92 protein-coding genes and 1 tRNA gene (1 of these 93 cut by a window edge) are annotated in these 115,343 nt (G+C 67.4%); 46 read left to right on the top strand and 47 right to left on the bottom strand.

What is annotated here, in order from left to right; all coding sequences use genetic code 11:
* The 11 genes from nuoH to tpiA form a co-directional block, all read right to left on the bottom strand.
* Window positions 1-459, bottom strand: partial view of an NADH-quinone oxidoreductase subunit NuoH gene (gene nuoH, locus AC3A4T_RS21370; RefSeq protein WP_310981806.1) — the 5' end (the start) only. 606 nt of this gene lie to the left of the window's left edge; 459 of the gene's 1,065 nt are visible here — the first part of the coding sequence; the start codon lies at window positions 457-459; its stop codon lies off the left edge, out of view.
* 15 nt (window positions 460-474) lie between these two features.
* Window positions 475-2,706 (bottom strand): NADH-quinone oxidoreductase subunit NuoG, encoded by a 2,232-nt coding sequence (gene nuoG / locus AC3A4T_RS21365; protein WP_487677242.1) that lies wholly within the window; start codon window positions 2,704-2,706, stop codon window positions 475-477.
* 103 nt (window positions 2,707-2,809) lie between these two features.
* Window positions 2,810-4,180 carry an NADH-quinone oxidoreductase subunit NuoF gene (nuoF, locus tag AC3A4T_RS21360; protein WP_487677241.1) on the bottom strand — a complete coding sequence of 457 codons (1,371 nt, stop codon included), beginning with the start codon at window positions 4,178-4,180 and terminating at the stop codon, window positions 2,810-2,812.
* Between the two features lie 11 nt (window positions 4,181-4,191).
* A complete protein-coding gene (gene nuoE / locus AC3A4T_RS21355) occupies window positions 4,192-4,719 on the bottom strand; it encodes an NADH-quinone oxidoreductase subunit NuoE (protein WP_056112548.1) in 528 nt (175 codons plus the stop codon).
* Between the two features lie 151 nt (window positions 4,720-4,870).
* Window positions 4,871-6,160 carry an NADH-quinone oxidoreductase subunit D gene (locus tag AC3A4T_RS21350; RefSeq protein WP_487677270.1) on the bottom strand — a complete coding sequence of 430 codons (1,290 nt, stop codon included), beginning with the start codon at window positions 6,158-6,160 and terminating at the stop codon, window positions 4,871-4,873.
* Between the two features lie 20 nt (window positions 6,161-6,180).
* Entirely contained in the window at window positions 6,181-6,918 is a 738-nt protein-coding gene (locus tag AC3A4T_RS21345) for an NADH-quinone oxidoreductase subunit C (RefSeq protein ID WP_487677240.1), read from the bottom strand.
* Complete coding sequence (locus tag AC3A4T_RS21340) at window positions 6,915-7,502, bottom strand: NuoB/complex I 20 kDa subunit family protein (RefSeq protein ID WP_036108556.1); 588 nt, start codon at window positions 7,500-7,502, stop codon at window positions 6,915-6,917. The genes AC3A4T_RS21345 and AC3A4T_RS21340 overlap by 4 nt, the downstream gene beginning before the upstream one ends.
* On the bottom strand, window positions 7,493-7,849 hold the full coding sequence (locus AC3A4T_RS21335) for an NADH-quinone oxidoreductase subunit A (RefSeq protein WP_487677239.1): 357 nt from the start codon (window positions 7,847-7,849) through the stop codon (window positions 7,493-7,495). Before AC3A4T_RS21335 ends, AC3A4T_RS21340 begins: the two co-directional genes overlap by 10 nt.
* A gap of 168 nt (window positions 7,850-8,017) precedes the next feature.
* Window positions 8,018-8,102: transfer RNA gene (locus AC3A4T_RS21330), tRNA-Leu, on the bottom strand.
* 125 nt (window positions 8,103-8,227) lie between these two features.
* Entirely contained in the window at window positions 8,228-8,761 is a 534-nt protein-coding gene (secG, locus tag AC3A4T_RS21325) for a preprotein translocase subunit SecG (RefSeq protein WP_487677238.1), read from the bottom strand.
* Window positions 8,762-8,834: 73 nt separating this feature from the next.
* A complete protein-coding gene (gene tpiA / locus AC3A4T_RS21320; RefSeq protein WP_487677237.1) occupies window positions 8,835-9,587 on the bottom strand; it encodes a triose-phosphate isomerase in 753 nt (250 codons plus the stop codon).
* A gap of 180 nt (window positions 9,588-9,767) precedes the next feature.
* Here tpiA and AC3A4T_RS21315 point away from each other — a divergent pair, with 180 nt between their 5' ends.
* The 3 genes from AC3A4T_RS21315 to AC3A4T_RS21305 all read left to right on the top strand — a co-directional run bounded on the left by AC3A4T_RS21315 (window position 9,768) and on the right by AC3A4T_RS21305 (window position 13,105).
* Complete coding sequence (locus AC3A4T_RS21315; protein WP_487677236.1) at window positions 9,768-10,310, top strand: DNA-deoxyinosine glycosylase; 543 nt, start codon at window positions 9,768-9,770, stop codon at window positions 10,308-10,310.
* 550 nt (window positions 10,311-10,860) lie between these two features.
* Window positions 10,861-12,024 carry a trypsin-like serine peptidase gene (locus AC3A4T_RS21310; protein ID WP_487677235.1) on the top strand — a complete coding sequence of 388 codons (1,164 nt, stop codon included), beginning with the start codon at window positions 10,861-10,863 and terminating at the stop codon, window positions 12,022-12,024.
* Between the two features lie 403 nt (window positions 12,025-12,427).
* Window positions 12,428-13,105 carry a DUF6445 family protein gene (locus tag AC3A4T_RS21305; RefSeq protein ID WP_487677234.1) on the top strand — a complete coding sequence of 226 codons (678 nt, stop codon included), beginning with the start codon at window positions 12,428-12,430 and terminating at the stop codon, window positions 13,103-13,105.
* An 87-nt stretch (window positions 13,106-13,192) separates the two neighbouring features.
* On the opposite strand, the gene AC3A4T_RS21300 is transcribed toward AC3A4T_RS21305, so the two are convergent.
* Window positions 13,193-14,128 (bottom strand): isopenicillin N synthase family dioxygenase, encoded by a 936-nt coding sequence (locus AC3A4T_RS21300; protein ID WP_056112531.1) that lies wholly within the window; start codon window positions 14,126-14,128, stop codon window positions 13,193-13,195.
* Between the two features lie 280 nt (window positions 14,129-14,408).
* On the opposite strand from AC3A4T_RS21300, the gene AC3A4T_RS21295 reads away from it, so the two are divergent.
* Window positions 14,409-16,268: a sulfatase-like hydrolase/transferase gene (locus AC3A4T_RS21295; protein WP_487677233.1), complete on the top strand. Its 1,860-nt coding sequence runs from the start codon at window positions 14,409-14,411 to the stop codon at window positions 16,266-16,268.
* Window positions 16,269-16,693: 425 nt separating this feature from the next.
* On the opposite strand, the gene glmM is transcribed toward AC3A4T_RS21295, so the two are convergent.
* From glmM to prmB, 11 genes are all read right to left on the bottom strand, one after another.
* Entirely contained in the window at window positions 16,694-18,034 is a 1,341-nt protein-coding gene (gene glmM, locus AC3A4T_RS21290) for a phosphoglucosamine mutase (protein WP_487677232.1), read from the bottom strand.
* Between the two features lie 176 nt (window positions 18,035-18,210).
* Window positions 18,211-19,098 (bottom strand): acetyl-CoA carboxylase, carboxyltransferase subunit beta, encoded by an 888-nt coding sequence (gene accD / locus AC3A4T_RS21285; RefSeq protein ID WP_487677231.1) that lies wholly within the window; start codon window positions 19,096-19,098, stop codon window positions 18,211-18,213.
* Window positions 19,099-19,231: 133 nt separating this feature from the next.
* Window positions 19,232-20,044, bottom strand: coding sequence for a tryptophan synthase subunit alpha (trpA, locus tag AC3A4T_RS21280; protein ID WP_487677230.1), 813 nt, complete (start codon window positions 20,042-20,044; stop codon window positions 19,232-19,234).
* A 242-nt stretch (window positions 20,045-20,286) separates the two neighbouring features.
* Complete coding sequence (gene trpB, locus AC3A4T_RS21275) at window positions 20,287-21,513, bottom strand: tryptophan synthase subunit beta (protein ID WP_056112520.1); 1,227 nt, start codon at window positions 21,511-21,513, stop codon at window positions 20,287-20,289.
* A 405-nt stretch (window positions 21,514-21,918) separates the two neighbouring features.
* Window positions 21,919-22,581 carry a phosphoribosylanthranilate isomerase gene (locus tag AC3A4T_RS21270; protein ID WP_487677229.1) on the bottom strand — a complete coding sequence of 221 codons (663 nt, stop codon included), beginning with the start codon at window positions 22,579-22,581 and terminating at the stop codon, window positions 21,919-21,921.
* Window positions 22,578-23,420 carry a tRNA pseudouridine(38-40) synthase TruA gene (gene truA / locus AC3A4T_RS21265; protein ID WP_487677228.1) on the bottom strand — a complete coding sequence of 281 codons (843 nt, stop codon included), beginning with the start codon at window positions 23,418-23,420 and terminating at the stop codon, window positions 22,578-22,580. The genes AC3A4T_RS21270 and truA overlap by 4 nt, the downstream gene beginning before the upstream one ends.
* Window positions 23,421-23,457: 37 nt before the next feature.
* Window positions 23,458-25,515 (bottom strand): motility hub landmark protein FimV, encoded by a 2,058-nt coding sequence (locus tag AC3A4T_RS21260; protein WP_487677227.1) that lies wholly within the window; start codon window positions 25,513-25,515, stop codon window positions 23,458-23,460.
* Window positions 25,516-25,811: 296 nt separating this feature from the next.
* Entirely contained in the window at window positions 25,812-26,834 is a 1,023-nt protein-coding gene (locus tag AC3A4T_RS21255) for an aspartate-semialdehyde dehydrogenase (RefSeq protein ID WP_487677226.1), read from the bottom strand.
* 135 nt (window positions 26,835-26,969) lie between these two features.
* Window positions 26,970-27,962, bottom strand: coding sequence for a 2-hydroxyacid dehydrogenase (locus tag AC3A4T_RS21250; RefSeq protein ID WP_487677225.1), 993 nt, complete (start codon window positions 27,960-27,962; stop codon window positions 26,970-26,972).
* Window positions 27,955-29,085 (bottom strand): chorismate synthase, encoded by a 1,131-nt coding sequence (gene aroC, locus AC3A4T_RS21245; RefSeq protein ID WP_487677224.1) that lies wholly within the window; start codon window positions 29,083-29,085, stop codon window positions 27,955-27,957. Before aroC ends, AC3A4T_RS21250 begins: the two co-directional genes overlap by 8 nt.
* A 694-nt stretch (window positions 29,086-29,779) precedes the next feature.
* Window positions 29,780-30,709, bottom strand: coding sequence for a 50S ribosomal protein L3 N(5)-glutamine methyltransferase (prmB, locus tag AC3A4T_RS21240; protein WP_487677223.1), 930 nt, complete (start codon window positions 30,707-30,709; stop codon window positions 29,780-29,782).
* Window positions 30,710-31,018: 309 nt separating this feature from the next.
* Here prmB and AC3A4T_RS21235 point away from each other — a divergent pair, with 309 nt between their 5' ends.
* The 4 genes from AC3A4T_RS21235 (at window position 31,019) to AC3A4T_RS21220 (ending at window position 36,414) form a co-directional block, all read left to right on the top strand.
* Entirely contained in the window at window positions 31,019-31,663 is a 645-nt protein-coding gene (locus tag AC3A4T_RS21235) for an SCO family protein (protein WP_487677222.1), read from the top strand.
* Window positions 31,660-32,508, top strand: a complete 849-nt coding sequence (gene asd, locus AC3A4T_RS21230; RefSeq protein WP_487677221.1) for an archaetidylserine decarboxylase — start codon at window positions 31,660-31,662, stop codon at window positions 32,506-32,508. Before AC3A4T_RS21235 ends, asd begins: the two co-directional genes overlap by 4 nt.
* Window positions 32,509-32,539: 31 nt before the next feature.
* A complete protein-coding gene (locus AC3A4T_RS21225; RefSeq protein ID WP_487677220.1) occupies window positions 32,540-33,607 on the top strand; it encodes a hypothetical protein in 1,068 nt (355 codons plus the stop codon).
* A gap of 734 nt (window positions 33,608-34,341) precedes the next feature.
* Complete coding sequence (locus AC3A4T_RS21220) at window positions 34,342-36,414, top strand: putative bifunctional diguanylate cyclase/phosphodiesterase (protein ID WP_487677269.1); 2,073 nt, start codon at window positions 34,342-34,344, stop codon at window positions 36,412-36,414.
* A gap of 67 nt (window positions 36,415-36,481) precedes the next feature.
* Here the strand turns inward: AC3A4T_RS21220 and AC3A4T_RS21215 are convergent, their stop codons facing one another.
* Together AC3A4T_RS21215 and AC3A4T_RS21210 are read right to left on the bottom strand one after the other, a co-directional pair.
* Window positions 36,482-37,165 carry a lysoplasmalogenase gene (locus AC3A4T_RS21215; protein ID WP_487677219.1) on the bottom strand — a complete coding sequence of 228 codons (684 nt, stop codon included), beginning with the start codon at window positions 37,163-37,165 and terminating at the stop codon, window positions 36,482-36,484.
* 457 nt (window positions 37,166-37,622) lie between these two features.
* Window positions 37,623-39,215 (bottom strand): transglycosylase SLT domain-containing protein, encoded by a 1,593-nt coding sequence (locus tag AC3A4T_RS21210; RefSeq protein ID WP_487677218.1) that lies wholly within the window; start codon window positions 39,213-39,215, stop codon window positions 37,623-37,625.
* 226 nt (window positions 39,216-39,441) lie between these two features.
* Between AC3A4T_RS21210 and AC3A4T_RS21205 the strand changes: the two genes are divergently transcribed.
* From AC3A4T_RS21205 to greB, 3 genes are all read left to right on the top strand, one after another.
* Complete coding sequence (locus AC3A4T_RS21205) at window positions 39,442-40,977, top strand: helicase HerA-like domain-containing protein (protein WP_487677217.1); 1,536 nt, start codon at window positions 39,442-39,444, stop codon at window positions 40,975-40,977.
* Window positions 40,978-41,050: 73 nt separating this feature from the next.
* Window positions 41,051-41,545, top strand: coding sequence for a copper resistance protein NlpE (locus AC3A4T_RS21200; protein ID WP_487677216.1), 495 nt, complete (start codon window positions 41,051-41,053; stop codon window positions 41,543-41,545).
* Window positions 41,546-41,552: 7 nt separating this feature from the next.
* Window positions 41,553-42,077: a transcription elongation factor GreB gene (greB, locus tag AC3A4T_RS21195; RefSeq protein ID WP_487677215.1), complete on the top strand. Its 525-nt coding sequence runs from the start codon at window positions 41,553-41,555 to the stop codon at window positions 42,075-42,077.
* 66 nt (window positions 42,078-42,143) lie between these two features.
* Here the strand turns inward: greB and AC3A4T_RS21190 are convergent, their stop codons facing one another.
* Together AC3A4T_RS21190 and AC3A4T_RS21185 are read right to left on the bottom strand one after the other, a co-directional pair.
* Window positions 42,144-43,364 carry a cytochrome P450 gene (locus AC3A4T_RS21190; RefSeq protein WP_487677214.1) on the bottom strand — a complete coding sequence of 407 codons (1,221 nt, stop codon included), beginning with the start codon at window positions 43,362-43,364 and terminating at the stop codon, window positions 42,144-42,146.
* 424 nt (window positions 43,365-43,788) lie between these two features.
* Entirely contained in the window at window positions 43,789-44,196 is a 408-nt protein-coding gene (locus AC3A4T_RS21185) for a hypothetical protein (RefSeq protein ID WP_487677213.1), read from the bottom strand.
* A gap of 131 nt (window positions 44,197-44,327) precedes the next feature.
* On the opposite strand from AC3A4T_RS21185, the gene AC3A4T_RS21180 reads away from it, so the two are divergent.
* From AC3A4T_RS21180 to AC3A4T_RS21150, 7 genes are all read left to right on the top strand, one after another.
* Window positions 44,328-45,164, top strand: a complete 837-nt coding sequence (locus AC3A4T_RS21180; protein ID WP_487677212.1) for a helix-turn-helix domain-containing protein — start codon at window positions 44,328-44,330, stop codon at window positions 45,162-45,164.
* 7 nt (window positions 45,165-45,171) lie between these two features.
* Window positions 45,172-45,636 carry an SUKH-3 domain-containing protein gene (locus tag AC3A4T_RS21175; RefSeq protein WP_487677211.1) on the top strand — a complete coding sequence of 155 codons (465 nt, stop codon included), beginning with the start codon at window positions 45,172-45,174 and terminating at the stop codon, window positions 45,634-45,636.
* Between the two features lie 192 nt (window positions 45,637-45,828).
* Entirely contained in the window at window positions 45,829-46,287 is a 459-nt protein-coding gene (locus AC3A4T_RS21170) for an FKBP-type peptidyl-prolyl cis-trans isomerase (RefSeq protein WP_487677268.1), read from the top strand.
* Between the two features lie 848 nt (window positions 46,288-47,135).
* The gene (locus AC3A4T_RS21165; protein ID WP_487677210.1) at window positions 47,136-47,576 is read left to right on the top strand and encodes a roadblock/LC7 domain-containing protein; all 441 of its coding nucleotides are present in this window, start codon (window positions 47,136-47,138) and stop codon (window positions 47,574-47,576) included.
* A 123-nt stretch (window positions 47,577-47,699) separates the two neighbouring features.
* Complete coding sequence (locus tag AC3A4T_RS21160; RefSeq protein WP_487677209.1) at window positions 47,700-48,059, top strand: roadblock/LC7 domain-containing protein; 360 nt, start codon at window positions 47,700-47,702, stop codon at window positions 48,057-48,059.
* 52 nt (window positions 48,060-48,111) lie between these two features.
* On the top strand, window positions 48,112-49,074 hold the full coding sequence (locus AC3A4T_RS21155; RefSeq protein WP_487677208.1) for a hypothetical protein: 963 nt from the start codon (window positions 48,112-48,114) through the stop codon (window positions 49,072-49,074).
* A gap of 28 nt (window positions 49,075-49,102) precedes the next feature.
* Entirely contained in the window at window positions 49,103-49,630 is a 528-nt protein-coding gene (locus AC3A4T_RS21150) for a GTP-binding protein (RefSeq protein WP_487677267.1), read from the top strand.
* A 62-nt stretch (window positions 49,631-49,692) separates the two neighbouring features.
* Here AC3A4T_RS21150 and AC3A4T_RS21145 read toward each other — a convergent pair whose 3' ends face one another.
* The 3 genes from AC3A4T_RS21145 to AC3A4T_RS21135 all read right to left on the bottom strand — a co-directional run bounded on the left by AC3A4T_RS21145 (window position 49,693) and on the right by AC3A4T_RS21135 (window position 51,577).
* Window positions 49,693-50,682 carry an LLM class flavin-dependent oxidoreductase gene (locus AC3A4T_RS21145; RefSeq protein WP_487677207.1) on the bottom strand — a complete coding sequence of 330 codons (990 nt, stop codon included), beginning with the start codon at window positions 50,680-50,682 and terminating at the stop codon, window positions 49,693-49,695.
* Window positions 50,683-50,886: 204 nt separating this feature from the next.
* The gene (locus AC3A4T_RS21140) at window positions 50,887-51,357 is read right to left on the bottom strand and encodes a hypothetical protein (RefSeq protein WP_487677206.1); all 471 of its coding nucleotides are present in this window, start codon (window positions 51,355-51,357) and stop codon (window positions 50,887-50,889) included.
* A gap of 67 nt (window positions 51,358-51,424) precedes the next feature.
* Complete coding sequence (locus AC3A4T_RS21135; protein WP_157476720.1) at window positions 51,425-51,577, bottom strand: hypothetical protein; 153 nt, start codon at window positions 51,575-51,577, stop codon at window positions 51,425-51,427.
* A gap of 496 nt (window positions 51,578-52,073) precedes the next feature.
* Here AC3A4T_RS21135 and AC3A4T_RS21130 point away from each other — a divergent pair, with 496 nt between their 5' ends.
* The 3 genes from AC3A4T_RS21130 to AC3A4T_RS21120 all read left to right on the top strand — a co-directional run bounded on the left by AC3A4T_RS21130 (window position 52,074) and on the right by AC3A4T_RS21120 (window position 61,168).
* Window positions 52,074-58,004 carry an alpha-2-macroglobulin gene (locus AC3A4T_RS21130; protein WP_487677205.1) on the top strand — a complete coding sequence of 1,977 codons (5,931 nt, stop codon included), beginning with the start codon at window positions 52,074-52,076 and terminating at the stop codon, window positions 58,002-58,004.
* Window positions 58,001-60,379 carry a penicillin-binding protein 1C gene (pbpC, locus tag AC3A4T_RS21125; protein ID WP_487677204.1) on the top strand — a complete coding sequence of 793 codons (2,379 nt, stop codon included), beginning with the start codon at window positions 58,001-58,003 and terminating at the stop codon, window positions 60,377-60,379. Before AC3A4T_RS21130 ends, pbpC begins: the two co-directional genes overlap by 4 nt.
* A 105-nt stretch (window positions 60,380-60,484) precedes the next feature.
* On the top strand, window positions 60,485-61,168 hold the full coding sequence (locus AC3A4T_RS21120; protein WP_487677203.1) for a hypothetical protein: 684 nt from the start codon (window positions 60,485-60,487) through the stop codon (window positions 61,166-61,168).
* Between the two features lie 36 nt (window positions 61,169-61,204).
* Here AC3A4T_RS21120 and AC3A4T_RS21115 read toward each other — a convergent pair whose 3' ends face one another.
* Window positions 61,205-62,521 (bottom strand): PQQ-dependent sugar dehydrogenase, encoded by a 1,317-nt coding sequence (locus AC3A4T_RS21115; RefSeq protein WP_487677202.1) that lies wholly within the window; start codon window positions 62,519-62,521, stop codon window positions 61,205-61,207.
* A gap of 268 nt (window positions 62,522-62,789) precedes the next feature.
* Window positions 62,790-63,428, bottom strand: a complete 639-nt coding sequence (locus AC3A4T_RS21110) for a cold shock domain-containing protein (RefSeq protein WP_487677201.1) — start codon at window positions 63,426-63,428, stop codon at window positions 62,790-62,792.
* Window positions 63,429-63,531: 103 nt separating this feature from the next.
* Here AC3A4T_RS21110 and AC3A4T_RS21105 point away from each other — a divergent pair, with 103 nt between their 5' ends.
* On the top strand, window positions 63,532-64,443 hold the full coding sequence (locus AC3A4T_RS21105) for a LysR substrate-binding domain-containing protein (RefSeq protein WP_487677200.1): 912 nt from the start codon (window positions 63,532-63,534) through the stop codon (window positions 64,441-64,443).
* Between the two features lie 585 nt (window positions 64,444-65,028).
* On the opposite strand, the gene AC3A4T_RS21100 is transcribed toward AC3A4T_RS21105, so the two are convergent.
* Window positions 65,029-66,687: a serine hydrolase gene (locus AC3A4T_RS21100; RefSeq protein ID WP_487677199.1), complete on the bottom strand. Its 1,659-nt coding sequence runs from the start codon at window positions 66,685-66,687 to the stop codon at window positions 65,029-65,031.
* 127 nt (window positions 66,688-66,814) lie between these two features.
* Between AC3A4T_RS21100 and AC3A4T_RS21095 the strand changes: the two genes are divergently transcribed.
* Window positions 66,815-68,074 (top strand): TIGR03862 family flavoprotein, encoded by a 1,260-nt coding sequence (locus AC3A4T_RS21095; protein WP_487677198.1) that lies wholly within the window; start codon window positions 66,815-66,817, stop codon window positions 68,072-68,074.
* 237 nt (window positions 68,075-68,311) lie between these two features.
* Here the strand turns inward: AC3A4T_RS21095 and AC3A4T_RS21090 are convergent, their stop codons facing one another.
* Both AC3A4T_RS21090 and AC3A4T_RS21085 read right to left on the bottom strand, forming a co-directional pair.
* Window positions 68,312-68,941: a hypothetical protein gene (locus tag AC3A4T_RS21090; RefSeq protein WP_487677197.1), complete on the bottom strand. Its 630-nt coding sequence runs from the start codon at window positions 68,939-68,941 to the stop codon at window positions 68,312-68,314.
* Between the two features lie 200 nt (window positions 68,942-69,141).
* Window positions 69,142-69,882, bottom strand: coding sequence for a sulfurtransferase (locus tag AC3A4T_RS21085; RefSeq protein WP_487677196.1), 741 nt, complete (start codon window positions 69,880-69,882; stop codon window positions 69,142-69,144).
* A gap of 259 nt (window positions 69,883-70,141) precedes the next feature.
* Here AC3A4T_RS21085 and AC3A4T_RS21080 point away from each other — a divergent pair, with 259 nt between their 5' ends.
* Complete coding sequence (locus AC3A4T_RS21080) at window positions 70,142-70,453, top strand: HPF/RaiA family ribosome-associated protein (RefSeq protein WP_056112411.1); 312 nt, start codon at window positions 70,142-70,144, stop codon at window positions 70,451-70,453.
* A 629-nt stretch (window positions 70,454-71,082) separates the two neighbouring features.
* The gene (locus AC3A4T_RS21075) at window positions 71,083-71,865 is read left to right on the top strand and encodes a hypothetical protein (protein WP_487677195.1); all 783 of its coding nucleotides are present in this window, start codon (window positions 71,083-71,085) and stop codon (window positions 71,863-71,865) included.
* Window positions 71,866-71,872: 7 nt separating this feature from the next.
* Here AC3A4T_RS21075 and AC3A4T_RS21070 read toward each other — a convergent pair whose 3' ends face one another.
* From AC3A4T_RS21070 to AC3A4T_RS21060, 3 genes are all read right to left on the bottom strand, one after another.
* On the bottom strand, window positions 71,873-72,529 hold the full coding sequence (locus AC3A4T_RS21070) for an HD domain-containing protein (RefSeq protein ID WP_487677194.1): 657 nt from the start codon (window positions 72,527-72,529) through the stop codon (window positions 71,873-71,875).
* A gap of 207 nt (window positions 72,530-72,736) precedes the next feature.
* Window positions 72,737-73,075, bottom strand: coding sequence for a hypothetical protein (locus AC3A4T_RS21065; protein WP_487677193.1), 339 nt, complete (start codon window positions 73,073-73,075; stop codon window positions 72,737-72,739).
* Between the two features lie 165 nt (window positions 73,076-73,240).
* On the bottom strand, window positions 73,241-79,918 hold the full coding sequence (locus AC3A4T_RS21060) for a putative Ig domain-containing protein (RefSeq protein ID WP_487677192.1): 6,678 nt from the start codon (window positions 79,916-79,918) through the stop codon (window positions 73,241-73,243).
* Window positions 79,919-80,235: 317 nt separating this feature from the next.
* Here AC3A4T_RS21060 and AC3A4T_RS21055 point away from each other — a divergent pair, with 317 nt between their 5' ends.
* The 4 genes from AC3A4T_RS21055 to AC3A4T_RS21040 all read left to right on the top strand — a co-directional run bounded on the left by AC3A4T_RS21055 (window position 80,236) and on the right by AC3A4T_RS21040 (window position 82,544).
* Complete coding sequence (locus AC3A4T_RS21055; protein WP_487677191.1) at window positions 80,236-80,766, top strand: phage tail protein; 531 nt, start codon at window positions 80,236-80,238, stop codon at window positions 80,764-80,766.
* 73 nt (window positions 80,767-80,839) lie between these two features.
* The gene (locus AC3A4T_RS21050; RefSeq protein ID WP_487677190.1) at window positions 80,840-81,370 is read left to right on the top strand and encodes a phage tail protein; all 531 of its coding nucleotides are present in this window, start codon (window positions 80,840-80,842) and stop codon (window positions 81,368-81,370) included.
* A 64-nt stretch (window positions 81,371-81,434) separates the two neighbouring features.
* Window positions 81,435-81,980: a phage tail protein gene (locus tag AC3A4T_RS21045; protein WP_487677189.1), complete on the top strand. Its 546-nt coding sequence runs from the start codon at window positions 81,435-81,437 to the stop codon at window positions 81,978-81,980.
* A 3-nt stretch (window positions 81,981-81,983) separates the two neighbouring features.
* Entirely contained in the window at window positions 81,984-82,544 is a 561-nt protein-coding gene (locus AC3A4T_RS21040; RefSeq protein WP_487677188.1) for a GNAT family N-acetyltransferase, read from the top strand.
* A gap of 352 nt (window positions 82,545-82,896) precedes the next feature.
* Here the strand turns inward: AC3A4T_RS21040 and AC3A4T_RS21035 are convergent, their stop codons facing one another.
* Window positions 82,897-83,187 carry a DUF6916 family protein gene (locus AC3A4T_RS21035; protein ID WP_056112844.1) on the bottom strand — a complete coding sequence of 97 codons (291 nt, stop codon included), beginning with the start codon at window positions 83,185-83,187 and terminating at the stop codon, window positions 82,897-82,899.
* A gap of 682 nt (window positions 83,188-83,869) precedes the next feature.
* Window positions 83,870-84,421 carry an Ig-like domain-containing protein gene (locus AC3A4T_RS21030; RefSeq protein ID WP_487677187.1) on the bottom strand — a complete coding sequence of 184 codons (552 nt, stop codon included), beginning with the start codon at window positions 84,419-84,421 and terminating at the stop codon, window positions 83,870-83,872.
* 611 nt (window positions 84,422-85,032) lie between these two features.
* Here AC3A4T_RS21030 and AC3A4T_RS21025 point away from each other — a divergent pair.
* From AC3A4T_RS21025 to AC3A4T_RS21015, 3 genes are all read left to right on the top strand, one after another.
* The gene (locus AC3A4T_RS21025; protein ID WP_487677186.1) at window positions 85,033-85,740 is read left to right on the top strand and encodes an ABC transporter ATP-binding protein; all 708 of its coding nucleotides are present in this window, start codon (window positions 85,033-85,035) and stop codon (window positions 85,738-85,740) included.
* A gap of 20 nt (window positions 85,741-85,760) precedes the next feature.
* Window positions 85,761-87,047 carry an ABC transporter permease gene (locus AC3A4T_RS21020; RefSeq protein WP_487677266.1) on the top strand — a complete coding sequence of 429 codons (1,287 nt, stop codon included), beginning with the start codon at window positions 85,761-85,763 and terminating at the stop codon, window positions 87,045-87,047.
* A 91-nt stretch (window positions 87,048-87,138) separates the two neighbouring features.
* Window positions 87,139-88,362, top strand: coding sequence for an ABC transporter permease (locus tag AC3A4T_RS21015; protein ID WP_487677185.1), 1,224 nt, complete (start codon window positions 87,139-87,141; stop codon window positions 88,360-88,362).
* Window positions 88,363-88,428: 66 nt separating this feature from the next.
* On the opposite strand, the gene AC3A4T_RS21010 is transcribed toward AC3A4T_RS21015, so the two are convergent.
* A complete protein-coding gene (locus AC3A4T_RS21010) occupies window positions 88,429-88,845 on the bottom strand; it encodes a helix-turn-helix domain-containing protein (RefSeq protein ID WP_487677184.1) in 417 nt (138 codons plus the stop codon).
* A 456-nt stretch (window positions 88,846-89,301) separates the two neighbouring features.
* On the opposite strand from AC3A4T_RS21010, the gene AC3A4T_RS21005 reads away from it, so the two are divergent.
* From AC3A4T_RS21005 to AC3A4T_RS20990, 4 genes are all read left to right on the top strand, one after another.
* The gene (locus AC3A4T_RS21005) at window positions 89,302-89,433 is read left to right on the top strand and encodes a hypothetical protein (protein ID WP_487677183.1); all 132 of its coding nucleotides are present in this window, start codon (window positions 89,302-89,304) and stop codon (window positions 89,431-89,433) included.
* A gap of 155 nt (window positions 89,434-89,588) precedes the next feature.
* Window positions 89,589-89,720: a hypothetical protein gene (locus AC3A4T_RS21000; RefSeq protein WP_487677182.1), complete on the top strand. Its 132-nt coding sequence runs from the start codon at window positions 89,589-89,591 to the stop codon at window positions 89,718-89,720.
* A 102-nt stretch (window positions 89,721-89,822) separates the two neighbouring features.
* Window positions 89,823-92,564, top strand: a complete 2,742-nt coding sequence (gene lanKC, locus AC3A4T_RS20995) for a class III lanthionine synthetase LanKC (RefSeq protein WP_487677181.1) — start codon at window positions 89,823-89,825, stop codon at window positions 92,562-92,564.
* On the top strand, window positions 92,561-94,372 hold the full coding sequence (locus AC3A4T_RS20990) for an ABC transporter ATP-binding protein (RefSeq protein ID WP_487677180.1): 1,812 nt from the start codon (window positions 92,561-92,563) through the stop codon (window positions 94,370-94,372). The genes lanKC and AC3A4T_RS20990 overlap by 4 nt, the downstream gene beginning before the upstream one ends.
* Window positions 94,373-94,456: 84 nt before the next feature.
* Here the strand turns inward: AC3A4T_RS20990 and AC3A4T_RS20985 are convergent, their stop codons facing one another.
* Both AC3A4T_RS20985 and soxR read right to left on the bottom strand, forming a co-directional pair.
* Window positions 94,457-94,966 (bottom strand): DUF1993 domain-containing protein, encoded by a 510-nt coding sequence (locus tag AC3A4T_RS20985; protein WP_487677179.1) that lies wholly within the window; start codon window positions 94,964-94,966, stop codon window positions 94,457-94,459.
* 143 nt (window positions 94,967-95,109) lie between these two features.
* Complete coding sequence (soxR, locus tag AC3A4T_RS20980; protein WP_036108619.1) at window positions 95,110-95,589, bottom strand: redox-sensitive transcriptional activator SoxR; 480 nt, start codon at window positions 95,587-95,589, stop codon at window positions 95,110-95,112.
* Window positions 95,590-95,665: 76 nt separating this feature from the next.
* Between soxR and AC3A4T_RS20975 the strand changes: the two genes are divergently transcribed.
* Window positions 95,666-96,676 carry an NADP-dependent oxidoreductase gene (locus AC3A4T_RS20975; protein WP_487677178.1) on the top strand — a complete coding sequence of 337 codons (1,011 nt, stop codon included), beginning with the start codon at window positions 95,666-95,668 and terminating at the stop codon, window positions 96,674-96,676.
* A gap of 339 nt (window positions 96,677-97,015) precedes the next feature.
* On the top strand, window positions 97,016-98,473 hold the full coding sequence (locus AC3A4T_RS20970; RefSeq protein WP_487677177.1) for an MFS transporter: 1,458 nt from the start codon (window positions 97,016-97,018) through the stop codon (window positions 98,471-98,473).
* 900 nt (window positions 98,474-99,373) lie between these two features.
* Here AC3A4T_RS20970 and AC3A4T_RS20965 read toward each other — a convergent pair.
* On the bottom strand, window positions 99,374-100,576 hold the full coding sequence (locus AC3A4T_RS20965; protein WP_487677176.1) for a glycosyltransferase: 1,203 nt from the start codon (window positions 100,574-100,576) through the stop codon (window positions 99,374-99,376).
* A gap of 157 nt (window positions 100,577-100,733) precedes the next feature.
* Here AC3A4T_RS20965 and AC3A4T_RS20960 point away from each other — a divergent pair, with 157 nt between their 5' ends.
* Window positions 100,734-102,224: a phospholipase D-like domain-containing protein gene (locus tag AC3A4T_RS20960; protein ID WP_487677175.1), complete on the top strand. Its 1,491-nt coding sequence runs from the start codon at window positions 100,734-100,736 to the stop codon at window positions 102,222-102,224.
* Window positions 102,225-102,242: 18 nt separating this feature from the next.
* Here AC3A4T_RS20960 and AC3A4T_RS20955 read toward each other — a convergent pair whose 3' ends face one another.
* Entirely contained in the window at window positions 102,243-102,935 is a 693-nt protein-coding gene (locus AC3A4T_RS20955) for a hypothetical protein (RefSeq protein WP_487677174.1), read from the bottom strand.
* Window positions 102,936-103,124: 189 nt separating this feature from the next.
* Here AC3A4T_RS20955 and AC3A4T_RS20950 point away from each other — a divergent pair, with 189 nt between their 5' ends.
* The 3 genes from AC3A4T_RS20950 to AC3A4T_RS20940 all read left to right on the top strand — a co-directional run bounded on the left by AC3A4T_RS20950 (window position 103,125) and on the right by AC3A4T_RS20940 (window position 106,867).
* Window positions 103,125-104,933 (top strand): extracellular catalytic domain type 1 short-chain-length polyhydroxyalkanoate depolymerase, encoded by a 1,809-nt coding sequence (locus AC3A4T_RS20950; protein ID WP_487677173.1) that lies wholly within the window; start codon window positions 103,125-103,127, stop codon window positions 104,931-104,933.
* Window positions 104,934-105,073: 140 nt separating this feature from the next.
* Window positions 105,074-105,640 (top strand): YgjP-like metallopeptidase domain-containing protein, encoded by a 567-nt coding sequence (locus tag AC3A4T_RS20945; protein WP_487677172.1) that lies wholly within the window; start codon window positions 105,074-105,076, stop codon window positions 105,638-105,640.
* Window positions 105,641-106,051: 411 nt separating this feature from the next.
* On the top strand, window positions 106,052-106,867 hold the full coding sequence (locus AC3A4T_RS20940; protein WP_487677171.1) for a 2OG-Fe(II) oxygenase: 816 nt from the start codon (window positions 106,052-106,054) through the stop codon (window positions 106,865-106,867).
* A gap of 111 nt (window positions 106,868-106,978) precedes the next feature.
* Here the strand turns inward: AC3A4T_RS20940 and AC3A4T_RS20935 are convergent, their stop codons facing one another.
* Window positions 106,979-108,268, bottom strand: coding sequence for an MFS transporter (locus AC3A4T_RS20935; protein ID WP_487677170.1), 1,290 nt, complete (start codon window positions 108,266-108,268; stop codon window positions 106,979-106,981).
* A 151-nt stretch (window positions 108,269-108,419) separates the two neighbouring features.
* Between AC3A4T_RS20935 and AC3A4T_RS20930 the strand changes: the two genes are divergently transcribed.
* From AC3A4T_RS20930 to AC3A4T_RS20920, 3 genes are all read left to right on the top strand, one after another.
* On the top strand, window positions 108,420-109,496 hold the full coding sequence (locus AC3A4T_RS20930; protein ID WP_487677169.1) for an oxidoreductase: 1,077 nt from the start codon (window positions 108,420-108,422) through the stop codon (window positions 109,494-109,496).
* A 236-nt stretch (window positions 109,497-109,732) separates the two neighbouring features.
* On the top strand, window positions 109,733-110,863 hold the full coding sequence (locus AC3A4T_RS20925; protein ID WP_487677168.1) for a carboxylate-amine ligase: 1,131 nt from the start codon (window positions 109,733-109,735) through the stop codon (window positions 110,861-110,863).
* Between the two features lie 141 nt (window positions 110,864-111,004).
* Window positions 111,005-111,805: a gamma-glutamyl-gamma-aminobutyrate hydrolase family protein gene (locus tag AC3A4T_RS20920; RefSeq protein WP_487677167.1), complete on the top strand. Its 801-nt coding sequence runs from the start codon at window positions 111,005-111,007 to the stop codon at window positions 111,803-111,805.
* Window positions 111,806-112,035: 230 nt separating this feature from the next.
* Here the strand turns inward: AC3A4T_RS20920 and AC3A4T_RS20915 are convergent, their stop codons facing one another.
* Window positions 112,036-114,120, bottom strand: coding sequence for a S8 family serine peptidase (locus tag AC3A4T_RS20915; RefSeq protein ID WP_487677166.1), 2,085 nt, complete (start codon window positions 114,118-114,120; stop codon window positions 112,036-112,038).
* A 605-nt stretch (window positions 114,121-114,725) separates the two neighbouring features.
* On the opposite strand from AC3A4T_RS20915, the gene AC3A4T_RS20910 reads away from it, so the two are divergent.
* Window positions 114,726-115,265, top strand: a complete 540-nt coding sequence (locus tag AC3A4T_RS20910; protein ID WP_487677165.1) for a DUF4189 domain-containing protein — start codon at window positions 114,726-114,728, stop codon at window positions 115,263-115,265.
* Window positions 115,266-115,343 lie beyond the last annotated feature (78 nt).

Here is a 115,343-nt window from a genome sequence, read left to right as displayed (position 1 = left end):
GGCGTACTTCGAGTTCGAGGCCCAACCGGCGAGGATGATGCCGTACACGCCCAGCGAGGTCATCGCCAGCAGATACAACAGGCCGGCGTTGGCGTTCGACAACACCGCTTTCGCATCGAACGGCACCACCGCCCAGGCCGCGAACGCCGGCGCCAGGGTCAGCAGCGGCGCGAGCTTGTACAGGAACGACTCGGCCTTGGTCGGCTGGATCACTTCCTTGAACAGCAGTTTGAACACGTCGGCGAAGGCTTGCAGGATGCCCATGCCGACGTACATCGGACCGCGGCGCACGTGCATCCAGCCGATCAGCTTGCGCTCCCAGACCACGTAGAACGCGACGGTGATGATCACCGGCATCGCGATCAGCAGGATCTTGAGCACGATCCAGGCCACCGCGCCGGCCATGCCGAACGACAGGAACCATTCGCGCGTCGGGTCGACGACCTGGGTGAAGAACATTCCATCGGCCATGGTTTAAGCCCTCCCCGCCTGCACGCGGCCAGCACCGAGCGGTGCGGTGGCGCCATGCCCGCTTTCGATCCATATCGTGCCCGGCGCGACCTGCGCGCTGAGCACGACCGGCAATGTCGCCGTGCCGGCGTCGGCGCTGAACTTGCCGACCATGCCGTCGCCGAAACCGAGCGCGGCCGCATCGTCGGGATTGAGCACGGCGCGCGGTTCCAGGTTGAGCGGATGCGATTGCAGCGCCGGCGCGCGGCGCACGGTGGCGTCGCTGCGGTAGATCGCGGTCGACACCGCGACTTCCAGCCCCTCGCCCGCCACCGTGGGCGCGCGGCCCGCGACCGTCTTGACGGCTCGCGGCGCGATGCTTGCGCGCAGACCGGCCAGATCGGTGAAGCTGAAACCGTCGGCGTTCAATTCGCCGCCGAGCGCGCGCAGCACGCGCCAGCCCGGGCGCGCTTCGCCCGGCAGTTTGCCGCCGGCCGACGCGTTCTGGGCGATGCCGTCGAGATTGGTCAAGGTCGCATCGACCTCGGGCAACAGACCGATCGGCAGGATCACGTCGGCGACGGCCTTGGTCGAACGGCAGGCGTAATGGCTGAAGGCCACGACCTGGGCCGCGCCCAATGCGCGCAGCGCACTTTGGGTATCGGCGAAATCCAGACCCGGCTCGATGCCGTAGATCACATAGGCGCCGCGCGCATCGCTGAGCATGCCGCCGGCGTCGCGCGAACTCGGCAGCACGCCGTGCTGGGCGAGGCCAACCGCGTTGGCGCCCTGCGGAATCCGGCACAGCTTGGCGCCGGTCGCATCGGCGAACGACGCGGCCGCGGCGCGGATCGCAGCCGCGTACGGGCCGTTTTCGGCCAGCGCGCCGACGATGATCGCGACGTGGTTGCCGGCTTTGGCGAACTCGCGCAACGCGTCGTCGCCGAGCGCGCCGGCGAGCTGCGACGGCGCGACGATGCGCTTGCTGGCGATGTCGAAGGTGAAATCGAAATCGACCGGGTTGACTACGTGAATCTTGGCGCCGCGAGTGAACGCCTTGCGGATGCGCTGATGCACCAGCGGCAGCTCGTGGCGCAGGTTGCTGCCGACTATCACCACCACATCGGCCTGGTCGAGTTCGGCGACCGGCATGGCGAAGGTCGCCGCCACGGCGGCGTCGGACAGATCGTGCTGCGAAATGCGGTGATCGATGTTGCCGGTGCCGAGCGCTTCGGCCAGGCGCGCGAGCAGCGCGCCCTCTTCGTTCGAGGTCGCCGGATGCGCGAGCAAGCCCAGATTGTCGCCGGCGTTGTCGCGCAGGATCTTCGCGGCGCGGGCCAGCGCTTCGTCCCACGACGCCTCGCGCCAATCGCCGTTGTCCTTCACCAAGGGACGCTGCGCGCGATCTTCCGCGTACAGGCCCTGGTGCGAATAGCGGTCGCGGTCCGACAGCCAGCACTCGTTGACCGCTTCGTTGTCGCGCGGCACGGTGCGCAGCACGTCGCCGCGGCGCAGATGCAGGAACAGATTGCTGCCGAGCGCGTCGTGATAACCGAGCGACTCGCGCGCGGTCAGTTCCCACGGACGCGCCTTGAACTGGAATACCTTGTTGGTCAGCGCGCCGACCGGGCACACGTCGATGACGTTGCCCGACAGTTCGGTGGTCAGCGGCTTGCCGTCGAAGGTGCCGATCTGCAGGTTCTCGCCACGGTACATGCCGCCGAGTTCGTAGGTACCGGCGATTTCGGCGGTGAAGCGGACGCAGCGCGTGCACTGGATGCAGCGGGTCATCTCGGTCGCGACCAGCGGACCGATGTCCTCGTCGGGCACCACGCGCTTGCGCTCGGAGAAACGGCTGACCGAACGGCCGTACCCCATCGACAGGTCCTGCAACTCGCACTCGCCGCCCTGATCGCAGATCGGGCAGTCGAGCGGATGGTTGACCAGCAGGAACTCCATCACGTTGCGCTGCGACTTCAACGCCTTTTCGCTGCGGGTGACGACCTTCATGCCGTCCATGACCGGCGTGGCGCAGGCCGGCGCCGGCTTGGGCATCTTCTCGACTTCAACCAGGCACATGCGGCAGTTCGCCGCGATCGCCAGCTTGTCGTGATAGCAAAAACGCGGGATCGGAATGCCGGCCTTGTCGGCGGCCTGGATGATCATCGACCCCTTCGGCGCGGCCATCTCGACGCCGTCGATGAAGACGGTGACATGATCGGGCGGCAGATTGGGGTTTACCGGTTGAGCGCTCACGGCGAGCTCCCCATCAAAGCGGTGAACAAGCCCCTTGAGTCAAGGGGCGCATTGTTCGAACGCAACGCGCTCGAACAATGAGGGATATGGAAGGATGCAGCGCTCATGCAGCCACCTTCTTCTCGACCACGGTGCCCGCGGCCTGATCGTCCACCAGGAATCGCTTATTGACGATCGCGTACTCGAACTCGTCCCAGAAGTGATGCAGGAAGCCCTGCACCGGCCACGCCGCGGCTTCGCCGAACGCGCAGATGGTGTGGCCTTCGATCTGGCCCGCGGCGGCGCGCAGCATCTGCAGGTCTTCCAAGGTCGCGTGCTTGTCGACGATGCGGGTCAGCATGCGGTACATCCAGCCGGTGCCTTCGCGGCACGGCGTGCATTGCCCGCAGCTTTCCTTGAAATAGAAGCGCGAGATGCGCTGACACGCGCGCACCATGCAGGCGGTTTCGTCCATCACGATGACCGCGCCCGAGCCCAGGCCGGAACCGGCCTTCTGCAGCGAGTCGTAGTCCATCGTGCAGGCCAGCATCTGCTCGGCCGGCAGCACCTTCATCGACGAACCGCCGGGGATCACGGCCTTGAGCTTGTTGCCATTGCGCACGCCGCCGGCCATCTGCAGCAGATCGGCGAACGCGGTGCCCAGGCGGATTTCGAAATTGCCCGGGTTATTGACGTGGCCGGAGACCGAGAAGATCTTCGGGCCGCCGTTGTTGGGCTTGCCGAGGTTCAAGAACCATTCCGCGCCATTGCGCAGGATCGCCGGCACCGAGGCATAGGTCTCGGTGTTGTTGATCGTGGTCGGCTTGCCGAACAGGCCGAAATTCGCCGGGAACGGCGGCTTGTAGCGCGGCTGGCCCTTCTTGCCTTCCAGCGATTCCATCAGCGCGGTTTCTTCGCCGCAGATGTAGGCACCGGCGCCGAGCGCGCCGTAGATGTCGATGTCCACGCCGCTGCCGAGCACGTTCTTGCCCAGCCAGCCGTTCTCGTAGGCTTCCTTCAACGCCTGTTCGAAATGCTCGAACGGCTCGTGATGAAACTCACCGCGCAGGTAGTTGTAAGCCACAGTCGAACCGGTCGCGTAGCACGCGATCGCCATGCCCTCGACCACCGAATGCGGATTGAAACGCAGGATGTCGCGATCCTTGGCGGTGCCCGGCTCGGATTCGTCCGAGTTGCACAGGATGTATTTCTGGGTGCCGCTGCCCTTGGGCATGAAGCTCCACTTCAGGCCGGTCGGGAAGCCCGCGCCGCCGCGACCGCGCAGGCCCGAGGCCTTGACCGCGTTGATGATCTCGTCCTGCGGGGTCTTCTCGGTCAGGATCTTGCGCAGCGCGCTGTAGCCGCCGGTCTTCAAATAATTTTCGTACGACCACGGCGTGTCGTAGTGCAGGGTCGTATAGACGACCTGGTGCTCCTGCGGAGCCGGGCCGACCGGGCCGTAGCCCTTGGAATAGTCGTGGTGACCGTGAGCCATCTCGCCCGACCTCACTTCAAGCCATCGAGCAGCTCGTCGACTTTCGTCGCGTCGAGCTTCTCGTGGTAATGACCGTTGACGACGACCACCGGCGCGCCGCAGCACGCGGCCAGGCATTCTTCCTCGCGCTTGAGGAAGACCCGGCCATCGGCGGTGGATTCGCCGAGCTTGCAGCCCAGCTTCTTTTCGGCATGCGCGACCAGTTGTTCGGCGCCGTTGAGCCAGCAGCTGATATTGGTGCAGAACGCGACGTTGTTGCGACCGACCTTCTCGGTCTCGAACATCGAGTAGAAGCTCGCGACCTCGTAGGCCCACACCGGCGGCAGGCTCAGGTACTTGGCGACCGCGGCGATCAGCTCATCGGTCAGCCAGCCGCCGTTCTGCTCCTGCGCCGCATGCAGACCCTGCAACACGGCCGAGCGCTTGCGGTCCGGCGGAAACTTGGCCAGCCAGTGGTCGATGTGCGCGCGCGTGCCGTCCGACAGTGCCACCATCGGATCGACGTGCTGTGCGGCCTCGAAATTGCCTGTCGCTTTCATAGGGGTAAAGCCGGGAATCGGGAATTGGGAATCGAGAATCGGTTGAAGCGGAACGCGGGAACCTGAGACATCCGGATCGGGTATCGCCCGGCGCGCGCTCGCGCAGCCTTGGCTTTACCGATTCCCGATTCCCAATTCCCGATTCCCGCCTTCACCGATCGATCTCGCCGAACACGATGTCGTAAGTACCGATCATCGCCACGACGTCGGCCAGCATGTGGCCCTTGACGACTTCGTCCATCGACGACAGATGCGCGAAGCCCGGCGCACGCAGCTTGCAGCGGAACGGCTTGTTGGCGCCGTCGGAGACCAGGTAGCAGCCGAATTCGCCCTTGGGCGCTTCCACCGCGGCATAGGTCTCGCCGGCCGGCACGCAATAGCCTTCCGAGAACAGCTTGAAGTGATGGATCAAGGCTTCCATGTCGTCCTTCATCTCCTCGCGCTTGGGCGGGGCGACCTTGAAGTTGTCGACGATCACGGGGCCTGGATTGGCGCGCAGCCACTTCACGCACTGCTTGATGATGCGGGTGGACTCGCGCATTTCCGCGATGCGCACCAGATAACGGTCGTAGCAGTCGCCGTTGACGCCGACCGGGATGTCGAAATCGACTTCCGCGTACTTGGCGTAGGGCTGCTTCTTGCGCAGATCCCAGGCGATGCCCGAACCGCGGATCATCGGACCGGTCATGCCCCAGGCCAGGGCCTGTTCGGGCGGAATCACGCCGATGCCGACGGTGCGCTGCTTCCAGATGCGGTTGTCGGTCAGCAGGGTCTCGTATTCGTCGACGCGCTTGGGGAAGTCGTCGGCGAACGCATCGAGATAATCGAGCATCGAGCCTTCACGCCAGGCGTTGAAGCGCTTGAGGCCGGCGCCCTTCTTCCACGGCGATTCCTTGTACTGCGGCATGCGCTCGGGCAGGTCGCGGTAGACGCCGCCGGGGCGGTAATACGCCGCGTGCATGCGCGCGCCGGAGACCGCTTCGTAGCAGTCCATCAGCTCTTCGCGCTCGCGGAACGCGTACAGGAACACCGCCATCGCGCCCAGATCGAGCGCGTTGGAGCCGACCCACATCAGGTGATTGAGGATGCGGGTGATTTCGTCGAACAAGGTGCGGATGTACTGCGCGCGCGCGGGCGCCTCGATCCCCAGCAGGGTCTCGATCGCGCGCACGTAAGCGTGCTCGTTGCACATCATCGACACGTAGTCCAGGCGATCCATGTAACCGATCGACTGGTTGAACGGCTTGGACTCGACCAGCTTCTCGGTACCGCGATGCAGCAGGCCGATATGCGGATCGGCGCGCTGCACGACTTCGCCGTCCATCTCCAGGATCAGGCGCAGCACACCGTGCGCGGCCGGATGCTGGGGACCGAAGTTGAAGGTGTAGTTGCGGATCTCGGCGTTGTTGAGGCCGGAGGTGCCGCTGTTGACCAGCGGCATGTCGGTAGCGGGGTTGCTCATCACTTCACCTCGCCACGCTGGGCGGTTTCGCCCTGGGCGGTCTGGTAGCGCGCGTCGTCGCGGATCACGCGCGGCACGCCGACCCGCGGGTCGATCGACACGGGTTCGTAGATCACCCGGCGCTTTTCAGCGTCGTAACGCACTTCGACGTTGCCGATCAGCGGGAAATCCTTGCGGAACGGATGACCGACGAAGCCGTAGTCGGTGAGGATCCGGCGCAGGTCCGGATGGCCTTCGAACACGATGCCGTACAGGTCGAACGCTTCACGTTCGAACCAATTCACGCCCGGCCAGATGTGGCACAGCGAACCAACCACCGGCAGGTCGTCATCGGCGGCGAACGTCTTCAAACGCACGCGCTGGTTGTGCTGGCACGACAGCAGATGCGCGACCGCCGCGAAACGACGCGCCGGCAGCGAATCGGCGGCGCCGTTGGGCGACTCGCCCCAACGGAAACGGCCGGCGCTCTTGCCTTCCACGCCGCGCGAGAAGCCTTCCGAGGACACGTCGGTGTCCCACTCGTCGCTGCCGTAGCTCAGGTAGTCCACGCCGCTGACGTCGACGCACTGTTCGAAACCGAATTCGTCGCGCAGCGCGAGCGCCGCCGCGAGCCATTCGGTGGGCGCGACTTCCAGGGTGATCTCGCCGCGCGGCTGCGCCACGATGACGGAAGCGCCGGCGAAGCGTTCGTTCAAGCGCTGGGCAAGCTGCGCGCTGCTCGGAGCAACGCCGCTCATTCGCGTACGCCCTGCTTGTTGTCGCCGAAGTTGGTGCCGCGACGGATCTTGCGCTGCAACTGCAGGATGCCGTAGACCAGCGCTTCGGCGGTCGGCGGGCAGCCCGGCACGTAGACGTCGACCGGGACCACGCGGTCGCAGCCGCGCACCACGGCGTAGGAATAGTGATAGTAGCCGCCGCCGTTGGCGCAGCTGCCCATCGAGATCACCCACTTCGGGTCGGGCATCTGGTCATAGACCTTGCGCAACGCCGGGGCCATCTTGTTGACCAGGGTGCCGGCCACGATCATCACGTCGGACTGGCGCGGCGACGGGCGGAACACCACGCCGTAACGGTCCAGGTCCAGGCGCGAGGCGCCGGCGTGCATCATCTCGACCGCGCAGCAGGCCAGGCCGAAGGTCATCGGCCACATCGACCCGGTACGCGCCCAATTCCACAGCGTGTCCAGGTTGGTGGTGACGAACCCCTGCTGCAGCAGCGGGTTTTCGCCTTCCGGGCGCAGGATGTCGTCGAGGCGTCCTTCCGGAATCGGGTTGTGCATCAGGCCCGACACGGTGTCGCTGACGGTTTGGATCACTCCCATTCGAGCGCTCCCTTCTTCCAGACGTAAACGAAGCCGAGCAGGAGCATGCTGGCGAAAATGCCCATCTCGATGAGCCCGATCGGACCGAGGTCGCGGAACACGGTGGCCCAGGGCACGATGAAGATGATTTCCAGATCGAAGATGATGAACTGGATGGCGATCAGGTAGTAGCGCACGTCGAATTGCATGCGCGCGTCTTCGAAGGCTTCGAAGCCGCATTCGTAGGGAGACAATTTCTCCGCGGTCGGGCGCTTGGGCCCGAGCACATTGCCTACCACCAACAGGGCGACGCCGATACCACCGGCGACGATCAGGAACAGCAGAGTCGGCAGGTATTCGGCCAGCACGCGGTGTTCTCTCGGCTACTTGTTCGGCTACATGGGCGCGTTTCCGCGACCTTGGCTTGGCGCCACAGCGCCCAGTCGTGTGGACACGCGGCGCGGCCCGCCGTGCGTGCCGCACCTGCGTACCGTGGTGCGAGTTGCGAATAACTCGATAAAGCTGACAGTTGGATGTGGTGCCCAAAGGGGGACTCGAACCCCCACGACCTAAGTCGCTACCACCTCAAGGTAGTGCGTCTACCAATTCCGCCATCTGGGCACTGCTACCAACCTGCGGCCATCCTGGCCTGGACTTCGTAAGCGCTTTGCGAAGCCGCTTGGTCATCGCTGACCGATCCTGCCATCCGAAGCAGGATACCGGAACTCTATTTTAACCTGTTTATCTCAGCCGCCAGTAGCCGGCTGCTTTGCCGGGACTGCCTGCTGAGCCGGCGCCTGCGCGGGCGTCGCCGACGGCGCGGCCGGAACCGTGCCCGCCGGTGCCTGGGTCGCCGGAGCGGCCTGACCCGAGGGAGCCTGCGGGGTCGCGCCGCTCGGCGCGGTGCCGGCCGGAGCGGTACTCGTCGGAGCGGCCGGGACGCCAGTCGCGGGCGCTGCCGGAGTACCGGTCGCCGGAGCGGGCTTGGTCGCCGGGATCTGCTGGTTCATCAGACTCTGATCGAGCTTGCTGCTCGGCGCGGCGGTGGTGACGCGGCTCGCCTGCCAGGCCATGAACAGGCTGATCACGAAGAACGCGATCGCCAGCCACTTGGTGGCCTTGGACAGGAAGTTGGACGAGCCACGGGCGCCGAACACGGTCGCCGACGCACCGCCGCCGAAACCCGAGCCCGCCTGCGCTCCCGCGCCGCGTTGCATCAGGATCAGCGCGATCATGGCGATCGCGATCAACACATAGATGACGTTGAGGAACAACAGCATCGTTAGGGATTCTTCGCTGGGTGGAACTCGTTACGACCGCGTCGGCCCGGACAGGTTCGCCGGAACGTCGCGATCAGGGTGCCGCCGCTGCCGCGATGGCGTTGAAGTCCGCTGCGACCAGAGAGGCGCCGCCGACCAGGCCGCCATCGACGTCGGGCTGGGAAAACAGCGCGGCGGCATTGTCGGCTTTCACGCTACCGCCATAAAGGATCGGTAGCGAGCCAGCAATTCTAGCATCGTGCGCCGCGATTTCGCTACGGATGAATGCGTGCATTTCCTGGGCCTGCTCGGGGCTGGCGGTTTTGCCGGTGCCGATCGCCCACACCGGTTCGTAAGCCACGATCGCGCCATCCAGGCCGAGCACGCCGACCAGTTCGAAGATCGCCGTGAGCTGTTCCTGCAAGCGCCACTGCGCCTGGCCGTCCTCGCGTTCGGCCAGGGTCTCGCCCACGCACAGGATCGGCACGAGTCCCGCGGCCTTGGCCGCGGCGAACTTGCGCGCGACCAGTTCGCTGCTTTCGTTGTGGTACTGGCGGCGCTCGGAATGGCCGACCAAACCGTAGACCGCGCCGACTTCCTTGAGCATCGTCGCGGAGACTTCGCCGGTGTAGGCGCCCTTGACGTTGCTGCTGACGTCCTGCGCGCCGAAGTTCAGGCCGCGCTCGCCGTAGTGTTCGACCAGTTCGCCCAGATACGGCAGCGGCGGCAGGATCACCCGCTCAACTCCGGCCGGCGGCGTCTGCGCCGCGACTTCGTCGAGCAGGGCGAATGCGAATTCGCGGCTGCCATGCAGTTTCCAGTTTCCGGCGACGATTCTGCGGCGCATGGCCACTCCCTTGGTGCGAAGACGGCGCAGTCTAGCGGCTGGGCGGCGTTTGGGCGAACCCGATGGCGGCGCGGCGAACCGCGACGCAGTCGACGGGCGCGCTCCGCGACCGGCGTCACGCTCGCGGCCGAGCGCCCTGCCCGCCTTTGCCGGGCGCGGTTCCGTCCCCATTGCATGGTCATGAGTCCGACCTCGAATTCGACCGTGCTGCACAGCTTCGCCCCGATCCGATCGCCACAGGCGCGGGTGCTGATCCTCGGCAGCATGCCCGGTGCGGCCTCGCTGGCCGCCGATCGCTACTACGCACATCCGCAGAACCGGTTCTGGCCGATCATGGGCACGCTGATCGGCGCCGGGCCGGAACTGGAGTATCCGCACCGGATCCAGGCCCTGCGCGCGGCCGGGATCGCGCTGTGGGACGTGCTGGCCCAATGCGAGCGCGAAGGCAGCCTGGATTCGGCGATCCGCGACGACACCGCGGTCGCCAACGACTTCGCCGGCTTCTTCGCCGGCCATCCGCGGATCGCCACGGTGCTGTTCAACGGCGCCAAGGCCGAGGCCAGCTTCCGTCGGTTCGTGCTCAAGCCGCTGGCGCGCCCGGACCTGACCTTGGTGCGCCTGCCCTCGACCAGCCCGGCCAACGCCTCGCAGCGTTACGAGGCCAAGTTGTCCGCCTGGCGCGAGGGGTTGCGCGCGGCCGGGGTGGTTGTGCGCGAGGCCTGAGCGGCCGGATCCATCGCAACACTCCCGTACTTTGGGTTGTCCATGGCGGCTTGCCGGACCCGAGGTGCATACCGGGCAAGCGAAAAGCTCAGGGGCTGAAGCCCACAAAAGCCGCCGCCCACATCGGCCCGATCTCGTATCAGCGCCCAAAATCGCGTTGCATCGATGAAACATCGCGGCCTCGCGCCTCGGTCCCGCCAAACGAACTCAAACCCTTGCCGGCAAAGGCTTTGCGGCCGATGAACACGTGTCCGACCGCGGCCCAGCGCGGCCGCGATCGCCGCTTTTCTTCGCTCCCGCGCTGTCCTGCGACCGCGCGCACCGCCGTTTCCTGGGGTTAGCCGCCCGCAAGGCGGCCGCCAATCACCGAACGATCGCTTGCGCCGCTCTTCAGGCGGCGTGGGAGGCCGGGCTGTTGCCCGCCACTCGGCAATCGTTCGTCGATCGGGGTTTCAACGCCGGCGCGCCGCTCGGGTCGAGCGCGCCGGACGCCACCGTCGTCGACCCGTCAATCGCCAATGGAAGCGATACCACAAGGAGCTCCACCATCATGAAGTCGCATCGCATCAATCCCCCGTGCCGTCTGTCCCGCAAGCTCGCCTTGCTCAGCGGCATCGCGCTGCTCTCCTCCGCCGCCCTCGCGATGGCCGGCGAAAAAGTGATCCGTACCGCCTACGGCGACGTCGCTTCGATCGACGCGCCCAAGTCGCAGCAGCTCAACGCCAAGAGCGCCCAGGCCCATCCGTTCGCGACCGCGCGCCAGCGCGCCGCGGCCAAGCCGGTGATCTGGGTCGACCGCGACAGCAAGGCCGGCCCCGCCGCTTCGGCCGAACTGACCGACAAGCTGATCCGCACCGCCGGCAGCGCGCCGGGCGGCGACGCGCCGGCGTTCGGCAACTACCTCGCACGCACCCATTTCCGTGCCACCTGGGACAAGCTCGACGCGCTGGATGCGCGCCGCGGCGCCGCCGCGGACGTCTCGATCTCGCAGGAGAAGGACGGCGCGCACTACGGCTACACCCGCACCCTGGGCAACTACTACACCACCCAGTGGAAGGCGGCGCCGTGGAACAAGATCGGCAAGCTGTACTTCACCAAGCCCGACGGCAGCGGTTCGTACTGCACCGCGCAGGTGTCCAGCGGCACCGCGGTGCTGACCACCGCGGCGCATTGCGTCTACACCTTCGGCTCGGGCTGGAACTCCAACTTCCTGTTCGTGCCGGCCGAGCGTTACGGCGAGGCGCCGTACGGCAAGTTCGGCTGGAGCACCGCGCGCGTGCCGACCAACTGGATCAACCAGGGCACCCGCCGCTGGGACGTAGCGGTGATCAAGCTGACCGGTGAGCAGGTCAGCGGCATTCCGGTGACCAGCTACGTCGGTTGGCTCGGCCGCGCCTGGAATCAGCCGTATTCGTTGTTCACCTACTCGCACGGCTACGCCAGCAACCTGAGCACGCAGTACACCCACATCTGCGCCGGCCAGACCTACGACTCGGCGTCGGAAGGCACCAACGTGGTGGTGCAGGGCTGCGACATGACCTACGGCGCCAGCGGCGGCGCATGGCTGATCAACTACACGCCGAACTCGAGCGCCGGCAACCAGGTCAACAGCGTGGTCAGCGGCCCGCACATCGGCGCCTTCGGCACCGCGTGGGTCGGCGCTCGCTTCAACGACGACAACATCGTCGCGCTGTGCACCGCGATCGGTTGCTGATCGCGGCGTGACCGCCTGACGGCGGCGGGCGCGAGGGACCGTGCCCGCCGCCATCACGGCGATCGCGCTTGCGGCCGAGGGATCGGCCGACTTATCGGGCCCCGGAGACGGGCTCGCCGCGCGGCCCACTATCGAGGCCGCGGGCTGGGGCAAGGATGCCCGCCATACCTCGACGAAGCCGGCCTCAGCGCCGGCTTCGTCGTATCCGCGGCGGTGAAATCCGGTAGCCTCGTGGCCATAGCGCCCGACCATCGGCAAAAGCACCCGGTCAGCGACGATCCACACGCCGGACACGCTTGCGGACGATCCTGCGTACAAAGGATGCGGCGTTACGTCGCAGTATCGACGCAAATAGAATGCCGATCCGGCGAGCGGCGGTAAGCGCGTGGTTAGAGTGGACAGCATGAAACCGATCCCGCCCCGCCCGCTGCTGCCGATCCTGCCTTATCGCAAGCCGACATCGGGCCGCGACTACTGGGTCGTCGACGACGTCCTGCCCGACCCCGACGGCGTGCGCGCCCGTTTCCTGGCCAAGACCGACTGGAGTCAGGGCTACCCGTACAAACCCGAAAGTTGGCCCGGGCAGCGCGCCATGCCTGGCTTGAGCGACGACGAACTGGCGATCGTCGAGACCCGGGTGCGCGACGCGCTCGGCGCGACCCGCCTGTGGGTCGGCGCCGCGCCGGACGGCCAGACCCTCAATCACAACTGCGTGCAGGTGGTCGGCATCGACGAATGCGAGCCGCGCCCGCACACCGACTCGCGCACGATGTGCCGCTATGCGGCGGTGCTGTATCTGAACCCGTCGGTGCCGGACCACTGCGGCACCGGTTTCTATCGCCAGCGCCTGGGCAACGGCCAGCGCGGCGGCAATACCGTGTCGCCGCCGCACGCCAACCTGGTCGAAGCCCTCGGCACGCGTTTCGTCGCGCCCGATGCCTTCGTCGAGGACGTGATGGTCCCGCACCGCTACAACCGGCTGCTGCTGTACCGCGCCAACCTGATCCATAGCGCCAGTGGCTATTGGGGCCGGACCCTGGACACCATGCGCATGGCCGCGGTGTTCTTCTGGATGGTCTGAGCCGGGCGCGAGCGGCTTCGCTCGGGACCGCACAAGACGAAGCCGGCGCAAGGCCGGCTTCGCGACGAACGCAATCGCTGCGCACGCTTACTTCAACTTGATCTCGCGCAGGCGCTCTTCCAGATAGCCCTGGGCGGTGATCGGCTCGGGATAACGGCTCGGGTTGTCGGCGCTGATCGTCGAGGGCAGCACGTCGATCAGGAAATCCGGATTCGGGTGCAGGAAGAACGGGGTCGAATAACGCGGCTGGCGCGCCTTCTCGCCGGGCGGGTTGACCACGCGGTGGGTGGTCGAGGGGTACACGTGGTTGGTCAGGCGCTGCAGCATGTCGCCGATGTTGACCACGATGGTGTCGGCGTCGGCGGTGAACGGCACCCACTCGCCCTTGCGCGACTTCACTTCCAGGCCGGCGGCGCTGGCGCCGACCAGCAGGGTGATCAGGTTGATGTCCTCGTGCGCGCCGGCGCGCTCGTTGGGGATGTCGTCGGCGGTGATCGGCGGGTAGTGGATCGGGCGCAGGATCGAATTGCCCGAATCGGTCTTGTCGGCGAAATACGTCTGCGGCAGGCCGATGTGCAGGGCCAATGCGCTGAGCACGCGCGAACCCAGGTTATCCAGCGTGGTGTACAGACCATAGGCCTGCTCGCGGAACTCGGGGATCTCGTCGGGCCACAGGTTGGCCGGCATCTCGGCGGCGTACTTGGAGTCGCGCGGGATCTCGCGGCCGACGTGCCAGAACTCCTTGAGGTCGAAGTGCTTGGCGCCCTTGGCGGTCTCGACCCCGAACGGGGTGTAGCCGCGCGCGCCGCCGCCGCCGGCGACGTGGTACTTGCGCTTGACCTCTTCGGGCAGGGCGAAGAAGCGCTTGAACACGTCGTAGGACTGATCGATCTGCTCGGCCGGGATGCCGTGGCCGTTGATGCCGGCGAAGCCCCATTCGCGGTAGGCCGCGCCGAGTTCGGCGACGAACGCCTCGCGGTCGGTGTCGAAGCGGCGAATGTCCAGGGTGGGAATCTGACTCACGTGATAGTCCTGTTGGTGTCTCGTCCGAATAGGCCGCTATCTTCGCTCAAAGCCGCCATCGGCGCGCAAGCCCGACCTGGCGGCACATCGAAAGCGGTCGGCTGGGCGGCCCGAGGATGAACCAAATCGCCCGAGCCTGAACCAGTTGGCACATAAGCCGTGAACAGATCGACCCGCCCGTCCAAAGGTGGTGTTTTAGCGCTGTGCGACAGGCTAAAGTCGCGCCCCCGACCCGGCGATGCCCGCCGGTTGCAACACTGCCCGCCGAGGCCCGCACCGCATGCAAGACCCCGCCGCTCGCCCCGCCACCCCGGCACGCCGTGCCCTGGCCTGGTTGACCGGCTTCACCCTGGGCAATGCGGCGGTCGCTATCGCGATCGCCGCCTCGAACATCCCCTTCGCCCACCTCGCCGAGCACTGGAAGGCGGCGTTCTTCCTGACCCTGGCCCTGCCCGGTCACTTCGTATTCTTCGGCGCCCTGCTCGGCCTGATCCCGTTGCTGTTGGGCCGGTTGAGCCGGCGCGCGAGTTGGATGACGGTCGCCGCGGTGATCCTGCAGACCGCCTGGATCTGCCTGCTGGTCGCCGACGCCAAGGTGTTCGCGCTGTACCGCTTCCACCTCAACGCGATGGTCGCCAACATGGTGTTCGGCGGCGCGATGCAGGACCAGGTGGTGTTTTCCGGCACGGTCTGGGGCCTGATCGCGCTGGCGATCGGCACGGTGCTGGCCCTGGAAATCGCCGCCGCCTGGCTGTGCTGGCGCTGGATCGAGCGCCGTCCGGGCGCGGTCAAGATCCTGCGGGCCTGGTGGGTCGCGCTCGCGGTGATGCTGTTCGGCCAGGCCATGATCGCCTACTACGATGCGCGCGGCGATCGCGCGGTGCTGTCGCAGTTGCCGTACATCCCGTGGGCGCAGCCGATCACGCTGAAGGATTCGCTGCACCGCTTCGGGGTCAAGAGCAATCCCAACTCCGCCCTGCCCGTGCTCGGCTCGGGCCTGCTGGCGTATCCGCGCAAGCCGCTGGATTGCCAGGCCGCGCCCAAGCTCAACGTGGTGGTGATCCTGCTCGAATCGCTGCGCCACGACGCGCTCGATCCGACCGTCATGCCGAACACCTGGCGATACGCCCAGCAATCGCAGTGGTTCGACGATCACTACAGCACCGGCAACGCGACCCGCTTCGGCCTGTTCGGCCTGCTGTACGGCCTGCCCGGCGGTTATTGGCATCCGATGCTGGCCGAACAGCGCGGCTCGGCCTTCATCGGCCAGATGAAGAAAGACGGTTACGCGATGCACATCTACGGCAGCGCGCCGCTGTACAACCCGGAGTTCGACCGCACCGTGTTCTCGGAGGTGCGCGACCACGTCGTCAACGGACCGCGCGAACGCCGCAGCGCCGAACGCGACCGCGCCATCATCGACCGCCTGCGCGGCGACATCGCCGCGACCCGGCCCGGGCAGCGCTTCTTCGGCTTCGTGTTCCTGGATTCGCCGCACCAGCCCTATTACATGCCCAAGGGCTATCCGCCGCTGTTCAAGCCGATGGCCGATTCGATCAATCCGCTGGAATTCGGCCCGGATCACGACCCGATACCCGACTTCAACCGCTATCGCACCGCGGTGCATTACAGCGATTCGCTGATCGGCGATTTCCTGGCGAGCCTGCAGGCCAGTCCATTCGCCGACAACACCGTGGTGCTGATCACCGGCGATCACGGCGAAGAGTTCAACGACCTCAAGCAAAACTACTGGGGCCACAACGGCAATTTTTCCGATTACCAACTGCGCACGCCGTTCGTGCTGCATTGGCCGGGCAAGCCGCCGCGCAAATTCAGCCACACCACCTCGCATCAGGATTTCGTGCCGACGGTGATGCAGCACGCACTGGGCTGCCGCAACGATCCCAACGACTACAGCACCGGCCGCGACCTGTTCGGCCCGGCCCAGAACGCGCGCCCGCTGCTGGTCGAAAGCTGGTCGCAGCGCGGCATCCGCCAGGGCGACCGGATCTACCTGTTCGACAACTACGGCGCGGCGACGGTGGTGGATCGCAACTATCTGCCGCTGCCGGGCGCGAAGGTCGATCCGGCGGCGGTGAGTCAGTCGTGGGAGATGCTGACGCGGTTTCAGCAGCGCTGAGGTTGGGGGCGGCCGAGGCTGCTGTTGGGAGCTTCGGCGTTTGAACGGCGCGCCCTACGTTTTGGTGCGATGCGTAGACTCGAGTCGCCCATCGCGTCGCCCATCGCGCGGTTAACCGACACCTGTTACGCGCCCGGTGATGGCGCGATCCGCGAACTCCATCGCCCACTTTGAAAAAGGGGGCGAGCGCCCGGCGTGAGTTCGTTTCGAAGCAAAGAATCGGAGCGCGGGGGATTTGCTTTTACGCACGACGCGGCGCGCTTGCAGGAAAAAGCAAATCCCCCCTAGCCCCCCTTTTTCAAAGGGGGAATGCATTTGGGCGATCGGGATGTGCTGCCTGGCAGGACACCCTTTATCGAAGCAGCGATACATGCAGCTGACCTACGCGACCGCGACGGCTCCGCGCGCCCCACCACCACCCCACCTCAAACCGCCGCGCGCACCGCCGCCGCCAGACTGTCGAGGGTGTTCTGCATCAGCGTCGCATCGTCGGCTTCGACGGTGACGCGCACTACCGGCTCGGTGCCGGAAGGACGCAGGAAGGCGCGGCCATGGCCGGCGACGGCCGCTTCGGCTTGTTTCAACGCGTCTTTCACCGAAGTCGCCTCGGTGGGCTTGGACGCCCCCTCGAAACGCACGTTGACGGTCTTCTGCGGCACCCGGCTCAATCCGTCCAGCGCCTGGCGCAGGGTCAGGCCGGTGCGGCCCAGCACTTCCAGCACCTGCAGGGCGCTGACGATGCCGTCGCCGGTGCTGGTGCGGTCCAGGCACAGCAGATGGCCGGAGGCTTCGCCGCCGAGGGTGCCGCCGTGGGCGATCAGTTGCTGGTGCACGTAGCGGTCGCCGACCTTGGCGCGCAGGAAACCGATGCCGCGCTGTTCGAACGCGCGCTCCAGGCCGTAATTGGTCATCAAGGTGCCGACCACCGGCCCCTGCAGGCGTCCGCTGCGCTGCCAATCGGTCGCCAGCACGTACAGCAGATCGTCGCCGTCGCAGATGCGGCCTTCGCCGTCGACGAACAGCACCCGGTCGCCGTCGCCGTCGAAGGCGATGCCCAGATCGGCGCCGGTGGCCTGGACGCGTTCGACCAGGGTCTGCGGATGGGTCGATCCGACCCCGTCGTTGATGTTCAAGCCGTTGGGATCGATGCCGATCGGATCGACCCGCGCGCCGAGTTCGCGCAGCACCAGCGGGCCGGTCTGGTAGGTCGCGCCGTTGGCGCAATCCATCGCGATGCGCATGCCGCTGAGGTCGAAACCGCGCGGCACCGAGTTCTTGCAGGCTTCCAGATAGCGGCCGATCGCGTCGCGGGTGCGCACGGCCTTGCCGAGGCGTTCGGAGTCGACGGTGCGGAACGGTTCTTCCAGCGCGGCCTCGATCGCCAGTTCGGTTTCGTCGTCGAGCTTTTCGCCCTCGGCCGAGAAGAACTTGATGCCGTTGTCGTAATGCGGATTGTGCGAGGCCGAGATCACGATGCCGCCGTCGGCGCGCAGCGAACGGGTCAGGTGCGCGACCGCCGGGGTCGGCATCGGCCCCATCAGCTGCACGTCCACGCCGGCGGCGACCAGGCCGGCTTCGAGCGCGGCCTCGAACATGTAGTTCGAGATGCGCGTGTCCTTGCCGATGATGACCATCGGGTTGCGCCAACCGCGCCGGATCAGCGCGTGGCCGTAAGCGTTGCCGAGGCGCAGGACGAAATCGGCGGAAATCGCGCCTTCGCCCACGCGTCCGCGGATGCCGTCGGTGCCAAAGTATTTACGAGTCATTGAGGGGGGCTCGGGATTGGGGATTAGAGATTAGGGATTGGTGAAGCGATACGCCGCGAACTCGGGCATCGGGAGAAAACCGTGATCAGCAACTACCGAACCGCGCATGCCCCCTCACGCGCACGGCTCTTACCAATCCCGAATCCCGAATCCCGACTCCCGAATATCGGCCGTCGTCAGGCCGCTTCGACATCGTCCTCGGGCTGCGGCTGCTTCATCATCATCGCCAGCAGATGGGCGAGACGATCGCGCAGTTCGCGCCGGTCGCAGATCTGATCGACCGCGCCGTGATCGACCAGGAACTCGCTGCGCTGGAAGCCGTCGGGCAGTTTTTCGCGCACGGTCTGCTCGATCACGCGCGGGCCGGCGAAGCCGATCAGCGCCTCGGGCTCGGCCATGTTGATGTCGCCTAGCATCGCGAACGAGGCCGACACGCCGCCGGTGGTCGGGTGCGTCATCACCGAGATGTACGGCAGGCCCGCCGCGCGCAGGCGGCCGAGCGCGGCCGAGGTCTTGGCCATCTGCATCAGCGAGAACAGGCTTTCCTGCATGCGCGCGCCGCCGCTGGCGGAGAAGCACACGAACGGGCTGCCGATCTGCAGCGCGGTCTCGGCGCCGAGGGTGAAGCGCTCGCCGACCACCGAGCCCATCGAGCCGCCCATGAAGGCGAAGTCGAACGAGGCGGCGACCAGCGGCCGCTGCTTGAGCGTGCCGCGCATCGCGATCAGCGCGTCGCGCTCGCCGGTGGCTTTCTGCGCGGCCTTGATCCGCTCTGAGTACTTCTTCTGGTCTTTGAACTTGAGTACGTCGACCGGGCCCAGTTCGGCGCCGATCTCGACCGTGCTGCCCGGGTCGAACAGCGCGTTCAGGCGGACCCGGCCGCGAATCGGCATGTGGAAGCTGCACTTCGGGCAGACCTCGAGGTTTTCCTCGAGCTCGGGGCGATACAGCACGGCGCCGCAGCGGTCGCACTTCTCCCACAGACCCTCGGGCACGCTGCGCCGCTTGGCCGCGACCGTTTCGGTGCGGATGCCGGACGGCATGAGTTTCTTTAGCCACGACATGCGTTGGGGGTTTCCTATTCAAACGTGTTCAGGCGGTCCCGATGCTGCGGACCGGAGCGCCGCGAGCCATGCTCGCCGGCACGTAATGGGTTCAGTCTAACGCAGCCGGCCGCGGCGCCCGCCGCGCCCGCGTTCAGCCGGCGGCGCCGTCCAGGGCCTGGCGCAGCGGCGCGAGGAACGCGCCGGCCGCCTGCGCCGCCGCGGCAGCGTCGACGGTTTCGGCCAGCACCGCGACCAGCGCGCTGCCGACCACCACGCCGTCGGCCTCGCGGGCCATGGTCGCGGCGCTGGCGGCGTCCTTGATCCCGAAACCGGCCACCACCGGCACCTTGCTGCGCGCACGGATGCGGTGCAGGCGGTCGTTGGCCGCGCCGGTGTCGAGCAGGTCGGCCGCGCCGGTCACGCCGGCGAAGCTGACGTAGTACAGATAGCCCTGCGCGTCGTCGCACAGCAAGGCGATGCGTTCTTCTGTGGTGGTCGGCGAGGCCAGCAGGATCAGCGCCAGTCCGGCCGCGGCGAAGGCCGCGCGCAGTTCGGCGGCTTCTTCCGGCGGCAGGTCGACCAGCAGCACGCCGTCGACGCCGGCCGCGACCGCGTCGTCGGCGAAGCGGGTCGAACCGCGGATCTCGATCGGATTCAAATAACCCATCAGCACCACCGGCGTCTCGGCGTCGCGCGCGCGGAACTCGCGCACCGCTTCGAGCACCCAGCTCAATCCGGCGCCGCGCGCGATCGCGCGCTCGGAACTGCGCTGGATGGTCGGGCCGTCGGCCATCGGATCGGAGAACGGCACCCCGAGTTCGATCACGTCCGCGCCCGCTTCGACCAGTGCGTGCATGACCGGCACGGTCGCGTCCAGCGACGGATCGCCGGCGGTGACGAACGGGATCAGCGCCTTGCGGCCGGCGGCGTGCAGCTGTTGGAACTTCGCGTCGATTCGATTCATTGGGCGAGGAATGAGTTCAGAAGAGTGAGGAGTGAGTCAGTCGGAAGCGGAGTCGAGTGGTGAGAGACGGCCAGTGGCGGCCTCTGCCCTTTGCTCGCTCTTGCGTGCTGATTCCTTGCCTCGGAGAGGAGTGAGTTGAGAAAACTGAGGAACGAGTAACAGCGGAAAGCCGAGCAGCGCGATAACGGAAAAGCCGTGACGGCTCTCACTCACTCCTCACTCCTACGCACTCGTTTCCCGCTTCAAAAATGCAGCCCCTCGCGCCCGGCGATCGTATGCACGTCCTTGTCGCCGCGGCCGGACAGGTTGCACAGCACCACCTGATCCTTCGGCATCGTGCGCGCCAGCTTGATCGCCTGCGCGATCGCGTGGCTCGACTCGAGCGCGGCCAGGATGCCCTCGGTGCGCGCCAGGGTGCGGAACGCGTCCAGCGCTTCCTCGTCGGTGATGCCGAGGTACTCAGCGCGGCCGGTGTCTTTCAGGAACGCATGCTCGGGGCCGACGCCGGGGTAATCCAGGCCCGCGGAGACCGAATGGGTCTCGATGATCTGGCCGTCGTCGTCGCACAGCACATAGGTGCGGTTGCCGTGCAGCACGCCCGGGCGTCCGGCGGCGAGCGAGGCGGCGTGACGGCCGGTGTCGATGCCGTCGCCGGCCGCTTCGGCGCCGACGATGCGCACCGAGGGGTCGTTCAAGAACGCATGGAACAGGCCGATCGCATTGCTGCCGCCGCCGACGCAGGCGGTGATCGCATCGGGCAGGCGGCCGTATTCGGCCAGCATCTGCGCCCTTGCCTCGCGACCGACCACGGCGTTGAAGTCGCGGACCATGCGCGGGTACGGATCGGGACCGGCGACGGTGCCGATGATGTAGAAGGTGTCGCGCACGTTGGTGACCCAGTCGCGCATCGCTTCATTCAGCGCGTCCTTCAAGGTCTGCGAACCGCTGGTCACCGGCACCACGGTCGCGCCGAGCAGCTTCATGCGGTAGACGTTGATCTTCTGCCGCTCGATGTCGGTCGCGCCCATGTAGACCACGCATTCCAGGCCCAGGCGCGCGGCCACGGTGGCGCTGGCGACGCCGTGCTGGCCGGCGCCGGTCTCGGCGATGATGCGGGTCTTGCCCATGCGGCTGGCCAGCAGAGCCTGGCCGATGGTGTTGTTGATCTTGTGCGCGCCGGTGTGGTTGAGGTCTTCGCGCTTGAGCAGGATCTGCGCGCCGCCGACTTCGTCGCTGAGGCGCTGGGCGTGGTAGATCGGGCTCGGCCGGCCGACGTAATGGGCCAGGTCGTTTTCGAATTCCTTGATGAAGGCCGGGTCGACGCGCGCGGCGTCGTAGGCCTTGGCCAGTTCCTCGATCGGCGCGATCAGGGTTTCGGCGACGAAGCGTCCGCCGTAGCGGCCGAAGTGGCCGTTGGCGTCGGGATAGGCGTGGAAGTCGATAGGCGGGGCGATCGGTTCGGCGGACATCGGCTGGCGTTCGTTCGGCAGACGCCACGCGGCGCGCGGCGGAAGCGCCAGTTTAGGGCATCGCGACGCCGACCGTACGCATCCAGGCGTGCAGGAATGGGCCGCGCGGTCGGGTTGTGATCGGGTGGGCAGGCGTGGATTCCTACCGACGCCTCGCTTTCACGCTTCGAACGTATCCAGAAGGACAGCGCAGTTGGCCTGTCGCTGTGGCCCGCGAACTTCATCGCCCACTTTGGAAAAGGGGGCGAGCGCCCGGCGTCGGTAGGTTTCGAGGCGAAGAATTGGAGCGCGGGGGATTTGCTTTTACTCGGATGACGCGGTGCGCTTGGAGAAAAAGCGAATCCCCCCTGCCCCCCCTTTTCCAAAGGGGGGAAAGCTAGGTTCGACGCCGCCGCGACGCGACGTTCAATCGACGTGGCAATCGGCCTTGCGCACTTCCTCGACGAAGTGACGCATCCTGTCGCCGTCCTTCAGGCCCGGCGCGCTCTCGATGCCGCTGGACACGTCCACGCCCCAGGGCAAGGTCGCCAGGATCGCTTCGAACACGTTGTCCGGAGTGATCCCGCCGGCTAGCACGAACGGTTTCTGCACGCCGACCGGGATGCGCTTCCAGTCGAAGGTCTTGCCGCTGCCGCCGCTGCCGCCGCGGGCATGGCTGTCGAACAGGAAGCCGGCCGCGCCCGGGTAGCGCATGTGCAGCGCCGAGGGGTGCTGGTCGGCCAGTTCGCCGCCCATCGGGATCGCTTTCAGGTACGGCACGCCGAAGCCGCGGCAGAACGCGTCGTCCTCGTTGCCGTGGAACTGCAGCAGGCTCGGCCGGACCTGGCGCACGACTTCGCGCACCTCGTCGACCGGGTTGTCGCTGAACAAGGCGACCGCGTCGACCAGCGGCGCCAGGGCCTGGCGCATGGCGCGCGCTTCCTCGGGCGCGACCCGGCGCTTGCTGCCGGCGGCGAACACGAAGCCGATCGCGTCGGCGCCGAGCTCGCAGGCCAGGCGCACATCGCCGGGACGGGTGAAACCACAGAACTTGATACGGGTGCGGAACAGGGTACGGGGCTGGCTCAAAGGGTGACCTCGGCAGGCAACTGACACTCGACGGGGTAGCGCGGCCCGACGAACACCAAGCCCGACGAGGGCGCCGTCGGGCCGGCGACCGTGCGGTCGCGACCGGCCAGCAACTCGGCGATCCAGGTTTCGGGTTGTTCGCCGCGGCCGACCAGCAGCAAGCTTCCAACAATGTTGCGCACCATATGGTGAAGAAAGGCATTCGCCTGTACTTCCATCTCCACCACTTCGCCGTCGCGGCGCAGGCCGATGTACTGCAGATCGCGGCGCGCGTGCGGGGCCTGACAGTGCACGGTGCGGAACGCCGAGAAGTCGTGTTCGCCCAGCAGGGCCTGGGCGGCGCGGTGCATGGCGTCGGCGTCGAGCGGGCGGCGCTCCCAGGTCAGGTACTGACGCTGCAGCGCCGGCCGCACCGGCCGGTTGAGGATGCGGTAGCGGTAGCGGCGCGCGCGCGCCGAGAACCGCGCATGGAATCCGGGCGCGACCGGCACGCACCAGCGCACGCACACCGACGGCGGCAGGCGCGAGGTGGTGCCCAGCACCCAGCCGCGCGGCTCGCGTTCGACCGGGCTGTCGAAATGCACGACCTGGCAGGCCGCGTGGACCCCCGAATCGGTGCGTCCGGCGCAGGTCACGTCGATCGGCGCGCCGGCGACGAAGCTCAGCGCCTGCTCCAGGGTGGTCTGCACGGTCGCTTCGCCGCGCAGGTCCGGCTCGCCGGGGCGCACCAGGCGCTGCCAGCCGGAGTATTCGCTGCCGTCGTATTCCACGCCCAGGGCGTAGCGGCGCACCGGTGCGTCGCCGTCGCTGGTCTGGGACTGTTGCTGCTCTACCGCCATCGGTGCTTGCCCTGCCCGCTCGCCGCGCTGATGCGCTTCAGCTGGACGCCTCGATCTCGCGCAGCAGACGCGCGGCCTGCTGGCGGGCGGCGTGGTCGCCGTTGATCAGCACTTCGCCGAGCAACTGGCGGGCGCTGCTTTGATCGCCCAGGTCGAGGTAGGCACGGGCGAGTTCGATCCGCTCTTGACCGGGATTGGCCTGGCCCGGGCTGGTTGGGGCCGGGGCCGGGCTGGCCGGAGCCTCAGCCGCAGCCACGGCGGCCGCGGGCGCAACCGCCGGCTCGACCCGCGCCGGGGCCGCGCCGCTGCGCGCCGCGCTGGTACCGACTTCGCTGGAATGCCAGGTCGGCACCTTGGCCTTGTTTTGCGGCTCGGCCTTCGGCGCGGTCCAGAACGGCGCGCTGGCCGGTTCTTCGGCGGCCGCCGAGGCGGCGGCCGGGACCGGTTCGACCGGCTTGGCCGGTGTTTCGGCCTCGGGTTCGCCGAGCAATTGCGCGACCGGATCGACCAGCGGCGCGGCCGGCTCGGGGCGGCGGCGCAGCGAATCGACCGGATCGGCCAGCGGCTCGGAGCGCTCGCCGGTCGCGTCCGAAGCCGGCAGCGGCGCGCGGAACGCCGGCTTCTTCGGTTCGCGCCGGCTCATCACCCAGCCGCCGACCAGCAGCGCCAACACGCCCAGGCCGCCGAAGATCCACGGCAGCGGCGAACCGCCGTCGCTGCGCGCCTGCTGTTCGGCCAGACGCTGCTGGCTCGCGGCCAGCTCGCTGTCCTTCATCGCGATCAGCTTCTGCTGCTTGCTCTGCAACTGCTCCAGATCGGCGACCTTGCTCTTGAGCTCGGCCAGTTCCTGCTCGCGCGCGGCGAGGGTCTCGGTGGTCTGTTGATTGTCCTGACGGACCATGTCGCCCTCGCCTCCGGCGCTGATGCCGGACTGTGCTCCGGCCTGGGTCGCGCGGCTGGCGCCCGGCGGAACGATTTCCAAACGTGCGTCGTCGCTGCGCGCCGCGCCGGGCGCGTTGGCCGCCGGCGCGACCGGCGCCTTGGCGACCGCGTCCGACTCCAGCCCGATCGGCTGCGGCACCGGCGCGCTGGCCACGCCCTGGCGCCACTGCTGCACCTGGACCCGGACCAGCTCGCTGGCTTCGCGCGGATCGAGCGTGGCCAATTCGTTGGTCGGCGGCAGGCGCAGCACCGCGCCCTGCCTGAGCCGGTTGATGTTGTTGCCGATGAACGCCTCGGGGTTGGCCCGCAGCAACGCGATCATGGTCTGGTTGAGCGTGTGCGGGCCGCTCAGGCCGGCGGCGATGCCCGACAGGGTCTGTCCGCCCTGCACGGTGATATCGCCTTCGGCGGCGACCTTCGGCGCGGCCGCGACCGGGCGCGGTTCGCGCGGCTCACGCGCAATCTTGCCGGCGTTGGGACGTTGCGGCGCCGCTTGCGCCGGCGCGGCGGGGACCGGGTCGGCCTGGACCGCGATCGGTTCGGCCGGCAACGGCTGCGCCTGCGGCTCGCCCGGCGCGATCACGCTGCCGGGGTCGTAGCGGTCGAGCTGGTTTTCCACCGCCAGCGGATCGGTCGCCGCCGGCTGCGCGCCGAACGGCAGCGGCGCCTCCAGCGGACGTTCGATGGTGTTGGGGTTGGCGCCGGTCGCGGACTGGATCGGCGGCTGCATCGGCGCGGACACCGTGCGCGGTGCGTCGATCAGCGCCGAGTACTCGCGGGTCAGACGGCCCTGACCCCAATCGACTTCGATCAGGAAGGTCAGCGCCGGCTGGGTGACCGGCTGGGTGCTGGTGACGCGGATCACCGGCTTGCCGGCGGCGTCCAGCGCCAGGGTGAAGCGCAGGTCGGTGACGATGCCCTGCGGCGCGTCCAGGCCGATGCGGCGGAAGGTTTCCGGCGAGGCCAGGCCGGCGCGCAACTGCGCCAGTTCCTCCGGTCCGGTGGAGATCACCGGGATTTCCGCCAGCAAGGGATGGCCCGCGCGCGACTTGACCTCGATCTGGCCCAGACCCAGCGCACAGGCCGCTCCGCTGGCCAGAGCCAGCGCCAGAGCCAGGGCGGTGCGTGCGAAACCCGATCTCACGGACGACATCTTGCGGACGATCCCCATTAACCCAAAGTCAGGCGGCGACTCTAGCGGTCCGTGGGCGTGATGCGCAACGCGGAGTGAAGATTTCGTTGCGAACGCCGGGCAATCCAGGCATCGCGGCGCGGTTTTGTCGGCGGCGATCACGCTATCGCAACGCGGCCGCATGCGATGCATCGAAGTCCGCGCGGGCGCGGCGTCGCCATCGCCGACATTAAATACGTTCGCGCCGCAAACAAGATCGGGCCCCGCGGGGCCCGATCTTCAATCACGACAGCGAGCCCCAGCGGGGCGCCTGGCGATCAGCGCTCGTTCCAGACCAGCTCGGCCAGCTGCACGGCATTGGTCGCCGCGCCCTTGCGGATGTTGTCCGACACCACCCACAGCGACAGCCCGCGCGGGTGCGAGATGTCCTCGCGGATGCGGCCGACGAACACCGGGTCCTGCCCGGAGGCATGGGTGACCGGGGTCGGGTAACCGCCGTTGACCGGTTCGTCGACCACCACCACGCCCGGCGCCTTTTCCAGAAGCGCGCGCGCGTCGACAGCCGAGAGCTTGTCGCGGGTTTCGATATGCACCGCCTCGGAATGGCCGTAGAACACCGGCACCCGCACCACGGTCGCGTTGACCCCGATGCTGTCGTCGCCGAGGATCTTCCGCGTTTCCCAGACCAGCTTCATTTCCTCGGTGGTGTAGCCGTTGTCGGTGAAGTCGCCGCCGTGCGGGATCACGTTGAAAGCGATCTGCACCGGATACACCTGCGGATCGATCTGCTGGAAGCTCAGCAGCGCGGCGGTCTGCTTGCCGAGTTCTTCCATCGCGCGCTTGCCGGTGCCCGACACCGACTGGTAGGTCGCCACGTTGATGCGCTCGATCTTGGCCTGACGATGGATCGGCGCGAGCGCGACCAGCATCTGCATGGTCGAGCAGTTGGGATTGGCGATGATCCCGCGCGGACGGTTGCGGGCCGCTTCGGGATTGACCTCGCTGACCACCAGCGGGATGTCGTCGTCGTAGCGGAACGCCGAGGAGTTGTCGATCACCACCGCGCCGGCCGCGGCGAACTTGGGCGCGTATTCCTTCGACACCGAGCCGCCGGCCGAGAACAGCGCGATGTCCACGCCGGTCGGATCGAACTTCGCCAGATCCTCGACCACGATGGTTTTGCCTTCGTACTCGAGTTTCTCTCCCGCCGAGCGTTCGCTCGCCAACACATGCAGCTTGCCGATCGGAAATTTGCGCTCGGCCAGCACCTTCAGCATGGTTTCACCGACCGCGCCGGTAGCACCGACCACGGCGACATTGCAGGACGTCTTGGCGTTCATCTGTTCTCAGTTACCTGACTTGTGGGGACCGCCGGACCCATTTCCGGCGGTTTGAAGCGGGGATTCGGGATTGGGGATTCGGGATTCGCAAAAGCGCGTTCGCTTTCGAGGTATCCGCTTCCCAATCCCGAATCCCTAATCTCGAATCCCGGCATTCAACAACGACGGCGGTTTGCCCGCGTTCGGGCCATGGCCCAATGCGGCGATCAGATTGTCGACCGCCAAACTCACCATCGCCCGGCGCGTGGCCAGACTGCCGCTGGCGATATGCGGCGTCAGCACCACCCGGCGCTGTTCGAGCAGGCGCGGATTGAGCCTGGGCTCGCCTTCGTAGACATCCAGCCCGGCCGCGGCCAATCGCCCTTGCTCTAGCGCATCGCACAGCGCGTTCTCGTCGACGATGCCGCCGCGCGCGATATTGGTCAGGGTCGCATGCGCCTGCATCTTCGCCAGCGCCGCCGCGTCGATCAGATGATGCGACTGCGGCGAATACGGCAGCACCAGGATCAGGTGATCGGCGTGCGCGAGTAGATCGTCGAAGCCGACGTATTCGGCGCAATGCAGGCGTTCCACCGTCGCCGCCAGGCGGCTGCGGTTGTGGTACATCACGCGCATGCCGAAACCGGCCGCGCGACGCGCGATCGCCTGGCCGATCCGGCCCATGCCGAGAATGCCCAGGGTCGAACCGTGCACGTCGCCGCCGAGCAGGCTGTCGAAACTCCAGCGCTGCCAGTGGCCTTCGCGCAACCAGCGTTCGGCCTCGGAAATCCGCCGCGCGGTCGCCATCATCAGCGCCCAGCCGAAATCGGCGGTGGTCTCGGTCAGCACGTCGGGCGTGTTGGTGGCGAGGATGCCGGCCGCGCTCAGCGCCGGCACATCGAGATTGTTGTAGCCGACCCCGACGTTGGCGATCGCGCGCAGTCGGGCGGCGCCGGCGATCTGCGCCGCGCCGATCGGATCGTTGAGCGTGACCAGCGCGCCGTCGGCCTCGCGCAACGCGGCGGCGACGGCTTCGGGCGCGTGCTGAGTCACCGCGGTCGTCGCCGACACCTCGAAATACTGGCCCAGCCGCGCGATCACATCGTCGAACAGCGGCTGCGACACCCACACGCGCGGACGCTCAGTCATCGTGGCCCGACTCGTGACGGTCGAAACCGGGGTCGGCGGGAATGCGCGGGGTGATCGTGCCGACGTCGCCGCACTGGGCGCGATGGCGCAGGGCCTGATCGATCAACACCAGCGCGACCATCGCCTCGCAGATCGGGGTGGCGCGAATGCCGACGCAGGGGTCGTGACGGCCGGTGGTGATTACGTCGACTTCGTTGCCATGGATATCGACACTGCGACCCGGCAAGCGCAGGCTCGAAGTCGGCTTGAACGCGGTCGAGCAACGCAGCTGCTGGCCGGTGCTGATGCCGCCGAGGATGCCGCCGGCGTGGTTGCTGGCGAAGCCGCGCAAGGAAATCTCATCGCGATGCGCACTGCCCTTGGACGCGACCGAGGCGAAGCCGTCGCCGATCTCCACGCCCTTGACCGCGTTGATGCTCATCAGCGCCGCCGCGAGCTCGCCGTCGAGCTTGCCGTAGATCGGCTCGCCCCAACCCGGCGGCACGTTGTCGGCGATCACGTCGACGCGCGCGCCGACCGAATCGCCGGACTTGCGCAGCGCGTCCATGTAGGTTTCCAGCTCGCCGACCTGGGCCGCGTCGGGCCAGAAGAACGGATTGCCTTCCACCGCAGACAGGTCGTATGCGTTCGGCACGATCTCGCCGATCTGCGACATGAAGCCGCGCACGACCACGCCGTAGCGTTCGGCCAGCCACTTCTTGGCGATCACGCCGGCGGCCACGCGCATGGTGGTCTCGCGCGCCGAGGAGCGTCCGCCGCCGCGCGGGTCGCGCAGGCCGTACTTCTGCCAATAGCTGTAATCGGCATGGCCGGGACGGAATTGTTCGGCGATCGAACCGTAGTCCTTGCTGCGCGCATCGGTGTTGCGGATCAGCAGCCCGATCGGGGTGCCGGTGGTGCGGCCTTCGAACACGCCGCTGAGGATTTCGATGTCGTCGGTCTCGCGCCGCGCCGAGGTGTGGCGGGTCTTGCCGGTGGCGCGGCGGTCCAGGTCGCGACGGAAATCTTCCGGCGCGATCGACAGCCCGGGCGGACAACCGTCGACCACGCACCCGATCGCCGGACCGTGGCTTTCGCCGAAGGTCGTCACGGTGAAGAGCTTTCCGAAGCTGTTGCTGGACACGACGGGGTTCCTGGTGCGTGCCGGTCGAGCCGGCGTGTGGGGCGAGCAGAATGTTCGGTGGCGCGCGCGTGTTTTTTATGAAGTAGTTTGTGGCTTGGGCTTGCGTCGCGCTTGTCGCTTCGATGGTATGACGCGGCGTTCGCTTGTGGAAATGAGCATTGGTGCGGGCTTAGAACCACGGTTGATGCAGTCGTCGCGGCTGGCGTTGGCCCTCACCCCGGCCCTCTCCCGCAAGCGGGAGAGGGAGCGGTGCATCAATGCTTGAAGCGGCGCGGAGATTCGGCTCGCCGCGTCTCGGCTCCCTCTCCCGCTTGCGGCGACCGAAGGGAGTGCAGAGCTGAGAGGGCTGGGGTGAGGGCCGAAGGCTCAAGCCATGACCGCTTCCGCCAACACCCGCAAACCACCGCCACGAACGCACCACCGACCCGACCCACGATAGCCGACATGCCCGGTTTCCGCTGTAACGAAGGTCCCACGCGCAGCCGCCACGGAGGCTGAAACCCGCGGGCATTCGACGGAAAAGATCGCTTCCGGCGCTCACCCGCTCGCGACAGGCCCGCTAACCGCAGGCCCACCGGCAACAGATAAGTTCCGACCGGCTTGGCGCCGGGACGTAACGCTGGCGATCAGCGCAACGCGCGGCGCGGCGAAAGGCGTGAACCGCCTTTCGCTACCGGCCGCCGACGCGCGTGGCTCAGGCTCGCGCGTCGGCGAGCCGTTTAATGGCGTCGTGGTGTTCGACCAGATCGTGGCGCTGGACCACGAAGATGCCCATCTGGCCGACCTTGAATTCGATCCAGTCCAGCGGCAGCTGCGGCAGCAGTTCGACCAGGGCGCGCTCGGCCTCGCCGACTTCGCAGATCAGCACGCCATGTTCGCTGAGGTGATCGGGCGCATCGCGCAGGATCTTCAGCGCCAGGTCCAGGCCGTCGTCGCCGGCGCGCAGGCCCAGTTCGGGCTCGTGCGAATACTCGCGCGGCAACGCGTCGGTTTCGTCGTTGGTCACGTACGGCGGATTGGTCACGATCAGATCGAAGACCTCGCCCTGCAGGCCCTGGAACAGGTCGGACTTGCGCAGCTCGACGTTGCCGGTGTGCAGGCGTTCCTTGTTCTCGGCCGCCAGCGACAGCGCCGCGTCGTTGATGTCGGCGCCGATCACCTGCCAATCGGGGTTGTAATGCGCGGTGGCGATGGCGATGCAGCCCGAACCGGTGCACAGGTCCAGCACGCGCTCGACCTCGCCGCCGCCGAGCCAGGGCCCGAAGCCGGACTCGATCAGTTCGGCGATCGGCGAACGCGGCACCAGGGCGCGTGGGTCGCTCTTGAAGCTCAGGCCGGCGAACCAGGCCTCGCCGGTCAGGTAGGCGGCCGGGATGCGCTCTTCGATGCGGCGTTCGAACAGCGCCAGCACCGCGTCCTTCTCCTCGCTGGTGACCTTGCCCTGACCGTAGACCGGGCTCAGGTCGTGCGGCAGGTGCAGCGCGTGCAGGACCAGTTGGGTGGCCTCGTCCAGGGCATTGTCGTAGCTGTGGCCGAAGGTCAGCCCGGCCGCGCTGAAGCGGCTGGCGCCGTAGCGGATCAGGTCGACGAGGGTCAGCGATTCGAAGGAGACGGAAGCGGGCACGGTGGGTCCAGGGCGAAACAAGGCGCGCAGTATACCGGCGGCCGGGGGCGTTATCGCGGGGGTTGCGCGGTTTTGAGGTGATTTGGCTTGCGTTTGCGTTGGTTTTCGCGCGGCTTGGGGGTCGCGAACTTGCAACTCCCGGTTGAACCCACTCGATGGCCTCCCCCTTTGCAAAAGAAAAGGGGGAAAAGCATGGCCCGTCAAAGGGCAATCGGCACGGGCCGCTGGGCTGATGGCGCTTCGGCACACCCAAACCCGCCTCGCCGGCCATCGCCGGTATCATGGCCCGGCACACACGCTGGAACCGCCATGTTCAATCGCACCACCGCCATCGTCCTCATCGCCGCGCTCGCCGCCGCGCTCGGCCTGTGGGCCTCGCAGAAGTATTTCGGCAGCGTGCGGCACGCGTCGCTGCCGCAGACCGAAGCGGTCCGCCTGATCGAACCGCGCCGCACCCTGCCCGCGTTCTCGCTGCGCCAGTCCGACGGCACCCAGCTGATTCCCGGCGAGCTCAAGGGTCATTGGACCTTGGTCTTCCTCGGCTTCACCCACTGCCCCGACGTGTGCCCGACCACCCTGGCGCAGATGTCGGTCGCGCAGAAAGCCTGGGAATCGATTCCCGAAGCGACCCGGCCGCGGGTGCTGTTCGTCTCGGTCGACCCCGAGCGCGACACGCCGGACAAGATCGGCGAGTACGCCCACGGCTTCCATAAGGACACCCTGGCTGCCACCGCCGATGTCCCGGCGCTGGAGAGCTTCGCCAAGTCGCTGAGCATGGTGTTCGCCAAGGTGCCGGCGCCCGACGGCGCCCCGGCCGACCAGTACACCCTCGATCACAGCGCCAGCATGGTCGTGCTCGATCCGCAGGGCCGCATGGCCGGCCTGCTGCGTCCGCCGTTCGACCCGAACGTGATCGCCAAGGACATGGCCGCGCTGACGGAGGCCGCGCCTTGAGCCTCGTCACCACCCTGACCTACGTCCTGCCGCACCGCCTGATGTCCTCGCTCGCGCGCGCGCTGGCCTATTCCGAAAGCCCCGGCGTCAGCCGCTGGCTGATCGACACGGTGACGCGCAAGTTCGGCGTCGACCTGGGCGAAGCGGCCAACTCCGATCCGCGCGCGTACCCGACCTTCAATGCCTTCTTCACCCGCGCGCTCAAGCCCGGCGCGCGCGTGGCCGATCCCGATCCACGGGTGCTGCTGATGCCGGCCGACGGCCGCATCAGCCAGTGCGGGCCGATCCGCGACGGCGAGATCTTCCAGGCGAAGGGCCAGTCGTTCACCGCCACCGAACTGCTCGGCGGCGACGAAGCCGCGGCCGCGCCGTTCCGCGATGGCGTGTTCGCGACCGTGTACCTGTCGCCGAAGGACTATCACCGCGTGCATATGCCGTGGACCGGCACCCTGCGCGAAACCGTGCATGTCCCGGGCCGCTTGTTCAGCGTAGGCCCCGACGCGGTGCGCAACGTGCCGCGCCTGTTCGCGCGCAACGAGCGCCTGGTCTGCCACTTCGACACCGAGTTCGGGCCGATGGCGATGGTGATGGTCGGCGCGCTGCTGGTCTCGGGCGTGGAGACGGTCTGGAGCGGCGTGGAGATTCCGCGCTACGGCGACATCGTCACCACCAAGGACTACCGCGGCGAAACCGTCACCCTGGAGCGTTTCGCCGAAATGGCCCGCTTCAACTACGGCTCGACCGTGATCGTGCTGCTGCCGCCGGGCGTGGCCGCGCTGGACCCGGGCCTGGGCGCGGAAACCGCGGTGCGCCTGGGCCAGGCCCTGGCCCGACGCGGCGACTGAACCTCATCCACGCTTTCCTAAGGAAGGGACCATGCCCTCGACCCACCGCCCGGCCCTGCGCCGGGCTGCGCTGACCGCGACCGTCGCGTTACTGACGCTGGCCCTGGCCGCGTGCGGCAGCAAGAGCGAAACCGAACAACTGGCCGAACTGCGCGACGGCATCACCTACACCCAGTACCGCCGGTTGTCCGAAAACGGCCTGCCCAGCGGCCTGACCGCTTACCAGAAAGGCCTGCATTGGACCGGCGAAAACTGGGCTTCGAACAATCCCACCGCCGACCTGCCCAAGGGCGATTTCAGCGAAGCGCAGTTGTGCGTGGTGCATGTGCTGATGGCCTACGGCGCGTTGATCGCCAACAAGAACACCATCGCCCTGGCCGAAAGCGACATCGTCGAGGCCCAGTCCTGCGGCGCCTTCGACCGCGCCGCGGCGGCGTCGTTGCGCGCGGTGGTGTTCCAGCGCGAGCAATGGCCCGGACTGGCCAAGCTGGAGGGCGAGAAGGCCTGGGCGCTGCCGACGCAGGCCGGCGAAGACCTGCCGCCGGCCGAGCACGTGATGGTGCTGCACGCGGCGCTGGCGTACTTCGCCGCCAGCGAGCAGGAATGGGAGCGCGCGCAGGTGCATTTCGACGCGCTCGGCCATTTGCTGGGACAGCCGTGGTTCGCGCAGATACCGCCGGTCGGCATCGCGTTCAAGGAAGGCCGCACCCGCGACGGCCTGAGCGCGATCAAGAAACTCAGCGTCGATCCGACCGCGCCGGCGGAAGTGCGCAAGGAACTGGTCGCGTTGATCGCGAAAGTCGAAGCCAAGGGCGGCGATGTCGACTCGGCGATCTTCATGCCGCGCCTGGTCGCGACCCTGACCTGGGAAATGATCGCCAGCGAAGGCCCGCAACTGCTGCGCACCGCCACCGGTTTCGCCGAGCAACAAGCGCAGTGGGCGGCGATGAGCGACACGGTCAAGGACGGCACCGGCAAGGCCAAGGCCACCGCGGCGCAATGGTGGAACAAGGCGCGCGAGGCGGTGTCCTCGCCGGACGAAACGCCCGCGGACGAAACCAGCGACGGCAAGAGCGAAGCCGACACCCGTTCGCGCTGACTGTTCGCACGCGCGGCGGCGGCGGTCGCGGGTGGATGCCGCGCCGATGCGGTCGCCGCACGCTTGCGGTGCGGCGTCGAGCGATCCGATTTGCGGGCCCGACAACAACGGTTCGATTGAACGCCGCTGCGATCCGATTGGTCGCTACGCTGCTTGCCTATCCACTGCGATCAAGGCGGCCCGAGCGGACCGCCCGCCGCGGTATTGATGGATGCCTGACTGAAAATCGACGCCCGGATTCGCGCTTCGAACCAGCGATCGCAAGCCGGCATGACGCCGACGCCGTCAAGCTCGACCAACGCCATCACTTACCGACGAAACCTTCGGCGATTCTTGCAACCGGGATCATGCGCGTCCGCACGCGACGCAGTTCGCCGGGACGCAGTTCGCCGCCATGCCGCACGCCGCACGCCGCATGCACAAGGTGACTGGCACACGCCTGTCAGCAATAGATGAGTGGTGAAAGCTCACTAATTTTCCACCCGACAAGATAGACAGACGATCAATACCCGGCATTGAACCCAATAACGTCCGTGCGCGTCGGCGTTCGGCCACTGAGTTCCGCCCGCACACCCACCCGGCACACCGCATGCACGAGAGCCGCGGACGAACGCTCGCTCGATGCATCGACGCGCTTGACCGATCCGAGCGGCCGCGTACCATCGGGCCAGCCCCGCGATGCGCGTCGACCGAACCCGAATGCGGGGGCGCAACATACGAAGAGGCGTGCCATGTTGCAGGGGATCTACAGCGAACACCTGGTGGCGATCTCATACGTCGTCGCGGCGCTCGCTTCGTATGTCGCGCTGCACCTGGCCGGTCGCGCGACGAATGGCGACGGTACGGCGCGCTGGTGGTGGCGGATTGGCGGCGGTTGCGCCATGGGGTTCGGCATCTGGTCGATGCATTTCATCGGCATGCTCGCCTTCCAGTTGCCGATTCCGCTCGGCTACGACCTGCCCCTGACCTTCTCCTCGCTGATCGCGGCGTGCATCGCCTCGAGTTTCGCGCTGTGGCTGGTGACCCAACCGGAACTGCCGCCGCTGCGGCATGCGCTGGGCGCCGTGCTCATGGGCGGCGGAATCGCCGCGATGCACTACACCGGCATGGCCGCGATGGAGATGAACCCCGGCATCGTCTGGGATCGATTCTGGTTCGTCGTGTCGATCGTCGTCGCCGTCGTCGCCGCCGGCACGGCGCTGTGGATCGCCTTCAGGCTGCGCGGCGAAAACCGCAAGGCCTGGCGCATGCGCGTCGTCGCGGCGCTGGTGATGGGCCTGGCAGTGACCGGCATGCACTACACCGGGATGGAGGCGGCGGGGTTCCCGGAAGGCAGCATCTGCACGGCCGCCGGGCCGAACGGCATCCCGGTGAAGTGGCTGGCCACCTTGGTCACGATCGCCGCCTTCGCCATTCTCGCGATCGCGCTGACGACCGCCGTGCTCGACCGGCGCCTGGAAGAGCGCACCTCCAGGCTGAGGTTCTCGCTCGGCAAGGCCAACGATCAACTGGTGTTCCTCGCCCTGCACGACAACCTGACCCGGCTGCCCAACCGCGTGCTGCTGGAGGACCGCATCGACGAAGCGGTGCAGAAGAGCGCCCGCTCCGGCGCGCGCTTCGCTTTGATGTTCATCGATCTGGACGGCTTCAAGGCCGTCAACGATGTGTATGGCCACCACATGGGCGACCGGCTTTTGCACGAGGTCGCCTCGCGTTTCACCGGCACGCTGCGGGCGCAGGACACCGTGGCGCGCATCGGCGGCGATGAATTCGTCGTATTGATGGAACTGAGCGAACCCGCCGACGCGGCGATCGTGGCCGAAAAACTCATCGGCGTCATGAGCGCGGATTTCCAGATCGACGGCACGCCGATCCGGGTCTCGGGCAGCCTCGGCATCGCGATCCACCCCGAGGACGGCGCGGATGGACGCGAACTGCTGACCAACGCCGATGCCGCGATGTACTACGCCAAGGAACACGGCCGCAACGGCTTCAGATTCTTCGAGCCGTCGATGAACGAAGGCGTGCGCGAGCAACTGAGCCTGATGCAGGATCTGCATCATGCGATGGAGCGCAACGAGTTCGCCTTGCACTACCAGCCCAAGTACGGCGCGCCGAACGGCCCGCTGATCGGCGCCGAGGCGCTGCTGCGCTGGTATCACCCCACCCGCGGCATCGTGCCGCCCGAGCGTTTCATCGTGCTGGCCGAGAAAAGCGGAACGCTGGTCAAGCTCGACGCCTGGGTGCTCGACGAGGCCTGCCGGCAGTTGCGCGTCTGGCGCGATGCCGGATTGGACCTGGCGGGGATCTCGGTCAACCTGTCGCCGGCGCAATTCGAATCGACCGAGCTGTTCGACTTGGTGCGCGAGGTCCTGGCGCGGCACCAACTGCAACCCGGCGCGCTGACCCTGGAAGTGACCGAATCGACCGCGATGAAGGACCCCGAGTCGAGCCTGGTGATCCTGCGTCGCCTGAGCGATCTGGGCGTGCGGATATCCATCGACGACTTCGGCACCGGCTATTCCAGCCTGCTTTACCTCAAGCGCCTGCCGGCGCGCGAACTCAAGATCGATCGCGGCTTCATCCGCGACTTGAGCCACGGCACCGAAGACGCGGCGATCGTCTCGGCCATCGTCGAACTGGGCCGGATGCTCGATCTGAACATCATCGCCGAAGGCGTGGAAACCTCCGCGCAGGCCGGACTGCTGGCCGACCTGGGCTGCGACTCCCTGCAAGGCTATCTGTTCAGCCAGCCCTTGCCCGCGGACGATTTCATGGCGCTGGTCGCTCGCGAACCGGGGCTTTGAACACGCATGCGCGGGGCCGGTTCGAGCGGCAGGCGCGTATCCGCAGCTTGAGCGTCGCGGTGATCGCTCAGGTCTGTCTCTCGCTGGTCGGCCGCACCGACGAGCCGATCAGCATCTGGGCGATCCAGTAAGTCGCCAGCACCAGCGCCGACGCCGCGCCGAACGGCGCGGCGAAGCGGTCGATTGCCAGGGTGGCGTCGGAGGCGACGAAGAACGCACCGCCCAGCGCCGCGAGCGCGGTCGAATGCGAGCGCCGGCATCGCCACGCCACCGCCGCCTGCGCCGCCATCGCCGCGAGCACCACGACGTAGACGATCACCGGAACGCGCAACTCGCCCGGCAGATGCGCCCACAACACGCTCAGCACCGCGCCGGCCAGCAGCGCGTAGGCCAGGTACGGCCAGAGCCGCGCGAACAGGCGCGCGCGCCGCGCCAGCCCGAGCAGATAGGCGATGTGCGCGCACAGGAACGAGCCCAGGCCGAACACGAACCAGTCGCCGGGCAGCATCAGGAACACGTCGCCACAGGTCGACAGCAGCAGGCCGGCCACGATCGCGCGGCGATACGCGGGCTCGGCCGCGCGCCCGTGGCGCCAGACCATGGCCACGATCAACAGCGTGGTCAACGGTTTGAACAGGTAATGCAGCCACGGCGAAAAATAGGCGCCGGCGATCGCGAGCAAGGCCGACGCGGCCACCGCCGCCCACCATGCGCGCGGCGCGGTCACGGAATCGTCGATCGTGTGATTCATGCGCTTGCATCCTGAGTGATCGCAACCGATCCGCGTACCGGCGCCGCGCCGACTGCGATGCCGGCCTCGTCGATTATGGCCTCGATGCATTCGCGCGAACGTGTCTGGCTCGCCAGCATCGCAGCGAAGGCCGAGTTGTCTTCACAGCATCCGGAACGCGGCAATGGCGCGCGCGCGTCGGCCCGGTAGCCGCGCATCGCGGCGAATACGCACGGCAGGCCGTGTTGGTGTCGGCTTGCAAATGCCACAAGCCGGGATCGATCCCATCGGCAGGATCGATGCGCCGATGCGGCTGGAGATCCAGGTCGACCGCCGCGACCGGCGCGACGACAGATCGCCGGACCCGCACGCCTCGCCAGTCCGGCAGCGAAAGGCTCAGTCGCCGTAGCGACGAAGCCGTCCCGATCAGGGCTGTACGCATCCATGCGTCAGCCCGCGGCGGCGCGCGCCGTGCGACTCAGCCCCCGCAGCCGCTCAACTTCAGCGTCTGCCCCGGCTTGACCATGTAACGCGGGCCCTTGATGCCGTTGGCCTTGGCCAGCTGCTTGGTGTCGCACTGGAACTTCTGCGCGACCTCGGTCAGGGTCTGGCCGCGCTGCACCTTGTGGGTGCGCGGCGCGGCGGCCTTCTTGGCCGGCGCCGGCTTGCCGGTGGCCACCGTGGTCGGCACGCCGGTGGCGACGGTGACCGGCAACGTGCCGTCTTCGCCGGCGGCCTCGGCCGGCAATACCGTCAGCGGGCCGGTGCGCACGATCGCGGTGGTCGCATCGCTCATCACCAAGGTGCGCGCGAGTTCGGCGCGCTTGCCCTGCACGCACCAGCGGTTGTACAGGCTCACCATCTTCGGCGTGGCGTTGAGCGTGGTGCCCGCGGCCAGGTAGCTTTCGCCCTTGTAGCGTGGGTTGAGGTTGCGCAGCGCGCGCATGTAGCCCTCGCGGCTGCCGCTGCTGCCCATGCAGATGGTCAGTTCATAGATCGAGGTCGGCTTGACCAGGCGCATGGTCGCCGCCTTGTTGTCGACTTTCGGAAATTGCAGACCGTATTCGCGCGGATGCAGGAACAACCAGGCCGCGGCGATCACCATCGGCACGTAGTCGCGGGTTTCGGCCGGGAACTGGTTGTAGACCGATTCGTCCCAGAAATTGCGCCCGCCGCTGGCCTTGTTGATGCGCAGCGCGCGGCCTTCGCCGCCGTTGTAGGCGGCCAGCGACATCTCGATGCTGTTGTTGAGCTGGCCCAGGCGTTCGTTCAAATACTCCGCCGCGGCCTGCGAGGACGCGCGCGGGTCGTAGCGGGTGTCGAAACCGCTGCCGTCGTCGCCCAGGCCGAAGCGCTTGCCGGTGGCGAACATGAACTGCAACGGCCCGGCCGCGCCGGCGCGCGAGACCGAATGCACGCGGCCGTTGGATTCCTTGGCCATGATTCCGAACAGCAGCGCCTCGGGCAGGCCTTCGCGCTGGAACGAGGGCCACATCATCTGGCGCATGTACTGGTAGTTGTCGTAGCTCTGCATCAGCGGGCCGCGCATGTCGGTCAGCCAGCGGCGGATGCCGGCCTGCACCGCCGGGTTGTACTGGACCATCTTGACGAAGCGCTGGCCGTCGTCGCTGAGCAACGCGGCCGCGCGCGCGGCCTCGGGCACGTCTGCGGCGAAGTTGTCGCTGTCCAGGATGGTGGCGTCGTCGCCGTCGTCGTTGCTCGCGGCCGAGGCGTCGGCGTTGGCTTTCAACAGGCGCTTGTAGCCGGCCAGCATGGTGTTGACCTGGCAACCCTTCTGCTTGAGGCAGGCCGCGATCACGTCCTCCATGTCCTCCAGCGCGGCATCGCTGTCCTGACGGCCGCTGGGATCGGCGTTGCGGATCTTGACCAGGGCCGACTGGTAACGGGTCTCGGCCGATTGCATGCGCTGAGTCAGCGCATCGACCGCGGCCTGATCGCGCTTGGACAACGCGGCGGCTTCGGGAGCGAGACTGCACAGGGCCAGTGCGGCGGCGAGCGGCGCGAACAAGGCGCGGCCATTGAACGAAGCGAAGCTAAAGGAAACGGGCATGAGGGCGCGCGGCAGGTCCTTGTTGCGGGGGGCCAGGGTAACGGCGCGGGTCCGCGCGCGGCAAGAACTGCGACGCGATCGGGTTTTCCGTGCGTGGCGAGTGGCTCGGCGGTCTTGACGGCCATTCACACGCCGCCAGCGTTCACGAACCACCCACGCCTGCCGCTAGAACACGCCTGCCGGTAGAATCAGCGGCTTGCTCCCCACTCGAACCACGGACGCGGACATGGCCCCGACCCCCGACGCACGCCCGAACGACATCCTGCTCGGCAAGGCCGTGACCACGCCCGACAGCGGCTTGGTCTACCTGCACACCAAGCTCGGCAACCGTCACGGCCTGATCGCCGGCGCCACCGGCACCGGCAAGACCGTCACCCTGATGACTCTGGCCGAAGGCTTCTCGCGCCAGGGCGTGCCGGTGTTCCTGGCCGACGTCAAAGGCGACGTGGCCGGCCTGGCGATGCCCGGCGCGGCCAACGACAAACTGCAATCGAGGCTGACCGAGATCGGCATCGCCGACTGGGCGCCGAGCGCCAGCCCGGTGGTGTTCTGGGACCTGTTCGGCAAGCTCGGTCATCCGGTGCGCACCACGGTCAGCGAAATGGGCCCGACCCTGCTCGCGCGCATTCTCGAACTCAACGACACCCAGTCCGGCGTGCTCGACATCGTGTTCAAGCTCGCCGACGACCGCGGCCTGCTGCTGCTCGATCTGGAAGACCTGCGCGCCCTGCTCGGCCTGGTCGCCGACGAGCGCAAGGACATCTCGACCAGTTACGGCCTGGTCAGCACCCAGTCGGTCGGCGCGATCCAGCGCTCGCTGCTGCGCCTGGAACAGGAAGGCGGCGATCATTTCTTCGGCGAACCGGCGTTGCAGCTGGCCGATCTGATGCGCACCACCACCGACGGCCGCGGCGTGGTCAACGTGCTCGCCGCCGATTCGCTGATCCTCAAGCCGCGCCTGTATTCCAGCTTCTTGTTGTGGCTGCTGTCGGAATTGTTCGAACAGCTGCCCGAAGTGGGCGATATCGACAAGCCCAAGCTGGTGTTCGTGTTCGACGAAGCGCACCTGCTGTTCGACGATGCGCCGGCCGCGCTGCAGCAGCGGGTCGAACAAGTGGTGCGGATCATCCGTTCCAAGGGCGTGGGCGTGTACTTCTGCTCGCAGTTCCCCGACGACATCCCCGACAACATCCTCGGCCAGCTCGGCAACCGGGTGCAGCACGCGCTGCGCGCGTTCACCCCGCGCGACCAGAAGGCGGTCAAGACCGCGGCCGAAACCTTCGTGCCGAACCCGGCCTTGAACGTGGCCGAAGCGATCTCGCAGCTCGGCACCGGCGAAGCGCTGGTCTCGACCCTGCAGGACAAGGGCGTGCCGATGCCGGTCGAACGCACCCTGATCGCGCCGCCGCGCTGCCGCATGGGCGCGATCACCGAGGCCGAACGCGCCCAGGTGCGTGCGACCAGCCCGATCGGCCCGAAGTACGACACCGCGATCAACCGCGAATCCGCCGCCGAAATGTTGCTGCAACGCGCCCAGGCCGCGACCGAACAGGCGCAAACGCCGCCGGCAAAGACCCGCGAACAGGACGATCAGGAAGAAGGCGGCTTCGGTCAGGCGGTCAAGGACGCGGTGTTCGGCACCAAGCGCCGCCAGGGCATGGTCGAGACCATGGCCAAGCAGACCGCGCGCACCGTCGGCAACCAAGTCGGCCGGCAGATCCTGCGCGGCCTGCTCGGCGGCATTTTCGGCGGCAAGCGCTGAGGCCGGCGCGCGACCGCATCGATCGTTTCAACACGACACCGTTCGTTTCCACTCATTGCACAGGAAGCCGCACATGAATCAGAAACTGCTCGCTCTCGCCTGCCTCGCCGCGCTCGCACTGAGCGCCTGCAACAAGCCCGCCGAAGCGCCGGCCGCGCCGGCCGACGCGCCGAAGGCCGCCGAACCCGCGCCGGCGCCGGAACCCGCCCCGGTCGCCGAAGCGCCCAAGGCCGGCTTCGACGTCGCCGCCTTCGCCGGCAGCTTCAGCGGCACCCTGCCCTGCGCCGATTGCAGTGGCATCGACACCAAGATCGAATTCAAGGCCGACGGCAGCTACGCGGTCGACGAGACCTACCAGGGCAAGAAGGACGGCGCCTTCAAGGGCGACGGCACCTGGACCGCCGAGGAAGACGGCAAGCGCCTGCGCCTGGACCCGAACAGCAAGACCGATCCCGATCGCCTGTTCGAAGTGGTCTCGCACGAGGAAATCCGCCAGCTCGACACCGAGGGCAAGGCGATCGAATCGCAGGCCAACCTCAGCCTCAAGCGCGCAAGCGCGGCGCAGTAAGGCCGCTATGGGCCGCTGGCGTCCTCCCGCCGAAACCGGCACCGCCCTGATCACGCGGGAGGGCCACGCGCGGCTCAAGCACGAACTCGACGACCTGTGGCGGATACGCCGCCCGGAAGTCGTCAAAGCCCTGGCCGCCGCGGCGGCCGAGGGCGATCGTTCGGAAAACGCCGAATACACCTACCGCAAGAAACAGCTTGGCGAGATCGACCGGCGCGTGCGTTACCTGAGCAAGCGCCTGCCGCTGCTGCGGGTGATCGAGACCACGCCGAGCGACCCGCAGTCGGTGTTCTTCGGCGCCTGGGTCGAGGTCGAAAAAGTCGCCGACGGCGAGCTGGCGCGGTATCGGATCGTCGGCCCCGACGAAACCGACGCGCGCCTGGGCCACATCAGCATCGATTCGCCGCTGGCGCGGGCGATGCTCAAGCGCCGGGTCGACGACGAATTCGAAGCGATGCTACCCGGCGGCATGGCGCGGTTCGCGATCGTGCAGGTCGATTACAGCGGCGCGGGTCCGAACGTTTCGGACTGAGCGCGGCGGACCATCGCATCGGGCCAAGCGCATCGCGCCAGGCCGGCTCACCCGCGCATCAAGCGCTCATCGCCGACGCGGCGAAACCACGCCGACGAAATCGGTCGGCACCGCGAAGCCTTCCTTGCGCATCCACGGCGAATGCACCGGGCTGAGATCGCAGCGGAAGTCGCGCACCATCATCGCGCAGAACAATACCAACTGGGCATGCCCGACTGAGGCGCCGACGCACGAGCGCGGGCCGAAACCGAACGGCACGTAGGCGCCCTTGGCCTCCTGCCGCCGCGACGACAGCCAGCGGTCGGGATCGAACACTTCCGGCTCGTCCCAGTACTCCTCGGAGTGATGCAGGATGTACGAGCTCAACTCGTAGATCTGGTCTTTTTTGACCGACACGCCATCGAGATCGATGTCGCGCTGAGCGACCCGCCGGGTCACGAACGGCGTCGTCCACAGCCGCATCGCTTCCTTGATGAAGCGCATGGTGTGCGGCAGCTTGCGGATCGGCAGGGTGTACAACTCCTCCCACTCCAGCGCGTCCATTTCCTCCTGCAAGTGCTCGCGCCAATCCGGGTACTGCGACATCGCATACACCAGGCAAGCCGCCATCATGCCGGGCACGCCGGAGATCGCGATCATCTGCACCGTCACCAAGTAAGTGACGCGATCGACCCCGATGCGATCCACCAACCCGAGCAAGGGTTGAGTGAAATCGTCGCGCGACTCGCCACACGCGACGCGTTGCTTGATCTGCCGCGTGATCGCCCGCGTCGCCGCCCGATGCAGCAGGAAATCCGGAATCCGCCGCCACAGCGGCACGTGCTGTTCGAGCTGGATGCGAAAACGCAGTTCCTGTTCGTCGATCAAGGTGCGCAGATCGCGGCCGTCGATGCCGTCGATCGCCAGCGGAATCAGCGCGCGCGACACCGTGCGCCACATCAGCTTGGTCAGGTCTTGCTCGCGCCCCGCATGTTCGCTGAGATACGCCTGCATGCGCCGGTGCAACGCGAGCATCTGCTCGGGCGTGACCAGCGCGCCGCTGCGCTCGGTCAGCAGGGCGCGCACTTCGCGCCAGGTCACCGGTTCGGACTTGCGCATGCCGAGCACGTCGGCGAGCGAATCGATGACCTTGAGGTCGTCGGAATTGATCTTGTCGACCTTGTTGGCCAGGGCCGGGCTGAAAATGCCGACGACACCGCCGGGCAAGGGCAGCACCGGGCCTTCGCGACGCACGCGCTCGAGCAGGCGCGCCGCGGGGTCGTCCGCGGGATCGGGCTGGATGGTCAAGGAGCGCCTCGTTCTGATCGGAGGGCGACCGGCGATCGGCCGCCCTCCTGCTTACATGGTCCTGCCCGCATCGTCCTGACCACGTCAGGCGAGCGTGCGGATAGAGCCGAGGATCAGAATTCCACCCACAGCGGCCACGTCTTCCACAGGCTGCTGGTTTCGTTGGGATGGATGTTCATAGCGACACGAGCAGCGCGAAGCAACCTTGCCATCTCTCATCTCCTTGTCTATGAGTGCGTATCAGTACGCAACGGTGGACTGTGCGGCGAAAACCGCACAGTACCGGCCTTATAGCACCGCGTTTCCGGCAGGGTCCAGCTGTCAGAAATACGCTCGCCACGGCATGTTGCGACACTGAAAATCTTCGTGCGCATCACAGAAAACAACTAACGACGCGATTACTTTTATCGACTGTCCGCTCGCCTCACGCCGCCTTGAGCTGACGGCGCAGACCGAAGAACTGCAGTTCGGCGAACACCGCCACCGCCGCCGCCTGCGCCAGCACGAAGGTCAGCCCCAATGTGTTCGGCGTGATCGCGCCCTCGACCAGCACCAGCACCGAGCCGGCGACCCAGGCGAGGTTCACCCCGATCACCGTCCACGCCAGCGCCGGCGCGATCGGTTTGCGCGTCGCCACCCAGCCCACGAACAGCATCCAGGCGAGCAACACCGCGCCGCCGCCGCGCAGCCAGCCCGGATCGATCGCGAGCAAGCGCGACAACGGCGCGGTCGCGGCGAGCTGCAACAAGCCGGCGGCGCCGGACACGCCGGCGTCGAGCACCAATGCGCGGCGCAACAAGGTGGAAGCCTGCGGTTGAAAGGTAATGGCCATGGTCTTCTCCAGTGGGTGATCGTCGTGATCGTTCGTGTTTGCTTGACGCCATCACACACCCACACCCGCGGCCGGTCGATTACGTGCCAGGTAATGCCAATGCACCCCGCCGCTGGGCTATCGTGTCCGGCATGAACGATCAACGCCCCGTGGGCGAGCTGTTGCGCGATTGGCGCCAGCGCCGCCGTCTGACCCAACTCGATCTGGCCGATCTGGCGCAGATCTCGACCCGCCATGTCAGCTTCATCGAAACCGGCCGTTCGCTGCCGAGCCGGGCGATGCTGCTGCGCCTGGCCGACCGCCTCGACGTGCCCTTGCGCGAGCGCAATCAGCTGATGACCGCGGCCGGCCTGGCGCCGATGTATTCCGAACGCAGCCTCGACCATCCGGCCCTGCACGAGGCCTACGCCGCGATCGAACTGGTGCTGTACGGACACGAGCCGCACCCGGCGCTGGCGGTCGACCGGCATTGGAACCTGATCGCGCACAACCGCGCGGTCGCGCCGCTGCTCGCCGGGCTGCCCGACTTCCTGCTCGCGCGGCCGGCCAACGTGCTGCGCGCCAGCCTGCACCCCGAAGGCCTGGCCACCCGCATCGTCAATCCGGGCGAATGGCGCGCGCATATCCTGCACCGGCTGCGCCATCAGATCGACACCACCGGCGACCCGGTGCTGCAGGCGCTGTACGAGGAACTCGCGGCCTACCCCGCGCCCGAGGATTACGACGAAACCGAACTGCCGTCGTCGCTGCACGTCGCCGTGCCGTTCCGCCTGCGCAGCGAACTGGGCGAACTGGCCTTCATCAGCACCACCACCGTGTTCGGCACGCCGATGGACGTGACCTTGTCGGAACTGGCGATCGAATCGTTCTTCCCCGCCGACGCCGCCACCGCGCAGGCGATGCGCGCGTTCGGCGCGAGCCTGGCGCCGGACGATCCGGCGCAAGGCCGCATGCGCGACGGGCACTGAGCGCGCGATGCACTGGAGGTTCGATCCCGAAACCCGCGCCGCGCTGCAGCGGCACGGCTGGCGCGCCGACCGCGACGTCGAGGTCGGCGCGATCCAACGCGCCTGGGAGAACGACGGCTACCGCGTGCTCGCCAGCGGCCTGCGTTTCGCGCGCGCTTTCGCCGGGCTGCGCCTGCGCCATCCGTCGTGGTCCGGCGCCGATACCGATGAGTCCTTGTTCGACCCGGTCCTCGCGATCGCGCGTTTCGACCGCGCCTGGGCCAGCGAGCGCTACGAACCGGCGGCGCGACAGCGCCTGTTGCCGATCGGCCAGGGCTACAGCGCGCATCTGACCTATCTGATCGGCGATGACGGCGCGATCTTCGGCGGATACGACGACAGCCTGCGCCGCTTCGGCGACAGCGTCGAAGACGCGCTCGGCAATATTCTTCTGCGTCGCAATCAAGCCATCCTTGCGATCGCGCTGGATTGAGCGCGCATCGGCGTCCGCACGGCAACCGAACCGCTTGCCAAGACCGCGGCGCGCGCTTAGCGGCTAAGCTGTAAACCCGTCATCGCCAAACCGAGGCCGCGCGTGTCCTTCGTTCCTGATTTGTCCGCCGCTGCAAACCCGCCGGCCCGCCGTCTGCGCTCGGTGCTGCGACGCGGCGCGTCCGCATTGCCGCTGGCCTTGGCGCTGGCCGCCGCGACCGTGAGCCTGAGCGCCTGCAAGCGTCCGGCCGCGCAAGAAGAACACGCCGCCGCGCCGAAGGTGTTCAGCGGCCGCATCGCCCAGTTCCAGACCATCGACGAACGCCCGGGCACCGGCGCGGTCGCGCAGCCGGGCCAGGAAGTGATCGTGCAGTACACCGGCTGGTTCTACGACGAAAAGGCCGCGAACAAGCGCGGCAGCAAGTTCGACAGCTCCTACGATCACGGCAAGCCTTTCAGCTTTTTGCTCGGCGCCGGCCGGGTGATCCGCGGCTGGGACGACGGCGTGGCCGGCATGCGGGTCGGCGGCAAGCGCGTGCTGATGGTGCCGCCGGACATGGCCTACGGCCGCGACGGCGCCGGCGGCGGCGTGATCCCGCCGGATGCCTCGTTGGTGTTCGAAGTCGAATTGCTGGGCGTGCAGGCGCATTGAACCGGCGCGTGGGCCGCGTGCCCGCGCGCCAACTCCCTGACTGCGACGTTCGCGACGGTAGGAGCGGCGTAAGCCGCGACCACGAAACCTCATCTGCATCGATACCACCGCCGTAGGCCTGATCCCGCGGTCGCGGCTCACGCCGCTCCTACAGGGAGCAGCCCTGAATCACGGCGATCCGGATGCAACGTTCGCGACTGTAGGAGCGGCGTAAGCCGCGACCGCGAACCCTCATCTGCATCGACGCCCGCGCCGCAGGCCTGATGACGCGGTCGCGGCTCGCGCCGCTCCTACAGGGAGCGGCCGTGAATCACGGCGATCCGGATGCAACGTTCGCGACTGTAGGAGCGGCGTAAGCCGCGACCGCGATACCTCATCTGCATCGATACCACCGCCGTAGGCCTGATGACGCGGTCGCGGCTCACGCCGCTCCTACAGGGGGCGGCCCTGAATCATGGCGATCGGGCTGCGTTGTTCGCGACTGTAGGAGCGGCGTGAGCCGCGACCGCGATACTTCATCTGCATCGATACCTCCGCCGTAGGCCTGACGACGCGGTCGCGGCTCGCGCCGCTCCTACAGGGGGCGGCCTCAAATCACGGCGATCAGGCTGCGACGTTCGCGACGTGCTGATGCATGCCGACGCTCGCGCGACGCCAACCGATCGCCGCCCGAACGAAACTTTGCCTATCCGGTCATTAACGAGCGACTGCGAAAACTGACAGTGGGGCAGTAGTTCCTGCCGACCACTTGCCCTACACTGTGACGCAATGCATATTTTTTTGTGATTTATTACACTAATTAGTCACAGCACAATCTGTATCAAGTGTGCTCAGGGGATCGCAAAGACATGCAGCAAACCACGGTGGAGTTGTTACTGGGGCGACTGGAATCGTCCCACCGTACCGAGAACTCGCTCGGCGTACTGCTGACGGAGGAACTCGCTCGCTGCAAGCAACGGCTGCCGGACCTGCGCACGATCTGCGTGTCCACGGCCGACGGCCGGCCGCTGGCCGAACTCGAATCCGGCGAGGCCGACGCGCGCCGGATCGCGGCGATGGCCAATTCCTTCCTGACCCTCGGCGAGACCCTGGCCAAGGAGCTCAAGCTCAGCGGCGCCGATTACGCCACGGTGTGCACCTCGCGCGGCAACATCGTGCTGTTCCGCATCGACGCGCCCAAGCCGCTGACCCTGCTGGCGATGGCCGGCGCCGACACCAACCTGGCCTTGCTGCTGGTCGCCACCCGCGACTGCGCCGCCCGCATCGGCGCCCTGCTCGCCCGCCGCTGACCCGCATCCGCCCTGCCGCGCGCATCCGTGCGCGCGCGGCGATTGCGCGAACCCGTTTCAACCGCGCCATCCGCTACACGCGCCAACCACCGCACTTCCCATCGAACCGCAACGGAGCCGCACATGTCGAAACTGCAACTGGACGAACTCAACAACCTGGCCGGCTTCGTCGGCGCCGCGCTGGTCGACAGCGACAGCGGCATGGCCATGGCCACCTCCGGCGGCGGCAACGTCGATCTGGAAGTCGCCGCGGCCGGCAACTCCGAAGTGGTCCGCGCCAAGCGCCGCGTCGCCGAGCAGCTCGGCCTCAACGACACGATCGAAGACGTGCTGATCAGCCTGAGCAAGCAGTACCACCTGATCCGCCCGCTCGAAAGCAACCCGACCCTGTTCCTGTACGTGGTGCTGGACCGCGCGCGCGCCAACCTGGCGATGGCCCGCCATGAACTCAAGTCGTTCGAAAAGACCCTCGACTTCAAGTGATGGCCGCGCGGCCGCGCGCCATGACCGCCACCGGTTGATGCGAGACACGCGCATGCCATCGTCCCAACGCTATCTCGTCGTCAGCGCCGATCTCGACAAATCGCGGCATGCGCGTCTGCATGCCGCGTGCGTCGGCTTGCGCGAGCAAGGCCTCGACATCGACCTGCAAGCGTGGAGCGATCGCCCCGCGCACCTGCTGATCACCGGCACCGAGACCAGCCTGAGCCGCAACGCGGTCGAGCAGGCGATGCGCCGCGGCATTCCGGTGCTGCGCATCGGCCGGTTGCCGTGGGATCCCGATTCGGTGCATTCGGTCGACATCAACATCGAGGCCGGGGCGCTCGGCCGCAGCGTGCGCGAGCGCCTGCGCCACGGCCGCGAAGAATCCGAGGCCGACAACGCGACCGCCGCCGACGCGCTGCCATTCGTGCAACACCTGTTGAACGCGCCGAAGGGCCTGTATCTGTTCGAATCGGGTTTGTTCCGTCTGGTCGCCGACCTGGGCGCCTCGCGCATGCACATGATCCGGCGCATGCCCTACCCGGAACTGGTCGCCGAAGCGATGAGCCCGAACTGGTTCATCACCGCGCTGACGCAAAAGCAGTACGTCGAGAAATACCAGCAGGACGTAACCCAGAGCTATTCGCTGGAATCGTTGCTGTGGGACATCGCCATCGGCCACGACGCGCCGCTGGCGCAGGTCGATCCGTTGCGCCCGCTGCAACTGCGCGGCTGGCCGCTGATGCCGTCGACCGCGTTGCCGACGCAATGGCTTTTGCCGCTGGGTTGCCTGTTGCGCAGCCCGTGGTCGCTGCCGGCGCTGGCCGAGGCCACCGCCACGCCGCACGCTGAATTGAAGCGACTGTTCGCGGTCGCCCTGGCCACCGGACTGGCCGAAGCCGCACCCGCCGCGATGCCCGCGCATCGTCAGGGCGGATCGTCCGAACTGGGTCTGATCCGGCGCCTCGCGCGCCGCTTCGGCCTGAATTTCCTGGGAGCCGGCAGTGGCCAGTGACGTGATCAAACTCGCCTTCGTCGGCGGCATGGGCGCCGGCAAGACCACCGCGATCCGCGCGATCTCCGACGTCGAACCGGTCAGCACCGAAATGCCGATCAGCCATGCGCTGATGGGCGAGAAGACCCACACCACGGTGGCGCTGGACTACAGCACCATCGAGCTGGACGGCGGCGAACTGCTGCACGTGTACGGCGTGCCGGGGCAGCGCTATCTCAACTTCATGTGGCCGCTGGTCTGCGACGGCGCGGTCGGCATCATCGTGCTGGTCGCGGCCAACGCCGGCGACATGGTCGCGCAGACCGACATGCTGCTGGTCGAGTTCGCCAAGATCGCGCCGCAGGCCTCGTTCGCGGTCGGGGTCACCCATACCGACGTGAGCAACGACTTCGGCCTGCTGCATTTCCGCGACGCGCTGACCCAGCTCGGCCACAAGCTGCCGGTGGTGCGACTGGACGCGCGCGACGGGTCGCAGGTCGAGGCCTTGATCCGGATTCTGCTGTCGTATCGCTACGCCGAGTCGGTGGTGAATCAGCGCGCGTCGACGTCGGTCTGAGCCGACGACAACGACAACGCGGGGCTCGCCGCGACGAGCCCCGCGTCTTTCCGCAGTAACGACTAAACGCTCGCCCGAAACGCCTGCGCCGCCAGTTCGAACGAACGCAGCCGCGCGCCGTGCTCAAACACGTTCGCGGTGATCATCAATTCGTCCGGCCGATGCCGGTCGATGAAGGCGGCGATGCCGTCGCGCACCTCAACCGCATCGCCGACCACCGCGCAGGCCAGCGCCTGGGCCACGCCGGCTTTTTCGATCGGGGTCCAGAAAGTCTCAATGTCGTCGATCGGCGGCGGGATCAGCCCGGGCCGGCCGCGACGCAGATTGACGAAGGACTGCTGCTGAGTAGTGAACAAGCGCCTGGCGTCGGCGCTGTCGTCGGCCGCGACCACGTTCAAGGCCAGCATCGCGTGCGGCCGTTGCAGCCGCGCGGAGGGTTTGAAATCGCGCCGGTACAAGGTCAACGCTTCGTCCATCGCGTCGGGCGCGAAATGCGAGGCGAACGCGAACGGCAGGCCCATCGCCGCCGACAGGCGCGCACTGAACAGACTCGATCCGAGCAACCACACCGGCACTTCCAGCCCGCCGCCGGGCACGGCCTGCACGGTCTGGCCCGGCTGCACCGGGCCGAAGTAATGCAGCAGTTCGGCGACGTCCTGCGGAAAGCTGTCGGCGCCGTCGTAATAGCGGCGCAGCGCACGCGCGGTGGCTTGATCGGTGCCGGGCGCGCGGCCCAGGCCCAGATCGATGCGGTCCGGGTACAGCGACGCCAGGGTGCCGAACTGCTCGGCGACCTGCAGCGGCGCGTGATTGGGCAGCATGATCCCGCCCGCGCCGACCCGGATGGTCGAGGTGCCGCCGGCGATATGGCCGATCAGCACCGCGGTCGCGGCGCTGGCGATGCCCGGCATGTTGTGGTGTTCGGCCAGCCAGTAGCGGTTGTAGCCCAGCGCTTCGGCGTGACGGGCCAGATCCAGGCTGTTGGCGAAGGCCTGGCGGGCGTCGCTGCCCTGGGTGACGGGGGCGAGGTCGAGCACGGAATACGGCAGCATGCGGGGGTGTTCCGGGGAGAGTGCATACGATCTGGGGGCCGCGGCGCGCGATTCCAGCGGCGTATTCGGTCCGGATCGGCGCTTCTGTGTTGCCCTGGTGGCCCTTATCGCAAGATCCAGCGTGGTCGCGCCCTCACCCCAACCCCTCTCAGCCGCGCACGTCCTACGGTCGCCGCGCGCGTGAGAGAGGTTTGAATGCCGCGCTCAGAACAGATCGAAACTCAAGCCATCGCGCTCGTTGTCCCAGATCGTGCAGAACACCCACCAGCGTCCGTGCTCATGGCACAGCTGGATGCTGTTGGCGCCGCGCTTGAGCAGCGCCGGCGAATCGGGACTCGGGCGCGCGTCGTACTTGCTCCACACATGCGCGATCTGGCCGAAGCGTTCGATCCGCTGGTCGGTTTCGACCTCGTAAAACGATTGCGTGGCGAACAGCGCCTCGACGTCGGCGATATAGCTTTCCACGTCGAACACCACCGCGCGGGTCGAGCCGTCGGGCTCGACCACGGTGCGCAGGCTCAGGCCGCGCGGGTGGTACAGATAACGGAACCGCGCCCAGTCGCGCGGCGCCCCGGCCGGGCCGGAAATGCATTCGTAGATCGCGCGGACCAGGCGCCCGATGTCCTGGGTGTCGGCGATCCATTGCGCCGGCACGGCTTGATGCAAGTCGTTCATGACGCGGCACTCTCCTCGGTGATGGTCGAAACCCGAACCCACAGCCAACCCAACGTCCTGCCCGACCTCAGCCCGGCATCGGCCAGCCCGCAAGCGGCGCGATCAGCCAGTACAAGCCGCCGATCACCAGCAGCCACATCGCGCCCTTCAACAGCAAGCCGACCAGTTTGAACGCCAGATACAACCCGACGACGACGACGAGGATGGCGACGATGTCCATGCAGACTCCAGCAACAAAACGGCCCCGAGCTTAGAACGTGCGGCGGTGGCCGACCAAGTGCCATCGGCGGGGTATGTCGCCGCGGTCAGCAGGTGTCAGGCGAGGAATGTCGCCATCGGCAAAGTCCGGCGCAGGCGAAGGCATCCACCTGCCAGCTTTGTCAGGTCGCGGCGCGAAAGCGCGCGAGTTGCTGTCACTATCAAGACCTTGCCAGGACCAAAACGGCCCGGCCATCGGGTCGGTCGGCGCGTTCGAACCCCGGCATTCGACCCGCCGCCAAACCGCCGCCGACACCCAGCAATAAAAAAATCTCGACAAGCCGACGAACGGCAGGAACAATTTCCTAACATTTGGGTCTACCGCATCGATCGATACGCGTATGTGCCGCAAAGCACACCCCGCGCGCTCGAAATGCAGTCGAAAACTCTTGGGGACCGGCCGGGCAGGATCGCCCGGCCCGGCACTAGCCACCGCACCACGGATTGGAATCTCCGCAATGCAAACCTCTGCCCCGCCCCCGCAACCGGCTCCCGCCACGGAGTCCGGCGACGCCGGCCGCCCGAAACCGTGGACCCGCGCCAGCCGCGCCGTGTTCGGCGACATAGCCTGGTCGCCGCCGTCCTGGCTCGCCGCGCTGTTCGCGCGCATCCGGCAAAAACCCCGCCTCTACCTCGGCAGCCTGCTCGGCCTGATCGTGGTCGGCTCGCTGAGCTACTGGCTGGTCACCCGGCCCAAGCCGGTGATTCCCGGCGCGCTCGCGGTCGAACTGCATACCCCCGAGCTCACCGATTACGACCGCACCCCGCCCAAGGTCGACAGCCTGCGGCTGAGCTTTTCCGACTCGGCCGCGCCGATCAAGCAAGTCGGTTCGGCGCCGATAGGCGTGACGATGACGCCGGAACTCAAGGGCGCGTGGACCTGGGAAGACGACAAGACCCTGGTGTTCACCCCGTCGGAAGACTGGCCGGTCAAGACCCAATACTCGATCGAACTCGACCCGAAGCAGACCCTCGCGCCCAAGGTCGCGCTGCAGGAGAACGCGTTCGAATTCGAGACCGCGCCGTTCAAGGCCGACATCGCCAACAGCGAGTTCTATCAAGACCCGCAGGATCCGGCGCTGAAGAAAGCGGTGTTCGAACTCAAGTTCTCGCACCCGGTCGATGAAACCGAACTGCAGCGGCGGATCACCCTGAAGCTCGCCGATGGCGCGTCCACCGCGCTGGCCGCGCCCAAGTACACCGTCACTTACGACGAACGCCGGCTCAAGGCCTGGGTCCATTCCGAACCGCTGACCCTGCCCGAGAACGGCGGCACCGTCGTGCTCGACCTCGCCGCCGGCGTGCCGGCCAAGCGCGGCGGCACCGGCAGCGCCGACAAGCTCAGCGCCAGCGTGCGCCTGCCTTCGCTGTACAGCGTCAACGTCAGCGACGTGGCCGCGACCCTGGTCGAGAACGAACGCTTCGAACCCGAACAAGTGCTGGTGCTGACCTTCAACAACGCCATGCGCGACACCGACGTGGCCGGCGCGGTTCGCGCCTGGCTGCTGCCGGCCAAGGACCCGCGCCGTCCGGCGGCGCAGCAGAGCGGCAATTACAGCTGGTCGCAGAGCGATGTCGACGAGGCCGTGCTCAAGGCCGCCACCGCGTTGCCGCTGAGCGCGATGCCGACCGAACGCGAATACATAGAAAGCCACAGCTTCAAGTTCCAGGCCCCGCCGGGCCGGCGCATCTACCTGCGCGTCAACAAGGGCCTGAAGGCCTTCGGCGGTTTCATGCTCGGCGCCAATTACGCCACCGTGCAGACCGTGCCCGAGTATCCCAAGCTGCTGCGTTTCGTCGGCGACGGCGCGCTGCTGTCGCTGCGCGGCGAACGCCGGATCAGCGTGGTTTCGCGCAACGTGCCGGCCGCGCGCCTGGAGATTGCACGCGTCCTGCCCGATCAGATCCAGCACCTGGTGTTCAACAACAACGGCAGCTACGACAAGCCGACCTTCTACAACCTCAGCGCCGACAGCCTGGTCGAACGCGAGGAAAAACGTCTGGTGCTGCCGGCCGAGAACCCGGCCAAGGCCCATTACGAAGGCGTCGACCTGGGCCAGTACCTCAAGCCCAGCCGCCGCGGCGTGTTCCTGCTGAGCCTGCGCACGATGAGCGAGGACGACAGCAAGCGCAGCGCCGCCGACACCCTGGCCGACGACGCCGGCAGCGAGGAAGACACCCGCCTGATCGTGCTGACCGACCTGGGCATCGTGGTCAAGCAGGCGATGGACGGACGCCGCGACGTGTTCGTGCAATCGCTGGCCAACGGCACCCCGGTGGCCGGCGCGCGCGTGCGCGCGGTGGCCCGTAACGGCGAGACCCTGATCGAAACCGACACCGACGCCAGCGGCCGCGCGCAGCTGCCGTCGCTGACCGGTTTCAAGCGCGAAAAACAACCGGCGATGCTGACCGTCAGCCAGGGCGAGGATTATTCGTTCCTGCCGATCGACGACTACCAGCGCAAGCTCGATTACTCGCGCTTCGACATCGGCGGCGAACCCAACGACCTGGAAGCCGGCGCGCTCAACGCCTTCCTGTTCTCCGATCGCGGCCTGTACCGGCCGGGCGACACCATCAACATCGGCATGATCGTGCGCGCCGCCGACTGGAAGCGTCCGCTGACCGGCCTGCCGCTGGAGTGGGAGTTCACCGATCCGCGCGGCAACGTGGCCAAGCGCGAGAAGCTCAAGCTCAGCGAACAAGGCTTCGAGAGCGCCAGCTTCGCGCCCAGCGACAGCGCGCCCAGCGGCACCTGGCAGATCCAGTTGTTCCTGCTCGGCCGCGACAACCAGCGCACCACGATCGGCTCGACCTCGGTGCAGGTGCGCGAGTTCGCGCCCGACACGATGAAGGTCAGCGCGAAGCTGTCGTCGGATAACCCCAACGGCTGGATCAAGCCCGAGCAATTGTCGGCGACGGTCGAGGCCGAGAACCTGTTCGGCACCCCCGCGCAGCAACGCCGGGTCGAAGGCACCATGGTGCTGCGTCCGTACTTCCCGAGTTTCGCCCAGCACCCGGGCTATCAGTTCTTCGACCCGCAGCGGGCCAAGGAAGGTTACGACGAAGCGCTCAGCGACCAGACCACCAACGCCGACGGCAAGGCCGAGTTCAAGCTCGACCTGACCAAGTACGAACGCGCGACCTATCAGCTGAGTTTCCTGGCGCGCGCGTTCGAACCCGGCAGCGGCCGCAGCGTCGCCGCGCAGACCACCGCGCTGGTGTCGAACAACGACTTCCTGGTCGGCATCAAGCCGCTCGACGATCTCAACTACGTCAAACGCGGCGCCAAGCGCGCCCTGCAATTGCTCAGCATCGGCCAGGACGGCAAGGCCAAGGCAGTCGACGGCCTGCATGCGGTGGTGGTCGAGAAGCGGTATGTGTCGGTGCTGACCAAGCAGGATTCGGGTCTGTACCGCTACGTCTCGCACGAGCGCCGTTACGACCTGCGCGATCAGCCGGTCGCGATGGCCGGCGGCCGCCAGACTGTGACCCTGCCGACCGACCAGCCCGGCGATTTCGTGCTCGAAGTGCGCGGCAGCGACGGCAAGGTGCTCAACCAGATCGGCTACCGCATCGCCGGCGCGGCCAATCTGAGCCGTTCGCTGGAACGCAACGCCGAACTCAGCCTCACTTTGTCCAAGCCGAGCTACAAGCCGGGCGAGACGATCGAGGTCAGCGTGCGCGCGCCGTACGCCGGCAGCGGCCTGATCACGCTGGAGCGCGACAAGGTCTACGCCCACGTGTGGTTCCGCGCCGACAGCAACGCCAGCGTGCAGAAGATCACCGTGCCGGCGGATTTCGAGGGCAACGGCTATATCAACGTGCAGTTCCTGCGCGATCCGAACTCCGACGAGATCTACATGAGCCCGCTGTCGTACGGCGTGGCGCCGTTCGCGGTCGATCGCAGCGCGCGCACCCAGCCGCTGACCTTGACGCTGCCGAAGGTGACCAAGCCCGGCACGCCGATGACGGCCGATGTCACCACCGACGGCAAGGCGCGCGTGGTCCTGTTCGCAGTCGACGAAGGCATCCTGCAGGTCGCGCGCTACAAGGTCGGCGAACCGCTGGATCACTTCTTCCGCAAGAAGGCGCTACAGGTCGACACCGCGCAGATCCTCGACTTGCTGCTGCCTGAGTTCAGCCGCATCGCCGCTTCGGCCGCGCCCGGCGGCGACGGCGAAGGCGGCATGTCCAAGCACCTCAATCCGTTCAAGCGCAAGTCGGAGAAACCGGCGGTGTGGTGGTCGGGCATCGTCGATGTCGACGGCGCCCACCAGTTCAAGTTCACCCTGCCCGATCACTTCAACGGCAAGGTGCGGGTGGTCGCGGTGGCGGTCACGCCCGAACGCATCGGCGTGATCCAGCGCGATGCGATCGTGCGCGGCGATTTCGTGCTGACCCCGACCGTGCCGACCCATGTCGCGCCCGGCGACGAATTCGACCTGCCGGTCGGCGTGGCCAACACCATCGAAGGCGCCAAGAGCGCGGCGCAAGTCGCGGTGAGCCTGCAACTGCCACCGTCGCTGACCCTGGTCGGCGCGGCGCCTGCGGCGGTCTCGATCGCGCCGCGCAGCGAAACCACGGTGCGGTTCCGGGTGCGCGCCGGCAATGCGCTCGGCGCCTTGCCGATCGGCATCCAGGCCGCGTCGGGCACGGCGTATAAAGCGCAGCGACGGATCGAACTGTCGTTGCGGCCGGCATTGGTCGCACGCCAGGACCTGATCGCCGGTCGCGCCGACAAACGCACGATCGTCCAGCCGCTGCGTTCGATGTACGACCAGCACGCCACCCGTCAGGTTTCGGCCTCGGTGTCGCCGCTGGTGGCGCTGGACGGGCTGACCGCCTACCTCGGCGATTACCCGCACCAGTGCAGCGAGCAGTTGCTCAGCGGCGCGTTCCCGGCGCTGGTGCTGCAATCGCATCCCGAACTGGGCAAGGTGATCGGCCCGGGCGCGGGCAATCCCAAGCTCGGCATCATCGACGTGCTGCGCTCGCGCCAGAACAGCGAAGGCGGCATCGGCCTGTGGACGGCGACGCCGGACGCCGACGATTTCGTCACCGGTTACGCGGCGCTGTATCTGCTCGAAGCGCGCGACCGCGGCCAGGCCGTACCCGACGATCTGCTGCGTTCGCTCAATAGTTATCTGGAACAGATGGCCGCCGACCGTTCCGGCAACGATCTGGCCTCGCTGCGCAGCCGCGCGCTGGCGGTGTACCTGCTGGTCCGTCAGGGCCGCACCGCGAGCAACCTGCTCAGCGGCGTGCATGAGCAGATCAAACGCGATCAGCCGAAGACTTGGGAAAACGACGTGGCCGGGCTGCTGATCGCGTCGAGCTATCAGTTGTTGCAGCAGGACAAGGCCGCGCGGCCACTCGCCAACAAGGCGCTGATCCGTGCCAACCGCACCGCGCCAGCCGCGGCGAGTGCGTACGCGGACTACTACGACAACGGCATCGACCAGGCCTGGACGGTGTACCTGCTCAATCGCCACTTCGCCCCGCTGGCCAAGGACCAGCTCAAGCCGGCGGCGCTGGAACGTCTGCTCGATCCGCTGCGCAGCAACAGCTACAACACCTTGTCCTCGGCGCTGACCGTGCTGGCGATGGACGCCTATGCCGGCGCCCAGCCGCAGCAACCGCTGCCGGTGCTGGAAGCGGCCGGCAAGGACGGCAAGTCGCGGCGCATCGGCGCGGCCCAGGGTTCGATCGCGCGCGGCGGTTTCGCCGGCGGCGATCTGCGCCTGTGGATCGCGCCGGGTGGCCCGGCGCCGGCCTGGTATCTGGTCAATCAGAGCGGCTTCGATCGCGCGCTGCCGAAGGCCGTGCAGGACAAGGGCCTGGAAGTGATCCGCGATTATCTCGACGACGCCGGCAAGCCGATCGCCGCGCTCAAGCAGGGCCAGGAAGTCACCGTGCGCTTGCGGGTGCGTGCGCTGGGCGCGCAGGCGCGCGGCAACATCGCGGTCGTCGACCTGCTGCCGGGCGGTTTCGAACCGATCATGCAGTACGCCGCCGTGCCGACCGCAAGCGATACGAGCAGCAGCGATTCGGAGGAAGAAGGCTGCGAGGAGGAATGCGGCGACAGCGAAGGCGGCGACGAGGACGGCCAGCCCTCGCGCGACGGCGCGGACCCGAACGCCGCGCCGCAGCAGACCCTCGCCCTGCCCGGCTCGACCTTCGCGCCCGAGCACGTCGAACAGCGTGAGGACCGCATCGTCCTGTACGGCGACGTCGGCAATGCGATCACCGAATTCAAGTACAAGGTGCGCGCCAACAACAGCGGCAAGTTCGTGGTGCCGCCGGTGTATGCCGAATCGATGTACGAGCGCTCGGTGTACGCGCAAGGCGGCCCGGCCGGTGAGTTGCAGGTGACTGTGCCGACGCCATGACCGTGCGCGCAAGCTTGCGCCGCGGTCTGCGGCGATGGCGGTGGTGGCTGCTGAGCCTCACCGTCCTCGCCGCGGCGCTGATCGGCGCGCGGTGGTATCCCCACCCGTCCTTATCCGAATCGATCCCGCTGTCCACCGTCGTGCGCGATCGCGAGGGCCGGCTGTTGCGGCTGACCCTCGCCAGCGATCAGCGCTACCGGCTGTGGGTGCCGCTCAAGGACATCTCGCCGCAACTGGTCGAAGCGGTGATGCTGCAGGAAGACGCCTGGTTCCGCTGGCATCCGGGCTTCAACCCGATCAGCCTGGTGCGCGGCGCGTGGTCGACCTACGGCAGCGGCGAGGCGCGTATCGGCGGATCGACCTTGACCATGCAGCTCGCGCGTCTGCGCTGGCGCCTGCGGACCCGCGACGTGCGCGGCAAGCTGGTGCAAATCGCGCGCGCGCTGCAACTGGAGCTGTTCTATTCGAAAGACGAAATCCTCGAGGCCTACCTCAACTTCGCGCCCTACGGCGGCAATATCGAAGGCGTCGGCGCGGCCAGCCTGATCTATTACCGTAAACCAGCCGATCGCCTGACCCTTCCGGAATCGCTCGCACTCGCGGTGCTGCCGCAAGCGCCATCGCGCCGCGGCAAACTCGCCGCGCGCGACGACGACGCGTTCTACATCGGCACCGGTCTGGAAGCCGCGCGCGCGCGCCTGTACGCGCGCTGGCGCGAACGCCATCCCGAAGACCTCGCCGAGGACGCGCTGCTCAATCTGCCGCTGCGCCTGCACAGCGCGCGCGAACTGCCGTTCCGCGCGCCGCATCTGGTCGATCGCGTGTTGGCCGAACGCGCCTGGCATCCGCAGGCCGGGCCGGAACTCAAGACCACCCTCGACGCGCGTCTGCAACGGCTGCTCGAAGAACGCGTGCGTAATCATCTGCAACGCGAGCGCAGCCGCGGCCTGCGCAACGCCAGCGCGATCCTGATCGACACCCGCGACATGGGCGTGCGCGCGCTGGTCGGCTCAGCCGATTACTTCGACGCCTCGATCCAGGGCCAGGTCAACGGCAGCGACGCCAAGCGTTCGCCCGGCTCGACCCTCAAGCCCTTCATTTATGCGCTCGCCCTGGACCAGGGCGTGCTGCATCCGCAGACCGTGCTGCGCGACGTGCCCAGCGCGTTCGGACCGTACACGCCGGAAAACTTCGACGGCCGCTTCATGGGCCCGGTGACCGCGACCGAAGCGCTGGTGCGCAGCCGCAACATCCCCGCGGTCGGCGTCGCCGCGCAGCTCAAGCAACCCACGTTCTACGATTTCCTGCGTCAGGCCGGGGTCAGCCGCATGGCCAGCAAGGATCACTACGGTCTCGCGCTGGTGCTCGGCGGCGGCGAAGTGACGATGGAAGAACTCGCGCGCATGTACGCGATGCTCGGCAACGACGGCCGCCTGCGCCCGCTGCGCTGGCGCGAGGACGATCCGCAGGAAGAAGGCGCGCGCCTGCTCAGCGCCGAGGCGTCCTACATCACCCGCGACATGCTGCGGCAGAATCCGCGCCCCGATGCGGGTTCGCAACCGGCCTCGCGGCCCTTGCCGGTGGCGTGGAAGACCGGCACCTCGTGGGCGTTCCGCGACGCGTGGAGTGTCGGCATCGTCGGCCCTTACGTATTGGTGGTGTGGCTGGGCAATTTCGACGGCTCCAGCAATCCGGCGCTGATCGGTGTTGAAGCCGCCGCGCCGCTGTTCTTCGACATCGTCGACGGCCTGCAGGCCGCGCGCGTGGATCTGGCCGAACCGGTGCGGCAATGGCCGATCAACATCAAGCGAGTCGAAGTGTGTCGCGCCAGCGGCGATCTGCCCAACGCCTGGTGCCCGCAGCGCGGCATGACCTGGTTCATACCGGGCAAGTCGCCGATCCGGATCAGCACCGTGCATCGCGCGATCGCGCTGGACCGCGCCACCGGCCGACCGGTGTGCGGACGTTTCGACCCGAGCACGATGCGCACCGAGGTATTCGAATTCTGGCCGTCGGATCTGGCCCAGGTGTTCGTGCAGGCCGGCATTCCGCGGCGACGACCGCCGGCCGGCCACGACTGCGGCGGCGCGCAGGATTGGCTGGGCTCGGCGCCGAGCATCACCTCGCCGTATCGCGCCACCCGCTACACGATGCGGCTGTCGCATCCCGACCAAGTCAACCTGAGCCTGACCGCGACCGTCGATGCCGACGTATCGAAGGTGTTCTGGTTCGTCGGCAACACCTTCATCGGCAGCGCCGACGCGGGCAAGGCGCTGGCGTGGACGCCTGACCGCACCGGCCAGTTCCGTCTGTCGGTGGTCGACGACCACGGCCGCAGCGACGAACGCGAGATCGAGGTGGCGGTGGTGCAATGACGCGCGCGGCTCGCTGAACCGTCGGCCACGACGAGGCGCCGAAAACCCGGGATCGGCGGCGCGGACGCTTAAGATCGAGCCCGGTCACCTTCGCGAGAATCCCGCATGGCCCGCTCATCCGCTGCCCGTCGCTCGCTGCGTTTCGCCGCGCCGCTGCTGTTCGCGTTCGCCGCCTTCGATGCCGCGGCCACAACGTCACCGACTCCGCCCACGTCACCCGCAGCACCGGTCAACGCGACGGCCGATATCGACGCGGTGCGCGGCTGCTGGATCCAGAAAGTCGAACCCAACGGCCGCGCCACCTTGCTGCTGCGCCTGCTGCCCGACCGCGAACGTTCCGATTGGCTCACCGGCCAGTTGCAGCGCGCCGACGGCGACGATCCGGACAAACGCCTGCGCCTGATGTTCTCGCGCGACGGCCAGCACGCGGCGATGGCGACCGCGCCGATCGTGTCCGCGCCGACGACCGCTCACGCCGACGCGCCGGTCAAGACCCTGCGCTCGGCCAAGGCACGCAAACCCAACCCGGATGCGATGCCGACGATGATCGCCAATCCCAGCGGACAAATTGAATACGTCCGCTCAGCGACGAGCGCGCCACCGGCGAACAATGCCGCCGCGGGCACGCGGGTGATCGAATACCTCGAACGCGGCGGCGGCAAGCGGCTGCGGGTCGAGGTCTCGGCCGAACACCTCAAACTCAGCGTCAGCGCCGCCGGGTTACGCCCGCAGGCGGCGAAGGCGCAGCAAGCGGTGCTGTTCGACGGCGGACGCGACGGCTGCGATTGATCGCGCGTCCGCGTCGAACTCCGTGGCTTCGATCGCTCACTTCGCCGCCGTCACCCGCCACACCTTATTGCCGACGTCGTCGCTGACCAGCAAGGCGCCGTGCTTGTCCAGGCGCACGTCCACCGGCCGCCCTTGCGCGTCTTCGTCGGCATTGAGGAAGCCGGTCAGCACATCGACCGGCGCGCCATCGGGCTTACCGTTCTTGAACGGCACGTAGATCACCTTGTAGCCGCTCTTGGGCTTGCGGTTCCACGAACCGTGCTGGCCCACGAACAAACCGTTCGCGAACGCCGCCGGCAGACTGGTGCCCTGCGAAAATGCGATGCCGAGCGACGCGGTATGCGGCCCGAGCGCGTAATCCGGCACCAAGGCCTTGGCGACCAGTTCCGGGTTCTGCGGTTTCACCCGCGAATCCACATGCTGACCGTAGTAGCTGTAAGGCCAGCCATAAAACCCGCCGTCCTTGACCGAAGTGATGTAGTCGGGGACCAGGTCGCTGCCGATCTCGTCGCGTTCGTTGACCGCGGTCCACAGCGCGCCGGTGCCCGGCTCCCAGGCCAGGCCGTTGGGATTGCGCAGGCCGGTGGCGAACAAACGCTTTTCGCCGCTGGCGCGATCGAGTTCCCAGATCGCCGCGCGTCCCTCTTCCTTGTCCAGCCCGTTCTCGCCGACATTACTGTTGGAACCGACGGTGATGTAGAGCTTGCCGCCGTCGCGGCTGGCGATCAGGTTCTTGGTCCAGTGATGATTGAGCCCGGCCGGCAGGTCGGTGACCTTGCTGCCCTTGTCGACGATCGTGGTCTCGCCGTCGCGATACGGAAAACGCCACACCGCATCGGCGTTGGCGACATACAACTCGTTGCCGACCAGGGCCATGCCGAACGGCGAATGCAGGTCCTTGAGCAGCACCGTGCGCAACTCGGCGACGCCGTCGTTGTCGGCATCGCGCAACAGACTGATCCGATCGGCGCTGGGCACCGTCGCGCCGGCCTTCTTCATCACCCGGCCCGCCACCCAGGCCTTGAAACCTGAGGGTTTCTCGCCGTCGGACGGCGCATTGCTCTCGGCGACCAGCACATCGCCGTTGGGCAGCACTTGCAGCCAGCGCGGATGATCCAGCCCGACCGCGAACGCGGTCACCGCCAATCCCGGCGCCGGCGTCGGCTTGGCGCCCTGCGGCCAACCGATCGCGGGCGCGATGTTGACGGTCGGCAGCGTGGTCGGGTTCGGCGACGGCAAGGTCGGCGACGCGCCGGTGCCGTCGGAGACCTGCAGGGTCGCGCTTTCGCCGCAGGCGGTGAGCGCGATTGCGGCGGCGATCGATAACGCGGTCACGCGCGGCGAGCGGATCATGGTCGGACTCCTGGGGGCGAGCGATGCTTGCGGCGAGGATGCGGCGCAGGAAGTAAAGCCGGCGAGAAACGCGGCGAGTCGATACTCGTAATGTGAAGCACGCCGGTTTTGCACGACCGCTTGCGCTCTGCGAAGTCTTTTGTGGGATGGGGCTTTAGCCCCGACGTTCTTCGGTCAATTTTCAGGGGAGTTTCGATGCGACCGGAGCCAACAGCGTCGGCGGCTCAAACTCGCTGCAAAAGAGCCGTCAGGGTCACCGTCCGCCTCGTCAGCACTCTTGCTCGCAGGGCAGACCATCGTCATCACCATCCATCTTCGTATTGGGGCAGTGCTGCAGAAAGAACCTCGCCTCTGCGCAGGAAGTCATTTGCGAACAATGCTCGCGGCCGTCGCAAACGAATGCCGGACGAGTGCGGGATGCAGCGGCCGCAGATTCCGCCGCCGACGCGGGTATCGCAGCACGACTATCCGACACGGTAGCGACCGGCCCGGGCGATGCACGACGGCTGCCGGATAAAGCGGCGCCAGCGGATTCGGCCATCGGCGCGTGCGAGACATCGCGACCGCCGAAATAACGGTCGTAGCCCACCCAGCCGATCGCGACAACGGCGGCGATGCTCAGCGCGCTTGCGATCAACCCAGGACGCGGCGCGGCTGTATCGCGTGACGATCGGCGATGCGCCGGCCGCCGCGCGGCTTCGCCGGCACGCATCACGTTAATCGCTTCTTTCTTGCCGTCGGGCTTGGTGCGTATTTCGAACGACACCAACTCGTTTATCTGCGGCCGGGCGCCGCCGCGCCGGAACGCCGACACATGCACGAACAGTTCGTCGCTGCCCTGCGCCGGGGCGATGAAACCGAAGCCGCGCTCGTCATTCCATTTGACCAGGGTTCCGTGGGTTCTCATATGCGGCCAAGGCAAGAGAGGTCGTCCCAGTATTCGCCGGCAGGTGTCGCCAAACAAGGCCGGTAGCGCAGCGCGGCGCGGGCGGTCTGCCTAGAATGCAGGCATGAAAATCACCCTAGACGAATTGCTGGCCTTCGCCACCGTGGTCGACACCGGTTCGATCACGGCCGCGGCCGAGTCGCTGGAGCAGACCGTGTCCGGGGTCAGCCGCGCCCTGAGCCGGCTGGAGGAGAAGCTCGGCACCACCCTGCTGCGGCGGACCACGCGCCGGCTGGAATTGACCGAGGAAGGCCAGAGCATGCTGGCCCGCGCGCGCGCGATCCTGGCGTCGGTCGAAGATGCCGAGGAGCAGATGGCGCTGCGCCGGCAGCAGCCGGCCGGGCGCTTGCGGGTCAATGCGGCGTCGCCGTTCATGCTGCACGCGATCGTGCCGTTGATCGGCGATTTCCGCATCAGCTATCCGCAGATCGAACTCGAGCTCAACACCAACGACCAGATCATCGACCTGCTCGAGCAACGCACCGACATCGCGATCCGGATCGGCGCGCTTGCCGATTCGACCCTGCACGCGCGGCCGCTGCCGAGCAGCCGTCTGCGCGTACTGGCCAGTCCGGCGTATCTGAAAAACCACGGCACGCCGCGCGAGGTGGCCGAGCTGAGCGCGCACACCCTGCTCGGTTTCGCGCCGACCGCGACGCTCAACCGCTGGCCGCTGCGCGACGCGCACGGCAACGAACTCGATATCGCGCCGCACCTGCATGCGTCCAGCGGCGAGACCTTGCGCCAGCTCGCGTTGGCCGGCGAAGGCATCGTCTGCCTGTCGGACTTCATGACCCGCCGCGACCGCCACGACGGCGCGCTGGTGCAGTTGTTCGCGCGCGAGACTCTGGACGTGCGCCAGCCGATCAACGCGGTGTATTACCGCAACACCCAATTGGCGTCGCGGATCGCGTGCTTCCTGGATTTCGTCGCTCAGCGGCTGACGCCTAGCGGTGGCGAGGCGGCCTGGGAATGAGGCTGGCTCGTTCGTTCTGAGTCAGGCCGCTCGAGGTCTGTCGGAGCCGAGCTTGTCGGAGCCGCGTTTGCTTGTAAGCGCCGGGCTTGCCACAGCCGAACTTGCCAGAACCGGGCTGTAGAGCAGCGCTCGCCGGGATCGCGCATCCGCCGGCCCGCAACGAGAAAGCCCCGCACCGCGTAGCGCCGCGGTGCGGGGCCGGAAGTGGCGAGCGGGCACGGTCCCGCCCGGCCACGAGCGGCCGCCGGCGTCCTGGAGCCACGCCGACGGGCGGACCGGACCGAAGTCCAGTCCTAGACAACAACGACGCGGGCGGCGCATCTCCCTACCCCGTCGCGGGCCGCGATCGTGCGATCGGCCAAGGCTGGTGCTTCGCGGTCTGGGGATCGGGTCCAAACCGGTATCGCGAACACTTGCCCGGGCCACGCGCAGGTCCAGTGAATTCCGATCACGGACTGAAACACTACAGACAGCGCGGCTTCGAAATCATTGGCTGGCGGGACTTCAGCCCCGCCCCACAGTCACCGCGCCAAGCGAAGCTCGCGCGAAAGCACCACCCAAGGCCGCGCGACGCAGCCGAATCCCTCACCCCGCCTTCTTGCCCGCATCCGGCATCGCCACCGGCGTCAGGCGTAGATCCTGAAAATCGAAGCTGAAATCGGTCAGCGGCGAGATCGCCTCCATCCGCACCTCGCGCACCTTGCCGTCCGGGGTCAGCGAGAAATTGACGAAGGCGTCGGCATTGAGCCAACGCTGATCCCAACGCACCACGAAGGTGTCGTGCTGCCACGGCGTGAGTTCGCCGATCAAATCCTTGGTGCGGCCGAAGCGCAGACGCAGTTTGCCGCCCGCGGCCGCTTCAACATAGACATCGCCATACCACGGGTCGCGGTACGTGCCGGCGTAGCCCGACAGCGGCAGCGACGGTTTCGAGTTCGCATCGCGCGCCTTGAGGTGCTGATTCCAATCCTCGTCGGCCTTGCCGCGGCTCTTCGCCAACGCCGCGCCGTACGCGGCGTTCCAATCGGTCTTGGGCGCGCCCAGATACGCGTCGAGCGCGCGCATCGTCACCGCCTGGAACGCGCCGCCGAGTTCGGCGTTGGTCAGCACCACCACGCCGAGTTTGTGTTCCGGCACCAAGGTCACCCGCGACACCATGCCGGGCCAGCCGCCGGTATGCCACACCAGCTTCTTGCCGCGATAGTCGGTGAGCTGCCAGCCTTCGCCGTAACCGGAGAAATTCGGCTTGACCGGCGCCAGTTCCGGCACCGCCGGTTCGGCGATCGGCATCGGCGTGACCACCGACCACATCTCCTTCTGACGCTTGGCGCTGAACAAGCGTTGTTCCTTATCGCCCTGTCGCGCGTAGACGCCGCCGTCGAGCTGCACGCGCATCCACTTGCTCATGTCGTGGACGCTGGAATACAGCCCGCCCGCGCCGGCCACGTTCGACCAGGTCATCCGCGGCGCGGCCTGCAGATCCTTGAAATCGGCCTTGGCGTGACCGCTGGCGACGTTGTCGCCGGCGCGCAAGGCATCGGAGTTATAGCGGGTCTCACTCATTCCCAGCGGCTTGAAGATGCGCTGGGCCAGGAACTCGCGAAAGCTCTGGCCGCTGGCCTTTTCGATCACCAGTTGCGCGACGCCGTAAAGAATATTGTCGTAGGCGTACTGGCCGCGAAACCCGCCGCTGAGCGGCACTTCGGCCAGGCGCCGCGCGACTTCTTCGTTGCTGTAATCGGTGCCCGGCCAGTACAGCAGATCGCCCGCGCCCAGGCCGAGGCCGCTGCGATGCGCGAGCAGATCGCGCACACGCATTTCGCGGGTGACGTAAGGATCGGCCATGCGGAACCACGGCAGGTGATCGATCACCCGGTCGTCCAGGCTCAGCTTGCCTTCGTCGGCGAGCATCGACAGCGAGGCCGAGGTGAAGGCCTTGGTGTTGGACGCGATCGCGAACAAGGTATGCGCGTCGACCGCCTCCGGCTTGCCGAGTTCGCGCAGGCCGTAGCCGCGTTCGAGCACGATGCGGCCGTCCTTGACGATCGCCACCGCGATCCCGGGCACTTCGAACTGTTTGCGCACTGCGTCGACGTAGGCGTCGAAGTCCTGCAGTTGTTCCGGCAACGCCTGCTCCGGCGCGATGCTCGTTTCGGTCGTTGCCGGCGCTTGCGCGGCCGCGCCGGCCGCGCTCATGCAGATCAGCAGGCCGGCGCCGTGCGCCTTCCAGTCGGTGGCTCGCATCGTGTCTGTATCCCTGGTCAAACCGTCAAGGCATCACTGTCGGCGATCGCGGCGGCGGATGCCAGAGGCTCGCCGTGCGTCCAGGCCGCATAATGTCCGACCGTTCCGCACGACCGCCTGTCCGAGCATGTCCGTTTCCACGCCTCAACCGCCCGACACGGCCCTGCCCGGCCTCGCCGTGATCGGCGGCGGCCCCGCCGGCCTGATGGCCGCGCAGGTCGCGCGATCGCTGGGCGTGCAGGTCGATCTGTTCGAGGCCAAGGGCTCGGTCGGGCGCAAGTTCCTGATCGCCGGCAAGGGCGGGCTCAACCTAACCCATGGCGAACCGAGGCCGGCGTTCGACCAACGCTACGGCGCGCGCAGCGACGCGGTCGGCCAGTGGCTGGACCGTTTCGACGCCGACGCGCTGCGCGAATGGGCGCGCGGTTTCGGCGTGGACACTTACATCGGCAGTTCCGGCCGGGTGTTTCCGATGGACCGCAAGGCCGCGCCGCTGTTGCGCGGCTGGGTGCGGCGCTTGCGCGAGGACGGCGTGCGCTTCCATGTGCAACACCGCTGCCTGGGCTGGAGCGAGGACGGCGCGCTGCGTTTCGAAACCCCGCACGGCGAAACCCGCATCCGCGCGCGCGCCAGCGTGCTCGCGCTCGGCGGCGGCAGTTGGCCGGAACTGGGCTCCGACGGCGCCTGGACCGCCTGGCTGGGCGAACGCGGCATCGACATCGCGCCGTTGCAGCCGTCCAACTGCGGTTTCGACATTGGCTGGAGCGAACATTTCGTCGCCCGCCACGCCGGCGCGCCGCTCAAGGCGGTGATCGCGCATTGGCTCGACGAACGCGGTCAGGCGCAGGCGCTGCAGGGCGAATGCGTGGTCAGCGCGGACGGGATCGAGGGCAGTCTGATCTATGCCTTGTCGGCGGCATTGCGCGAGGCGATCGCGACGCACGGCCACGCCGACCTGCAACTGGATCTGGCGCCGGGACGCGAACTGGATCGACTGGAGCGCGACTTCGCCCAGCCGCGCCGCGGCCGCAGCGTCGGCGAACATCTGCGCCGGCAGACCGGGCTCGACGCGGTCAAGACGGCGCTGGTGTTCGAAGTGCTCGGCAAGGACGGACTGAACGATCCGGCGGTGGTCGCGCGCACCATCAAGCGTCTGCCGCTGCGCCTGCTGCGCGCGCGCCCGATCGCCGAAGCGATCAGCAGCGCGGGCGGCGTGCGCCTGGAGGCGATGACCGCCGAACTGGAACTGCGCTCGTCGCCGCGCGGCGTGTTCTGCGCCGGCGAAATGCTGGACTGGGAAGCGCCGACCGGCGGTTACTTGCTGACTGCGTGTTTCGCCAGCGGGTTGATCGCGGGAGAGGCGGCGGCGCGGCATCTGCTGGGCTGATCGGGCAGTTGATCTACCAAGAGCAACAGCAAATCCTCAGCGCACTCGCACCAGCGACATTAAACAGATGCGCAGGCGCCAGCCACTTCCCAAAGTGGGCTGATTGACGCGTGCTTGGGTCGTCGCGATAGGCCTATTGCGGATCACGTAACTGGATTCGCGAGTACATGAACTCGGGAACTCACATCAGTGCGCGCAATAACCAACGGCGGCGCTAGGCCGCCAAACCCCGTCGCCTCAAGCCGGCGCCTTCTCAGCCGCCTTGCCCATATAGAACATCGATGCGCACAAGCCCACGCCCTGCGCGGTCGCCGCGGGCAGGTCGCTGCCCTGCAACGCGATCAGCTTGACCACGTCGCCGGTCGATTCGCTGACCTTGGCCAAGGCGATGAAACCGGTCGGCACGGTGCCGCAGAACGCGTTGGCCGGGGTTTCCTTCGGCGGGACCTGCTCGATCACGCGGCGCAGTTCGACGGTCTGGCTGGCCTCGACCTGCATGGTCGCGCCGTAGGTCTGGCCGGCCGAGTACTGGTCGCCGCCACGCACGATCGCGACCCGCTCGGTCTTGTACAACGAGCCGTTTTCGCCCTTGAGCTCCAGTTCGTCGATGGTCAGCTTGCCGGTGGTGGCCTGGGCGACCGGGTTGCCCGGTTCGAACGTGCCCAGCGCGACCGGCGTCAGCGTCGGCGGCGACGCGCGCGCCACCGGATCGGCGCCCGGATCGGGCACCGACTGTTGCGGCGGCGGCGGGGCGGCGGTGGTTTCCTGCGGGGCGGCAGTGTTGACCGGCGCGCCCTGGCTGCACGCGGCGAGCGCCAATACGGCGAGCGCGAGCACGGTCGGGGCGGGGAACAAGCGTCGGTTCATTCGGGGTCCTCGTAGCTGATCGACTGGGCCTGCGCGGACGGCACCATACCGGTTGCCGCTGGAACGCGAGGCCTGGCTGCATTCGCTGCGCGCGGGGGGATCGGCGCGGGGGCGCCGGCGCGGTGCGAACGCGCAGCCTAACCGCTGGACCCGTTTGGACGGGTTAATAGTTTGTAATAAATGGCAAAAACGCCGAACGCTCAGGCGTCGCGGTCGTGCAGCGGCTGCAATTGCGGATCCAGCGCGACCCGCTCGTCGAACACGAAACAACGGCCCTGGTAATGCTGGCCGCCGACCTGTTCGAAGTAGCCCAGGATGCCGCCGTCGAGCTGCAGCAGGTTGTCCATGCCATCCGCGCGCAGCCATAACGCGGCTTTTTCGCAGCGAATTCCGCCGGTGCAGAAGCTGACCACGGTGGCGTCGCGCAAGGCCTCGCGGTGCGGAGCCAGCGCTTCGGGCAGGTCGGTGAAGTTGTCGATCGGCAGGGTCAGGGCATGGTCGAAACTGCCGTAGCCGACCTCCTCGCGGTTGCGGGTATCGAGCATCACCACCGGCCGGCCATTGTCGTCGCTGCCGCGATCGAGCCAACGCCTGAGTGTGTCGGGCGTCACGCTTGGCGCGCGTTCGCGCAGCGGCGAGGCGTGTTCGCGCCGGAACGCGATGATCTCTTGCTTGAGCTTGACCTTGAGCCGCGCGAACGGCTGGGCCCGGCTGTGGCTGTACTTGACGCTGAGCCCGGCGAAACGCGGCTGCGCGCGCAGGCCGTCGAGCAGGGTTTCGATCGCGGCGGCGGCGCCGGCCAGGAACAGGTTGATGCCCTCGCCCGCGACCAGCGCGGTGCCGCGCAGTTCCAGGGCTTGCGCCTGTTCGCGCAGGTGGGCGGCGAGCTGCGGCGGATCGTCGATGACGGTGAAGTGGTAGGCGGCGATGTTGACGATCATGCCCGCCATTCTAAGCCAGCGCCGTCGCGGCCCGGCCTCGCGCCCGCGCTCAGGGGGCGAACCGGCGGCGCCTTTGCGAGCCTGACACGACCCGGCTGGGCCGGACCTGAACCGTGCCGCGAACCTTTCGACGGCCCGCCTGTCCCAATTTCTGCATGGCCGCCAAGCGAATACGCGAGCCGCGCAAGGTGCCGCAGCGAGGGCCGACGCCCGAGCTTGCGGGCATCGTCCTGATCTCACGCCATAAGGAGGCGTTTGCATGAAGGTACAGCTCAACACCGATCACCATCTGCGCGGCGACGCGTCGCTCAGCCAGCACGTCGCGGGCGTGGTCGATCATTCCCTGGCGCGTTTCCGCGATCAGGTCACCCGGGTCGAAGTGCATCTGCGCGACGTCAACGGCGCCAAGGCCGGCGGCGGCGACAAGCACTGCACCATCGAAGCGCGGCTGGAAGGCCGCCCGCCGGTGGCCGCGACCGAGGACGCCGACACCATGCGCGCGGCGATCAGCGGCGCGGCGCGCAAGCTGCAGCGGGTGCTGGACAGTTCGCTGGGGCGGTTGTCGAGCTGATGGTTGTGGTTCGGCCGGTGATTCGTGCGGTCGGGCGGGTAGCCCGCAAGTAAATACGCTCAGTTGGAGGCCTCGGTGAACGGAGCAAACCGACCCGATACCGCTACGAACGAGCCACCGTTTCACGAATTCGCGAACCGATATTTCGTGTCGCGACAACGCCGGCAAAGGTAACGGCCGGCGCGTACAAACCCGATCCGATCGCATCGGACTCGCCAGGCTCCAAGCGAGCCTGGCGATTACGGCAACTTTGATGCAGAAGATGATCGGCGCGGAATTTCGACACCCGCGCGCAACGTGTCGATCGGCAAATCGCGGGCGCTCGGAGATGCAAATTTCGCGCGATTGCGCCGGCGCCAGACCGCCCGCGTCGGTCCTGGATCGAAATTCGCCAGCGTGCATCAGAAAAAATCGATCAAGCCACCCAGCCGCGCGAGCCGCTGCACACGGCCTTGATCGCACGATGATTTTTTCACCAACCCGGTGCATGCGGACGACGCTCCGGCACCGATCGCAACACCGCCATGCGCGTTCCGTCCACGCACAATATTTTTGATACCAATCAGCCATTTACAAACGAAAAATCGAATCCGAAGCTGACCATTCCTTCAGCACCGCGGATGCCTGCCGTGTCGCAACTGGCCCACTTTCGTCTGTTGTCGATGGCCGCCCTGGGCCTGATCGCTCCCACCGCGCAGGCCCTGGACTGGGCGACCACGGAACTGCAGTGGCAGCGCGGCCGCCTCGACCTGCCCTATTCCGCCAACGCCAGCGCGCAGACCAGCGTGTTGACCTTGCAGCACGCCGACGGCTGGAAATACGGCGATAACTTCGGCTTCATCGACGTCAGCCGCGGCCATGGCGAGCTCGACGCCTACGGCGAGTACTACGGCCATTTCAGCCTCGGCAAGATCCGTGGCGCGAAAACCGGTTGGGGCCCGATCAAGGACATCGGCCTGCTGGTCGGCGTCAACGCCGCCGAAGACGCCAAGGTGCTCAAGTATCTGCCGGGCGTGCGCCTGTCGCTGGATGCGCCGGGCTTCGCCTTCCTCAACCTGGACATGACCGCCTATATCGACGACAGCCGCGGCGTGCGCCACGGCGGCGCGCCGAAGGAAGGCGACAGTTGGATGCTCGACCTCAACGGCGCGCGCCCGTTCAAGCTCGGCAAAGCCGGCTTCAGCATCGAAGGTCACATTGAGTACGTGGCCTCGCGCCGTAACGAATTCGGCCAGCGCGTACCGGCGCATGTGCTGGCCCAGCCGCAGATTCGCTACGACCTCGGCGAACAGCTGTTGGGTCGGCCGAATCAATTGTTCGTCGGCGTGGAGTATCAGTATTGGCGCAACAAACTGGGCGATGCGAACACCGACGAATCGGCCGTGCAGGCGCTGGTCGTCTGGCGTCTGTAAGCGCGGCTCAGCGCTTGGTGGTGATCGAACGGCGCAGGTTGTTGCGCGCGGCCGCGTCGAAGCGTTGGTGGTAATAGTCGCTGAGAAAGATCCGTTCGCGCTTGAGCAGCGCTTTCAGGAAGCGGCGGCGATTGAGCCGGAACAAAGGGCCGGGCACGTGACCGCGGTATTCGGCGGCGATGCCGCGGTCGTAGGCGTCGAACGCGGACGGTTCGGCGCCGAGGATGGCCATGTCGCCGTCGAGGAACAAACGGGTTTCTTCGTCGACATCATCGCGCGCGATCGCGCCGTGGCGCGCGGTCAGCTCGATCAGTTCGGCGACGCGGTCGGCGTCGATGCCCTCGCCCGCCAGCCAACGCGCGATGTGGTCGCGCGCCAGTAGCGCCGAGCGGGCCTCGTTGTCGCGCCGGCCGGCCGCGTAGATCGCGTCGTGGTACAGCACCGCCAGCGCGACTTCGCACGGCTGGCGCCAGCCCGGACCGGCGGCAACATCAGCGTAGTGACGCAGCACTTCGGCGACGTGGCCGATGTTGTGGTACGCGCGCGACGGGGTGGCGTAGGCGGCTTCGAGCGCGGCGCGCTGTTCCGTCGGCAGGGACAGCGGCAACGACGTCAGCGCTGTCTCGGGCAGGCGGCCTTGGGGTTCGCTGGCGGGATCGGACATTGCGGGATGCACGCTTGGGGCGGTGCGGGCATCTTGGCATTTTTGCGGTTTTGGGGGTTTGGGCTGCTTGCCGTGATTGCGGCGTCCGTCAGTTCCGTCCGTACCGATGACGCCGCCGATGCCGTTGGTTGGAGCGGTTAGTTTGGTGCCGTTGGTTTGATGTCGCTGATGCCGCTGATGTCGCTTGCTGTTGGTAGCGACGAAACTTCAAGTCGTCATCCCCGCGAAGGCGGGGATCCAGGGCTTCATCGCGACATGACTCTGAAGTCTCTGGATCCCCGCCTTCGCGGGGATGACGGTATTGGGAGAGTCGCGGATGGGCGATGGATGTGTCGGTGCCGTTTCGACGACCCGGCGGTTGCGGATGCAACGCGGCCAGCTGGCGGCATCGCGGAAAGTCGCTGGATTCCCGCGTTCGCGGGAATGACGATCCGAAAAAGTAGCGGCGAAGAATGGGATGCGTCGTTGTTGTTGTCGCGAGTCGAGCGGTTGCGGATATGTCGCGATGAAGCCCTGGATCCCCGCCTTCGCGGGGATGACGAGCAAGAGCTGACTCGGCAAAGCCGATTCCCGATTCCCGATTCCCGATTCCCGATTCCCGATTCCCGATTCCCGATTCCCGATTCCCGATTCCCGATTCCCGACTCCCGACTCCCGATTCCCGATTCCCGACTCACGGGCGCGGCCCCAAGGCCGCGCCCAGTCCATCGATCAGTACTTCTTCTCGAGATTGATCATGAAGCTGTTGTCGTCGTCGTTGCCGCTGCCGAACAGGCCGCGGTATTCGAAGCGCAACACCCAGTCGCGCTCGGTCTGCAGGATCGCGCCCAGGCCGAACACGAAGCGGTTGCGGTCCAGGCCGTCGATGCGGGCACGGTAGAACGGGCCGCCGACCATGTCGGCATAGCTCATCGTGGCGAAACTGTCGTCCTGGAAGTCGTGCTGGTATTCCAGGCGCAGTTGCGGCGCGAACGTGCCCCAGCGGACCGGGTAGCTGTAGTCCATGCGCAGGCCCAGGCTGGTGGTGGTGGTGTCGATGTCCTGGTCGCGATAGTTCAGCACGTACTGCGCGTCGCCGCGTTCGGTGTAGCCGTCCAGGCGCGCGCGGGCGACGTCCAGGCGGGCGTACGGGGAGACCCGCAGGCGGTCGCGCTGGTAGTCGGCGCCGGCCGAGATCGAGGCGAACCACTGATTGCCGTCGCGCGAACCGGTGACCATGCCGCCGGTGTCGGTGACGAAGCGGCGCGAGTCGAACGACAGCCATTGATAGCCCAGCAGACCATCGAGGTAGAAGCTCTTGCCCGGGTGGTAGCTGGCGTACAGCACCGCGCTGTAGCCATCGGCCTTGCTGCGGCTGCCGCGCTGGCCGACTTCGGTGTCGTCGCGGCCGTAGCCGATGCCGCCACCCAGGGCGAAGTCGTCGCGCAGGCGGTAGTCGGCGCCGGCGCTGATGCCGGTGGTCTCGAAGTCGATCCCGCTCGCACCGCCGCTGCGGCCGTCGCGGTTACCGCTGTTCAAGGTACCGCCGGTCCACAGGCCGTAACGCGAGCCCGTGCCCTGCACCGGCGGCTTGGACTCGATCGCGGCGCGTTCGTCGCCGAGCATCGGCTGACGGCAGTCGTTGCCCGGGGTGCGCGGCGCATCGTCGCGGCAACGCGGGTCGATCGAGAAGCTCAGGCCGTTGTCGAAGCGCGCGCCCTCTTCGCCGCCGCCGTGCAGGCCTTCCAGGCGCTGCTGGAAGTTGCCGATCTGGGTGGTGGCGAAGCGACGCGTGGCCGAGGTCTGCGCCGACAGCACGCCGAGCACTTCGGCGTCCTTGGACGGATCGCTGCGCGGCATGACTTCGACCTCGATCGTCGCCACCGCCGAGGTGGCGAAGGCGTTGTTGAGGGTGAAGCTCGCTACCGCGATGCCGGAATAGCCGATCACCGGGGTGTAGGTCAGCTGATAGCTGCCGCCCGAGCCGCTGACCGCCGCGCTGCCCGACGACGCCGGGGTCAGCGAGACCAGGTTCGCGCCGGTGAACGGACCGCCGGTGGCGCCGGCGACCAGGTCGACGGTGATGGTCGCGCCGGCGACCGTGCGCACCCGCCGCGACTGCGCGACCGGCACCGCGTTGACGGTGATGGTCGAGGTGATCGGCGCGGACGGGCCGAAGGCGTTGTTCAAGGTGTATGTCAGGGCGATCGCGCCGACGGTGGTGGCCGCGGGCGTGTAGACGATCTGGGTGCCCTGCACCACCGCGGTGCCCGAGCTCGGCGGATTGAGCAAGGTCACGCCGGTGAACGGCGAGCCGGTGGCGCCGGTGGCGGCGTCGAGGGTGACCGGCTGGGTCGACAGCGTGGTCGCGGTCTGCGGCTGGCCCTGCGGAACCGGCAAGGCGTTGACCGTGATGGTGACCGTGGCCGGCGCCGAGGTGCCGCCGGGGCCGCTGGCGGTGTAGGTGAAGCTGTCGCTGCCGAAGTAGTTCGCGGCCGGCGTGTAGATCACGTCGGTGCCGCTGAGCGTGGCGGTGCCGTGCGCCGGCGCGGTGGCGAGCGCGATCGAGGTGATGATGCCGGTGTCGTTGGCGGTGACATCGATCGTCACCGGCGCGTTCGACAAGGTGCTCGCGCTGTCGTCGACCGCGACCGGGACCGCGTCGGCGATGACGATGGTGTACGGCACGCTGGTGTTGTAGCCGGCGTCGTCGGTCGAGCGGATGTTGGCGGTGTAGCTGCCGGCGGTGGTCGGAGTGCCGCTGAGCACGCCGGCCGAGCTGAAGCTCAGGCCGATCGGCAGGTTGCCCGAGACGATCGCGTAGGTGTACGGGGCGATGCCGCCGCTACTGCTCAGGCTCTGGTTGTAGGTCACGCCGACGGTGCCGCCCGGCAGGGTCGCCGGAGCGATCGTAACGATCGCCGGGTCGATGGTGAAGGTGTAGACCTTCGACGCGGTCTGGCCGTTGTCGTCGGTGGACTGCACCGTGAGGCTGAAGTTGCCGTCCGAGCGCGGCACGCCGGAGAACACGCCGGCCGAGCTGAAGCTCATGCCGATCGGCAACGCGCCGCTGAGCAGCGAGTAGCTGTACGGCGCGACGCCGCCGGTGCTGCTGAGGCTGGCGTTGTAGGCGACCGCGGCGGTGCCGTTGGGCAGGGTCGGCGGATCGATCGTGATGACCGGCGTGCCGACCACGATGGTGTAGCTCTGCTGCAGGGCGAACGGCGCGCCGGCGCCGGTGCTGGAATCGAGCACCCGCACCGCGATGTTGTAGTTACCCGGCACGGTCGGCGTACCGCTGAGCACGCCGGCCGAACTGAACGACACACCGATCGGCAGGCTGCCGCTGGCCAGGCTGAAGCTGTACGGCGCCGAGCCGCCGCTGGCGGCGAAGTTGATGGTGCTGGCGACGCCGTAGTTCATCGGCAGGTTGCCCGCGGCCGGGGTCATCGCCAGGGTCGGCGCGCCCACGGTCAGGGTGAAGGCCTGCGACGTGGTGAATGGCCCGTTGCCGGTGCTGCTGTCAGCGGCGCTGGCGTTGAGGGCGAAGCTGCCGGCCGCGCTCGGCGTGCCGCTGACGGTGACACTGTCGGCGGTGGTGCCGGTGACGCTCAGGCCCGCCGGCAGACCGGTGACGGCGAAACCGGTGTACGGCGAGGTGCCGCCGGCCCAGGTGAAGGTCTGCGAATACGGGCTGCCGACCTGCGCAGTCAACGGACCCGAAGCGGTCACGGTGATGGTCGGGTCGCCGACCGTGATCGTGACCGTCGCCGGGGCCGAGGTGCCGGCCACGTTGGTCGCGGTGTAGGTGAAGCTGTCGGGACCGGCGTAACCGGGCGTCGGGGTGTAGCTGATCGTGGTGCCGCTGGCGGTCGCGGTGCCGTGCGCCGCTGCCGTCGCCACCGCCACCGAGGCCGGAATGCCGCCGGTGATGTTCAAGGTGATCGGATTGGCGGCGCTGTTGAAGGCGACCGTGGCCGAGACCGGATTGGCGACCGGGACGATGTCGTTGACCTGCAACGAATAGGTCTGCGGCGCCGAGGTGTACGGACCGGTGCCGGTGCTGCTGTCGGTCGCGCGCAGGCTGAAGCTGTAGTTGCCCGGCGCGGTCGGCGTACCCGAGATCACCCCGGCGCTGCTGACGCTGAGGCCCGGCGGCAAGCTGCCGGCGCTGATCGCGTAGGTGTACGGCGCGGTGCCGCCGTTGGCGGGGTTGATGGTGGCGCTGTACGGATTGGTCACCGTCGCCGCGGCCAGGGTGGTCGGCGGCAGGATTACCGTCGAGGCCGCGATGGTCAGGCTGTAGGCGCGCGAACCGGTGTACGGGCCGCTGCCGCTGCTGCTGTCGGTCGCGGTGACGGTGAAGTTGAAGGTGCCGCCCGCGCTCGGCGTGCCACTGAGGGTGCCGTTGCTGGCCAGGCTGAGGCCGGCCGGCAAGGCGCCGGCGGTGATCGCGAAGCTGTAGCCCGCGGTGCCGCCCGAGGCGGTCACGGTCTGGCTGTAGGGCTGGGCCACGCCGCCATCCGGCAGGGTCGCCGGTGCGACCACGACGGTCGGCGCGCCGACGGTCAGCGAATAAGCACTCGAGCCACTTTGCGCATTGGCGTCGGTCGCGGTCACGGTGAAGTTGAAGGTGCCGCCCGCGCTCGGCGTGCCGGCGATGGTGCCGGCGGCGCTCAGGGTCACGCCGGGCGGCAAGGCGCCGGCGGTGACCGCGTAGGTGTAGACGCCGATGCCGCCGCTGGCGCTCAAGGCCTGGCTGTAGGCGGTCGCGACCTGCGCGCCCGGCAGGGTCGGCGGCGCGATCACGATGGTCGGCGCGGCCACCTGCATGTTGTAGTTCTGGGTGCGCGCGAACGGAGCGCCGCTGCCGGTGGAACTGTCGCGTGCCCGCACCGAGAAGGTGAACAGGCCGGTCACGGTCGCAGTGCCCGACAGCACGCCGGTGTTCGCATCCAGGCTCAGGCCGGCCGGCAATGCGCCCGCCGACACGGTGTAGTTGTACGGCGCGGTGCCGCCGCCGGCGACATAGGTCTGGCTGTACGCGGCGCCGTAGGTGGCGTTGAGCGTGCCGGCTGCGGGCGTCAGGGTCAGAATCGGCGCGCTCACCGACAGGTTGAAGACCTGGCCGATGGTGAACGGCCCGTTGCCGGTGCTGCTATCGGTGGCGCTGGCGTTGAGGGCGAAGCTGCCGGCCGCGCTCGGCGTGCCACTGACGGTCACGCTGTTGGCGGTATTACCGGTGATCGAAAGGCCGGCCGGCAAGCCGGTGACCGCGAAGCCGCTGAACGGCGAGGTGCCACCGGTCCAAGTGAAGGTCTGGGTGTAGGCGGCGCCGATCTGCGCGGTCAGCGGGCCGGACGCAGACACCGTGATGGTCGGGTCGCCGACCGTGATCGTGACCGTGGCCGGCGCCGAGGTGCCGGCGGTGTTGGTCGCGGTGTAGGTGAAGCTGTCGGGACCGGCGTAACCGGCGGTCGGGGTGTAGGTGATCGTGGTGCCGCTGGCGATCGCGGTGCCATTCGCGGCCGCCGTGGCGATCGCCACCGAGGTCGGAACGCCGCCGGTGATGTTCAGCGTGATCGGGTTGGCGCTGCTGTTGTAGGCGACGGTCGCCGAGACCGGATTGGCGACCGGCGGGATATTGACGACCTGCAAGGTATAGCCGCGCGGCGCCGAACTGTACGGCCCGCTGCCGGTGCTGGTATCGGTCGCGGTGACGGCGAAGTTGAACGTGCCCGGCGCGGTCGGCGTGCCCGACAACGTGCCCGTGCTGCTCAGGCTCATGCCGGGCGGCAAGGCGCCCGCGGTAATCGCATAGGTGTACGGCGCGGTGCCGCCGCTGGCGGAGTTGAGGTTTGCGCTGTACGCGACTGCGACGGTGGCCGGGGCGAAGCTGGTCGCCGGCAGCAGCACGGTCGGCGGCGCGATCACCAGCGCATAGGCGCGCGAACCGGTGTGCGGCGCGCCGGTGCCGGTGCTGCTGCCGGTCGCGGTGACGGTGAAGTTGAAGGTGCCGCCGGCGGTCGGCGTGCCGCTCAGGGCGCCGGTGCCGCTCAGGGTCAGACCGGCCGGCAAGGCGCCCGCGGTGATCGCATAGGTGTACGGCGCGATGCCGCCGCTGGCGGTGATGGCCTGGCTGTAGGCGGCCGCGACCGTGCCGTTGGGCAAAGTGGTCGGCGCGATCAACGTGGTCGGCGGCGCCACCACGAGGGTGTAGGCGCGGGTGCCGGCGAAGCTGTTGGCGTCGGTGGCGCGCACGGTGAAGTTGAAGGTGCCGGCCGCGGTCGGGATACCGGTCAGGGCACCGGTGGTGGTGTTGAGGCTCAGTCCGGCCGGCAACGCGCCGGCGCTGACGGCGAAGGTGTACGGCGCGGTGCCGCCGCTGCCGGTGAAGGTCTGGCTGTAGGCAACGGCGACGGTGGCGCCGGGGATGGTGGCCGGGTTGACGACGATGGTGGGTTCGAGCGCGACGGTGACGTTATAGACCTTGACGCCGAAGGCGATCGGAGTCGCGCCGGGCCCGGGCAGACTGTTGTCGTCGGATCGGATCGTGAAGCTGTAATTGCCGACCGTGGTCGGAGTACCGCTGATCGTCCCTGCGGTGAGGCTCAGTCCAGGCGGCAAGGCGCCCGCGATCACGCTGTAGGTGTACGGCGCAAAGCCGCCGGTACTGGTCAGCGTGACCGAATACGGATAATTGCGGGTCATCGCCGGCAACGGGTCCGGCCCGATCACCGGCTGGGTGTTCGGGATGGTGATCTGGTACGACTTCACCACGCTGATCGGAGTCGGCGCGGTCGAATCGGTCACGGTGATCGCGATCGGGAAGTTGCCGCGCTGCTGCACCGTGCCGCTGAAGGTGCCGTTGCTGAAGTTCAGACCGGTCGGCCGGGTGCCGCTGGTCTGCACATAGGTATAGGGCCCGACACCGCCGGTGGTGGTCATGGTCTGGCTGTAGGCGACGCCCAGGACGGGGTTGATCGTCGCCGGACTGACCGTGAGCGGGCTGATGCCCGGCGCGATCGTCACGTTGACCGTGATGTCGCCGCCGTTGCCGTCGGGCACGATGAACGTGTCGCTGAGCGCGCTATCGCCGTTATGGGTGTAGGTGAGCGTCTGCACGCTCTGGGCCACCGTCTGCACCGAAGCGCTGCCGTGCGGGGTCGGGTACGTCGCCACGGCCAGACCGAAGTCCGCCGGTCCGTCGCAGGTGCTCACATCGATCGTCTGATTGCCGCCATTGGCGACCGACATGGTGAGCACAGGGCAGAACGCCGAGGGCGCCGCCGCGGCCGGCCCGGCCCACAGGGCCACCAGTCCGCATAGCGCGAACACGCCGGAGCGAAGTACGGTGTGCAGACGCGAGACGAAAGAACCGTCCGCATGGCGCGCTGACTGCTGTTGCATGTTGGTCGTCCCCTGACGGTGCGGCCCCGGGCGTCGTGCCCGGCCCCGCCACCGTGTACCCAATGATCGATCTGGCCCTGGTCTGCATGCCGCGTGCCCCTGGCATGCCCCTTTCCATGACCTGATACGCAGTTCGGCAGGAAAACCGGCCGCCTTTGCCGCCGATCTGCGTTAAGCAAGATCATGGCGCTCACGCGCCATGCCTGGCCCGGTCGGACCGGCCCGTTTCCGCCGTGCGCGGACGGGGCGTGCGGCGGAGGCACGGTAATTCATCCGGAAGCGCGCACGGCGCCCGGAAACATCCTCTGGGGGAAGAGATGACAGAAGTATTCCTGGGACAGATCATGACCTTTGGGTTCGGTTTCACGCCCAAGGGCTTTGCTCCGTGCAACGGCCAACTCATGCCAATCGCGCAGAACCAAGCGCTGTTTTCGTTGCTGGGCACCATGTACGGCGGCGATGGCCGGACCACGTTCGCGCTGCCCAACCTGCAAAGCCGCACGCCGGTGGGGGCCGGCCAGTCGGTCGACGGAGGCTGGGCCCCGTCGCCATACCAGTACGGCGAAACCGGCGGGGTCGAGAACGTCACCCTGCTGACGCCGCAGCTGCCGGCCCATAACCACAACCTGTGCGGCGTCACCACCGCCACCAACGGCCGCAACCCGACCAATAATTTCTACGGAACCACCTCGACCGCGATCTATGCGAACACCGGGCAGGCGCAGATACCTCTGTCGCCGGCGACCATCGGTCAGGCCGGCAGCACCGCGCCGCATCCGAACCTGCAGCCTTATTGCACGATCAACTTCTGCATCGCCTTGCAAGGCATCTTCCCGTCGCGCAACTGAGCGCCGGGCGGACCACAGAAGGTCGCGCGAGGCGGCCATACCTTTCAGAATTCAAGGTTCCGGAGTAATTACCATGAGTACGCCCTATGTCGGCGAGATCCGACTGTTCGGCTTCGGCCGCGTTCCCAATGGCTGGTTTTCCTGCGATGGCTCGTTGCAATCCATCGCCGAGTACGAAGTCCTTTACACGTTGATCGGCACCACCTACGGCGGCGACGGCGTCAGTACCTTCGCCCTGCCCGATCTGCGCAGCCGGATACCGATTCATCAGGGCCGCGGCCCGGGCTTGAGCACCTACGTGCTTGGCCAGCTGTCCGGCACCGAGAGCGTCACCCTGACCCAGCAGCAGATGCCGGCCCACGGCCACACCCTGCTGGCGACCACCAACCTCGCCACCGCGACCCAGGTCGGCGTCGGCGTGGAACTGGGCGCGCTCAACGGCGACGCCATGTACGTCACCGATATCAGCGGCTCCAGCGCGATCGCGATGAATCCGGCCTCGTTGACGCCCAGCGGTGGCAATCAGCCGCACGCCAACCTCATGCCGACATTGACGGCGCAGTTCTGCATTGCCTGGGCCGGCGTATTCCCCTCGCAGAGCTGATCCCATTCGCCCACGCCCTGCGCCGCGTCGCGCGAGCGCACGGCAGATTCAAGAGGACACCGTCATGACCGAACCTTTCATCGGCCAAATCCAGATTTTCGGCTTCAACTTCGACCCGCGCGGCTGGGCGTTCTGCAACGGCACGACCCTGCCGATCCAGCAGAACACCGCATTGTTCGCCCTGCTGGGCACTCAGTACGGCGGCAACGGCCAGACCACGTTCCAGTTGCCGAACTTCGCCAACCGCGCGGCCGACAACGCCACTCAACCCACCGCCTCGCCCCCGCCCGGCCTGACCCGTCGTTCCGTGGGCGAGACTTTCGGCTCCAACTCGGTCACCCTGACCACCCAGGAAATGCCGAGCCACACCCACGGCGTGACCATCTCCAACCAGCAGGTCGCCACCAAGAAAGCCGACTTCCCCAGCGCCGGCAACGCACTGGGCTCACCGAACGCGAACGCGTTCGCGCCCGGCACCGCCGCCAACGCCCAGTTCTCGCCCACCCTGGTCCTGCCCACCGGCAACAACCAGCCGCACGAAAACCGCCAGCCCTATCTCGCAATGAACTTCTGCATCGCGTTGCAGGGCGTCTTCCCCTCGTTCCCATAAATCTTGCACGTCAATCCGACCACCTCGCCGCTGTCGTTCCCCGAGCAACGCAGCGGCACGTTCGACCTTCCCGCGTCGCTATGGCGACGCGGGATCGGCCTGCGCGCGGCCCACAGTCAGGACATCGCCTGGCTGCGCCTGCTGTACCGACAGTTGCGCGGGGTCGAGTTCGCGCCGATGGGCTGGCCCGAGCCGGCGCTGCATGCGTTTCTCGATCAGCAGTTCGCGTTGCAGCACATTCACTACACGCGCCATTACCAGGGCGTCGATTTCCTCATCATCGAACGCGAAGGCCAGCCGGTAGGACGCTTCTATCTGCAGACCAACCCGCCCGACCATCTGCTCGTCGACATCAGCCTGGGCGATGGCGCGCGCGGACAAGGCATCGGCACCGCCCTGATCGAATGGGCGCAGCAGCAAGCACAAGCGGCCCGCTGCGGCATGCGCCTGCATGTCGAGCATGGCAACCAGGATGCGCTGCGCTTGTATCGCCGGTTGGGCTTCGGCGTGGTCGAGGCGATGCCTACGCATGCGCTGATGCGCTGGTGGCCGGAGTTTGGTTGATTCGAGTCAGCTTGATTGAGCTGGCTTGATTCGAGCCGACTTGATTGAACTGGGCTTGATCGGATCGGGCTTGGTTGAATCAGGCTTCATTGAATGGGGCTTGATCAGATCGGGTCCGAGCTGGCCCGAGCGCCGCATCGTCAGCCGTGATCCGCGTTTCGGTGAGCATGCATGCGCACGTGGCGACCGCACGGGTTTTGCTCGTCATTCCCGCGAAGGCGGGAATCCAGGGCTTCACCCAGGCATGACTCTGACGTCTGTGGATATTCCGCTCCGCCGAAGTAAAACAGAGCCCGCCTTCGCGAGAATGACAAGCAAAGGTGCATCGTTCGCACGGGGCAACGCGGATCGATCAGTTGAAGATAGCCTGGTACAGAAAACCCTCGCGCTCGCGCGCGACCGGAACCAGGAAGATGCCGACCTCGCCGATCGAGGCGTGGCGCATGACATAGGTCTGCTGCGGAAACAGAAACGCTGAGGCATTGCGGAACAGCAGCGAGAACGGCGCGCGCACGGCCTGCTGCGGCCGCGTGCTCAGCGCGCGCGCCTCGACCAGCACGAACGGTACTTCGCCGTCGTTGAGCACGGCCGAGTAAGTCTCGTTTACGTGCGAGCTGAAGTGATCGAGCGTCAACAGTTCCATCGCGGGGCCTCCCCAAGCCGAGGACGCATCGTCGTCGCGCGCGGCCTGCGATGCAAGCCCCATGAGAGGTTTTTGCACGAATGCGTGGCGGATGGTCAATCCATTGGACCCGAGCGGGCCGACGACTGGCGGCGCGGCGATCGGTTCGACCTGTACGGGACCGGGCCGACTCGGCCGCCCCACCGCGATCGCCCACCAACGCGCGAACCACGGCAACGAACACGACACACCATCGCCGGCTCCGGCCGCCCCGCCGCAGGCCCAGTTGCGGCAGGACAACGGCCGGAGCCGCCAACAGCGCGGGCCTCCCTGCCCGCTTCGGCTTTCATCACTGACGGAGATGAAAGGCGTCCAAACGATTCACGGCATTGCATCGCGGCCCGTGCCGGCCGCGGCGTCCGCCTGGCGATACGCCGGCGAACGCCGCGAACCGGTCGACACCGGGGATCGCGCAATCCCGTCGCGGACGGCGCACGTCGCGCCGGTCCGATCGGCCAGGCCATCACCACGACGAGATGGCCGGCGGACCGGCCGCGCCATGCGCGCGGTCCGATCCGGGTACTGCGTATCGGCGCGCGCCTGTGCGCGGCCGTCCCCTACCCCTTTCCGAGGGGTACCGGTAGCGTCGCCGCGATCCCTGCGGCGACGGTGAAACCTGCGGCGCGGGGCCGCGTCATGCGCGTTACAAAACGGCGGCCGCGGTCGCCGGCAGTACGCGGTCGCGGATCGCGGTCACCGCCACCACCGCTTCGGCGCTGTCCTGACCGGACTGCACGCGATAGGTGTAGGTGTCGACGCCCTCGAAACCCGGATCGGGGATGTAAGTCGCGCGACCGTCGCGAATCCGCACTTCACCGTGCCGCGGCGGCTGCGCCAGGCTGTAGTGCATGGCCGCGCCGTTGCCGATCGAGCCGCGCAAGGCGACGGTCGACGCGGCGCCGTCGAGGCTGTGGGTGACCAGATCGGCCGCGGCGAGCGGCTCGTAACGGCGCAGGCCCTGGATATCGTTCTGGATCGACCGCGCCAACGTCTGGCGCTCGCGATCGGGCGCGACCGCCTGTTCGAAGCGCAAGCGCGCCTCGTCGTGCGGCGAAACTTGCTGGATCGAAGATCGCAGCGGCTGCGAAGCCGGACTGCGAGTCTGGCTCACGTTCGGGGCACCGGACGCACCGACGCCGGACGCGATCAGCGCCAGACTCAGCACGAGGGGCCCCTGGATACTCTTGTACGGCATGCCAACTCCTTCTGGGTTGTAACGATGGGGGATGTTCCGGACCGCGCGTCCTTGCGCCGCATCGCTTGCGCGATGCGAGCGAGCTGTCGATGGGGCTGTGCCCTGGCGAGCTCTCGATCGGCGATCTGTGCCGGGTTCCGGACCCGTTGCGACGTCCTGTCGCTACCGGGAAAACATGATCCCATCCGGGTGTCGCACAGGCCGAGACTGCAAGGCTTTTCACGCCGAAAAATCGCCTCGGAAAACATGTTTTCGATGCGCGTCACAGCCTCGTCGACGGCATCATCGACCCGCGGCAAAAAGCGGGCAGCGGTCAATATTCCGAACACCGCTAAGCGGTACTGACGGGGCAAGCGCTGTTTCGCAAAGTTCATACAGCACCGATGCCTGCGCATCGCCGCGAAGACGCGGTCCGCATCGCGCCGGCCGCGTTCGCGGCGGCGCTAAGCAAGAATCAGCACGCCCCGCCGCGCGCCCGCATTGACGCCCCCATGCGGCTTTGAAACTGTGCGAGCACCCCTGCGCTCAAGGGATCGGATCAGGCTCCGGATCGCGGCGACATCGCGCCGCGGTCGCAGCGCATCCGCGGATTTTCATTCAAGGACGTCGCCATGCTGGATATGCGAAAGATCACCAAGGTGTATCGCACCGAGTGCGTGCAGACCCATGCGCTGCGCTCGCTGGACCTGCATGTGCGGCCGGGCGAATTCGTCGCGGTGACCGGGCCGTCGGGCTCGGGCAAGACCACCTTCCTCAGCATCGCCGGCCTGCTCGAGGATTTCAGCGACGGCCACTATCTGCTCGACGGCGAAGACGTCAGCGGCCTGTCCGACAGCGCGCGCAGCCGCCTTCGCAATCACAAGATCGGCTTCATCTTTCAGGGCTTCAATCTGATCAGCGATGTCAACGTCGCCGACAACGTCGAGCTGCCGCTGATCTACCGCGGCCTGCCGGCCAAGGAGCGACGCCAACGCGTCGACCAGGCGCTCGAACAGGTCGGCCTGGGTTCGCGCAGCCGGCACTACCCCGGCGAGTTGTCCGGCGGGCAGCAACAACGCGTGGCGATCGCCCGCGCCATCGCCGGCCGGCCGCGCCTGCTGCTGGCCGACGAACCCACCGGCAACCTGGATTCGGAAATGGCGATCGGGGTGATGGCTCTGCTCGAACAGATCAACGCCGAGGGCACCACCTTGATTCTGGTCACCCACGATCCGGAGCTGTCGCGGCGCGCGCAGCGCAACGTGCGCATCATCGACGGGCTGGCGACCGATCTGATCGATATCGACCGCATCCTGCGTCCGGCCCTGGAGCCGGCCTGATCGTGGGCCTGACCATGGGCATGCTCGGCTACTACTTCCGCCTGGCGCTGCGCGGTTTTCGCCGCGACAAGATCAACACCGCGCTGATCGTTCTGGCGCTGGCGATCGGCGTGGGCGCCTGCACCACCACCATGACCGTGTTCCACATCCTGTCGCGCGATCCCATGCCCGGAAAGAGCCAGCGCCTGTTCCATCCGCAGCTCGATTCGGAGGACATGGCCAAGTACGTGCCCGGCAAGAATCCGCAAAAACAACTTACCCGTCTCGACGCGGAAACCCTGTTGCGGCAAAAGCGCGCCGACCGTCAGGCGATGATGGCCAGCGGACTGGTGGCGGTGGAATCCGAACGCAAGGATCGCGCGCCGTTCATGGCCGAGGCGCGCTACACCACGGCGGATTTCTTCCCGATGTTCGAAACGCCGTTCCTGCGCGGCACGTTCTGGAACGCGGCCGACGACGAAGCCGCCGCGCCGGTGGCGGTGATCTCGCGCGAACTCAACGAGCGCCTGTTCGGCCGCGACAACGGCGTCGGCCGCCGGATCGTGCTCAACGGCCATACGTTCCGGGTGCTCGGCGTGCTCGATCGCTGGCGGGTCACGCCGCAGTTCTACGACATGGGCGTGCGCGACTTCGCCCATCAGGATCACGTGTTCGTACCCTTCGCCGCGTTCATGCAATACCAGTTGCCGCGCACCGGCATCACCAACTGCTGGGGCGGCGCGCACGATCCGTATGCGGCCAACGCCAACTGCGCCTGGATCCAGTACTGGGTGCAGTTGGACACGCCGGAAAAGGCCGAGGCATATCACCGCTATCTGCAGAATTATTCCGATCAACAGCGCGAGGCCGGACGTTTCCTGCGGCCGACCAACGTCCGCCTGCGCAACGTCATGCAGTGGCTGGAATACAACAAGGTCATTCCGCGCGACGTGCGCATCCAGGTCTGGCTGGCCGCCGGCCTGCTCGCGCTGTGCCTGGTCAACGCGGTCGGCCTGCTGTTGGCCAAGTTCCTGCATCGCGGCGCGGAAATCGGCATCCGCCGCGCGCTCGGCGCATCGCAGCTGAGCATCTTCCAGCAGCATCTGGTCGAGTGCTTCTGCATCGGTCTGGCCGGTGCGCTGCCCGGGCTGGGCATCGCGGTGTTCGGCCTGTGGGTGATTCGCCAGTTGCCCGGCGACTACACCCAACTGGCGCAGATCGATGGCGTCACCCTGGCCGGCGCGCTGGGGTTCGCGATCGTATCGAGCCTGGTCGCCGGCCTGCTGCCGACCTGGCGGGCGAGCCGTCTGCGCCGATCCAGCGCCTGATCGTCGCCCCGGATTGTTTCGTCGGATTGTTTCGCCGCATCACCCAACCACCACCGCGCCCGATCACCCGCGTCGCCGCCAGGACCCGCCCATGCTGCTCCGCCAGATCGCCTCGTCGCTGCGCCGGCACAAGATCGCCGCGATGATCATCGTCATCGACGTGGCGATCAGCTGCGCGATCCTGTGCAACACCGCCTTCTACCTGCGCCAGCAGATCCAGCGCGTGTCCATGCCCAGCGGCCTGGCCGAACGCGAACTGCTGCGCCTCACGCCAATGGACATCGCCCCGGCCACCGATCCCGACGCTCGCGCCAGCGCCGATTTGGCCGAACTGCGCGCGATCGCCGGCGTGCGCTCGGCGTCGGCGATCAACACCCTGCCCCTGAGCCAGATCGACAACAGCAACCCGGTCAGGCTTACCCAGGATCAGCAAGATCCCAGCGCGCAGGCGACGATTTATCTGGGCAGCGCGCAACTGCTCGACACCCTGGGCCTCACCCTCACCCAGGGACGCGCGTTCACTGAAGAACACCGGATCGATTGGCCATCCGATGCGGCCGAACCGCCGCACGCGCCGTTCGCGATCGTCACCCGCGGTCTGGCCGACCGGTTATTCCCCGGGCAGGACGCGGTGGGCAAGAGCGTGTACGTGCAGGACGACGAGCCCACCCAGGTGATCGGCGTGGTCGAGCATCTCAAGCGCGGCTACGCACTGGGCGATGCGTCCACCCACGACGACGCGGTGATCCTGCCGATCCAGGGCAACTATGACAAGTTCAGCGGCAGCTACGTGCTGCGGGTGGATCCGGCGCGGCGCGCGGAGGTGCTTGCGGCCGCGGCCGCCGCGCTCACCCGCATCGACCGCAACCGGGTGATGTTCAACCAGGACAGCTTTGAGCAGATACGCGCGACCTACTTCCGCAAGGACATCGCCATGACCTGGATGCTGGTGGCGATCTGCGGCGCGCTGCTGACCATCGCCCTGCTGGGCATCGTCGGCATCGCCAGCTTCTGGGTCCGGCAACGCTCGCGCCAGATCGGGATACGCCGCGCGATCGGCGCCACCCGCCTGCAGATCCTCCAGCACGTCCAATTGGAGAATCTGCTGCTCAGCGCGATCGGCGTGGCCGTGGGCATGTTCGCCGCCTACGCCATCGGCATCGGCCTGAGCGAGCTGTATGGCATGCCCAGACTGCCCGCCTACTATCTGCCGCTGTGCGCGGCGGTGCTGGTGGCGCTCGGCCAACTGGCGGTGCTCGCGCCGGCCCTGCGCGCGTCAAAGGTATCGCCGGCGATCGCGGTGCGCGGCCTGTAGCACCCCTGCCAGAGCGCGCGCCGCGTCAGCGCGGCCGCCACTCGCGGCGGCCGCGCACGAGCGGCCTCAATTGCCGAACAGGCTCATCAGCTTGGACGCTTGCCGCGCCCGCGCGTTCTTCTGCATCAAGGTTTCGATCAATTCCACCAGCCCCTGGTTACCGGGATAGCGGATCTCGCGGAACGCGCTGAGCAGGCGTTTTTCCAGTTCGTCCTGCGCGTAAAGGTGCAACTCGATGTCCACCGCCAGCGCCGCATCCTCTTCGGCGTCGACCCCGATGGTGCCGCGCCCGGTCACCAGCCACTCGTAGGACACGTTGCAGCAGATCGCGATCTGGGCCATGTGTTCGTTGGTCGGCCGCGGGCCGCCGCGTCGTTCCCATTGCGCGACCGCGCTGCGCGCCACGCTGACCGCCGTTGCCAACTTGCTTTGCGACATCCCCGTGCGACGCCTTACCAATCTGATCCTGTCCGCAGTCTCCATGACTTCTCCAAGACTCCTCATTGCCAACGCCACAAGCCGGGCCCCACTACCCGCACTTGCTCGAGCGATGATGAATGCGCATCGCTCGCAGCGCTGTGTACAGCTTCCATCATCGGCGACACGATGTGTCGTTTCGCGCACCATAAGTCGCGATTCCTCAAAATACTTGTGTGATATTCGTCGCAGTAACCGTGCTTGCTCAGCGGTGTTGACTGGATAAGCCGTTCTTCGCAATGCCTGTGTAAACGGCATCACCTCGCGAAGCATGAACGAACCGCATGCAAGCCCCGCCGATGGCGTGAACAGCGCGCTAAGCGATGGTTAGCGGCAACGCCGCCGAACGCGCATTGACGCTTCGCACAGCACTTGAGACGTTCACCGGGCCGGCGTCGCGCGCGCCGGCGACACCCAACCAAGTTGTATTCCGATCCATCGCCATTCCAAGGAGAGACCACCATGTCGCACGTCCTTTCTCTGCAACTGCTCCCGGAAGAAAACTCCGCCATCGGCGCCAGCTGCGTGTCCCAGCACAGCTGCGATTCGGGCGTCAGCTCCAATGCCAACAGCGATCTGGAACACGAACTGTAAGAAGTTCCAGCCCTGTCGCACATCCCGCCCTTGCAGCCGCTGCCCGAGGAAAATCCGGCCATCGGCGCAAGTTGCGAATCCCGCCATGGTTGCGATTCGGGCGTCGGCTCGAACGCACAAGGCGATATCGAACCTGAACTTTGAGGAGACACGCTATGTCGCACGTCCTTTCTCTGCAATTGCTGCCCGAAGAAAACTCCACCATCGGCGCCAGCTGCGTGTCGCGCCACAGCTGCGACTCGGGCGTCAGCTCGAACGCGCAAGGCGAGTTGGAACCGGAGCTGTAAGCCAGACGCCGCGTAGTCGCGCCACCGGCGCGGCGACACGGCGATGAACCGCGGATGGGCGTCGCACGACGCCCCTCCGTCAACCCCAAGGACCCGCCGCGCATGAATTTCGTGGATCACCCCAACGTCGCCTTCGCCCTGATGGACCAGGAGCATTTCGAAAGCCTGGATAGGTACGTCCCCAACGACGGCTTCATCGGCGAGGTCCGTAAGCTGCTTCCGTCGCGCTGGCAGATCCATCCCAGCGGTTTTTGGACCTATTGCTCGCCGCCGGACGCGAAGATCATCGACCACGGCTGGAAGATCCACGTCTCCAGCACTCCCAAGCACGCGATCGAGACGCTGACACTGGCCGCCGAGCAGGCGTTCGCCTCGTCCACCTCATTCAAGTTCTGCTCCGACAACCGCATGCTGCAGTTGTCGTTCAACAAGAACGCCTCGCGCTCGCAGGCCGGCAAGTTCATCGCGCTGTATCCGCACACCCAGGAAGAATTCGAGGACCTGATCGCGCGCCTGCACGCGGTCACCGGGCATCTGGTCGGCCCCTATGTGCTGACCGATCGTCCCTACCGCGACAGCCAGGCGGTGTTCTACCGCTACGGCGAGCACCGCGGCAATTTCAAGCTCAATCGGTTCGGCCAGCGTCTTCCCGGCTTCCACATCGCCGACGGCACCTGGTACCTCGACAGCCGCGAACCGCGTTTCCGCCTGCCGCCGGGCGTGACCGACCCGTTCAGCGCCGACACGCCGCTGGAGCAACCCGACGAACGCGGCGTGCTGCTCAACCAGCGCTACCGGGTGCAGAAAGCGCTGAAGTTCAACGCCGGCGGCGGCGTGTACCAAGGCCTGGACGAGCACACCGGCCGGCAGGTGGTGATCCGCGAGGAACGCGGCTCGCTGGGGCTGCTGCGCCGCGCCGACGCGAAGTTCGGCGAGGCCTACACCCTGCACAAGGAAGCGCGCATCCTGCAGCGGCTGACCCCGACCGGCTGCGTGCCGGCCTATGTCGACATGTTCCAGGACTGGCGCCACTGGTTCCTGGTGCAGGAGCACCTGCAGGCGCAATCGCTGTGGGGCCATGCGATGGGCTATTACTTCGCCCATGCCGGCCAGACCTCGGCCGAATCCTTCATCGCGCTGCGCTCGATCATCGGCAAGATCGCCGCCAGCCTGGAAAAGGTCCATGCCGCCGGCGTGGTGCTGCGCGATCTGACCCGCACCAACGTGCTGGTCACCGATGACGACGAAATCAAGTTCATCGACTTCGAGTTCTCGCACGAACTCGACGATCAAGGGCCATGGGCGCTCGGCTCGACGCCGGGTTACGCCGGTCCGCAGCAGTTGTCCAATCAGACCCCGACGGTGGAGGACGACTACTACGCCCTCGGCGTGCTGATCCTGGATCTGATCACCTTCAGCGCCTCGGGCCTGGATCTCAATCGTCAGGGCTTGATGCGCAAACTGCGGCAGAATATCGACGACATCCGCCTGCCGTCAGCGCTGTACGACATCGTCGCCGGGCTGACCCAGGACGATGTCGGCCAGCGCTGGAACCTGCGTCAGGTCGTGGCCGCGCTCGACACGGTCGAAGCGCTGGACCACACGCCGATGTTCCATGCGGGCCCAGAATGCCCGGAGCTCGATCCACCGGCGGCGGCGTTGATCGGGCAGTTGCGGCAACTGGTGGTTGATATCGGCGAGCACCTCGACGCCAGCGCCGACCTGTCCCGTCACGATCGGTTGTGGCCGGCCTCGGCCAACGTGTTCGCCACCAACCCGGTCAGCCTGCGTCATGGCGCCGCCGGCCCGGCGTATTTCCTGCTGCACACCCGCGGCGCGGTGGAACCGGCGGTGCTGGACTGGATCGAGCGCCAGACCCGCCCCAGCCATTGCCCTCCCGGCCTGTTCTCGGGAACCGCGGGCGTGGCGACTCTGCTGCTCGCCGCCGGCCGCACCGAACGCGCCGCGGCGCTGATGCAACGCAGCTACGTCCCCGAGCAAGTCTTCGACGGCCATGGCCTGTACTTCGGCGCCGCCGGCTGGGGTCTGGCCTGCCTGCACCTGTGGTTGGCGACCGGCGATGGCATTCACCTGGAGCGCGCCACCGAAGTCGGCGACTGGCTGCTGCGCACCGCGATCGAAAACGAGCACGGCCCGCATTGGTGGGTCGACGGCATGATTCCGTTGGGACTGGGCGAAGGTCAGAGCGGCGTGGCCGTGTTCCTGATCTATCTGGCCTCGGCCAGCGGCGACCGGCGTTATCTGAGCCTGGCCGAGCGCGCGCTGGATTTCGACATCGCCCATGCCATCGATTACGCCGGACGCCTGCTGTGGCAACCCAGCGTCGACGCCAAGCCCAGCGCGCCGCGTTCGCCGCATACCTGGTTCGGCGCGTCCGGGGTCGGCGTCGCCTGCCTGCGTGGTTATATAGCCACCGGCGAACAGCGCTTCAAGGACATCGCCGTGCAATGCGCGCTCAGCGCGTCGTGCCGTTTCACCAACAAGATCTGGCAATTCGAAGGCGTCGCCGGCTTCGGCGAATTCCTGCTCGATCTGCATCAACTGCTCGGCGACGATCGCTATCGCAAGCTCGCCTACCACCAGTCCGAAGCGTTGCTGCCGCATGCGATCCCGCGACCGCGCGGAGTCGCCTTCGCCGGCTTGAACCATTTCCGCATCAGCAGCGAGTACAGCGAAGGCGCTTCGGGCATCGGCCTGTTCGTCGATCGCCTGCTGCACGCCAAGCCGCGTCTGCTGATGCTCGACCAGTTGCTGCGCGCGCCCGGCGCGGCGCTGTCGGGCCATGAGTCGGGCGCGCGACACACGATCGCGACATCGGCGTGAACGCGCGCAGCGAGCAAGCGCGGCACGCGGCCGGACGACTGGCCGACGCCCTGCGCGGCGCCGGCAGCGAACCGGCCGCCGACGGCGGCGTGGAAAGCGTGACCCGGCGACTGGGGCAGATCGCCGCCTATGCGCGGCCATACCGGCTGCGCATCGCCGCTGGCGTGGCCCTGGTGCTGGCGGCGACCGTGGTCTCGCTGGTGTTCCCGCTCGGCATCGCCGCAGTGGTCGACACCGCCGCGGCCGGCAGCGCGTCGCATGGCGGCGCCGGCGCGGCGCGGCTGCACTGGTTCGCCGTCGCTTTGCTGTTTCTTTTCGCGGTGCGCGCGGGCGCCAGCGCGATCGGCAGCTATCTGCTCGACAGCACCGGCGAACGCCTGGTGCTGGACTTGCGCAAGCGATTGTTCGCGCACCTGCTCAAACTGGACCTGGATTTCTTCCACAAGCAGAAAGTCGGCGACCTGTCCTCGCGCCTGAACCTGGACACCGCGGCGATCCGCAGCGCGGTCACCGACACCGCGGTCAGCCTGTTGAACCAACTCTCCTTGCTGGTGGGTTCAATGGTGATGATGGCGATGTTGAACTGGCGCCTGACCCTGGTGCTGTTGCTGCTCGCACCGACCAGCACGGTCCTGTCGCGCCGCTTCGGCGATGCCTTGCAGGCCTCGGCCAAGCGCGTGCAGAGCGATCGCGCCCAGGCCTCGGCGATCGCCCACGAATCGATTTCCGGCATCGCCGTGGTCAAGACCCTGTCGCGTCCGCCGCACGAAGCCGACCGCTACAGCCGATCGCTGGACATCCTGCTGAGCCAGGCGACCCGCTCGATCGAAATCGGCGTGTGGTTCCGCGCCTGCATCGGCCTGCTCGCCTCGCTGAGCACAGTGGCGATCTTCTGGTACGGCGGCGTGCAGTTGCTGGCCGGCGACATAAGCGCCGGCCAGTTGGTCGCGTTTTTGTTCTACACCCAGAACATGACCCAGGCGTTCTCCGGCTTCGCCCAGTTGTACAGCAACCTGAGCCAGTCGGCCGGCGCGTCCTCGCGCGTGTTCGAACTGATGTCGCTGACCCCGTCGATCCAGGAAGCGGCGAATCCGGTGGTGCCGGCGTCCATCCGCGGCCATGTGCAGTTCGAGCGGGTCGGCTTCTGGCATCTGCCCGGGCAATCGATCCTGCACGACTTCGATCTGTCGGTCGACGGCGGGGAAATCGTGGTGCTGGCCGGCGAAAGCGGCTGCGGCAAGACCACCGCGGTGCATCTGCTGCCACGTCTGTTCGACCCCTGTCAGGGGCGGGTGCTGATCGACGGCGTCGACCTGCGCGATCTGTCGCTGGACTGGCTGCGCAAACAGGTCTGCCTGGTCTCGCAGGACGTTTTCCTGTTCGGCGGCACGATTCGCGAAAACATCCGTTACGGCCGACTGGAAGCGACCGACGCGGAAGTCGAGCAGGCCGCGCATTCGGCGGCCGCGCATGAATTCATCGGTTCGCTCGCGCTGGGCTACGACACCGAAATCGGCGAACGCGGGGTGATGCTCAGCGGCGGACAGCGGCAGCGGATCGCGCTGGCCCGCGCGTTCCTGCGCGGGCCGAGAATCCTGATTCTCGACGAGGCCACGTCGGGCATCGATTCGTTGACCGAGGAACGCATCCACGACACCGTCTACGCCTGGTGCAAGCGCGAAGGCGCGACCGCATTGATCGTCGCGCACCGCTCCAGCGCGATGCGTTTCGCCGACCGGATCGTGAAGATGCGTAACGGCCAAGCCTGCGAACCGCAGCCGCTCGAGGAGCTGTTGGAACTGAGCTGAGCGTGCGCGGCAGATCGACCCGCGCTGGCAGAGACCGCGACGCCGGAACGGCGCCGCGGCCGGCTTGGTTCAGTACGTGTCGAATCAGTACTTGCCCATGAAATCGCGCTTGCCGATGTTGACGCCGTTGCCGCGCAGGATCGCGTAGGTGGTGGTGACGTGGAAGAAGAACTGCGGCAGGCCGTAATGGACCAGGTAATCGGCGCCGCCGAAACGGCGCTCCTTCGGCGTGCCCGGACGCAGCACGATTTCGCGGTCCTGCGCGCCTTCGAACAGCGCCGGTTCCAGGCTGCCGACGAAGTCGATGGTCTTGGCGATCAGCGCCTGCAGTTCGGCGAAGCTGCGCTCGCTGTCGTCGTACACCGGCACTTCGACGTCGGCCAGGCGCGCGCTGACGCCCTTGGCGAAGTCGCAGGCGATCTGAACCTGGCGCAGCAGCGGAAACATGTCGGGGAACAAACGCGCCTGCAGGTAGGCGTCGGGGTCGATCTTGTGTTCGCCGGCGTGGGCTTCGGTCTTGGCGAGGATCTCGGCGAGGCTGCCGAGCATCTGCGTGAGCACCGGTACGCTGGCGGAGTACATCGAAAGGGTCATGGCGATTTCGTCGTGCGGAGGGAAGCGCTCATGGTACGCCACGCGACTTGGCCGTAACGACGGCAGCGACGCCGGCATCCAGGCGCGCGCCGAACCGATCTTGGTTATCGCGAGCGCTCAGCCCGCCACAACATGCACAGTCCCTACTCCGCGCGCTTGCCGCCGCGCCGTGGCTTGGCCTGCTGTAACGCCGCCGCCCAACGCTGCGCGCCCGAGCCCTGCTCGCCCCAGGTGTCGTCCGGATTGGCCAGGCGGCAACGGTCGATCGACAGGCAACCGCAGCCGATGCACTGGTCCAGGGTGTCGCGCATCAGGCTCAGGTTGGCGATGCGCTGTTCGAGCTCGTCCTTCCACGCCGCCGACAGCCGCACCCAGTCCGCGCGCGTGGGCGCGCGCGATCCGGGCAAGGTGTCGAGCGCTTCGCGGATCGTCGCCAGCGGCATGCCCACGCGCTGGGCGACGCGGATGACCGCGATCCGGCGCAAGGTGTCGCGGCTGTAGCGGCGCTGGTTGCCGGCGGTGCGCAGGCTGTGGATCAGGCCCTTGGCTTCGTAGAAATGCAAGGCCGATACCGCCACGCCGGAGCGTTCGGCCACCTGGCCTACGGTGAGTTCCATGTTCATGCGGGTCCGCCCAGGGCTTGACCTTAACCAATGTTGAGGTTTTATCGTGCGCTTCGACCTGTTTCGACGTCAAGCCATGGCCACCCCGCACGCCGCTCCACATCCACCCGATAGTTCCGCGCACGCCAGCCACGTCAAGGCCGTCGTATTCGACCGATACGGCGCGCCCGAGGTGCTGCATGCGATCGAATTGCCGATGCCGCAGGCCGGGCCCGGCGAGATCCGGGTGCGGGTGCGCGCGGCCGGGGTGCGGCCCGGCGACATCGCCGCGCGCAGCGGCCTGAGCCGCGACGGCGAATCCTGCGACGTCCAGACCCTGGCGTTCCCGCGCCGGCTCGGCAACGAATTCGCCGGCGTCGTCGATCAGGTCGGCGCCGGAGTCGACGCGTTCGCGCCCGGCGACGAGGTGATGGGCTGGGCGGTGGCGATGAGTTACGCCGAAGTGCTGACCGTGCGCGCCGATCAGGTCGTCCACAAACCGGTCACGATGAGTTGGGCAGTGGCCGGCGCCCTGCCCTCGACCGGTCAGACCGCGCTCAACGCGCTGCGCGATCTGCGACTGCGACCCGGCGAGCGTGTGCTGATCCATGGCGCGGCCAGCGGCATCGGCAGCGTCGCGGTGCAGCTCGCGCGCGCCTGGGGCCTGTCGGTGATCGGCAGCGCCGCGGCGGCCGATCACGACTACCTGCGCGCGCTCGGCGCGCAGCCGATCGACGACGATCACCGCGGCATCGCGCAAGCGCGGGTGCTGGCGCCCGACGGCGTGGACGCGGTGTTCGATGCGCTCGGCGTCGATCGCTTCGACGACTGGCTCGCGCTGTGCGGCGATCCCGGTCGCATCGCGACCTTGTGCGATTCGCCGCGCGCGCGCCGGCTCGGCCTGCGGATCGTGCGCGGCCAGCGCAGCCGCGCGCGCCTGGCCGAACTGGTCGCGATGCATGAACGCCACGGCCTGCTGGTGCATGTGCGCGAGATGTTTCCGCTGACCCGCGCCGCCGAAGCGCATCGCGCGGTCGAGCGCGGGCCCGGACGCGGCAAGGTCGTGCTGATGGTGTATGCGCCGTTGGCGTTGAGATTCTGCGCATGAAGATCGCAGCCGCATCGCCGTCTTCGCGCTCGACCGCGGAAGGCGCTCCAGTCCCGATGTCCGACGAACAACTGCTGGCTAGGCGGAGCGGTCACATCGGGTCTGGAGCGTCTTCCGCGGTCGAGCGGCCCCGAGCGACAGCATCCTTTGCCCGATCGGGCGGTAACGGCTGAGGCCGCCGGCATGGAAAGCACTCGGCTCATGATGGCGGATCGTCCGACGCCGGCTGGCGACGAGGGTCGTCGCGCGTCCGAGTCTCCGCGCGTCGGGGCTGCAGCCCGGTCCAGCCAAGATTCCGCGCAGGATTGCTTCGCGCAGAATTCTTTCGCGCACGATTGCGTGGCCGCCAATCCATCCTTGCAGGAAACCCGTTCCATCAAACACTCCGACGAAAACGCCGACGAGCGCGAGGTCTCCAACATCGCAGCCGACCCGGCCGACGCCACCGACAGCCTGTTCGCGCCGCGCTACCGCGGCCTGAGCCTCGGCGCGGTCGCCCTGGTCGCGCTGGTCGCCTTCGAAGCCCTCGCCGTGACCACCGCGATGCCGACGGTCGCGCGCGCGCTCGACGGCTTGCCGCTGTACGCGCTCGCGTTCGGCGGCACCCTCGCCGCCAGCGTGGTCGGCATGGTCGCCGCGGGTCGCTGGGCCGATGCGCGCGGCCCGGCCGCGCCGTTGCGCCACGGCATCGCCTGGTTCGCGCTGGGCCTGATCCTGGCCGGGCTGGCGCCATCGATGCTCGCCTTGATCGCCGGCCGCGTGGTCCAGGGCTTCGGCGGCGGATTGATCTCGGTCGCGCTGTACGTGGTGGTCGGCCGGGTCTATCCGGTCGCGCTGCGGGTCAAGGTGTTCGTCGCGTTCGCCGCGGCCTGGGCGGTGCCGGCGGTGGTCGGCCCGGCGATCAGCGGCGCGATCGTCGAACACCTCGGCTGGCGCTGGGTGTTCCTGTCGGTGCCGGCGGTGGCGGTGCTCGCGGCCTGGCTGGTGCTGCCGTCGCTGCGCGGGCTGGGCCCGTCGGCGACGCATGAGGCGACACACAGCGCCGGCCAGCAACGCACCCGCCTGTTATGGGCGTTGTTGACCACCGCCAGCCTGCTCGCTCTGCACTACGGCGGGCAGCAACGCGGCTGGTCCGCGCTGGCTTGGCTGCTGCCGGCAATCGCGCTGCTCGGCTGGGCCGCATCGCGGCTGCTGCCGGTCGGCGCGCTGCGCGCCGCGCGCGGCCTGCCGGCCGTGGTCTCGCTGCGCGGCATCGCCGCAGGCGGTTTTTTTCTCAGCGAAGCCTATATCCCGTTGCTGTTGTCGCAGGAGCGTGGGCTGTCGCCGACCTGGGCCGGGCTGGTGCTGACCCTCGGCGCGATCGGTTGGTCGACCGGCTCGTGGTATCGCGGCCGCAGCACCGACACGCGCGCGCCGCAGCGGTTCCTGCAAGCCGGCATGGCGATGCTCGCGCTCGGCGTGATCGCGATCGCCGCCTTGATCTGGCCGCGCACTCCGCTCGCGATCGGCGTCGCCGGTTGGGTGCTGTCCGGGCTCGGCATGGGCCTGATCTATCCGACCTTGTCGGTACTGATGCTGGAACTGTCGCCGCCCGAACAACAGGGGGTGAACTCGTCGGCGCTGCACTTGGGCGATGCGATCTACACGGCGACCGCGCTGGCAGTCGGCGGTTCGCTGTTCGCGGCGTTGCTGGGCACGTCGCACACGCTGGCTTATCTGTGCGGGTTCGCGATCGCTTTCGCGCTGGCGCTGCTGGGGTTGATGTTGGCGGCGCGGGTACGGGTCGCGGCGGTTTGAGGTCGGTCGCGGACCTCGCGGTTGATGAGGCTTTATTCCCGCAGTCGCGGCTTGTGATCGAAGGCACTCCAGTAGGACGCCGCTCCTACAGATGGGCGAAGAGGCTTAAGCTTGAGCCAGAAGTCTTGCAATTCATCCAGCGCTGCGAAGCATCGAGCTCGCGTTAGCAACAGCACACCCGTAGGGCGGCGTGCAGGATGCACGCCGTGCGCCACCGGGACATGGATGTCCCGTGTGGCGCATGCCCGCGCAAGCAACGATCGTGCGGGCCCTTGACTCACAAAAAAGCATTTTTCTTTGGTTACCTTTTGACCGAAGGGAATCCAGGCGGACTTTTGTTGCTTTAGACAAAAGAAAGTGACCCGCCGCTTTAGTGGCGGAAGCTTTTGATCTAGCTTCAGCTTTGAAGCTTTGAAACCGAAGGCAGGATCAACAGCTTTCGTCCGCAAGCGGCCGAGTTACTTTCTTTTGTCAAAAGCGACAAAAGAAAGGTAACCAAAGAAAAACGCTTTTTGTGAATCAAGAGCCCGCGAGTGCGTTGCATACGCGGGCATGCGCCACACGGGACATCCATGTCCCGGTGGCGCACGGCGTGCATCCTGCACGCCGCCCTTCGGGTGTGCGTTTACTAACGCGAGCCCGTGACTTCGCAGCGCTGAATGAACTGCGCGGCTTCAAGCTCGAGCAAAAGCTAGAGCTAAAAAATCCAAAGAAAGTTCGCTGCTTGCTGCCCTGCTTAGGCACGACCGGCACCACGCTCGCCGCGTCGGAAAAAAGCGGCGGCGCCACGGTCGATACAACAAAGCCCGCACTCAAGAACGATTCGGACAAAAGCGATCCCGCCAAAAGCAGCTGCGCCCTTGGTCCACGGAACGTTTCGCCCGCGCCCCGCCCGCTCAATCAGCCCGCGATCTCGGGCGCATCCGCCGCCACCGGCCGCGGCAGCGACTTCGCCTGCGCCAGGCGCTGATACAGCGCCACCACCTGCTCCATCAAACCTTCGGTGCTCCATGCCCGCGCATCCACCGGACCGGCCGCGGACAGCTGCGCGCGCAGTTGCGGCGAACGCAACACCGTGGCGAGGTGCTCGGCGAAGGCCTCGACGTTGTCCTCGCTGACCACCGCGCTGCGCGCGCCGCGCAACACGGTCGCGGTGCCCATCACCGCGGTCGATACGATCGGCACGCCCAGCGCCATCGCTTCGATCAGCACCAGTCCCTGGGTTTCGGTCGGCGAAGCGAACACGAACGCATCGCCGGCGCGGTAGGCATCGAGCAGGCTGGTGCGGCGGTCGAGATTGCCGAAGAAACGCACGTTGCGTTCCAGGCCGTGCTCCTTCGACAGACGCTTGAGCCGTTCCGCGTCCGGGCCTTCGCCGGCGATGACAAACATCAGTTCGGGGAACTCGCCGAGCAGGCGCTTGGCCACCAGCAGCAGGAACGCGATGTTCTTCTCGACCGCGAGCCGGCTGACCGTGACCACGGTCGGACGACCGGCGATGCCGTGCTCGGCGCGGAAGCGCGCGCCGTCGCCGCGCGCGAACTCGCTCAGGTCGATCCCGGTCGGCAGCACCGTCGACGGCGTGCGGATGCCGTAGCGATCGAGCACCTCGACCATCTGCGCGGTCGGCACGATCAGATGATCGACACCGTGGCACAGCACCCGCGAGAGTTTGCGCGCGACCATCCGCAGCAGCGGCGCTGGCGCCCACGGCAGGTAGTGGCCGATGTATTCCTCGAAATAGGTGTGGTACGTCTCCACCGTTGGCCGCCCGGTCTGCGCAGCCAGGCGCACGCCCAGGCCGTGGGCGCGGAACGGGGTGTGGATGTGGATCACGTCCCAATGCCGGCGCGCCAGTTGCGGCTGGATCCGGCGCAATTCCGGCGCGCGGATCAACCGGTCCTCGGGATCGAAGAAGATCACCCGCGACCCCAGCCGGATGATCTCGAACTCGGCGCTGTCGTGCTGTTCCTGGCCGCTGCCCGGCCCGTAGTCGGGCGCCACCAGGGTCACCGAGTGGCCCATGCGCGTCAGCGATTGGGCGAAGGTGCGGATCGAGGTCGACACCCCGTTGACCCGCGGGAAGTACACGTCAGACAGCATCAGGATGTCCATCCCGCCAGCCTAGGCGGGCGACATGACCGATTTGTGGCGCCGGTGCAGGATTGTCGCGGCGAACGCCGACGCGGTTCAGTCCGGGCAGGCGCGCGCGGCACGCGGCTGCGACAATGCCCGTCCCCATCCGTCGCCGTATCGCCCCATGTCAGAAGACGTTTCCGCCACCGACTCCCCGCCGCCGCGCCGCCTTCGTCGCTGGCTCAAGCGCGCGATCGCGCTGCTGCTGGTGGCCTGGATCGCGATGGGCACCTACCAGGTCTACAAGCCGCTGCCGCCCGGGCTCAGCCAGGCCGGCCCGCTGCGCAGCGCCACCGACGTGGCCCTGCTGACCGACATCACCTGGGTCGACGCGGCCAAACAGCGCCACAGCGACCAGCAGGTATTCGACGAAACCCTGCGCCTGATCGGCCAGGCTCAGCGGGTGATCGTCGCCGACCAGTTCCTGTTCAACGACTTCGGCAGTCAGGGCGGCGATGTCGAGTACCGCAAGCTGAGCCAGCAGCTCACCGACGCGTTGATCGCGCGCAAACGCGCCGTGCCGCAATTGCATGCGGTGCTGATCACCGATCCGATCAACACCGTCTACGGCGGCCTGCCATCGCCGCGGCTGGATGCCTTGCGCGCGGCCGGAGTCGAAGTAGTGATTACCGACCTGCGCCGCCTGCGCGCGCCCAATCCGGCCTGGTCGGGGCTGTGGCACCTGTGCTGCAGTTGGGCCGGCAACAACGATCGCGATGGCTGGATCGCCAATCCGCTCGGGCCGGGCAAGGTCACCCTGCGCAGTTGGCTGAGTTTGCTCAATCTCAATGCGAATCATCGCAAGACCTTGGTGGTCGACCAGGGCCAGACCTGGACCGCGCTGGTCGCCTCGGCCAATCCGCACGACGCCAGCAGCCTGCACGGCAATGTCGCATTGCGCTTCAGCGGAGCGGCCGCGCTCGATCTGCTCGCGAGCGAACGCGCGGTGGTCGCGCTGTCGGGCGGGTCGTGGCCGCAGGGCCTGCCGACCTCGGTGCCGCCCGACAGCATCGTCGACACCACCTCGGCGCCGCGCGTGCAGGTATTGACCGAAGCCAAGATCCGCGACGGTATGCAGGCGGCGATCGACGGCGCCCACGGCGGCGACCGGATCGATATCGCGGTGTTCTATTTCTCCCATCGCCGCCTGATCGATGCGGTGATCGCCGCGCACAAGCGCGGGGTCGGCGTGCGCGTGCTGCTCGATCCGAACGAGGACGCGTTCGGACGCAAGAAGAACGGCGTGCCCAATCGCCAGGTCGCATCCGAACTGCACGCGGCCGGCGTGCCGCTGCGCTGGTGCGACACCCACGGCGAGCAATGCCACGCCAAGCTGCTGCTGCGCAGCGATCGCGACGGCGGCATCGAACTGATCGCCGGCTCGGCCAACTACACCCGCCGCAACCTCGACGACTACAACCTGGAAAGCAGCGCGCGCGTGGTCGCCGAATCCGACGCGCCGGTCGCGCGCCAGGCCGCGGCTTACTTCGAACAAAGCTGGAGCAACGGCGACGGCCGCGGCATCAGCGCCGACTATCCGCGTTACGCCGACGAATCGCAGTGGCGCAAGCTGTGGTATCGCTTCAGCGAGGCGAGCGGGCTGTCGAGTTTCTGATCGATCGACCGGCGACGCTCATGGCGTCGCGCGACCGCCTTGCAGATACCGCTCCATGCTGGGATAGCCAAGGCGTCGCCAGGCGGCATGGCTCAGCTTGAAAAAACCAGTCAGCGTTCCCGGTATCGCATCGCGTGCCGCTTGCGCGCCGTGTCGACGGTAGATCTGGCCGACCCGTTGGCGGTCCTCTTGAAGCCGCTGCAACTGCTCCGGCGTCGGCATGAGCCGCAGCAGCACCATCGGCTTGGGTAGCGGGGCGAGCGCTTCGCGGATGCGTTGCATGCACGACGCGTCCGAACCCGCATCGCCGACAGCATCTGATTCCTCGTAAGCGGCCAGGGCCAGGGCGAGCAACCGCGCCTGACCGCGCTGATAACGCTCGTCGTTCAGCACTCGCGCCTGCGCCTCGCGCAGCAACGGCTCATACAGTGGATGCGGCGACAAGGCCGCGAACCACGCACCGGCCAGCAATTGCTCGTAGGTAAGTTCGAACAACAGGTCGTGCAGCAGGCACAGGTCCAGCGCGGCCATGCCGCGCAGGCTCAGGTAGTGCTGTTCCAACGCGTCGTACTGGCGTTGCGGATATTCGGCCAGTTCCTGCGCATGCTGTTGTCCGGCAAGATCCATGTTGGCCAGGAATTCGGGCCGGCCCAGGACACGAAACGGCAGCCCGGACGTGACCCAGAACGCATCGTCGGGCAGATAGTGCATTCAACGAGGCTCAGGGCTACGACGGGACCGCCAGCCTACGCAGCGCGGCCGCATCGCTCAAGTCCACGCCGCAATGCGCGCAGGCGATTGCTGCGGCGCAATGTGCCCCATCGGACGATGGCGCGCGCTGCCGCGCGGTGGCCCACTGCGGCCACGCCGGAATCGCTGCCGGCCTGGGGAGTCGATCGCATGTCCGTTCGCCTGAGCAGGGTTCGTACCGTATCGCTGTATCCGTCGCTGATCGCAGTGACGCTCGCGCTGTGCGGCGTCGGCGCGGCGCAGGCCTCGACCGAAGTCACCGGCTTCGGCAGCAACCCCGGCAATCTGCGCATGTTCAAGTACGTGCCGCCGGACCTGCCGGCGAATGCGCCGCTGGTGGTCGCGATGCATGGCTGTTCGCAGAGCGCGGCGAGTTACGACGCCGAGACCGGCTGGGAACTGCTGGCGCAGCGTTGGCATTTCGCCGTGGTCCTGCCGCAGCAGCAGAGCGCCAACAATTCCAGCGCCTGCTTCAATTGGTTCGAAACCGGCGACACCACGCGCGGCCAGGGCGAAGCGCTGTCGATCAAGCAGATGATCGACAAGATGCGCGCCGATCACGGCAGCGCCACCGATCGCGTCTACGTCACCGGCCTGTCCTCCGGCGGCGCGATGACCGCGGTGATGCTGGCGACCTATCCCGAAGTCTTCGCCGGCGGCGCGATCGTGGCCGGCATTGCGTATCGCTGCGCGACCGGTTCGAGCGCGGCGTTCAGTTGCATGTCGCCCGGCAGCGACCTCACCCCGGCGCAATGGGGCGACAAGGTCCGCGCCGCGAGCAGCCACACCGGGCCGTGGCCGATCGTATCGATCTGGCACGGCGACGCCGATTATGTGGTGCGTCCGGCCAATGCGAGCGAAAGCCTGCAGCAATGGACCAATGTGCATGGCATCGATCAGCTCGCCGATGTCGAGGACAGCGTCGCCGGTTATCCGCACAAGGTCTATCGCGACGCGCAGGGCCGCGCGCGGGTCGAAACCTACACCATCACCGGCATGGGCCACGGCACCCCGGTCGATCCGGGCACGGGCGAAAGCCAGTGCGGCAGCGCCGGCGCGTATGTGCTCGACGTCAATATCTGTTCGAGTTATTACATCGGCCGCTTCTGGGGCCTGGACGATCTCGACGCGACCCTGCCGCAGGTCGCGCTGACCGCGCCGGTCGACGGCGCGGCGGTCAGCGGCACGGTCGCGCTCAGCGCGGACGCGACCGACGATGCGGGCGTGGAACGGGTCGACTTTCTGCTCGACGGCGCGTTGATCGCCAGCGATGCGCAAGCGCCCTACACCGCCAGTTGGAACAGCGCGAGCGCCAGCAACGGCGCGCACACCCTGCAGGCGCGCGCCGAGGACATCGCCGGCAACACCGCGACCTCGGCGGCGGTCCACGTCACCGTCAGCGGCGGCACCAGCGGCCCGCCGCAGGTCGCGATCTTCGACAACGAGGACGCCAACGATGGCTACGTCAAGGCCAACGCCGATGGCGGTGCACCGGCGGTGGGCACTCTGGAAGCCAGCCTGGGCCTCGCGCTCGGCCGCGGCACCGACGGCAAGTTCAACCGCAGCGTGCTGTCGTTCGACACCGCCGCCCTGCCCGATGGCGCGACGATCGTGTCGGCCTCGCTCAGCGTCGCGTACCGCAGTGCTTATGGCGATCCGTGGAATCAGCCGGCCGGCAATCGCCTGCTGATCGACGTGCGCAACGGGTGTTTCGGCGGTTGCGCGATCGAGGCCGGCGATTATGCGGCGGCGACGGATGCTCCGGCGGTCGCCGAACTGGCGCGTTTTACCGGCGGGACGCAGAGCAGCGGCGTGTTCAATGTAGCGGGCCTGGGCGCGATCAATCGCGGCGGGCGCACGCAGTTGCGGCTGCGGTTCGAGCAGTTGCCGGGGGCTACGAATTATCTGTGGATCGATCGCGGGGCTAGTGCGAAGTTGCGGGTGGAGTATTTTCCTTGAGTGTGAAGCGCTGCTGAGTTGCGGCCCTCACCCCGGCCCTCTCCCGCAAGCGCGAGAGGGAGCCAAAAGCGCGGCGGGATGTCGTGTATGACGGAATATTCGACCCGTCTCGGCGTCCCGTCTCGCCCCCAGCCACACCGATGCCGTATCGTTCGCGCATGGACGAACTTCGCTACCTGCGCGGCTACGGCGAGCGCGTGATGGACCAGGTCCGCGCGCTGATCGACAGCGGGCGGCTGGCCGAGGTACTGCGCAACCGCTACAGCGCCAGCCATGAAGTGCGCGACGACAAAGCCTTGTTCGAGTACGTGGTCGCGATCAAGGAGCGCTACATGCGCAAGGCCGAGCCGCTCAACAAGGTCATCTACGACAACAAGCTGCATGTGGTGAAGCATGCGCTGGGCACCCACACGGCGATCTCGCGCAACCACGGCGGCCGGCTCAAGGCCGCGCGCGAGATCCGCATCGCCACCTTGTTCCGCGATGCGCCGGCCGAGTTCCTGGAGATGATCGCGGTCCACGAACTGGCCCATCTCAAGCATCGCGATCACGACAAGAGCTTCTATCAGCTGTGCGAGCACATGAGCCCGCACTATCACCAGCTCGAATTCGACCTGCGCCTGTATCTGACCCAGCTCGAACTGACCCAGCTAGAATCGGCGGCCGCGCCATCGCGCGAACGCGGCGGCGCGGGCGGCGCCGACTGACCCGTCTCTCGTCGCACGCGGCACGGTCGCCACCGCGCGATCGATTACCGATTCGGCTGGCAAACCCGACAACGCCAGACAGGCAGGCACCGGAACGACCGGGTGCGGCACGTCGCCCCCCGATGGCCCCGACACCGCGCGCGCCGCGACCGCGGCGACGCCCCGAATCGCGCAAATCCTGGCAAATCAACCGGGCCGTCACACTAGCCAAGCACGGTCAAGCCCCCACGTGCGCCTAAAAGCCCTCGCACAAGGCCCCGCATCATTCACCCCACGCGCATGCGAATAAACGCATAAACCGCACCAATCCCGCGCAGCATCGTTCGGCTCGGATCCCCCGCGGCGCCCCGGGCGAGGCGCATCGGTTAGAATCCGCCCTGTTTCGTCCCCCTTTCAGCGGCAAGCAAGCTTATGGATCGCGTCCAGATCGGCGCCTTGATCGAGCGCAAGCTCGAAGAGCAGGCCCAGCAACTCACCCAGCAGTGGCACGACGCCGCGCCGATCCATCATTTCGTCATCGACGATCTGTTGCCGCCCGAACTCGCCACGCGCATCTTCGGCGCGTTTCCGCCGGCCTCGAAAATGATGCTGCGCAAGAATCTGCGCGAACTCAAATACGTATCGGCGCAGATGGATCAGCACGATCCGTTGCTGGAGGAAATCGTGTTCGCGTTCCAGCAGCCGGGCGTGCTGGAAGCCATCCGCGCGATCACCGGGCTGCGCTCGCTGTACCCCGACGCGCATCTGTACGCGGGCGGGATTTCGGTCATGGGCCAGGGCCACTTCCTCAATCCGCACCTGGACAACTCCCACGACAAGGATCGCGAGCGTTACCGCGTCCTCAATCTGCTGTATTACGTCAGCCCGGACTGGGAACAGGCCAACGGCGCCAATCTGGAACTGTGGCCCGACGGCCCCGACGGCGAGGCCAACACCATCGTCAGCCGCTTCAACCGGCTGGCGGTGATGGTGACCAACCAGCATTCCTGGCATTCGGTGTCGGCCAATACCACCGATCGGCCGCGTTGCTGCGTGTCCAACTATTATTTTTCCGATCATCCGGTCGGTGCGGGCGATTACTTCCATCCGACCTCGTTCCGCGGCCGCCCCGAGCAGCCGCTGCGCGACCGGGTGCTGCGCGCGGACGCGCTGCTGCGCGGCTGGGTGCGCAAGCTGTTCCCCAAGGGAGTGCGCGCGACCAAGCACGTCTACAAGAAGGACGATTGAACCCGTCCCCGCGATCGCGACCGGACCTGCCGTGTTGATGTTCGCCAATCCGGCTTGACGCGACAGCCCCGTTTCAGGAACGGGACCCGCCAGGCGCGATGAATGGCGAGGTCAGTGCGAGTCGTCCTCGCGCACCATCAACAGCGCGATCAAGGTCAACGCCCCTGCCGCGGCCAGGTAATAGCCGACATAGGCCAAGCCATACCGATTCGCCAACTGGGTCGCGATCCACGGCGCGAACGACGCGCCGAGAATGCCGGCGAGGTTGAACGCCAGCGAGGCGCCGGTATAACGCACCGCGGTCGGGAACATCTCGGCCAGGATCGTGCCGAGCGGACCGTAGGTCAGGCCCATGATGCCCAGGCCCAGGCCGAGGAACAGCAAGGTGCCCCAGGCGCTGCCGGTCGAGAACAACGGCGCGAAGAAGATGCCGAAGCCGATCACCGCCACCGTCGACAGGATCATCGCCAGGCGCCGGCCGCGACGATCGGCGAACAGCGCCGACAGCGGAATGGTGATGGCGAAGAACACCACACTGCCCAGTTGCAGCAGCAGGAATTGTTCGCGCGCATAGCCCAGCTTCGACGTGCCCCAGCTCAACGCGAACACCGTCATCAGATAGAACAGCACGAAGGTCGCCAGGGCGCCGAAGGTGCCGGCGATCAGGGCGCCGGGATGATTGCGCAGCACCTGCAGCATCGGCAGCTTGACCCGCTCGTGCTGGTCGATCGCGCGCTGGAACGCCGGGGTCTCGTTGATCCGCAGCCGCACCCACAGGCCGACGAACACCAGCGCCGCGCTGGCCAGGAACGGAATCCGCCAGCCCCAGGCGAAGAAGGCTTCGTCGCCGAGCGTGTCGGTCAGCAGCAGGAAGATGCCGGTCGACAGGAAGAAACCGATCGGCGCGCCGAGCTGCGGAAACATGCCGTACCACGCGCGCTTGCCGGGCGGCGCGTTCTCGGTCGCCAGCAGCACCGCGCCGCCCCATTCGCCGCCCAGGCCCAGACCCTGGCCGAACCGGCACAGCGCGAGCAGCGCCGGCGCGAGAATGCCGATGCTGTCGTAGGTCGGCAGCAGGCCGATCGCGACCGTCGACAGGCCCATGGTCAGCAAGGCCGCGACCAGGGTCGCCTTGCGCCCGATGCGATCGCCGTAATGGCCGAAGACCGCCGCGCCGACCGGGCGGGCGATGAAGGCCAGGGCGAAGGTCGCCAGCGACTGCAGCACCGCCGTGCCCGGGTCGGCGCTGGTGAAGAACAGCTTCGGAAACACCAGCACCGCGGCGGTGGCGTAGATGTAGAAATCGAAGAACTCGATGGTGGTGCCGATCAGGCTCGCGAACAGCACGCGGGCCGGGGAGTTGCTCGGGGCCGGGGCCGAGGCCGGTGCGGCTGCGCTCATCGAGACATCCGATTGGGGGAATCGGTGAATTGTTACCCGATCCGCGCCCGCTTCGGCAAAGTGGCCTCATGAATGGTGATGGCCGCATGCGGTGCTGGCCGCGCGCGCCGCGATCCGGCAAGGTGTGCCATCCCCCGCATGAGTTCGCAGCATGAGCGCGCCCGCTCCCGTCCGTGTGGCCTTGATCGGCTATGGCTTCGCTGGCAAGACCTTCCATGCGCCGTTGATCGCCGCCACGCCCGGCCTGTCGCTGGGCGTGGTCGGCTCGCGCGACCCGGCCAAGGTCCACGCCGATTACCAGTACATGAGCGTGGTCGACGACCCGTTCGCCGCCGCCACCGATCCGCGCGTCGAACTGGTGGTGATCGCCACCCCGAACGACAGCCACGCCCCGCTCGCGCGCGCCGCGCTCGCGGCCGGCAAGCACGTGGTGGTCGACAAGCCGTTCACCCTGGACATGGCGCAAGCGCGCGAACTGATCGCGCTGGCGCGGCAGCATCGAAGGGTGCTGTCGGTGTTCCACAACCGGCGCTGGGACAGCGACTACCTCGGGGTCAAGCAGGCGATCGAGGACGGCCTGCTCGGTCAGGTCGTGCATTTCGAATCGCATATCGACCGCTTCCGTCCACAGGTGCGCGAACGCTGGCGCGAACAGGCCGGGCCCGGCACCGGCGTGTGGTGGGACCTGGGGCCGCATCTGGTCGACCAGGCGCTGCAATTGTTCGGCCTGCCCGAGCGCGTCGTCGCCAGCCTGGCCACGCAACGCCGCGACGGCCAGGTCAGCGACTGGGCGCACGTGCTGCTCGACTACGGCCAGCGCCGGGTGATCCTGCACGCGAGCATGCTCGCCGCCGGCGGCAGCGCGCGTTTCACCGTGCACGGCGAGCGCGGCAGCCTGGTCAAACCTCGCGCCGATCAGCAGGAAGCGCAGTTGCTGGCCGGCGTGGTGCCCGGTTCGCCGGGCTGGGGCGCCGACGGCGACGACCTGATTTTCCACGACGGCGAGGGCTCGCGCCGGCTGACCACGCCCTCGGGCGATCAGCGCCGCTATTACATGGCGATCTTCGATGCGATCCGCGAGCGCGGCGACAACCCGGTGACGCCGACTCAGGCATTGGCGGTGATGGCGGTGCTGGAGGCGGCGGTGGAATCGGCGGCGACGGGGCGCGCGACCACGCCGGCGCTCGATGCGGACGAACGCGCGGCGTTTAGCTTCGGCGGCGATTGAATCGCCGCGGGCTGCCGAGTCGCTGCGCGATTCGCATCCGCCACCGGTAGTGCTCGCCGCTGTCGGTTTCAGCCGTGGTATCGCGGTCGAGCGGGCTGCCTTCAACTGGTTCTTACATTCATGCCGCTACCTTGGGTACATGAATCCAATGAACCGACCGCAATTTCCGGCGCAGCGGCTGAGCACCGCGTTTGTGCACGCCGCGTCCATGAGCCTGTTGTCATGAGCGCGCTCCAATGAGCGCGCAATGCGAGTACAGCTTCGGCATCGAGGAAGAATTCTTCCTGGTCCGCCCGCATTCGCGCCTGCTCGCGACCCAGGTGCCCGGCCGCCTGCTCAAGCGCGCGCGGGCCGAGCTCGGCGAATCGATCGAAAGCGAACTGCTGCAGGCGCAGATCGAAATCGCCACGCCGGTGCAATGCGATATGGCCCAGGCCCAGCGGCAGCTCAGCGAACTGCGGCGCGGCTTGTCGTCGCTGGCGCACGATCATGGGCTGGCGCTGCTGGCGGCGGGGACGCATCCGTTGGGGCAGTGGCGCGAACAGACCCATACCGACAAGCCGCGCTACCGTCGTTTGGTCGAGGATTTCCAGATCGTCGCCCGGCGCAGCCAGGTGTGCGGGCTGCACGTGCATGTGCAACTGCCGGACGATGTCGACCGCGTGCAGGCGATGAACCGGGCGATGCCGTGGCTGCCGCTGCTGCTGGCGCTGTCGACCTCCTCGCCGTTCTGGGACCGCTTCGACACCGGGCTGATGAGTTACCGCCAGGCCATGTACGACGAATGGCCGCGCACCGGCATTCCGGATTTCTTCGAAGGCCAGGCCGATTACGACGCGTTCGCCGCGGTGCTCGTGCGCGCCGGCGCGATCAGCGACGCCCGCTCGCTGTGGTGGGCGATCCGTCCTTCGCCAAATTTTCCCACCGTCGAACTGCGCATCGCCGACGCCTGCACCCGGGTCGAGGACAGCGTGGCGATCGCCGCGTTGTACCGCTGTCTGATGCGGCATATCGCGATGCGCCCGGCCGATGCGCCGCCGTGCAATGCGAGCACGCGCCGGATCATCGACGAGAACCGTTGGCGGGCCAAGCGCTTCGGCCTGCAGGCGAGCTTCCTCGACGCGCAGGGCAATACCGAACCGGCGATCGAGCAGCTGCGGCGCCTGCGCGCGCTGTGTCACGAAGACGCGCAGGCCCTGGATTGTGTCGACGCACTCAAAACCCTGGACGCGATCGTCGAACGCGGCAGCAGCGCGCATACGCAGTTGCAGGTCTATCGCGAACAACGCCAGCACGGCGCCAGCCGCGCCAACGCGCTCAAGCATGTGGTCGATTGGTTGCTGGATACCACCGTGCCCGCCGCATGACCTCGCCCCCTCGTTCATGCCCTGCTCCGACTGCCCCGCGAATCATCCGACCACGGATCATCTGATTCCGAGCCACCCAGTTCCGAGTACAAAGCGCCCGATTACAAAGCGTCACCCGACTTCGCTCTGGATACCCTCGCCATGCCCGCTCCCGCCCGCAAACTGCTGATCGGCCTGTCGCCGCGCCTGATGCGCAACCTGCCGCCCGAATACGGTTTCCGCAACAAGACCCTGCAATACCTGGAGCAATCCATGGCCCACTGGGTCATGGCCAGCGGCGCGCTGGTGGTGATGATTCCCACCGTCGACGCCACCGGCGCGGTCCAGGCCACCGATCTGGCCGTGCGCGATTACGCGCGTTCGCTGGACGGACTGATCCTGCAAGGCGGCGCCGATATCGACCCGCAGGCCTACGGCGAGCGGCCCAGCGAACTGCTGATGACCACCGATCCGGACCGCGACCGCTTCGAATTGAATCTGCTGCGCGCCTTCATCGACGCCGGCAAGCCGGTGCTCGGCATCTGCCGCGGCATGCAGCTGATCAACGTCGCCCACGGCGGCAGCCTGTACCAGGACTTGGTCGGTGGCGGCGCGACCCGCGCGCAGCACTACATCCCGGCGCAGTACGACGAACACGCGCATTCGCTGCGCATGCGCGAGGACGGCTGGCTGGCCTCGCTGTACCCGCAGGCCGCCGACCCGCGGGTCAATTCGATCCATCACCAGGGCGTCAAGAACCTCGGCGAAGGCCTGGAGGTGGAAGCGTGGTCGGAAGACGGCATTCCCGAATGCATCCGCGGCCGCGGCGAGAGTTTCGTGGTCGGCGTGCAATGGCATCCGGAGTTCCACGATCATCGCTTTCCGGAATTGCTGCCGGGCCGGCCGTTGCTGATGTCGTTCATGGAAGCCGCGCGCAAACGCGAGCAGGCCTTGGCCGCCTGAGTCGTCCCGATAGCCCCCCTGTAGGAGCGGCGTAAGCCGCGACCGCGAAACCACGCCCGCGTCGCAGGCCGGATGTCGCGGTCGCGGCTTACGACGTGAATGCGGTTTCGCGGTCGCGGCTCACGCCGCTCCTACAGTCGGATACGCGGCTTGCGACGTAACGAAACGACCCGGGCAGCTCACGCCACCCGGGTCGCCAATCGCATCCACCACGCAACCGCTACGCCGACTTACAAACTCGCCGCGCAGTTGTAACAGACCAGCGCGAAATCCTGATCGGTATCGTCGCCGGCATTGGGCAGTCCATTCGAATTGATATCGGTCGCGCGCACCACGACATTGACGCTGCCGCCGTGCTGCGCCGCCTGCAGGAACACGCCTTCGCCGTTGTTGCGCGCATCGGCGGCACCGCCGGTGGCCGACCAGCCGGCGCTGGTGAACACATTGCCCAGATAAGTGTTGCCGCCCGCGGTCACGCGCAGATCCAGGTTGTTGTTCCAGGCCGGCGTGGTGCCGCCCAGGCCGTGACCGGGCGCGTCGGTCCACACCAGCATGACCCGCACCGGCTTGGTCGGGTCGGCGGCGGTGAAGGTGCGCGTCCAGCTCTCGCCGGTGTTGTTGAACACGTGGCTCTGGTCGACGTACTGCACCGTCTGCGCCGGACGCAGCACCGGGTCGATCAACATCCGCCCCCAGCCCTGCTTGCTATCGGGCGCGGTCGCCAACGTGCCGCCGTCGGCATCGAGTTTGCCGACCAGGTTCTGCGCGACCGCGGTGAACGCGGCCTTGGTCAACGCCGGGCTGGGATCGACGCCGAAACGATTGCGGTAGTACTGCACGAACAAGGCGCTGGCGCCGGCCACCTGCGGCGAGGCCATGCTGGTGCCGCACATCAGGCCATGACCGGTCGCGCTGTTGGCCGAATCGATCGAACAGCCCGGCGCGACCATCGCCGGAATGCGCCGGCCGTCCAGCGCCGGGCCGTGCGCGGTGTTGCTGGACAGATCGTTGATCGCCGCCAGTTGCACCGTCGCCGAAGTCTGGCCCTTGGTCGAACCGATGGTGAAGGTGTTCTTGGCTTCGTCGGGCGAACCCTGGCTCTGGGTGCCGCCGTTGCCGTTCATGAACGACAGCACATAGGCCAGCGGCTGATCGCCGGGCGCATCGGGATCGGCGTCGCGCACGCCGACATCGACCTGGCGCGTGTCGCCGTCGTAGCCGCGCGGCGACCCCGCCGGGCCCCAGCTGTTGCCTGAAATCACCGCGCGGTTGCGCACCGATTGCGTCATCAGCAGCAGCATGCCGCCGGCCTGGGTGTAGAACGGCGAATAGCGCTGTTCGACCAGTTTCGCGCCGGGCGCGACGCCCAGGCCGCGCAGGAAGCTGCCGGTGGACGCGGTGGCGCGCACGTTCGAGGCGCCATCGCCGGCCATGATCGCGGCGGTGTGGGTGCCGTGCGCGCTGCTCGCGCTGCCGCCGCAGGTGGTGCCGGTGCACGCGGCCATGCGCGCGACCAGATCCGGATGGGTGTGATGGATGCCGCCGTCGACGTTGGCCATGATCACGCCGGTGCCGTTGACGCCCGCGGTGCTGAGATAGCTCAGATAACCCGGCACCGCCAGATTGCTCGCGTTGACGTTGCCGGCGTTGATCTGGCTGCTCATCTCGCCGCGCAGGCCGCCGTCGGTGGGCACGCTCTGCACGCTGTACACGCCCGGCGTCTGCGCGAGCGTGGCGAGTTGATCGGCGGGCAATTGCACGGTCTGGGTCTGCAGATGACGGTCGACGATCTTCGCGCCCAGGCCGGTATCGCCGATGCCGATCTTGGCCAGACTGGCGCCGAGCGCGCTGCCGCGACGGCTGATCACGTTGACCTGCACCGGACCGGTCGCGGTCTTTTGCAGCGCGGCCTCGCGCAGTTCGCTCTGGACCCGGTACGCCGGCAGGAAATCGCCGCTCCAGCGCACTTCGCGCTGCCCGGCCAGACGGGTGAGCGCGTCGCGCTTGCCCCAGGCGATGTAGGTGTAGGGATGCACGTACTGCACCGGTTCCAGCCCGGCGCGACGCAGCTCGTCCAGCCACGCCTGCTGCACCGGCCCGGTGAACTGGACCATGCGCCAGTCGTCGCCGTCGGCGCGCGTGCGGCCCCAGGCGCTGGCGGCCTGCACCGGCTTGCTGGTGAGCGGATCGAAGCGCAATCCGCCCAGATCGAGTTCGAAACCCTTGGCGGCGGAGGGCGCGGCTTGCGCGGCGCAAAGCAGCGGCATCAGGCCGATGGCGAGAGCGATGGCGATATGCAGATGGCGACGGGTCATGGGAGTTCTCTTGGAAAAGGCCGAAGGACCGCCGCCCGAGCGGGCGACGACGCGTTGAAGCGATCTGGGAAAAAACACCGGAATGCGGCGTTCGGGCTGCGTGCGTGTCGCCGGCGTCGCCGAACGCCCATCGACACTGCGCCCGCGCGATGGCCGCGTCCATGCGATTCCGAACGGTGCTTCGAAATGTTCATTGAGAGTGATCACAGAATCCCGAACGTGTGCTCACGACGCGACGCATGCGACGCATTCATGCACATGATTCGCCACCGCGCGGGCGTAGCGCGCACGCCTGAGACATGCGGAGAACATCGCGTTTTTTGCCGATTTTCGGTTGCGGCGCAGCGGTGTAGCGCAATCGCGGGCCTGCATCACATTCGTGAATCGCCACGCGCTGCGTATCGAGTCGTCGACAGCTTTCGATCGGCGCGCTTACGGCACGCTGATGAATTAGATGCTGCATCTTTTTTACGCGAACACTCGACAGCGAGCGTGCATTCGGGGTTTTAGTGGTTGATCCAGCCGCGTTTGTGTTCTTACATTCGCCCAACGTCGCGCCGTTGCATGTCGTACGAATGCGCGTACCGAACCAGGGGATCAGCCGCATGAACCATCGATCTCTATGCACGCTCGGCCTGTGGCTCGCGATCGGCGGCTCCGCCATCGCGGCCAGTTGCCCGCCGGGCCAGCGCGCCACGCCACGCGGCGCGAACGCGACGAAGACGTCTTGCGCCACCGCGTCGCGACCGCGCGAACGCCAGCCCGTCGGCCAGACGCGGGTCGCACAGCCACGCATCGAATGGTCCGACCGCTGGGGCGCGATCGCCACCGGCCGCGGCAACACGTTTGGCGTCGCTTTCGAAAAGCTGAGCAAGCACGACGCCGAAACGATCGCGCTGGCGCAATGCCGCGGCGCCGTCGGCGGCGACTGCGCGATCGCGCAGAGCTATTCCAACCAATGCGGCGCGGTGGCGCATAACGGCGCGGGCACGGCACTGGCGAGCGCGGCATCGGCGAGCGCGGCGACCATCGAGGAAGCCGAGCGGCTGAGTCTGCAACGTTGCGAAAAATCCGCCGAGTTCGCGCCGGCGAGCGATTGCCAGGTGGCGTATTCGGGCTGCAGCTACCCGGCTCGCGCGGATTGACGGTTGCTCCGGCAGCGGCATCCGCTGTCCCAACCGCTTCATCGTAACGGTGGTCGCCTGCAGACCGGCTTGACCGAT

It is taken from the genome of Lysobacter sp. Soil_N_51, from assembly GCF_057655755.1.
Note: the sequence above shows the minus strand (reverse complement) of the source record. Positions and strands in the feature narration are given on the sequence as shown.

Bases quoted from the DNA above. Each gene is read 5' to 3' on its own strand.
- nuoF (WP_487677241.1), bottom strand. From the start codon at position 4,180: ATGGCTCACGGTCACCACGACTATTCCAAGGGCTACGGCCCGGTCGGC.
- nuoE (WP_056112548.1), bottom strand. From the start codon at position 4,719: ATGAAAGCGACAGGCAATTTCGAGGCCGCACAGCACGTCGATCCGATG.
- AC3A4T_RS21350 (WP_487677270.1), bottom strand. From the start codon at position 6,160: ATGCCGCTGGTCAACAGCGGCACCTCCGGCCTCAACAACGCCGAGATC.
- AC3A4T_RS21345 (WP_487677240.1), bottom strand. From the start codon at position 6,918: ATGAGCGGCGTTGCTCCGAGCAGCGCGCAGCTTGCCCAGCGCTTGAAC.
- AC3A4T_RS21340 (WP_036108556.1), bottom strand. From the start codon at position 7,502: ATGGGAGTGATCCAAACCGTCAGCGACACCGTGTCGGGCCTGATGCAC.
- secG (WP_487677238.1), bottom strand. From the start codon at position 8,761: ATGCTGTTGTTCCTCAACGTCATCTATGTGTTGATCGCGATCGCCATG.
- tpiA (WP_487677237.1), bottom strand. From the start codon at position 9,587: ATGCGCCGCAGAATCGTCGCCGGAAACTGGAAACTGCATGGCAGCCGC.
- AC3A4T_RS21315 (WP_487677236.1), top strand. From the start codon at position 9,768: ATGAGTCCGACCTCGAATTCGACCGTGCTGCACAGCTTCGCCCCGATC.
- AC3A4T_RS21310 (WP_487677235.1), top strand. From the start codon at position 10,861: ATGAAGTCGCATCGCATCAATCCCCCGTGCCGTCTGTCCCGCAAGCTC.
- AC3A4T_RS21305 (WP_487677234.1), top strand. From the start codon at position 12,428: ATGAAACCGATCCCGCCCCGCCCGCTGCTGCCGATCCTGCCTTATCGC.
- AC3A4T_RS21295 (WP_487677233.1), top strand. From the start codon at position 14,409: ATGCAAGACCCCGCCGCTCGCCCCGCCACCCCGGCACGCCGTGCCCTG.
- glmM (WP_487677232.1), bottom strand. From the start codon at position 18,034: ATGACTCGTAAATACTTTGGCACCGACGGCATCCGCGGACGCGTGGGC.
- accD (WP_487677231.1), bottom strand. From the start codon at position 19,098: ATGTCGTGGCTAAAGAAACTCATGCCGTCCGGCATCCGCACCGAAACG.
- trpA (WP_487677230.1), bottom strand. From the start codon at position 20,044: ATGAATCGAATCGACGCGAAGTTCCAACAGCTGCACGCCGCCGGCCGC.
- trpB (WP_056112520.1), bottom strand. From the start codon at position 21,513: ATGTCCGCCGAACCGATCGCCCCGCCTATCGACTTCCACGCCTATCCC.
- truA (WP_487677228.1), bottom strand. From the start codon at position 23,420: ATGGCGGTAGAGCAGCAACAGTCCCAGACCAGCGACGGCGACGCACCG.
- AC3A4T_RS21260 (WP_487677227.1), bottom strand. From the start codon at position 25,515: ATGTCGTCCGTGAGATCGGGTTTCGCACGCACCGCCCTGGCTCTGGCG.
- AC3A4T_RS21255 (WP_487677226.1), bottom strand. From the start codon at position 26,834: ATGAACGCCAAGACGTCCTGCAATGTCGCCGTGGTCGGTGCTACCGGC.
- AC3A4T_RS21250 (WP_487677225.1), bottom strand. From the start codon at position 27,962: ATGACTGAGCGTCCGCGCGTGTGGGTGTCGCAGCCGCTGTTCGACGAT.
- AC3A4T_RS21235 (WP_487677222.1), top strand. From the start codon at position 31,019: ATGTTCAATCGCACCACCGCCATCGTCCTCATCGCCGCGCTCGCCGCC.
- AC3A4T_RS21225 (WP_487677220.1), top strand. From the start codon at position 32,540: ATGCCCTCGACCCACCGCCCGGCCCTGCGCCGGGCTGCGCTGACCGCG.
- AC3A4T_RS21215 (WP_487677219.1), bottom strand. From the start codon at position 37,165: ATGAATCACACGATCGACGATTCCGTGACCGCGCCGCGCGCATGGTGG.
- AC3A4T_RS21210 (WP_487677218.1), bottom strand. From the start codon at position 39,215: ATGCCCGTTTCCTTTAGCTTCGCTTCGTTCAATGGCCGCGCCTTGTTC.
- AC3A4T_RS21205 (WP_487677217.1), top strand. From the start codon at position 39,442: ATGGCCCCGACCCCCGACGCACGCCCGAACGACATCCTGCTCGGCAAG.
- AC3A4T_RS21200 (WP_487677216.1), top strand. From the start codon at position 41,051: ATGAATCAGAAACTGCTCGCTCTCGCCTGCCTCGCCGCGCTCGCACTG.
- greB (WP_487677215.1), top strand. From the start codon at position 41,553: ATGGGCCGCTGGCGTCCTCCCGCCGAAACCGGCACCGCCCTGATCACG.
- AC3A4T_RS21185 (WP_487677213.1), bottom strand. From the start codon at position 44,196: ATGGCCATTACCTTTCAACCGCAGGCTTCCACCTTGTTGCGCCGCGCA.
- AC3A4T_RS21180 (WP_487677212.1), top strand. From the start codon at position 44,328: ATGAACGATCAACGCCCCGTGGGCGAGCTGTTGCGCGATTGGCGCCAG.
- AC3A4T_RS21175 (WP_487677211.1), top strand. From the start codon at position 45,172: ATGCACTGGAGGTTCGATCCCGAAACCCGCGCCGCGCTGCAGCGGCAC.
- AC3A4T_RS21165 (WP_487677210.1), top strand. From the start codon at position 47,136: ATGCAGCAAACCACGGTGGAGTTGTTACTGGGGCGACTGGAATCGTCC.
- AC3A4T_RS21160 (WP_487677209.1), top strand. From the start codon at position 47,700: ATGTCGAAACTGCAACTGGACGAACTCAACAACCTGGCCGGCTTCGTC.
- AC3A4T_RS21155 (WP_487677208.1), top strand. From the start codon at position 48,112: ATGCCATCGTCCCAACGCTATCTCGTCGTCAGCGCCGATCTCGACAAA.
- AC3A4T_RS21150 (WP_487677267.1), top strand. From the start codon at position 49,103: ATGGGCGCCGGCAAGACCACCGCGATCCGCGCGATCTCCGACGTCGAA.
- AC3A4T_RS21145 (WP_487677207.1), bottom strand. From the start codon at position 50,682: ATGCTGCCGTATTCCGTGCTCGACCTCGCCCCCGTCACCCAGGGCAGC.
- AC3A4T_RS21140 (WP_487677206.1), bottom strand. From the start codon at position 51,357: ATGAACGACTTGCATCAAGCCGTGCCGGCGCAATGGATCGCCGACACC.
- AC3A4T_RS21135 (WP_157476720.1), bottom strand. From the start codon at position 51,577: ATGGACATCGTCGCCATCCTCGTCGTCGTCGTCGGGTTGTATCTGGCG.
- AC3A4T_RS21130 (WP_487677205.1), top strand. From the start codon at position 52,074: ATGCAAACCTCTGCCCCGCCCCCGCAACCGGCTCCCGCCACGGAGTCC.
- pbpC (WP_487677204.1), top strand. From the start codon at position 58,001: ATGACCGTGCGCGCAAGCTTGCGCCGCGGTCTGCGGCGATGGCGGTGG.
- AC3A4T_RS21120 (WP_487677203.1), top strand. From the start codon at position 60,485: ATGGCCCGCTCATCCGCTGCCCGTCGCTCGCTGCGTTTCGCCGCGCCG.
- AC3A4T_RS21115 (WP_487677202.1), bottom strand. From the start codon at position 62,521: ATGATCCGCTCGCCGCGCGTGACCGCGTTATCGATCGCCGCCGCAATC.
- AC3A4T_RS21110 (WP_487677201.1), bottom strand. From the start codon at position 63,428: ATGAGAACCCACGGAACCCTGGTCAAATGGAATGACGAGCGCGGCTTC.
- AC3A4T_RS21105 (WP_487677200.1), top strand. From the start codon at position 63,532: ATGAAAATCACCCTAGACGAATTGCTGGCCTTCGCCACCGTGGTCGAC.
- AC3A4T_RS21100 (WP_487677199.1), bottom strand. From the start codon at position 66,687: ATGCGAGCCACCGACTGGAAGGCGCACGGCGCCGGCCTGCTGATCTGC.
- AC3A4T_RS21095 (WP_487677198.1), top strand. From the start codon at position 66,815: ATGTCCGTTTCCACGCCTCAACCGCCCGACACGGCCCTGCCCGGCCTC.
- AC3A4T_RS21090 (WP_487677197.1), bottom strand. From the start codon at position 68,941: ATGAACCGACGCTTGTTCCCCGCCCCGACCGTGCTCGCGCTCGCCGTA.
- AC3A4T_RS21085 (WP_487677196.1), bottom strand. From the start codon at position 69,882: ATGATCGTCAACATCGCCGCCTACCACTTCACCGTCATCGACGATCCG.
- AC3A4T_RS21080 (WP_056112411.1), top strand. From the start codon at position 70,142: ATGAAGGTACAGCTCAACACCGATCACCATCTGCGCGGCGACGCGTCG.
- AC3A4T_RS21070 (WP_487677194.1), bottom strand. From the start codon at position 72,529: ATGTCCGATCCCGCCAGCGAACCCCAAGGCCGCCTGCCCGAGACAGCG.
- AC3A4T_RS21060 (WP_487677192.1), bottom strand. From the start codon at position 79,918: ATGCAACAGCAGTCAGCGCGCCATGCGGACGGTTCTTTCGTCTCGCGT.
- AC3A4T_RS21055 (WP_487677191.1), top strand. From the start codon at position 80,236: ATGACAGAAGTATTCCTGGGACAGATCATGACCTTTGGGTTCGGTTTC.
- AC3A4T_RS21050 (WP_487677190.1), top strand. From the start codon at position 80,840: ATGAGTACGCCCTATGTCGGCGAGATCCGACTGTTCGGCTTCGGCCGC.
- AC3A4T_RS21045 (WP_487677189.1), top strand. From the start codon at position 81,435: ATGACCGAACCTTTCATCGGCCAAATCCAGATTTTCGGCTTCAACTTC.
- AC3A4T_RS21035 (WP_056112844.1), bottom strand. From the start codon at position 83,187: ATGGAACTGTTGACGCTCGATCACTTCAGCTCGCACGTAAACGAGACT.
- AC3A4T_RS21030 (WP_487677187.1), bottom strand. From the start codon at position 84,421: ATGCCGTACAAGAGTATCCAGGGGCCCCTCGTGCTGAGTCTGGCGCTG.
- AC3A4T_RS21025 (WP_487677186.1), top strand. From the start codon at position 85,033: ATGCTGGATATGCGAAAGATCACCAAGGTGTATCGCACCGAGTGCGTG.
- AC3A4T_RS21020 (WP_487677266.1), top strand. From the start codon at position 85,761: ATGCTCGGCTACTACTTCCGCCTGGCGCTGCGCGGTTTTCGCCGCGAC.
- AC3A4T_RS21015 (WP_487677185.1), top strand. From the start codon at position 87,139: ATGCTGCTCCGCCAGATCGCCTCGTCGCTGCGCCGGCACAAGATCGCC.
- AC3A4T_RS21010 (WP_487677184.1), bottom strand. From the start codon at position 88,845: ATGGAGACTGCGGACAGGATCAGATTGGTAAGGCGTCGCACGGGGATG.
- AC3A4T_RS21005 (WP_487677183.1), top strand. From the start codon at position 89,302: ATGTCGCACGTCCTTTCTCTGCAACTGCTCCCGGAAGAAAACTCCGCC.
- AC3A4T_RS21000 (WP_487677182.1), top strand. From the start codon at position 89,589: ATGTCGCACGTCCTTTCTCTGCAATTGCTGCCCGAAGAAAACTCCACC.
- lanKC (WP_487677181.1), top strand. From the start codon at position 89,823: ATGAATTTCGTGGATCACCCCAACGTCGCCTTCGCCCTGATGGACCAG.
- AC3A4T_RS20985 (WP_487677179.1), bottom strand. From the start codon at position 94,966: ATGACCCTTTCGATGTACTCCGCCAGCGTACCGGTGCTCACGCAGATG.
- soxR (WP_036108619.1), bottom strand. From the start codon at position 95,589: ATGAACATGGAACTCACCGTAGGCCAGGTGGCCGAACGCTCCGGCGTG.
- AC3A4T_RS20975 (WP_487677178.1), top strand. From the start codon at position 95,666: ATGGCCACCCCGCACGCCGCTCCACATCCACCCGATAGTTCCGCGCAC.
- AC3A4T_RS20965 (WP_487677176.1), bottom strand. From the start codon at position 100,576: ATGCTGTCTGACGTGTACTTCCCGCGGGTCAACGGGGTGTCGACCTCG.
- AC3A4T_RS20960 (WP_487677175.1), top strand. From the start codon at position 100,734: ATGTCAGAAGACGTTTCCGCCACCGACTCCCCGCCGCCGCGCCGCCTT.
- AC3A4T_RS20955 (WP_487677174.1), bottom strand. From the start codon at position 102,935: ATGCACTATCTGCCCGACGATGCGTTCTGGGTCACGTCCGGGCTGCCG.
- AC3A4T_RS20950 (WP_487677173.1), top strand. From the start codon at position 103,125: ATGTCCGTTCGCCTGAGCAGGGTTCGTACCGTATCGCTGTATCCGTCG.
- AC3A4T_RS20945 (WP_487677172.1), top strand. From the start codon at position 105,074: ATGCCGTATCGTTCGCGCATGGACGAACTTCGCTACCTGCGCGGCTAC.
- AC3A4T_RS20940 (WP_487677171.1), top strand. From the start codon at position 106,052: ATGGATCGCGTCCAGATCGGCGCCTTGATCGAGCGCAAGCTCGAAGAG.
- AC3A4T_RS20935 (WP_487677170.1), bottom strand. From the start codon at position 108,268: ATGAGCGCAGCCGCACCGGCCTCGGCCCCGGCCCCGAGCAACTCCCCG.
- AC3A4T_RS20930 (WP_487677169.1), top strand. From the start codon at position 108,420: ATGAGCGCGCCCGCTCCCGTCCGTGTGGCCTTGATCGGCTATGGCTTC.
- AC3A4T_RS20925 (WP_487677168.1), top strand. From the start codon at position 109,733: ATGAGCGCGCAATGCGAGTACAGCTTCGGCATCGAGGAAGAATTCTTC.
- AC3A4T_RS20920 (WP_487677167.1), top strand. From the start codon at position 111,005: ATGCCCGCTCCCGCCCGCAAACTGCTGATCGGCCTGTCGCCGCGCCTG.
- AC3A4T_RS20915 (WP_487677166.1), bottom strand. From the start codon at position 114,120: ATGACCCGTCGCCATCTGCATATCGCCATCGCTCTCGCCATCGGCCTG.
- AC3A4T_RS20910 (WP_487677165.1), top strand. From the start codon at position 114,726: ATGAACCATCGATCTCTATGCACGCTCGGCCTGTGGCTCGCGATCGGC.